Raw genomic sequence first — 115,343 nt, 5'->3', positions numbered from 1 at the left:
GGTACGTCGCCCTCCCAGATCAGCGTGTAGACGCGAATCTGATGACCGCGTTTCTGACACTCCAGGGCAATGCGCATGAAATCGCGCTGCAAGCCGCCAAACGGAAAATATTTGTACAGGACAAATGCCAATTGCATCAGCGCAGCTCCTCAGCCATTAACAACGTGCTCAGTCGGCTGGCGACACGCTCGGGGTTCAGACGCGTGAAGCACAGGGGCCACTCGCGTTTCAGGTCAAATTGACGGGCATCTTCGGCCGTCGGTTGATAGGTGCATTTCTTTTGCAGGCAAGGTGCACAAGGGAAGTCGCTGGCCAGGTGAATCTGCACTTTGCCGTAGGCGCCGGTCAGGCCCGGATTGGTCGGACCGAACAGCGACAGCGTCGGCACATCCAGCGCGGCGGCCAGGTGGCCCAAACCGGTATCCACCGCCACGCAGGCTTGCGCGCCGGCCAGTACCTTGCCGACACCGGCCAGGTTCAATTTGGGCAACACTTCGGCGTGTTTGAAACCGGCAGCGATGCGCTCAGCCCGGGCTTTCTCCTGCGCATTGCCCCAAGGCAGCTTGACCCCAACGCCAAGGTAGCCGACCCGTTCGGTCAGCTCGCGCCAGTAAGCTTCAGGCCAGTGCTTGGTGTCCCAGGTCGTGCCATGCAGAAACACCACGTACGGGTTCTTGCGCGGCAATTCCACCAGGCGCTCGACATTCAGACCGTAGTCGCCCATGCCTTTTGGCAAGTCATAGCCCAACGCGATGGCGAACAACTGACGCACTCGCTCCACCGCGTGCTGCCCGCGGGCAACGGCCAGACGCCGATTGTAAAAACGCGCAGCGATGGGCTCGCGCGCCGAGCTTTTATCGAGGCCGGCCACCGGTGCCTTGACGTAACGGGTCAGCCAGGCGCTTTTCAGCAAGCCCTGGGCGTCGATCACCAAGTCGTATTTCGTGGCGCGAACGCTTTGCTTGAAGCGCTTCCACTCACCGCTCTTGATGGTCTGCCAGATGTTTTTGCGCCAGCGACGGATCGCCACCGGAATCACCTTGCCCACCGCCGGATGCCAGGTCGGGATTTCGGCAAAGCCTTCTTCCACCACCCAGTCGAATTTGATGCCGGGAATCGCCCGCGCCGCGTCGGTCAACGCCGGCAACGCATGAATGACATCGCCCAGCGAAGAAGTCTTGATCAACAGAACCCGCAAGCTATTTGACCTCGACCACAGTGCCTTGCAACCGCTGCAAGGCTTCGTTCACCGCCTGCGGCATGAGCTGGCGCAGGCAGTTGTAATGGCCGAAACGGCAGGTGCGATCGAAGCACGGGCTGCACTCGATGCCCAGGCGTACGATTTCGACATGCTCGGCCAACGGTGGCGTGAAACCCGGCGACGTCGAGCCGTAGACCGCGACCAGCGGGCGGTTCAGCGCAGCGGCGACGTGCATCAGGCCGGAGTCGTTGGACACCACCGAGTCGGCACAGGACAGCAGGTCGATGGCTTCGGCCAGCGAGGTGCCGCCGCTGAGGTTGACCGATTCTTCGCGCAGGCCGGGAATCAGCCGCGCGCGGATCTCTTCGCCCACAGCGTGGTCGTTTTTCGAACCGAACAGCCAGACTTGCCAGCCTTCACGAATCTTCGTTTCGGCGACCTTGGCGTAATGCTCCGACGGCCAGCGCTTGGACTCGCCGAACTCGGCGCCGGGGCACAGGGCCAACACCGGACGGTCGAGGGTCAGGCCGAACCTGGCCAGCGCCGCCTCGCGGGTGACCGGGTCGATCTGCAACGTCGGACGCGGATAGGGTTTTGGCAACTCGACGCCCGGCTCGTAGGCCAGGGCCATGAAGCGCTCGATCATCAGCGGATAACGATCTTTGTCCAGCGTGCGCACGTCATTGAGCAGGCCGTAGCGAAATTCGCCACGCCAGCCGGTACGTTTCGGGATGCCGGCAAAGAACGGCACCAGCGCCGACTTCAGGGAATTGGGCAACAGGATCGCCTGGTCGTACTGGCCGGCCAGGGATTTGCCGATGCGCCGGCGCGTCGCCAACTCCAGCACGCCATGACCGAGCGGAAAGCTCAAGGCCTGGCGAACTTCGGGCATGCGTTCAAGAATCGGCCGGCTCCACTCGGGGGCCAGCACGTCGATTTCGCACTGCGGGTGGCGTTGCTTGAGACACTGGAAAAGTGTCTGCGCCATCACCATGTCACCGACCCAACTGGGCCCAACGATCAGAATTTTCATGTGGTTTCCATAAACGAACCGGGGAGGCCTACGCCTCCCCGCCTCGAGAATCTCTGCGGGAGCATGCTGGCTTGCGATGGGTCATCACCTTCAACATTGCTGTCGACTGTCACTCCGCTATCGCGAGCAGGCTCGCTCCCACATTGGGTATTGGTGTACTTCGATCGGCATGACACTGCAGATCTACTGTGGGAGCGGGCTTGCCCGCGATGAGGGCGTCACATCCGAACATCAATGGTGACTGTGCCTCCGCTATCGCGAGCAAGCTCGCTCCCACAGGGGTATCGGGCGTATCAAAAATCCCGTTTCAGTTTAACCCCAGCTCACGCCAGATCCGCATGACCTGCTGCCGTTCGTCCACGAACTGGTCGGCCGGTATCACCCCCGGGTTCTTCTGCAGAGCCTGCCGGTGGGCGGCGGAACGGTATGCTTTATACGCTTCACGCAACAGGCTGGCATCTTCGACGGGCATCAGCCCTTCGTGCTCCAGCTCTTCCAGAATGCGGATGTTATCGGTCCAGCGCAGCAATGGCGGGTGTGTTTCAGACCATGCCAGGGCCGCGTATTGCACCATAAATTCAATATCGACGATACCTCCGGCGTCCTGCTTGATATCGAACGGCGCCGTGGCTTCGAAGGCATTTGCCCCGGTACCGGCCGCCGTGCTCTTGCTGCCAAGATTATCGCGCATCTTGGCGCGCATCTCGCTGACCTCCTGGCGCAGGGTCGGCAAATCACGCGTCTTGCCCAATATCGCGGCACGGACTTTCTCGAAGGCCTGGCCGACATCCTGACTACCCACCAGCACCCGCGCCCGCACCAGCGCCTGATGCTCCCAGGTCCAGGCTTCGTTCTCCTGATAACGGGCAAACGCCCCCAAAGAACTCACCAGCAATCCCGACGCACCGGACGGCCGCAGGCGCATGTCCACTTCATACAACTGCCCGGAGTTGGTCTGCGCCGTCAGCAGGTGAATGATCCGCTGCCCCAGACGGGTGAAAAATTGCGCGCCGTCGATGGGTTTTGGCCCATCGGTTTCAGCTTGCGGATCACCGTCGTGGATGAACACCAGGTCCAGGTCCGAACCATGCCCGAGTTCCAGGCCGCCGACTTTCCCATAACCGACAATGATGAAGCCGGGATCGCACAAGGTCCCATCGGTGCGTAGCGGCGTGCCGTACTTGGCCACGGTCTGGCGCCAGGCCAGTGCGAGCACCTGTTCAAGAATCGCTTCGGCGAGCCAGGTCAGGTAGTCGCTGACTTTCATCAGCGGCAGGCTGCCGGCGATTTCCGATGCAGCCACCCGCAAGCGGTGCGCCAGCTTGAAGTGACGCAGCGCTTCCATTTGCTGTTCGAGGTCGTCCTCGGGAATCCGCGTCAGGCGCTCGCGCAACTCGGCTGCCAGTTCTGGTGCCAGTGGCGGCTTGAACAGTCGACCTTCGTTGAGCAATTCGTCGAGCAGCAGCGGGAAACGGGTGATTTGCTCGGCGATCCACGGGCTCGCGGCGCACAGCGTCAGCAAACGCCGCAAGGCGCCAGGGTTCTCGGTCAGCAGCACCAGGTACGCGGAGCGACGGGCCACGGCTTCAACCAGCGGCAACACGCGTTCCAGCACCAGATCCGGATTGGCATGTTCCACGGACTGCGCCAGCAAACGCGGAATAAACGCATCGAGACGCTCGCGCCCCAGACGCTGCATCGCCCGCAACTGCGGACTGCTGCGCAAGCCGGCCAAGGCTTTCAAGGCCTTGGGCGCATCCTTGAACCCACCCTCTTCCAGTTGGCGGCAAGCGGCCTCATCGTCCTGAGCCTCTTCCCACAGCGGCAACCACTCACCGCCGACCACCACTTCGCTTTCGGCACCCTGCTCTTCGTCGGGATCGGCGATCACCTGCCCGAAGTGCCAGGCTACGCGGCCACGCCAGTACATCAGTTGTTCGTGGAAAGCCGTCCAGTTGGCGAAACCCAGCATAAAGGCAATGCGCGCCTGATCCTGCTCGCCATCTGGCAACATTTGCGTCTGGCGGTCAGCGATCGCCTGAATCGCGTGTTCGGTGTAACGCAGGAATTCGTAACCTTCGCGCAGCTCGCTGATCACTGCCGGCGGCAGATAACCCTGACCTTCCAGCGTGCTCAGTACCTTTAATAGCGGGCGCTGCTGCAAGCTCAGATCGCGGCCGCCGTGGATCAGCTGGAACGCCTGGGCGATGAACTCGACTTCGCGAATACCGCCAGAGCCGAGTTTGATGTTGTCGGCCATGCCCTTGCGCCGCACTTCCTGCTGGATCAACTGCTTCATGGTGCGCAGCGCTTCGATGGCCGAGAAGTCCAGGTAACGTCGGTAAACGAACGGCCGCAGCATGTCTTGCAGTTGCGCGCCAGCCACCTGGTCACCGGCCACCACCCGCGACTTGATCATCGCGTAGCGTTCCCAGTCGCGACCCTGGTCCTGGTAATACTGCTCCAGCGCATTGAAGCTCAGCACCAGTGCGCCCGCCGAGCCGTAGGGGCGCAAGCGCATGTCGACGCGGAACACAAAGCCGTCGACGGTCATCGGGTCCAGGGCCTTGATCAGCCGCTGGCCCAGACGAATGAAGAACTCCTGGTTATCCAGCGCGCGCTTCACGCCGACGGTTTCGCCACCCTCGGGATAGGCGAAAATCAGGTCGATGTCCGATGACAGGTTCAACTCCACGGCACCGAGCTTGCCCATGCCGAGGATGACCATCTGCTGCGGCTCGCCGCTGCGCCGCCCGGTCGGCACGCCGAACTGCTGGCAATGCCGCACGTACAACCACTGATAGGCCTGATCGATGCTGGCATCGGCCATGTCCGAGAGGTCGCGGCAGGTCTGGATCAAATCGGCCTGGCGGGTCAGGTCGCGCCAGATGATCCGCACCTGGTGGCGCGCGCGCTGGCGGCGCAGGGCACGGCCAAGCAGATCGTCGGTCTCGGCCGTGCTCACGGCGGCCGCGATCTGCGCGCACAATTCACCGGGCCCGTAGCTGCGGTCCAGCTCACCGGACTGCACCAGCTGCAGCAACATCAAAGGGTCACGTACAGACTGTTCAATCACGAAATCGCTGACGGCAGTGACGCGGGCGAATTGCGCCCAGCGCTCTGGCGACCAGGCAGACAGCCCGTGGTCATCGTCCAAAGTGGCGACGGCAGCCCGGAACGACTGCTCGGCGCGGGTGACAAACGGCAGGAGAATGGCCGGCAGTTCGGCAAGCGAAGGGAGGCTCATGGTCTATCCTTGATCGGCGTACAACGGACTGCATGTAGTGGTTTGCGAAAACCCACTACCTGAAGGAGTGTCGAACAAAAGTTAGAAATAGCTGAAATTTCTTTTATTTTGGCAGCCAGCATCAAGCTTTTACCTTTTGTAGTTGGAAAAAGACCAACCTTAACGATTATTCTCACAACGCAGCCGGGGGCCACAAGCCGCTCATCTGTAGTTTTACTACTCGTATATACATTAGACGGGCTGAAATGCCGGATGATTTGTAGTAAAACTACACGCCGCCGGAACAACCTGTCGGCAATCCAAGAATTCATAACGTCTGCCCACAAGGCCAGTCGCTAACTCAGGCAACCGATTCTGGTAGCCTTTCCGCCCTGGAGCAAGCCATGCAAGACCTCGATCCCGTCGAAACCCAGGAATGGCTGGACGCCCTGGAATCGGTTCTCGACAAAGAAGGCGAAGACCGTGCTCACTATCTGATGACCCGTATGGGTGAACTGGCGACCCGCAGCGGTTCGCAGTTGCCTTACGCAATCACCACGCCTTACCGCAACACGATCCCCGTTACCCACGAAGCACGCATGCCTGGCGACCTGTTCATGGAACGCCGCATTCGCTCGCTGGTACGCTGGAACGCGATGGCCATGGTGATGCGTACGAACCTGAAAGATTCTGACCTCGGCGGTCACATCTCCAGCTTCGCTTCCAGTGCGACCCTTTATGACATCGGCTTCAACTACTTCTTCCAGGCCCCGACCGACGAACACGGCGGCGACCTGATCTACTTCCAGGGCCACACCTCGCCAGGCGTTTACGCCCGCGCATTCATGGAAGGCCGCATCACCGAAGACCAGATGAACAACTTCCGCCAGGAAGTCGACGGTCAGGGCCTGTCGTCCTACCCGCACCCTTGGCTGATGCCTGACTTCTGGCAGTTCCCGACCGTATCCATGGGTCTGGGCCCGATCCAGGCGATCTACCAGGCACGCTTCATGAAGTACCTGGAACACCGCGGCTTCATCCAGCCAGGCAAACAGAAGGTCTGGTGCTTCCTGGGCGACGGCGAGTGCGACGAGCCGGAATCCCTGGGCGCGATCTCCCTGGCCGGCCGCGAGAAGCTGGACAACCTGATCTTCGTCATCAACTGCAACCTGCAGCGCCTCGACGGCCCGGTTCGCGGCAACGGCAAGATCATCCAGGAACTCGAAGGCGTGTTCCGCGGTGCTCAGTGGAACGTGACCAAAGTCATCTGGGGCCGTTTCTGGGACCCACTGCTGGCCAAGGACGTCGACGGCATCCTGCAACGCCGCATGGACGAAGTCATCGACGGCGAGTACCAGAACTACAAAGCCAAAGACGGCGCGTTCGTGCGTGAACACTTCTTCAACACGCCGGAACTCAAGGCGATGGTTGAAGACCTGTCCGACGACGAGATCTGGAAACTCAACCGTGGCGGCCACGACCCGTACAAGGTCTACGCGGCGTACCACGAAGCGGTCAACCACAAGGAACAACCGACCGTCATCCTGGCCAAGACCATCAAGGGTTATGGCACCGGTGCCGGCGAAGCGAAGAACACCGCGCACAACACCAAGAAAGTCGATGTCGACAGCCTGAAGTTGTTCCGCGATCGTTTCGACATCCCGGTCAAGGACGACGAACTGGAAAACCTGCCGTTCTTCAAACCGGAAGAAGGCAGCGCCGAAGCCCGTTACCTGAGCGAGCGCCGTACCGCACTGGGCGGTTTCGTGCCTCAGCGTCGTGCCAAGAGCTTCAATATCCCGACTCCGCCACTGGACACCCTCAAGGCAATCCTGGACGGCTCGGGCGACCGTGAAATCTCCACCACCATGGCCTTCGTGCGGATCCTCGCGCAACTTGTCAAGGACAAGGAAATCGGCCCGCGCATCGTGCCGATCATCCCGGACGAAGCCCGTACCTTCGGTATGGAAGGCATGTTCCGTCAGTTGGGCATCTACTCCTCCGTCGGCCAGCTCTACGAGCCAGTCGATAAAGACCAGGTGATGTTCTACAAGGAAGACCAGAAGGGCCAGATCCTCGAAGAAGGCATCAACGAAGCGGGCGCCATGAGCTCCTTCATCGCTGCCGGTACTTCGTACTCCAGCCACAACCAGCCAATGCTGCCGTTCTACATTTTCTACTCGATGTTCGGCTTCCAGCGTATCGGCGACCTGGCCTGGGCCGCTGGCGACAGCCGCACCCGTGGCTTCCTGATCGGCGGCACCGCCGGCCGTACCACCCTGAACGGTGAAGGCCTGCAACACGAAGACGGTCACAGCCACCTGCTGGCTGCCACCATCCCGAACTGCCGCACCTACGATCCAACCTACGGCTACGAGCTGGCGGTGATCATTCAGGACGGCATGAAGAAGATGACCGAAGAGCAACAGGACGTCTTCTACTACATCACCGTGATGAACGAGTCGTACCAGCAGCCAGCCATGCCGGCCGGTGCCGAAGAAGGCATCAAGAAAGGCATGTACCTGCTCGAGGAAGACAACCGCGAAGCGGCGCACCACGTTCAGCTGATGGGCTCCGGCACCATCCTGCGTGAAGTCCGTGAAGCCGCGAAGATCCTGCGTGAAGAGTTCAACGTCGGCGCCGACGTGTGGAGCGTTACCAGCTTCAACGAACTGCGTCGCGACGGCCTGGCCGTAGAGCGCAGCAACCGTCTGCACCCTGGCCAGAAGCCTAAGCTGAGCTACGTCGAAGAGTGCCTGAACGGCCGCAAGGGTCCGGTCATCGCCTCTACCGACTACATGAAACTGTTCGCCGAGCAGATCCGTCAGTGGGTACCGTCCAAGGAATTCAAAGTCCTGGGCACCGACGGTTTCGGCCGCAGCGACAGCCGCAAGAAACTGCGTCATTTCTTCGAAGTCGACCGTCATTTCGTGGTGTTGGCAGCCCTGGAAGCACTGGCTGACCGTGGTGACATCGAACCTAAAGTGGTGGCCGAGGCCATCGCCAAGTTCGGTATCAACCCGGAAAAACGCAACCCACTGGACTGCTGAGGAGAGATTCTGTGAGCGAACTCATTCGCGTACCTGACATCGGCAGCGGTGAAGGTGAAGTAATTGAACTGTTTGTGAAGGTAGGCGACCGTATCGAAGCCGACCAGAGCATCCTGACGCTGGAATCGGACAAGGCGAGCATGGAAGTGCCTGCGCCGAAGGCCGGTATCATCAAGAGCCTGAAAGTGAAGCTGGGCGACCGCCTGAAAGAAGGCGACGAACTGCTGGAGCTGGAAGTCGAAGGTGCCGCTGCTGCAGCCCCTGCGGCTGCCGTTGCACCGGCTGCCAAGGCTGAAGCCAAGCCGGCTGCTGCTCCTGCAGCTGCCGCCCCTGCTGCTGCGCCGGCTGCCGCCAGCGTTCAGCAAGTGCACGTGCCGGACATCGGTTCGTCGGGCAAGGCCCAGATCATCGAGATCCAGGTCAAGGTCGGCGACACCGTTGCGGCTGATCAGTCGCTGATCACCCTGGAATCCGACAAGGCCAGCATGGAAATCCCGTCGCCTGCCGCTGGCGTGGTCAAGGCCATCAGCGTCAAGCTCAACGACGAAGTCGGCACCGGCGACCTGATCCTGGATCTGGAAGTGGCGGGTGCTGCGGCACCGGCTGCCGCCCCGGCCCAGGCTGCCGCTCCAGCTGCTGCAGCTGCACCGGCACCTGCAGCAGCTCCGGCTGCACCGGTTGCCGACAGCGTCCAGGACATCCACGTTCCGGACATCGGTTCGGCGGGCAAGGCCAAGATCATCGAAGTCCTGGTCAAGGCCGGCGACACCGTCGTGGCCGACCAGTCGCTGATCACCCTGGAATCCGACAAGGCCAGCATGGAAATTCCATCGCCAGCCGCTGGCGTGGTGGAAAGCGTTTCCATCAAGCTCGATGACGAAGTCGGTACCGGCGACCTGATCCTCAAACTGAAAGTCAAAGGCGCTGCCCCGGCTGCTGCACCGTCACCTGCCGCTGCTGCTCCGAGCGCTCCTGCTTCGGCTCCAGCCGCTGCTGCACCTGCCGCCGCACCTGCTGCCCCGGCTGCCGCTCCAGCCAAGCCGGGCGCGAAAGTTCACGCCGGCCCTGCCGTGCGTCAACTGGCCCGTGAGTTCGGCGTCGAGCTGAGCGCCGTGGGCGCCAGCGGTCCGCACGGTCGCATCCTGAAAGAAGACGTGCAGGTTTACGTCAAGGCCATGATGCAGAAGGCCAAGGAAGCACCGGCCGCTGCTGGCGGCGCAACCGGTGGCGCCGGCATCCCGCCGATTCCGGTCGTGGACTTCAGCCGCTTCGGTGAAATCGAAGAAGTGCCGATGACCCGCCTGATGCAGGTCGGTGCTGCCAACCTGCACCGCAGCTGGCTGAATGTGCCGCACGTGACACAATTCGATTCGGCGGATATCACCGAACTCGAAGCGTTCCGTGTTGCCCAGAAAGCCGTTGCAGAGAAGGCCGGCGTCAAGCTGACCGTCCTGCCGTTGCTGCTCAAGTCCTGCGCGCACCTGCTCAAGGAACTGCCGGACTTCAACAGCTCGCTGGCACCAAGCGGCAAAGCGATCATCCGCAAGAAGTACGTGAACATCGGCTTCGCCGTCGACACCCCGGATGGCCTGCTGGTACCGGTCATCAAGAACGTCGACCAGAAGAGCCTGCTGCAACTGGCTGCCGAAGCCGCTTCCCTGGCTGAAAAAGCCCGGACCAAGAAGCTTTCGTCGGACGAGATGCAAGGCGCCTGCTTCACCATTTCCAGCCTGGGCCACATTGGCGGCACCGGCTTCACGCCGATCGTCAACGCGCCGGAAGTGGCAATCCTCGGTGTTTCCAAGGCCACCATCCAGCCAGTCTGGGACGGCAAAGCCTTCCAGCCGAAACTGATGCTGCCACTGTCGCTGTCCTACGATCACCGTGTGATCAACGGCGCCGCTGCTGCACGCTTCACCAAGCGTCTGAGCGACCTGCTGGGCGACATCCGCACCATGCTCCTGTAATACCGACCGGCCCTCCTTCACCGGAGGGCCGATCGCGTTCCACGTTTCCGAGCGCCACGCTCGTACCTCAACCCCGCCAATTTGGCGGGGCTTTTTTTGCCTGAAGTTATTGTTTCAACACCTTCCTACATTTGTGGCTGATATCGCCCACAACTTGAATCCATTTCTGCCGAGTATTTATTCAGGCCAAATAATTAGTCTTGGCTGAACACCCAATTACATCCGAAACAACCAACTTCCTGATTAACTGGCAGCGAATGGACTCAAGCATGCTAAAACCAACTGTCGGCCCGATTATTGGCCACACAACAACTAATCACGCGCGTATTCTTGTACGCGGCCAAGCGCAAAACAGTGCACCCGTATTTGCCGGAATTCGTTACCGGCAGTCCGGGCATGAACAATGGCTTAATAGTGTCTTTGCAAGGCTGACATACCTGCAGGACATGTCCGATGTCATTGTTCTCAATAACCTGGCAGCCGATACCGAGTACGAATACCAGGCCGGCTGGTTCAGCACCCAGAGTACCGAACACACCGCGGATTCGCTGCAGGAACTGCCGCTGCAATGGCCACCAGAGCTCTATCGCTTGCGCACCCGGTCTGGCGCCGCCGGTACACCACAAGCCTATTTCGTCGGCTCATGTCGTTACCTGCGGATGACAGCTGGCATCCCTTCGGCACCACAACAGGGTGACCGGATATTTGCCTCGATGGCACAACTGGCAGAGCAAGCCGACCCACCGGTCAGCGCAGTACTGATGACTGGCGACCAGATCTATGCCGATGACTTGAATTTTTTTGCGCCTGACCGCGAATATCAGCAAATACTCGCAAAATACCATGCGGCTTTCTCCCAGCCGCATATTTCCAGGTTAATGGCCAACGTATCGACTTACATGATCCTCGACGATCATGAAATTAAAGACAACTGGCCGGACAAGAAAAGTTCGACCGACGAGGCCTTATACAAAAACGCCATCACTGCATATGAGTTATATCAAGCCAGCCACAGCCCGGCATTTGAATTACTTGACGATGGCCGGATCAGCCGGATCCCGAATCACTACTGGTATCAGTTCGCCGATGGCGATATCGAATGGTTCGTCACCGATAGTCGCACCCGGCGCAACTTGTCCGCCGATGATCGACGCATGCTTGATCTCGAACAGGAACATGCCTTGTGCCAATGGCTGATCAACAGCCCGGCCCGGGTCAAGCTGGTGATTACCAGTGTGATGTTCTTTCCCGACGCCAAACACGATGGGAATGACGCCTGGGCCGGTTTTCCCGGGCAACGATTGCGGTTGCTGGAGTTCATTCGTTCACACCGACTGAAGAATGTCATTTTCGTTTCCGGTGACATCCACGCCTCCTTGACCAGTCGACTGACCCACAGCGAAGACCCGGACTTCGAAATGCACACCATCGTGTCGTCGCCATTGTGCAACACCAAACTGCTGCCCTATGCCAGTCAATCCAGCTTTATCCTCGACCGGCCGCTGGCACGGAACACTGCAGGCGAATATCGGCAGGAATTGACCGGCATGGTCATCAGCCAGGATAACTTCGCGCACCTGATCATCGATGCAGAGCGCATTCAGGTGAATTACCACGATCGGGATGGCAAGTTGCTGCAATCGACAGACATCAATTTGCGCTGATGGCAAAAATTGCAGCCTTCGAGACGCCCCCTCAAGGCTGCGACCTGATCAAAAGCCGTACTTTTTTGGGAAACTGCAGAAATCTTCGAGCCTGCCGACATATTCTTATAGCACTTAGCCTTCATCTCTCTTGTCAGTCGGTGTCGCAATGATGCAACCTTGCCGCAGGCAACAGTAAAGAGGGCGTGAGCCCAGCGCGTTCAGCATATTCGAAGCGAGTTTCCCTCCATGAAAAGCCAACCCGATGCCGCCAGCCGTATGGTGGCCGAGGTAGTGACGCAGTTGCCTGTGCCCTCGCGGCTCGGCATGCTGCGTTTCGAACGGCTTAATGAACCCAGCTGGGCGCTCCTGTTTCTCGACCCCAATTGCGAGCGCCAGTTCGGCCTGCCGGCCGTGGAGCTGTGCGCACTGGTGGGTTCGCCCTACGCCAGCCTGATGGAGCCGGAAGCGCGCTATCAACTTCATGATGCGGTCCAGCACCAGCTGACTCAAAGCACGCATTACCTGATCCGCTACACCCTGCACACGGCCTCCGGTTCCCTGAATCTGCTGGAACTGGGCGAAGCCTACAAACAACACAATCGGCACCTGCTGCGCGGCTACTTGCTGGTCATTGACGGCCTGTACGAGGATGACCCGCTGCAACCGGCCCTGGATCTGGAAACCCGGAACTCGCGCCTGCAAATCGCCCTGGAGCTCAATCAGCGCGCCCAGCAGGAGCAGCTGCTGCATCTGGACCGGGTGCGTGCCCAGCAGGACCTGATCCTGCTGCTTACCCGTCAGCGCTACAGCAGCAACAACTCCTTGCGCGAAGCCGCCGAGCTGATCACCCGCAGTGCCTGCGACATTTACCAAATCGACTGCGCCAGCCTGTGGAGCCTCGAAGGTTCGATGCTGGTGCCGATCTCGGCCTATCACCGCACGAATCAGGAATACCTGCTGCCGCAGCCGATCGACGTCAGCGTGTTCCCCGATTACCTCGACGCCCTGCACACCGGTCGCGCCATCGACGCCCATAACGCCATGCGCGACCCGCGCACCCGGGAAATGGCCGAAAGCCTGCGCCCGCGCGACGTCAACGCGATGCTCGACGCCAGTATCCGTGTCGACGGCCAGGTGGTCGGCGTGCTGTGCCTTGAGCAAACCGGTGCCACCCGTGCCTGGCAGTCGGATGAAATCGCCTTCGCCGGCGAACTGGCCGACCAGTTCGCCCAGGTCATCAGCAACCACAACCGGCGAACCGCTACCAGCGCCCTGCACCTGTTCCAACGTGCGGTCGAGCAAAGTGCCAACGCCTTTCTGCTGGTCAACTGCGACGGCGTGGTGGAGTACGTCAATCCGAGCTTCACCGCAATCACCCAGTACTCCACCGAAGAAGTGCACGGTCAGCGCCTGTCGGAACTTCCAGCCCTGGAAAACCTCAGCGAACTGCTGTTCGACGCGCCTTCGGCACTGGCCAAGAGCAACAGCTGGCAGGGCGAATTCAAGAGCCGCCGGAAAAACCTCGAACCCTACTGGGGCCAGTTGTCGATCTCCAAGGTTTATGGTGACAACCGCGAGCTGACCCACTACATCGGCATCTACGAAGACATCACCCAGACCAAGCTCGCTCAGCAGCGTATCGAGCGCCTTGCCTACACCGACAACCTGACCAACCTCGGCAACCGCCCGGCGTTCATCCGCAACCTCGATGAACGCTTCGCCCGCGACAACGACGCGCCGATCAGCCTGTTGCTGGTGGACATCGACAACTTCAAGCGGATCAACGACAGCCTCGGCCACCAGACTGGCGACAAATTGCTGATCAGCCTGGCCCGACGCCTGCGCAACAGCTTGATCCCGAGCGGCAGCCTGGCGCGATTCGCCAGTAACGAATTCGCCGTGTTGCTGGACAACAGCGACCTCACGATGGGTCAGCAGGTGGCCAATCAGTTGCTGGCGACCCTCGACAAACCAATGTTCGTCGACAACCAGTTGATCAGCGTCACGGGCTCCGTGGGCCTGGCCTGCGCGCCGCTGCACGGGCGCGACCCGCAAACCCTGATGCGCAACGCCGGGCTGGCGCTGCACAAGGCCAAGGCCAACGGCAAACATCAGGTGCAAGTGTTCACCGAAGCGCTGAACGCCGAGGCCAGCTACAAGCTGTTCGTCGAAAACAACCTGCGCCGCGCCCTGACCCAGAACGAACTCGACGTGTTCTACCAGCCCAAGCTGTGCCTGCGCAGTGGTCGCTTGCTGGGCATGGAAGCATTGCTGCGCTGGGATCATCCGGAAAAGGGCATGATCCGCCCGGATCAGTTCATCAGCGTCGCCGAAGAAACCGGGCTGATCATTCCGATCGGCAAATGGATCGCCCGCCAGGCCTGCCGCATGAGCAAAGCGCTGACCGACGCCGGCCTGGGCAACCTGCAAGTGGCGATCAACCTGTCGCCCAAGCAATTCTCCGATCCGGACCTGGTGGCCTCCATCGCCTCCATCCTCAAGGAAGAAGCCCTGCCGGCTCATTTGCTGGAGCTGGAGCTGACCGAAGGCCTGCTGCTGGAGGCCACCGAAGACACCCACTTGCAGCTCGACCAGCTCAAGCGCCTGGGCCTGACCCTGGCCATGGACGACTTCGGCACCGGTTACTCGTCGCTCAGTTACTTGAAAAAATTCCCCATCGACATCATCAAGATCGATCGAAGCTTCATTCACGAAATCCCGGACAACCAGGACGACATGGAAATCACCTCCGCGGTGATCGCCATGGCCCACAACCTGAAAATCAAGGTCGTGGCTGAAGGCATCGAAACCGCCGAGCAGTTGTCGTTCCTGCGCCGTCACCGCTGCGACGTCGGCCAGGGCTACCTGTTCGACCGTCCGATCCCGGGCAATGAGCTGATCGAAAAGCTCAAACGCTACCCGCGTGGCCCAATCGCCTGACAGACACAGAACCTGTGGGAGCGAGCTTGCTCGCGATAGCGGTGGATCAGTCGACATTGATGCTGAAAGTTATGCCCTCATCGCGAGCAAGCTCGCTCCCACAAGAGTAGTGCGTATCTGGCCGGCATTGGGCACACTGGCAGTCTGTTTATTTACAACCCAACCTGACTGAGAGGACTGATCATGGTTCTGCGCTCGGAAATTCTGGTGAACAAAAACGTGCTCCCTACTAAAGAACAAGCTCTGCCCGGCCGCGAAACCGCGATGACCCTGCCTGAAAAGCACTTTGTGTTTAAAGACACCCCCTTGCTCGGCCCGTTCTTCGAAGATGTCGACTTCGCGATCTTTGGCCTGGGCTGTTTCTGGGGTGCGGAACGCCGCTTCTGGCAGCGTGAAGGCGTGGTCAGCACCGTGGTGGGTTACGCCGGCGGCTTCACGCCAAACCCGACCTACGAAGAAGTCTGCTCGGGCCTGACCGGCCACGCCGAAGTGGTGCTGGTGGTGTATGACAAAGCCAAGGTCAGCTACCAGGAGCTGCTGGCGATGTTCTGGGAACTGCACAACCCGACTCAGGGCATGCGTCAGGGCAACGACATCGGCACCCAGTACCGCTCGGTGATCTACGCCACCTCGCCGGAACAACTGGAAGCCGCGCTCAAGAGCAAAGAAGCGTACCAGGCTGAGCTGTCCAAGGCCGGCCTCGGTGAAATCAGCACCGAAATCGACCAGGCCCCGACCGTCTATTTTGCAGAGACGTATCACCAGCAGTACCTGGCCAAGAATCCGGAAGGCTATTGCGGGATCGGCGGTACGGGCGTGACCTGCCCGATCTGATTACTGTAGGAGCGAGCTCGCTCGCGAAAAACCAAACGGCGCCGCTGGGCACCTGGTTTTACGCGTTAACGTTCACGAACATCGTCGGAACGCCGCCCGGAGCTAGTTCGCTCCTACAGATCAACTCTCGGCAATCAACCAATCCATCCGCCACCCACCCTGGGTCTGTCCAAGCTTTTCGGACAACCACGGCAGCAGCTCACGCAACTCTTCCTCCAGCCCCCACGGCGGATTGGCAATCGCCAACCCGGAGCCATTCAGGCTGTTCGGCGTATCCAGCGGATGCACCAGCAACTCCACCCGCAACAACTTCGGCGCACCTGTACCGGCCAGGTCCTGGTAGAAACGACGCAGCGCACGCTGATCCTTCACCGGGTACCAGATCGCCGCCACGGTCTGGCGCATCCGGCCAATCGCTTCCTTGAGCGACGCGGCACAACGCTGCATCTCGTCGAGCTTCTCGAACGGCGGATCGATCAACATCACCGCACGCTTCTCCGGCACCGGCAGCAAGGCCCGCGACACATGCCAGCCTTCGCCCAGGTGCACCTTGACCCGACGATCGCCGGCCATGTTGTCCTTGAGCAGCACGCCGTCTTCCGGGTGCTTCTCGTTGAGCAACACACGGTCCTGCGGACGAGTCAAACGTCGCGCCAGCTCCGGCGACCCCGGGTAATAGCGCAACTGGCCATCCGGGTTCATTTCGTGCAGCACCTGCATGTAATCAGCGGTCAGGATCGGCAGATCCGGCTGATCCCACAAACGCGCAATGCCTTCCAGGTACTCACCGGTACGGCTGGCCTGGTCACCCTGAAGGTCATACAGACCGATGCCGGCATGGGTGTCGAGATAGGCAAACGGCTGCTCCTTGCGCGACATCAGGGCGATGAGGCGGGTCAAGGTCAGGTGTTTGAACACATCGGCGTGATTGCCGGCATGGAAGGCGTGACGATAATTCATGGTTGCTCCTGCGAAGGCCGGGAAGTTTACCTTTTACCGGCCGGCAAGTCAGGGGTTGGCGACTGAGCGGACACTTCAAGCATTCATAGCGGCAACAAGCACACACCATCACTCGACAAATTCAGAAGCGCCTCACAACAGGAAGACTCCCGAACCGGCAAACCGGTGTGATAGCGTTCTTTGTCGAAAAGAGCAAAGGACGCACAAATGACCATTCGCTACGCAAAGATTGCAATGACCCTGGCGCTCGCCGCATTCGCCTTCATGACCGTGTTCAACAACATCACCGACTACGCTTCCAACTTCAACTTCGTCCGGCATGTGCTGAGCATGGATACCACCTTCCCTGACAACGCCGCCCGGTATCGCGCAATTGATCTTCCTTGGGTGTGGCATGGGGCTTACTGGCTGATCATCCTTGGCGAAGCCATTACCTGCGGACTTCTTGGCTACGGCGCACTGCAACTCTGGCGCTCACGGTCAGCCGGTGGGCATGAGTTCAGACAGGCCAGGAAGTGGGCCGTAGCGGGTTTGACGACCGGGTTTTTCGTGTGGTTTTTCGGCTTCATGGTTGTTGGAGGTGAGTGGTTTCTGATGTGGCAATCCGATATTTGGAATGGTCAGGACGCAGCCTTCAGGTTCTACATGGCAATACTGGGCGTGCTGATCTTTCTGAATCAGCCCGATACCGATCTTGACTGATCCCCAATAAAAAACGGCCCGCACCATAAAGCTGCGAGCCGTTCTTTTATCAGGGACGGGAAGCGTTCCCCCCATCACTCATCACTTGTTCAGACGATAATCACGCTCTGCAGCCTCAAAACGCTGGAACATGCCGGCAGTCGGCGTGCCCATCTTGCTGACGAAGTAGATCGCCAGGCTGGCGAAGATGAAGCCCGGGATGATTTCGTACAGGCCCAGCAGTTCGAAGTGCTTCCAGACGATCACGGTGATCGCGCCGACCAGGATACCGGCCAGTGCGCCGTTGCGGGTCATGTCTTTCCAGATCACGGAAATCAGCACGACCGGACCGAATGCGGCACCGAAGCCGGCCCAGGCGTAGCTGACCAGACCCAGTACACGGTTTTCCGGGTTGGACGCCAGGGCGATCGCCACCAGGGCAACCAACAACACCATGGCACGGCCGACCCAGACCAGTTCCAGCTGCGAAGCGGATTTACGCAGGAAGGTCTTGTAGAAGTCTTCGGTCAGGGCGCTCGAGCACACCAGCAACTGGCAGCTCAGGGTGCTCATCACCGCAGCCAGAATGGCCGACAGCAGGATACCCGCGATCCATGGGTTGAACAGGATCTTGGCCAGCTCGATGAACACACGTTCGTGGTTCTCGGTGACTGCGCCAGCCACGTCCGGGTGCGCCGAGAAATAGGCGATACCGAAGAAGCCCACAGCCACGGTGCCGCCCAGGCACAGGATCATCCAGGTCATGGAGATGCGACGGGCGTTGGCAATCGATTTCACCGAATCAGCCGCCATGAAACGCGCGAGGATGTGCGGCTGACCGAAGTAGCCCAGACCCCAGCCCATCAGCGAGATGATGCCGATGAAAGTGGTGCCCTTGAGCATGTCGAAGTTGCTTGGATCTTGCGCTTCGATGGCCAGGAAGGTGGTGTCGACACCACCGGTTGCCAGCAGCACGATGATTGGCGTCAGGATCAACGCGAAGATCATCAGGGTGGCTTGTACGGTATCGGTCCAGCTTACGGCCAGGAATCCGCCGATAAAGGTGTAGGCAATCGTCGCCGCAGCACCGGCCCACAGCGCCGTCTCGTAGGACATGCCGAAGGTGCTTTCGAACAGACGGGCACCGGCCACGATGCCGGAAGCGCAGTAGATGGTGAAGAACACCAGGATCACGACCGCGGAGATGATCCGCAGCAGGCCGCTTTTGTCTTCGAAACGGCTGGCGAAGTAGTCCGGCAGGGTCAGCGCATCACCGTTGTGCTCGGTTTGCACGCGCAGACGGCCGGCGACGAACAGCCAGTTCAGGTAGGCGCCGACGATCAGGCCGATGGCGATCCAGCTTTCGGAAAGACCGGACATGTAGATCGCGCCGGGCAAGCCCATCAACAACCAGCCGCTCATGTCGGAGGCACCGGCGGACAGTGCAGTCACGACGCTGCCCAAGCTGCGACCGCCCAGAATGTAGTCGGAAAGGTTGTTGGTGGAGCGATAGGCCATCAAGCCGATCAGCACCATTGCTGCGATGTAGATCACGAACGTGATCAGGGTTGGATTGCTTACGCTCATTAAGTTACGCCCTGGCTTTGTTTTTATGTAGCGGCGGCTGGTGAACCGCTCGCAAACGCATACGTTTGACAGACGATCCGGATTCCCGCGCATTTATGACTGATGTTTCCCCAGGAAAGCCATCAGCCGGAGCACCCGGTTTCTGTCCGGGTTGCACCTTGGGCGCGAATGCTATTCAACAAAGTAAATATGGTGCAACCTGTTTCTTGAGATTAAGTTGCACCCTTTTCAATTTGCGACAAATCCTACGGTTTTTGCTCCCTTTTAGCGCAGTCCAGCCGCTTTGCTAGAAGAAAAAGCACCAAGCAAGCGCGGTACAGGCGTACCAGAATTTATTTCCTGACGAGCCGCGTAATATTCCGACAAAAAAAGGGTTGCACCCGGTTGCACCTCAACAATCGCACAGCTAATCTTGGCGCCAGCTGATGCCACGCAGTCGTGGCAAACATGAGGATAAAAACATGGCTACCACCACCCTTGGGGTCAAACTTGACGACCCGACCCGCGAACGCCTCAAGGCCGCCGCGACCTCGATTGATCGCACGCCGCACTGGTTGATCAAGCAGGCAATCTTCAATTACCTGGAAAAACTCGAGGGTGGTGCAACCCTGACCGAGCTGAGCGGTTTGACCAAGGATTCCGACGACAGCGTCGACGCGCCTCTGGATCATGCCCACCAGTGCTTCCTCGAATTCGCCGAAAGCATCCTGCCGCAGTCGGTTCTGCGCGCCTCGATCACCGCCGCCTATCGCCGCCCTGAGCCGGAAGTCGTGCCGATGCTGATCGAGCAGGCTCGCCTGCCGGCACCAATGGCCGAAGCCACCAACAAACTCGCCGCCTCGATTGCTGAAAAACTGCGCAATCAGAAGAGCGCTGGCGGCCGTGCCGGCATCGTTCAGGGCCTGCTGCAGGAATTCTCCCTGTCGTCCCAGGAAGGCGTGGCGCTGATGTGCCTGGCCGAGGCGCTGCTGCGCATCCCGGACAAAGGCACCCGTGACGCCCTGATCCGCGACAAGATCAGTACAGGAAACTGGCAGCCGCACCTGGGCAACAGCCCTTCGCTGTTCGTCAACGCCGCCACCTGGGGCCTGCTGCTGACCGGCAAGCTTGTATCCACTCACAACGAAGCCGGCCTGACTTCGTCCCTGAGCCGCATCATCGGCAAGAGCGGCGAGCCGATGATCCGCAAGGGCGTCGACATGGCCATGCGCCTGATGGGCGAGCAGTTCGTCACTGGCGAAACCATCGCCGAAGCCCTGGCCAACGCCAGCAAGTTCGAAGCCAAGGGCTTCCGTTATTCCTACGACATGCTGGGTGAAGCCGCACTCACCGAGCACGACGCCCAGAAGTACCTGGCCTCGTACGAACAAGCCATCCACTCGATCGGCAAAGCGTCCCACGGTCGCGGGATTTATGAAGGCCCGGGCATTTCCATCAAGCTGTCGGCCCTGCACCCTCGCTACAGCCGCGCCCAGTACGAGCGCGTGATGGATGAGCTGTACCCGCGCCTGCTGTCGCTGACCCTGCTGGCCAAGCAGTACGACATCGGCCTGAACATCGACGCCGAAGAAGCCGACCGCCTCGAGCTGTCGCTGGACCTGCTCGAGCGCCTGTGCTTCGAGCCGCAACTGACCGGCTGGAACGGCATCGGTTTCGTGATCCAGGCTTATCAGAAGCGTTGCCCGTACGTGATCGACTACGTGATCGACCTGGCTCGCCGCAGCCGTCATCGCCTGATGATTCGCCTGGTAAAAGGCGCGTACTGGGACAGCGAAATCAAGCGCGCCCAGGTCGAAGGCCTGGAAGGCTACCCGGTCTATACCCGCAAGGTGTACACCGACGTGTCCTACATCGCTTGCGCGCGCAAGCTGCTGTCGGTGCCGGAAGTCATCTACCCGCAGTTCGCCACGCACAACGCCCACACCCTGTCGGCCATTTATCACATCGCCGGTCAGAACTATTACCCGGGCCAGTACGAGTTCCAGTGCCTGCATGGCATGGGTGAACCGCTGTACGAACAGGTTGTAGGTAAAGTCTCCGAAGGCAAGCTGAACCGTCCGTGCCGCGTGTACGCACCGGTCGGCACCCACGAAACCCTGCTGGCCTACCTGGTGCGTCGCCTGCTGGAAAACGGCGCGAACACCTCGTTCGTCAACCGTATCGCCGACCAGTCGATTTCGATTCAGGAACTGGTGGCCGATCCGGTGGCGAGCATCGAGCAGATGGCGACCGTGGAAGGTGGTTTCGGCCTGCCGCACCCGCGCATTCCATTGCCGCGCGACCTGTATGGCTCCGAACGCGCCAACTCCAGCGGCATCGACATGGCCAACGAACATCGTTTGGCGTCGCTGTCCTGCGCACTTCTCGCTACCGCACACAACCACTGGAAAGCCGCACCGATACTCGGCTGCGCATCCAGCAACGAAGCCCCGGCTCCCGTGCTGAACCCGTCCGATCTGCGTGACGTGGTCGGTCATGTGCAGGAAGCCACCGTCGAAGACGTCGACAACGCGATCCAGTGCGCCCTCAACGCTGCACCGATCTGGCAGGCCACCCCGCCCGCCGAACGCGCCGCGATCCTGGAACGTGCCGCCGACCTGATGGAAGCCGAGATCCAGCCGCTGATGGGCCTGCTGGCTCGCGAAGCCGGCAAGACCTTCGCCAACGCCATCGCTGAGGTCCGCGAGGCCGTGGACTTCCTGCGTTATTACGCGGTGCAGGCACGCAACGATTTCACCAACGACGCTCACCGCCCGCTGGGTCCAGTGGTGTGCATCAGCCCGTGGAACTTCCCGCTGGCAATCTTCAGTGGTCAAGTGGCTGCTGCGCTGGCCGCCGGTAACCCGGTATTGGCCAAGCCTGCGGAACAGACTCCGCTGGTCGCCGCTCAAGCCGTGCGCCTGCTGCTCGAAGCCGGCATTCCCGAGGGCGTGCTGCAACTGCTGCCGGGTCGCGGTGAAACCGTGGGTGCCGGTCTGGTCGGCGACGATCGCGTCAAAGGCGTGATGTTCACCGGCTCCACCGAAGTCGCGCGCTTGCTGCAACGCAACATCGCCGGTCGTCTGGACAGCCAGGGTCGCCCGATCCCGCTGATCGCCGAAACCGGTGGCCAGAACGCAATGATCGTCGACTCTTCGGCACTGACCGAACAGGTGGTGATCGACGTGGTTTCGTCGGCCTTCGACAGCGCCGGCCAGCGTTGCTCGGCCCTGCGCGTCCTGTGCCTGCAGGAAGATTCCGCCGACCGCGTCATCGAAATGCTCAAGGGCGCGATGGCTGAAAGCCGTCTTGGCAACCCTGAGCGTCTGTCCGTGGACATCGGACCGGTCATCGACGCCGAAGCCAAGGCCGGCATCGAGAAGCACATCCAGGCCATGCGCGACAAAGGTCGCAGCGTGTACCAGGTGGCCATCGCCGATGCTGAAGAAGTCAAACGCGGCACCTTCGTGATGCCGACCCTGATCGAGCTGGAAAGCTTCGACGAGTTGCAGCGGGAGATCTTCGGCCCGGTGCTGCACGTGGTTCGCTACAAACGCAAGGACATCGATCAACTGATCGGTCAGATCAACGCTTCCGGTTACGGCCTGACCCTGGGTGTGCACACCCGCATCGACGAGACCATCGCCAAGGTGATCGACAACGTCAATGCCGGTAACGTCTACGTCAACCGCAACATCGTCGGTGCCGTGGTCGGCGTGCAGCCGTTCGGCGGCGAAGGCCTGTCGGGTACCGGCCCGAAAGCCGGTGGCCCGCTGTACCTGTACCGCCTGCTGTCGACCCGTCCTGCGGATGCGATCGAACAATCCTTCGCTCGTGGCGATGCCGCCGCAGCACCGGACGTTCGTCTGCGCGACGCCATGAGCAAGCCGCTGACCGCCCTGAAAGCCTGGGCCGACAGCCACAAATTTGCCGACCTGAGCACCCTGTGCGTGCAGTTCGCCGCACAATCGCAAAGCGGCATCACCCGCGTTCTGGCCGGCCCGACCGGCGAGCGCAACAGCTACGCGATCCTGCCACGGGAACACGTGCTGTGCCTGGCGGAAGTCGAAGGCGACCTGCTGACTCAACTGGCGGCGGTACTGGCTGTCGGCGGTTCGGCGGTGTGGCCGGAAGGTGAACTGAGCAAGGCACTGTTCGCACGTCTGCCGAAGGATATTCAGGCGCGCATCAAGCTGGTTTCCGACTGGAACAAGGACGAAGTGGTGTTTGACGCGGTTGTGCATCACGGCCATTCCGACCAGTTGCGTGCGGTTTGCCAGCAGGTTGCCAAGCGTGCTGGTGCGATTGTTGGGGTTCAGGGCCTGTCGCAGGGCGAGACCAACATTGCGCTGGAGCGCCTGGTGATTGAGCGTGCATTGAGCGTCAACACCGCTGCGGCGGGTGGTAATGCCAGTTTGATGACGATTGGCTAAACCCGACAATCCGGGCACCTGCAACAGGTGCCCGGTTCAGCAACAATCCCTGTGGGAGCGAGCTTGCTCGCGATAGCGGTCTGCCAGTCACCTTTAATATTGACTGATCTGCCGCCATCGCGAGCAAGCTCGATCCCACAGTGGTTTGTGGCGCTTGCTAAGTTTCTGCGCGGCTCCAACATCACCCTTATCAATCATCCTGTTCAGCCTCTATTCCCAGCCTTAGACTCGGCCCATCCCAACAATAGGTAGGCCGCCATGTCCGAGACGTTGCTCAGTTCCCGCAATCTGGCTTTCGAGCTGTATGAAGTCCTCGATGCCGAGGGCCTGACCCAGCGTGAACGTTTCGCCGAGCACAATCGAGAAACCTTCGATGCGGCCATTGGCACTGCCCGCAGCATCGCCGAGAGGTTCTTCGCCCCGCACAACCGCAAGGGCGACGAGAACGAGCCGCGCTACGAGAACGGTCAGGCGATTCTGATTCCGGAAGTGAAACCGGCGGTGGATGCTTTCCTCGAAGCCGGCTTCCTCAACGCCGCGCGCAGTTTTGACGCCGGCGGCATGCAACTTCCTACGCTACTGTCCCAAGCCTGCTTCGCACACTTCCAGTCGGCCAACGCCGCTTCGACCTCTTATCCGTTCCTGACCATGGGCGCGGCCAACCTGATCGAAAGCTTCGGCACCGATGAGCAGAAACGCCGCTTCCTGCAACCGATGATCGACGGGCGTTTCTTCGGCACCATGGCCCTGACCGAACCCCACGCGGGCTCATCGCTGTCGGATATTCGTACCCGCGCGGAGCCTGCGTCCGACGGCACTTATCGCCTCAAGGGCAACAAGATCTTCATTTCCGGTGGCGATCATCCGCTGTCGGAAAACATCGTGCACATGGTCCTGGCCAAGCTGCCGGACGCGCCGGCCGGGGTGAAGGGCATCTCGCTGTTCATCGTGCCCAAGTTCCTGGTCAACGACGACGGCAGCCTTGGCCAGCGCAACGACGTGCTGCTCGCGGGGCTGTTCCACAAGATGGGCTGGCGTGGCACCACCTCCACCGCGCTGAATTTCGGCGATAACGGCGAGTGTGTCGGCTATCTGGTGGGCAAGCCACACCAGGGCTTGAGCTACATGTTCCAGATGATGAACGAAGCGCGGATTGGCGTCGGCATGGGCGCGGTAATGCTCGGCTACGCCGGCTACCTGTACTCGCTGGAGTACGCCCGCGAGCGTCCGCAAGGCCGCGTGCCGGACAGCAAGGACCCGAACACCGCGCCGGTGGCAATCATCCAGCACGCTGATGTCAAACGCATGCTGCTGACACAAAAGGCCTACGTTGAAGGCTCGTTCGACCTCGGCCTGTACGCGGCGCGGCTGTTCGATGACACTACCACCCTTGAGACCGAAGCCGAACGCAAGCAGGCCCATGAACTGCTGGACCTGCTGACGCCGATCGTCAAATCCTGGCCGTCGGAGTTCTGCCTGAAGGCCAACGAACTGGCGATCCAGATCCTCGGCGGCCATGGCTACACCCGTGAATACCCGGTGGAGCAGTACTATCGCGACAATCGCCTGAACCCGATCCACGAAGGCACCCACGGCATTCAATCGCTGGACCTGCTGGGGCGCAAACTGGCGCAGAACGGTGGCGCGGGGCTCAAGCAACTGATCCGCCTGATCGCCGACACCGCCGAGCGTGCCCAGGCGTTCGAGTCGCTGACGCCACTACGCGAGCCGCTGGAGAAACTGGTGGCGCGCCTGCAAGCCGTGACCATCGGCCTGCTGACCGACCTGGCCCAGGGCAAGGTCAACAGCAGCCTGGCGAACTCGGCGCTGTACCTGAAGGTGTTCGGGCACACGGTGATCGGCTGGCGCTGGCTGGAACAGGCCATTCGTGCCGAGGAAGGGCTGGCAAAAGGCAATGCGGCGGATGTGGGCTTCTATAAAGGCAAGTTGCAGGCGGCGCGCTACTTCCTGACGTGGGAAGTACCGGGGTGCCACCATGAGCTGGCGATTCTTGAGGCGCGGGATGATGTTTGCCTGGGCATGCAGGATGAGTGGTTCTGATCCCGCATCTGGGGCGTAGCTGAAATTCGCGAGCAGGCTCGCTCCCACATTGGAATGCATTTCCCTGTGGGAGCGAGCCTGCTCGCGAAGAGGTCTGCACAAACGAAACATCAACTCAGCTTGAACCCACCCATCTGCCGCGCCAGATCATCCGCCAACCGCTGCAACGTCTGGCAATCCTCACGACAAGCCCTGACCTCCCCCGCCGTCGCCCGCGCCAGATCGGAAATGCCCTGCACGTTGCGATTGATTTCCTCGGTGACTGCCGATTGCTCTTCCGTCGCCGTCGCCACCTGATGGTTCATGTCGCTGATGCGCTCCACCTGCCCGGTAATCGCGGTCAACGAGGTGCCGGTACGCTGACTCGACTCGACACCCGTCCCGGTCGCAGCTTGCCCTGAGTGCATCGACGACACCGCGTTCTCCGCACCTTGCTTGAGGCTGCCGATCATCTGCTGGATTTCATCGGTGGACGATTGCGTACGCCGCGCCAGGGTACGCACTTCATCGGCCACCACGGCGAACCCACGCCCCATGTCACCCGCGCGCGCCGCTTCGATAGCGGCGTTGAGCGCCAGCAGGTTGGTCTGCTCGGAAATCCCGCGAATCACCGCCAGCACCTGATCGATGGATGCCACTTGATGAGCCAGCTCGGCCACCGCCGTGGCCGCTACACCGATTTCCCGGGACATGCTTTCAATGTGGCGGATAGAACCACCCACCACTTCCCGCGCCTGCAACGCTTCATCACGGGCGGTTTGTGACGCGAACGCCGCGTTGCCGGCATTCTGCGCAATGTCCTGCACGGTCAGGCCCATTTCGTGAACAGCGGTAGCGACCATGTCAGTCATTTCCTGCTGACGACCAGAGCGTTCAGCCGTGTTGTCCACCACCCGCGCCACCTGGCCGACAGCGGTGCGCAGGCGCTCGCTGGTTGTCAGCACTTCACCGATCATGTCGCGCTGGCTATCCAGGAACCGATTGAAACCGCGCGCCAGATCACCCAACTCATCGGCGCGACTGGAATCCAGCCGCTGGGTCAAATCTCCACCACCGCTACCGATGGCAACCAGCGCCGCTGTTACCTGACGAATCGGCCGCACCAGCCCACGAGCCAGCAACACCACCAGCAACAGGCACACCAGCGCCACCGCCAGGCCGATGCCGCTGCTCATCCACATGGCGCGGCGGGCTTCGGCGTAGATCTGCGATTGCGGCACTTCGGCCACCAGGGTCCAGCCGAGATCACGCAGCGGCAAGCTCAAGGCGAGGAAGTCTTCGCCGTCGCGCTGGAAGCCGCTGCTGGTGGCGGCTTTTTGACTCATCACCGCTTGCGCCGCCGTAGCACCAATCTGCTCAGCCAAGGTGCGTTTGCCGCTGAACTGCGCCTCGGGATGCACCTGGATCAAACCGTCGGAACGCACGAGATAGACCTTGCCGCGCTCACCGAAGCTGAAATTGTGAATCAGCTCCGACAGCTCTTTCATGCTCAGGCCAAGCCCGGCAACGCCCACGACTTTGCCGGCCTGCTCGACCTTGAGGTCGATGAACAGCGCCAATTCTCCGGTGGCCGTGTCGTTGTCGATATTGAGCGTGCGTGGCTGGTTGCTGTCGAGGAAGGAGTAGAACCAGGCGTCCTTGGGGTTGGATCGGCTGAGGGTTCGGTCCAGGCCTTTCTCGGTGAAATAGTGGTTGGAGGCGGTCCCGACAATCAGCGCAGTAAACGCCTTGTGCTCAGCGCGGATGCCTTCCAGATAGCTGACGAAAGTAGCGGTCTGGGCACCGTCTTCCCCTCTGGCCAACCAGTCGCGCACCATGCTGTTGCTGGCGATGTCCTTCGCGGCGGTGAGGGGCTGGACGAGGATGCGCTCGATGTCGTTGCGCATCGCTTCGATGCTCGACGGTAATGCCTGCTCGACCAGATAGCTCTGGGCGAGACGGTTGACCACGAGGGTATAAATGCCAACCACGATCAGGATACTGACCAGAAGGGCGGTGCCCATGCTCAGGATCAACTGCCATTGAATACTGCGTCGCCAGAACTGCATGGAGCACCCCCAAAGAATAAGAGGCTGAAACACTGCAACAGCCGTGCCGATTGTATACAAACCAATCGACAATCTATTCTTTGGTTGTGCGCAAAGGCGATCAGGCCTGATTGATCGTCTTGGAGATCACTTCAACCGTGGCGCTGACTTGCTCTTGGTAACGGTTGAGTTCGAGCTTGTGCTGTTTCTGCATTTCAATCTGCTGGGAGCACAGATTCATCGCCGCCAGCACCAGCAATCGGTCTCCGATCAGTGTCGGGTACTTCCTCTTGGTTTCGGCCAGGGCTGCCTTCAACATCATCGCGGCGTCCAGCAGGGTTTGTTCTTCCCCGGCCGGCGCCTTGATCGAATAGTCCTCCCCCAGGATCGAGACGACTTTTACCCCTGCGGCGTTGTAACTCATGCGCTGACAGGACCTGCGCTGACGCGCTCAACCAGGGCCTGGATGCGAGCCGCCGTGGCACCTTGTTTCTCTTCCTGCTCCATCAGGCTCAGTTGCAGGCTTTCGTTTTCATCCTTGGCCTGCGCCAGTTCTGCAGTCAGGGTCTGGTTGGTGCCGAGCAACGTCTGGTTCTGTTGCACCAGGTCGCTGACCAGTTGTTCCAATTGGCTTAGGGATGCTTCCAACATTTTGATATTCCGGGCTTTTTCAAAGGGCGCGTACGATAAAGAAAAGTCACCGTGGATGCCAGGGTTATACAGGCGCAAAGCCTTGATTTTGCTGACGGGCGACCTTCCTCGCGAGTTTTAAAGACTGCGGCAGGCCAATCTGGTTCCTGCACTTCGTCGCCCGCCCCCAACTTGTGTAGGAGCGAGCTCGCTCGCGATGATTTCAATGGCGACGCGTTGAGTCAGGCAGTACGCGTTATCGTTGACGCCCATCGCGAGCAAGCTCGCTCCTACAGGGTTCTGCGTTTCAAAAGCTTTTTGACAGCATCACATTTCAACAGGTTAGAATCACTGGCACGCAGACTGCATGGTCAGTTTGTGCCCGCCTTTCAGCTTTCTGGAGTACTGCCTTTGAATGCGACGACCATCAACAGCCTGTTCTTGATCGGCGCGTTGCTGGTAGGTGCGAGCATTCTGGTGAGCTCCCTTTCGTCGCGCCTCGGCATCCCGATTCTGGTGATCATCCTGGCTGTCGGCATGGCGGCCGGCGTCGATGGCGGCGGCATTATCTTCGACAACTACCCCACGGCTTATCTGGTCGGCAACCTCGCACTGGCGGTGATCCTGCTCGACGGCGGCTTGCGTACCCGGGTCTCGAGTTTCCGCGTAGCGTTATGGCCGGCGCTCTCATTGGCCACGGTCGGAGTGCTGATTACCACCGGGCTGACCGGCATGGCGGCCGCCTGGCTGTTCGACCTGAACCTGATCCAGGGCCTGCTGATCGGGGCCATTGTCGGCTCCACCGACGCCGCGGCGGTGTTCTCGCTGTTGGGTGGCAAAGGCCTGAACGAACGGGTAACCGCCAGCCTTGAAATCGAATCCGGCAGCAACGACCCGATGGCGGTGTTCCTCACCGTCACCCTGATCGACATGCTCGCCAGCGGCCAGACCGGCCTGCACTGGAGCCTGCTAACCCATCTGCTGCGCGAATTCGGCATCGGTGGCGTCATTGGCCTGGGCGGTGGCTGGCTCATGCTGCAACTGGTCAACCGTATCAACCTGGCCACCGGTCTTTATCCGATCCTGGTCATCGCCGGTGGCCTGCTGGTGTTTGCCCTGACCAACGCCCTGCACGGCAGCGGCTTCCTTGCCGTGTACCTGTGCGGTCTGGTGATCGGCAACCGTCCGGTGCGCAGCCGCCACGGCATTTTGCACATGCTCGACGGCATGGCCTGGCTGGCGCAGATCGGCATGTTCCTGGTGCTGGGGCTGTTGGTGACACCTCACGACCTGCTGCCAATCGCCTTGCCGGCACTGGCACTGGCGCTGTGGATGATTCTGTTTGCCCGACCACTGTCGGTGGTGGTCGGCCTGCTGCCGTTCAAGGCATTCCATGGTCGTGAGAAAGTGTTCATTTCCTGGGTCGGCCTGCGCGGCGCGGTCCCGATCATTCTGGCGGTGTTCCCGCTGATGGCCGGCCTGCCCAACGCCCAGCTGTACTTCAACCTCGCCTTCTTTATCGTGCTGGTGTCGCTGCTGGTTCAGGGCACGAGCCTTCCGTGGGTCGCCAAGCTGCTCAAGGTGACGGTGCCTCCGGATCCTGCCCCCATCTCGCGCTCGGCCCTGGAAGTGCACGTCACCAGCGAGTGGGAGCTGTTCGTTTATCGCCTCGGCGCGGAAAAATGGTGCATCGGTTCGCCCCTGCGTGAGCTGAAAATGCCCGAAGGCACCCGTATCGCAGCCCTGTTTCGTGGTCAACAATTGCTCCATCCGTCGGGTAGTACGGTGCTGGAAGTCGATGATTTGCTGTGTGTTATCGGCCATGAACACAACCTGCCGGCCCTCGGAAAACTCTTCAGCCAGGCACCCCAACGGGGCCTCGATCTGCGCTTCTTCGGCGACTTCGTACTCGAAGGAGACGCCCAGCTGGCCGCGGTTGCGGCCCTGTATGGGCTGAAGGTCGAAGGCATCGATCCGGACATGTCCCTGGGCCACTTCATAGCCCAGAAAGTCGGCGGCGCGCCGGTGGTGGGCGACCAGGTGGAATGGAACAACACCATCTGGACCGTGGCGGTCATGGACGGGAACAAGATCGGCAAAGTGGGCGTCAGATTCCCCGAAGGAAGTCGCCCGGGTCCCGGACTCTTCCTCTAAACTGCTTCCACTCTCACTTGCTTGACCGGTCTTTATGCCTAACCTGCGCTCCTTTTTCGCCATTGCCCTTCTGGGCTTGAGTCTCTCTGTCGGCCCCCTTGGTTTTTCACAAGCGGCACAAGCGGCCGAACCGCCCTCCAGCGAAGCCGTGCAAGCGAGCCTGGACAAGATTGCCGACCGCAAACTGCCGGAAGCCGATCAGAAGGCTTTGCAATCCGTCCTGCAAGGCACGCTGAACCAGCTCAACAACAAGCGTGACTACGAGCAGAAGCTGACCGATCTCAAGCAAACGTTGAGTTCTGCCCCCAAGCAGACGATCGAGAACCAGCGCGAACTGACCCGCCTCAAGGCCAGCACTGTGGTGCCGGTGGCGCAGCGCTTCGCCAAAGAGTCGATCCAGCAGCTGGAGCAAATGCTCACTGAGCGCTCCACCCAGCAAAGCGACCTGCAAAAAGCCCTGGGCGATGCCAACAGCCTGATCATCACTGCCCAGACCCGCCCCGAGCGCGCCCAGGCGGAGATATCCAGCAGTCAGACGCGCATTCAGCAGATCAACAATATCCTCAAGAACGGCAAGGACGCCGGCAAGACCCTGAGCGCCGAGCAGCGCGACCAGCTCAATGCCGAACTGGCGGCACTGAACGCCCTGATCCCGCTGCGCCGCCAGGAACTGGCCGGCAATACCCAATTGCAAGACCTCGGCAACAGCCAGCATGACCTGTTGTCGGAGCGATCCGACCGCCTGGACAAGGAAATCCAGGAACTGCAAACCCTGATCAACCAGAAGCGTCTGGCGTTGTCCCAGGAAACGGTCACCCAGCAATCCATCGAAGCGCAGAAAGCCGGCGGCAGCAGCCTGCTGGCCACCGAAAGCGCGGCCAACCTGAAGCTCTCGGACTATCTGCTCAAAAGCACCGACCGCCTCAACGAAGTCACCCAGCAGAACCTGCAGACCAAGCAACAACTGGACAGCCTGACCCAGAGCGATTCGGCGCTGGACGAGCAAATCAACGTGCTCAAAGGCAGCCTGCTGCTCTCGAAGATTCTCTACAAACAGAAACAGGCGTTGCCGCGCCTGCGGCTCGACCGCAACCTGGCTGACCAGATCGCTGATATTCGCCTGTATCAGTTCGAAGTCAGCCAGCAACGGGAACTGCTGAGCAATCCGACTACCTACGTTGAAAACCTGCTGTCGACCCAGCCTCCCGAGCAAGTCACGCCGCAGTTGCGCAAAAGCCTGATGGAACTGGCCACCACCCGCGCCGACCTGCTGGAGCGGCTCAATCGCGAACTGAGCGCAGTGCTCAATGAATCCATCACCCTGCAACTGAACCAGAAACAACTGCTCAGCACCGCGCAAAGCCTGCGGGCGACGCTCGATGAGCAGATGTTCTGGATTCCAAGCAACAAGCCGCTGGACCTGGAGTGGATTCACAGCGTACCGGATCGCCTCCAGCGTCAACTCGATTCACTCCCGGTCCTGTCAAGCCTGAGCGAACTGACCGACGGATTGACCCAACGCCCGCTGCTGTTCCTGCCATTGGCGCTACTGATCGGTGCGCTGCTGTGGCGGCGCAAGAGTCTGTACGCTCGACTGAACAAGGTTCACCAGGACATCGGTCACTTCAAACGCGATAGCCAATGGCACACCCCGCAGGCGATTCTGATCAACATCCTGCTGGCGATGCCGGTTTCCCTGGGCCTCGCCTTGTGCGGGCTGGCCCTGCAAATCGACGCCCGTGGGCAGAACGCCAATATGGGCGCGGCGCTGCTGCAAATGGCCGGGGCCTGGCTGGTGTTCTACACCGCCTACCGGATCCTCGCGCCGGGTGGCGTGGCAGAACTGCATTTCCGCTGGGAAAAGCCCCAGGTGGAATTCCTGCGCAGATGGATCCGCCGCCTCGGCATCGTGGTGATGGCGCTGGTGACCGTAGTGGCCGTTGCCGAACAGCAACCGGCGGCGCTGGCCGATGACGTGCTCGGCATGCCGGTGGTGCTCACCTGCTACGCCTTGATGACCTTGCTGCTCAGCCGCTTGCTCATCAGCAGCCCGACCCACGAGAACGCCTCGCTGTTCCGCAAACTGGTGGGGATCCTGTTCACCGCCCTGCCTGTCGCGCTGTTCGTGGCGGTGTGCTTCGGCTACTACTACACCGCGCTGAAGCTCAGCGACCGCTTGATCAATACCCTGTACCTGCTGATGTTCTGGCTAGTGATCGAAGCCACCTTCGTGCGCGGCCTCAGCGTGGCGGCCCGGCGGCTGGCCTACCAGCGCGCCCTGACCAAGCGCCTGGCCGCCAAAGAGGCCGGCGACGGCGAAACGGTGATCGAAGAGCCGACCATGGACATCGAGAAGGTCAACGAACAGTCCCTGCGCCTGATCCGCCTGGCACTGCTCGGCGGTTTCATGGCGGCGCTGTATTGGGTCTGGGCCGACCTGATCACCGTGTTCTCGTACCTGGACAACATCACCCTCTACGAATACACCAGCGGTACCGGCGCCAACATGAGCATGGTGCCGATCAGCATCGGCGACATGCTCGGTGCGCTGATCATCATCGGCATCACCTTCGCCCTGGCGCGCAACTTGCCCGGCCTGCTGGAAGTCTTCGTGCTGTCCAAGCTCAACCTGGCCCAGGGCAGCGCCTACGCGACCACCACGCTGCTCTCGTACGTGATCGCCGGCGTCGGTTTCGTCTCGACGCTGTCGACCCTGGGCGTGAGCTGGGACAAGTTGCAATGGCTGGTGGCGGCGCTGTCGGTCGGCCTCGGTTTCGGCATGCAGGAAATCTTCGCCAACTTCATTTCCGGCATCATGATCCTGTTCGAACGTCCGGTGCGGATCGGTGACACCATCACCATCGGCAACCTGTCGGGTACGGTGAGCAAGATCCGCATCCGTGCCACGACCATCACCGACTTCGACCGCAAGGACATCATCGTCCCGAACAAGACGTTCATCACCGGGCAACTGATCAACTGGTCGCTGACCGACACCATCACCCGGGTGACCCTCAAGCTCGGGGTCGACTACGGCTCGGACCTGGACCTGGTGAAAGAGTTGCTGCTCAAGGCTGCCCGGGAAAACCCGCGCGTCCTGAAAGATCCGGAGCCGCATGTGTACTTCCTGAATTTCGGCGAAAGCACCCTCGACCACGAGTTGCGCATGCACGTGCGCGACCTCGGCGACCGCAACCCGGTGCTCGACGAGGTCAACCGCTTCATCAACCGCGAGTTCAAGAAGCAACACATCAACATCTCGTTCCGGCAGATGGAGGTTTACCTCAAGAACCTGCACGGCCAGGAATACAAGATGGTGCCAATCGAGCCTGAAGCGAAAACCATCGTGCCGATCGTCGACGGCAGGCCGGCGCAAGAACCGCCCGCCGCCAAACTCGACTAACCGGTCTTTCCCCAGCAGAATGCTCGGACATTCTGCTGGAGCCGGTCCTTGAAAGCCCTCGACGAACTCACCTTCGATAATCGCTTCGACCGCCTGGGCGACGCGTTTTCCGCCCATGTGCTGCCAGAGCCCATCGACAATCCGCGCCTGGTCGTGGCCAGCCCCGCCGCCATGGCCCTGCTGGATCTCGACCCGGCCGAAGCCGAAACCCCGGAGTTCGCCGAACTGTTCAGCGGCCACAAGCTCTGGGCCGATGCGATTCCGAGGGCGATGGTCTATTCCGGGCATCAGTTCGGTTCCTACAACCCGCAACTGGGCGACGGTCGCGGCCTGTTGCTCGGCGAGGTGTACAACGAGGCCGGCGAACATTGGGACCTGCACCTCAAGGGCGCCGGCCAGACGCCGTTTTCACGCATGGGCGATGGCCGGGCGGTACTGCGTTCGTCGATCCGCGAGTTTCTCGCGTCCGAAGCCCTGAATGCCCTGAACATCCCGACCACCCGCGCCCTGTGCGTGATCGGCTCCGACACCCCGGTGTGGCGCGAAAAGCAGGAGCGCGCGGCCATGGTCCTGCGCCTGGCGCCAAGCCATGTGCGTTTCGGCCACTTCGAATACTTCTACTACACCAAACGCCCCGAGCAGCAGAAAGTGCTGGGTGATCACGTGCTGGCCATGCACTTCCCAGAGTGCCTGGAACAACCGGAACCGTACCTGGCGATGTTCCGCGAAGTGGTCGAGCGCAATGCCGAACTGATCGCCAAATGGCAGGCCTATGGTTTCTGCCACGGGGTGATGAACACCGACAACATGTCGATCCTGGGCATCACCTTTGATTTCGGCCCTTTCGCCTTCCTCGACGACTTCGACGCCAACTTCATCTGCAATCACTCCGACGACCAGGGCCGTTACTCCTTCAGCAACCAGGTGCCGATTGGCCAGTGGAACCTCAGCGCCTTGGCTCAGGCTCTTACGCCGTTCATCAGCGTCGAAGCCCTGCGCGAAACCCTGGGCCTCTACCTGCCGCTGTTCCAGGCCCATTACCTGGACCTGATGCGCCGCCGCCTCGGCCTGACCACGGCGGAGGATGACGACCAGAAACTGCTGGAGAACCTGCTGCAACTGATGCAAAACAGCGGCGTCGACTACAGCCTGTTTTTCCGCCGTTTGGGTGATGAAGCACCGGAACAGGCCATCACCCGCTTGCGCGATGACTTCGTCGACCTCAAGGGCTTTGATGCCTGGGGCGAACTCTATGTCGCCCGGGTCGCCCGTGAAGGCGCAGTTGATCAGGAGCAGCGCCGCCAGCGGATGCACGCGGTCAACCCCCTGTACATCCTGCGCAATTACCTGGCGCAAAAGGCCATCGATGCGGCAGAGAGCGGCGACTATTCAGAAGTTCGACGACTGCATGCGGTGCTGAGCAATCCGTTCGAGGAACAACCGGGGATGGAAAGCTACGCCGAGAGACCTCCGGAATGGGGCAAGCATCTGGAGATCAGTTGTTCGTCGTGAGGCGCACACAATTGAAAATCTGGAGACCTGTCTCCAGATAAGGATCATTCGCTTTCGACTGGACGACTTGTCATGACCGACCCACTCCTCATCCCCTGCCCCCACTGCAACGGCCTCAACCGCATCCCCGCCGAGCGTCTCAACGACCACCCGAAATGTGGACGCTGCAAGGCCGAAGTCCTGCTGAACAAGCCGTTTGAATTGAAACAAGGCGATTACGCCAGCCAGATCAAGGGCGATCTGCCGCTGCTGGTGGACGTGTGGGCGGACTGGTGCGGGCCGTGCAAGTCGTTTGCACCGGTGTTCGAGCAGGCGGCCGGGCAACTGGAGGGCAAGTGCCGATTGGCCAAGCTGGACAGCGAGGCGAACCAGCAGTTGTCGGCGCAGTTGGGGATTCGCTCGATCCCGAGCCTGATCCTGTTCAGGAACGGCCGGGAAGTCGCCCGGCAGAGCGGGGCTTTTCCGTTGCCGCAGTTGATGGCCTGGCTGCGTAGCCAGGGCATCTGAAACAATACAGATCCTGTGGGAGCGAGCTTGCTCGCGATGACGGTGTGTCAGTCAACAGAGATGTTGAATTTGACGTCCTCATCGCGAGCAAGCTCGCTCCCACAGTGTTTTGTTTCGCCTGGAAGATCAGGCGTTCTCCAGCAGGTTATGCAGCTCGACAAATTGCTGGGTCAGCTTGTGCCGCGGGTCGAGATGGATCAGCGGCGTGTTGGCCTGGTGGGATTCGCGCATGCGTACCGAGCTGGCCAGGTACACCGGCAGCACCGGCAGGCCTTCTGCGATCAGTTCGTCGAGGATTTGCTGGGGCAGGCTGGCGCGGGCCTGGAACTGGTTGACGACGATGCCTTCGACTTCCAGGCCTTCGTTATGGTCGTCCTTCAACTCTTCGATTTCCGCCATCAGGCCGTACAGTGCCTGACGTGAAAAACTGTCGCAATCGAAGGGAATCAACACACGATCAGCGGCAATCAATGCAGAAACCGCATAAAAATTCAGCGCTGGCGGAGTATCGAGGTAAATCCGGTCGTAGTCTTCGCTCAGCTCCTCAAGCAACTTACGCAGCTTGTTGATCTTGTGCTTGGCTTCAAGTTTTGGCTGCAAGTCCGCCAGTTCGGCGGTGGCGGTAATAACGTGGAGGTTATCGAAGGGGGTTTCGTAGATGTCGACCTGATTCTTTTTGGAGAACGGCCCGGAAGACAGCGTCTGCTTGAAGAAATCGGCGATGCCCATCGGGATGTCGCTACCAGTGAGCCCCGTCAGGTATTGAGTGGAGTTGGCCTGGGCATCGAGATCCACCAACAAGGTGCGAAAACCCTCGCTGGCACTGACCGCCGCCAGATTGCAGGCAATGCTGGATTTGCCAACGCCACCTTTCTGATTGAACACCACGCGCCGCATGTCAAAACCTCCGTGTATCAAAGAATGACCGAGTGTAGTGGTGCACGGCGTTGCTTCGCTACCTTGTCGGCACAGGGACTACACAGTCAGTTGCCTTCTCTTGCTTGAAAAGCCCTGAACGGCCCGATGGTTTGACGCAGGAACCGACAGACGGAGTAGTGATTGTGTGAATAATTACCAATCGCTCAGTTTTTGCGAGCCAGTCGCTGCATCTTGTTGAGCAAAATGTAACCAGCATTTGCTACACGTTCCCGGCACCGGGATAATGCGCGCCACTCGGCGGCAAACGCCGCGCAGGGTGAGTCTCGGCTCTCGGCCACTCCCCGCGTCAAGTAAGCCTGTGAGGGCGGGATGAATGTCTGTGATCAACTTCAACATCGCCCAATGGCGCGCATGGGCCTCGGGGCTTGAGAGCGTGAACGATTGGCAGGCCTGGAGCCGGCAACCCGTCGTGCTGCCGGACAGCGATGCCGCTCCCGACGTTTCCTTTCTGCCGGCCATGCAGCGCCGCAGGCTCAGCCGCCTGGCACGGATGGCATTCAGTGTCGGCTGGCCATTGGCCGAAGGCCGGCAGGATCTGCCATTGGTCTTTGTTTCCCGTCACGGCGAAACGCCGCGCACCGTCGATATTCTCAGTGATCTGGCCACCGACCAGCCGCTGTCACCGACCCGGTTCAGCTTGTCGGTGCATAACGCGATTATTGGTTTGTGGTCGATCATGCGCGGTGAAACCAGCGAAATGACGGCCCTGGCCGCCGCAGGCGATGGCCTGGAGCACGGCATGCTCGAAGCTGCCGCGCTGCTGGCCGAAGGCGCTGGCGCGGTACTGCTGGTGGTCACCGAAGAGCGGCCGCCGGAGGCTTACGCGACCTGGATCGACGACGTGCCGTTCCCTTATGCCGTCGGCCTGCTGATCACACCCGGTACCGACTGGCAGCTGTCCCTGAACAGCCCCTCGGATGCGTTGTCCAAATCCCGCTGGCCCCACGCGCTGAATCTGTTGCGTATGCTGCTCGGCCAGCAAACCACCTGCCAACATGCCTGGAAAAATCGTGTATGGACCTGGCAACGCAACCCGTGACCGAGAAAAACCGCGACGCCTATTACTGGCGCTTGCTGGCCACCGCCGCGAGCTTTGCCCTGTTCGGGTTGGGCGGCCTGTGCCTGCGCCTGGTGATTTTCCCTGTGCTGAACTGCCTGCCGGGCGACGCCCGGACCCATCGGCTGCGGGCCCGGCAAACGGTCAGCCGCTGTTTCTGGATTTTTGTGCGCTTCATGGCCCGTACCGGGGTGCTGACCTACGACATTGAAGGCGCGGAAAAACTCGGTCGCCCCGGGCAAATGATCCTTGCCAATCACCCCTCGCTGATCGACGTGGTGTTTCTGATCGGCCTGGTGCGTCACGCCAACTGCGTGGTCAAGCAAAGCCTGTGGGAAAACCCTTTTACCCGCGGACCGCTACGCTGCACCGAATACATCAGCAACGACGGCAGCATGGACATGCTCGACGCGGCGGCCGACGCGCTGAAAGACGGCCAGACCCTGATCATTTTCCCCGAAGGTACGCGCACCCGCCCCGACCAGGCACCGGCCTTTCATCGGGGCGGTGCGGCAATCGCCGTGCGGGGTGCGAAAATCCTCACCCCGGTCATTATCAAGGTCAACCCGACCACATTGACCAAGGCCGAGCCCTGGTACCGCATCCCCAAGCGCCGCGTGCACTTCAGTTTCCGGGTCGGGGCCGATATAGACCCACAGGCCTTCGCCGCGCTGGGGCCAGCTCCACAAGCCTCGCGCAAGCTCAACGATTATCTACATTCTTACTTCATCAAGGAGCTCGCCGAAGATGAGCGATCGGAACACCCATAGCCTGGTGCTGGAAATCAAAGAGCTGATCATCGAAGCCCTGGGCCTCGAGGACATCAGCGCCGAAGACATCGGCAACGAGCAGACACTGTTCGGCGAAGGCTTGGGCCTGGACTCGGTGGACGCCCTGGAACTGGGCCTGGCCATCCAGAAAAAGTACGGCATCAAAATCGATGCCGATGCCAAAGACACCCGTAACCACTTCAGTAACGTGGCGAGCCTTGCGGCGTTCGTCACTGCAAAACAGGCAGCTTGAGACCGGACCATGCAAACTCGTGACGACATCTTCAACACCCTGCGCGATGCCCTGGTCGAGCTATTCGAACTGGACCCCGAGCGTGTGAGCCTGGAATCCAACCTGTATCAGGACCTGGAAATCGACAGCATCGACGCGGTTGACCTGATCGATCACATCAAACGCCAGACGGGCAAGAAAATCGCCGCCGAAGAATTCAAATCGGTGCGTACCGTCAGTGACGTGGTCGAGGCGGTCTACCGTCTGGTTCAACCGGCCGCATGAGTCGACTGATCGGCCTCGGCCTGCTGCTGGCAGGCCTTTTGTATCCCTTTGCGGTGTATTTCGGCATGGAGCACTTCGCCCCCTGGCAGTTCGGCCTGCTGCTGGGCGGACTGTGGCTGGCCCGGGCGCTGACCGGCAAACGTCGGCCCGGCAGCCTGTGGATGGCGACGGTGGCCATTGTGTTCTGCCTGTTGCTGGCACTGTTCGACAGCCCGGCGCTGTTGCGCTGGTATCCGGTGTTGATCAGCGCCTTCATGTTGGTGCTGTTCGGCTCGAGCCTGACATTCGGCCCACCGATCGTCGAACGCCTGGCCCGGGTGCGCGAACCGCAATTGCCGGCCGAGGGCATTCGCTATACCCGTCAGGTGACCGTCGCCTGGAGTGTCTTTTTTCTATGCAACGGTTTGTGTGCCGCCGCCCTGACCCTTTGGGCGCCGCTGAGCTGGTGGACGCTGTACACCGGCCTGATCTCCTACGGATTGATAGGCCTGATGTTTGCCATTGAATGGCTGATACGACTTAGGGTACGAGGCCACCCATGAATTGGATAAAACTTGAGCACCTGCTGCTCAAGGCTCAGCCGGACCGCGCCATCACGACCGGTCCGGCACTGGATCACGCCCGACTCTGCGGACTGGCGCTGAGCCTGGCCGCCGGCCTGCAAGCCCGGGGTGTCCGGCAGATTGCCGTGCACCTTGAGGATGCCGCCGACCTGGCGATTGCCCTGCTCGGTGCCTGGCGTGCCGGGGTCAGCGTGCTGCTGCCGTCCGACCTGCAACCGCAGACCCGCCAACGCTGGTCAGCCGAAGTTGATCTGTGGCTGACCGATCAGCCCGACGACACGCACCTTGGCGATCTCCAACAGCCACCGCTCAGCGCCGCCGCGCTGGACCTGGGTAACTGTCGACTCAGCCTGTGCACATCAGGTTCCAGTGGCGAACCCAAGCGCATCGAAAAAAACCTGCGACAACTGGCCAATGAAGTCGAAGCCCTGGAACAGCTGTGGGGCTCTGGCCTGGGCCCGGCGTGCATCATTGGCAGCGTCGCCACCCAGCACATCTACGGTTTGTTGTTTCGGGTACTGTGGCCGTTGTGCGCCGGACGTGCGTTCGTACGCAAGCAACTGGCGTTCCCGGAAGACCTGCAACGTGCAAGCCGCGAGCACCCGGCCTTCGCCTGGGTGGCCAGCCCGGCGCTGCTCAAGCGCATGGGCGACAACCTCGACTGGCCGGCCTTGAGCTGCGTTCGCCAGGTGTTTTCCTCCGGCGGCGCATTGCCGGTCGAGGCCGCACAGAGCCTGCATGAACGTCTCGGGCAATGGCCAACGGAAATTTTCGGCAGCTCGGAAACCGGCGGCATCGCCTGGCGTCAGGGCGCTGAACTCTGGCAGCCCTTTGCCGATGTCACGCTGACTCAAGACAGTGAGGGCGCGCTGCTGATCGCTTCGCCTTACTTGCCTGACGGTCATGTCGAACAGACTGCCGATTCGGCACGCATCGCCGTCGATGGTCGCTTCGAATTGCTCGGGCGACTGGACCGGATCGTCAAACTGGAAGAAAAACGCATCTCGCTGCCGATGCTGGAACAGGCTCTCATGGCCCATGACTGGGTCAGCGAAGCGCGGCTCGGCGTGGTTCGGGAAAACCGCGCTTCCCTGGGGGCGTTGGTGGTCCCGAGCGAAGCCGGTTTGCATGCTCTGCGTAATCTGGGCCGACGCAGCCTCACCGAGCACTTGCGCCAACACCTGAGCCAACACTGCGAAACCCTGGCCCTGCCAAGGCGCTGGCGCCTGCTGCGACAACTGCCGCTGAACGCTCAGGGCAAACTGCCCCAGGCCGACGTCGACGCCCTGCTGTTGGCGCCGCGCCCCAAAGCCCCGCAGGTGCTGGAGCAAGTCGAAAGCGAGGGCGAGTGGAGCCTGCAACTGGCCGTACCTCCGGATCTGGCCTATTTCAGCGGTCATTTCCCCAAGGCGCCGGTATTGCCTGGCGTGGTGCAGGTGGACTGGGCGCTGAGCCTGGGCCGGCAACTGATGAACCTACCGGAAAAATTCGCCGGCATGGAAGTCTTGAAGTTCCAGCAACTGGTGCGCCCGGGCGATGAAATCCAGCTGCACCTGCGCTTCGACCCGGCGCGCGGCAAACTCTATTTCGCCTACCGCAACGAAACCGCCACCTGCTCCAGCGGGCGGATCTTGCTGGAGGTGGCGCATGTGTAAGTTTGGTGAGTGCTGCGCACTCAATCGCGAGCAAGCTCGCTCCCACACTGGATTTGTGAACGCCGTGGACCCCATGTGGGAGCGAGCCTGCTCGCGAAGCAGAAACCTCGATCTTTCAGGTGTACACCAACATGCATAGCCCCTGCGCCATTGTCCCGGTGTACAACCACGAAGGCGCCATCACCACAGTGGTCGATGCGCTGATCGCCAGCCATCTGCCGTGCATTCTGGTGGACGATGCCAGCAGCCCGCGCTGCGCCCGGGTACTGGACCGACTGGCCCAACGTGAAATGGTTTACCTGATCCGCCTCGCCGAAAACCAGGGCAAGGGCGGCGCGGTCATGACCGGCTTGCGCGAAGCTTCACGCCTGGGTTTCAGCCATGCCTTGCAGGTGGATGCCGATGGCCAGCACGACCTGCAGGACGTCAAACGCTTCATCGAACAATCACGCCGCCACCCACGGGCGGTGATCTGCGGTTATCCGCAATATGACGCCAGCGTGCCGAAAGGCCGTTTGTATGCGCGCTACCTCACCCACGTCATGGTCTGGATCAACACCCTGTCGTTGCAGATTCGCGACTCCATGTGCGGTTTCCGGGTCTACCCGTTGCCACCGGTCCTGGCGTTGATCGAGTCGGCGAAAATCGGCAAGCGCATGGACTTCGACTCCGACATCCTGGTGCGCCTGGCCTGGCGCAATCAGCCGATGTTATGGCTGCAAACCAAAGTCCGTTACCCGCTGGACGGCGTTTCGCATTTTCGGATGTTCCACGACAACGTGCTGATTTCCAGCATGCACACGCGGCTGTTCTTCGGCATGTTGCTGCGCTCACCCATGATCCTCTGGCGACGGTGGCGGGCATGAGTGCCGACAAACAACACTGGGCCGACCGCGAGGAGCGCGGCAGTTTCTGGCTGATGAAGCTCACCGCATTCGGCGCCAAAGTGCTGGGCCGTCGAGTACTGAGCCCGGTGTTGTACGGCATCGTCCTGTACTTCTTCCTGTTCGGTCGCGGTGCGCGACACAGTGCCTGGCAATACCAGCAACGCCTGGCCGACTGGAGCGGTCGCAACGAACTGCGCCCAAGCCATTGGCGGGTATTCGGCCAGTTCATGGCGTTCGCCGACTCCATGCTCGACAAACTCGACGTCTGGAACGGCAGGCTGAGCATCGAGCAAATCGAAATCATCGACCCGGCGCTGCTGCGCGACCAGTTGCGCGCTGCCCGCGGCCAGATGCTGGTGGGCGCACACCTGGGCAATCTGGAAGTCTGCCGCGCACTGGCGGAAATCGGCGAAAAGGTCACGATGAACGTGCTGGTGCACACCAAGCACGCCGAACAGTTCAACCGTTTGCTGGGCGAAGCCGGGGCGACCAACTTGCGCCTGATTCAGGTCAGCGAGCTCGACCCGGGGATCATGCTGCAATTGAGCGAGCGCCTGGAGCGTGGCGAGTGGCTGGCGATTGCCGGCGACCGCGTGCCGCTGCATGGCGGGCGCAGCGTGACCGTGGATTTTCTCGGCCATCCGGCCAGATTCCCTCAAGGCCCGTGGCTGTTGGCCGGCCTGCTGAAATGCCCGATCAATCTGCTGCTGTGCCTGAAAAAGCCCGACGGCGACTATCGACTGACCATAGAACCCTTCGCTGAGGCAATCACCTGGATACGCAGCGACCGCGAACAGGTCATTCATCAGTGGGCGTCCCGCTACGCCGAGCGCCTGAGTCACTATTGCCTCGAAGCGCCCCAACAATGGTTCAACTTTTACCCTTTCTGGAAGACCGATGACGACGCCAACGCTTGAGCCGGTAACCTTCGGCGAACGCCCTCTGCGCATTGAAGATGTGCTGGCACTGGCCAACCGCAAGGTGCCGACGCAGTTGCAAAGCGATCCCGCCTATCGCGAACGCATCGCCAAGGGCGCGCGTTTTCTGGACTCGCTGCTGGACAAGGAAGGCGTGATCTACGGCGTGACCACCGGTTATGGCGATTCCTGCGTGGTCGCGGTGCCGCTGCATCACGTCGAAGCACTGCCGCAGCATCTGTACACCTTCCACGGCTGCGGGCTGGGTAAACTGCTCGACGCCCAGGCCACCCGCGCGGTACTGGCGGCGCGGCTGCAGTCACTGTGCCACGGTGTTTCCGGGGTGCGCGTGGAGTTGCTGGAACGCCTGCAGGCGTTCCTTGAGCACGACATCCTGCCGCTGATTCCGGAGGAAGGTTCGGTGGGCGCCAGCGGTGACCTGACACCGCTTTCGTACGTTGCCGCCACGCTGTCCGGCGAACGCGAAGTGATGTTCCGTGGCGAACGCCGGCAAGCTGCCGATGTGCACCGCGAACTCGGCTGGCAGCCACTGGTGCTGCGGCCGAAAGAAGCCCTGGCACTGATGAACGGCACTGCCGTAATGACCGGCCTCGCCTGCCTGGCATTCGCCCGCGCCGATTACCTGCTGCAACTGGCCACGCGCATCACCGCGCTGAACGTGGTCGCCCTGCAGGGCAACCCGGAACACTTCGACGAGCGCCTGTTCGCCGCCAAGCCACATCCGGGGCAGATGCAGGTCGCCGCGTGGCTGCGCAAGGATCTGGCCATCGACGCACCGACCGCCCCCTTGCATCGCCTGCAAGACCGCTATTCCCTGCGCTGCGCGCCCCATGTGCTGGGCGTGCTGGCCGACAGCCTGAACTGGCTGCGTTCGTTCATCGAGGTTGAACTCAACAGTGCCAACGACAACCCGATCATCGACGCCGAAGCCGAGCGCGTGCTGCACGGCGGACACTTCTACGGCGGCCACATCGCATTCGCCATGGACAGTCTGAAAAACCTCGTGGCCAACGTCGCCGACCTGATGGACCGGCAACTCGCGCTGCTGGTGGACGAGCGCTACAACCATGGCTTGCCGAGCAACCTGTCCGGCGCCACGGCTGACCGCGCCATGCTCAACCACGGCTTCAAGGCCGTGCAGATCGGCACCAGCGCCTGGACTGCCGAAGCGCTGAAGAACACCATGCCGGCCAGCGTCTTCTCACGCTCCACCGAATGCCACAACCAGGACAAAGTGAGCATGGGCACCATCGCCGCCCGGGATGCGATCCGCGTATTGGAACTCACCGAACAAGTGGCAGCCGCCACGCTACTGGCGGCCAATCAGGGCGTCTGGCTGCGCGGCCAGGCCGAAGATGCGCGCCCACTGCCACCCGCACTGGCCGCCATGCACGAAGCCTTGGCCGGGGACTTCCCACCGGTCATCGAAGACCGCGCACTGGAAGGCGAGTTGCGCCTGTGCCTGCAGCGCATCGCCGAACAACACTGGAGGCTGCATGCGTAGCAAGGGACTTCTGCACACCGACACGGAAATCGTCGTGCCCTTCTTTGACGTCGACAGCATGCACGTGGTCTGGCACGGCCATTACGTCAAATACCTGGAAGTCGCCCGCTGCGCGCTGCTGGACCAGATCGGCCACAACTACACGGCGATGAACGAATCCGGCTACGCCTGGCCGGTGATCGACCTGCAATTGCGCTACGTGCGCGGCGCGGTGTTCGGCCAGAAACTCAACGTGCGCGCCAACCTGGTGGAGTGGGAGAACCGTTTGAAGATCAACTACCTGATCAGTGATCTGCAAACCGGTGAACGCCTGACCCGGGCCATGACGGTACAGGTCGCCGTCGACCTCGCCAGCCGCGAGATGCAACTGGCTTCGCCCAAGGTATTCACCGACGCCGTTGAAAGGGCCCTGCCATGATGCTCTGCCACCCCCGCCCCCCTGTAGGAGCGAGCCTGCTCGCGATGGTCGTTAACGATGACACCGGGCACCTGACAGTCCGCGGCGCCCTCAGGTTTTTCGCGAGCAAGCTCGCTCCTACAGTGCTCTGCGTGCTACTGGGTATTCCTGGACTGGCTCATGCCTTCGACCTGCAACAACTCAGCGAGCAACTGGCCAAACCCGAGGTGATCCACGGCAACTTCATCCAGGAGAAACACCTGCGCGCCCTGCCCCAACCGCTGACCAGCAAGGGCTCGTTCGTGCTGGCAAAAAACCACGGCTTGTTGTGGCTGCTGAAAACACCGTTGCAACAGGACTATCGCATCACCACCAAAGGCATTGCCCGGCGAGACGGCAGTGTCTGGCAAATGCTGCCGGGCAAAAGCGCGGGTGCCGAGCAGAACCGTTTGTTCCTCGCCGTGCTGCAAGGCGACAGCAGCGGACTGCAAAGGGATTTCGAATTGTCCCTGAGCGGCGACGCACAGAACTGGAAGCTCACGCTGGTGCCGCGCTCGATGCTGCTCAAGCAGGTGTTCAACCAGATCAACATTACCGGCGCCGCACTGGTGCAGAGCATCGAACTGCTCGAAACCCAGGGCGACAGTACGTTGTTGCGCATGCAGGACAGCACCAGCGCCCAACCGTTGAGCGACGCGGAGCAACATGACTTTGCCGAGTGAACGGTTACTGCCGCGGCTGTTTCTGATCCTGCTGCTGGCCGTACTGGCGCTCGCCGGTTGGCAATGGCGTGACGGCGCGCCACTGTCGGCGAACCTGATGGAACTGGTGCCCGGCACCGCGCCCGATGCCCTGGAGCTGCGCGCCGAACAACGCATGCAAGAACCGCTGAACCGCGAAATGCTGGTGCTGGTGGGCCACACCGATCGCCAGCAAGCCGTCGCCATGGCGCAAACCCTCGGCGAGCAATGGCAGGCCAGCGGACTGTTCGAAAAGGTCCAGTGGACCCTGCAAGCCGACTTGCCGGCGCTGCGCACGCAATTGCTGCAAGGTCGCCTGGCGATGCTCTCGGCGGTGGACCGACAACTGCTGATCGAACACCCCGACACCTTTATCCAGCAACGCGTGCAAGCCTTGTTCGACCCGTTCAACGGTTACAGCCTGGTGCCGAGCCAGGATGACTGGCTGGGCCTGACCGGGCGCATCCAGAACAGCCAGCCGCAACGCGGTTCGGTGCAACTGGACATCGGCAGCGGCACCCTGGTCGCCGATGCCGATGGCAAAAGCTGGGTGCTGCTGCGTGCGCGCACCACCGGCAACGCCTTCGACATGAACCTGCCGCTGCAAGTGGCCGACCTGCTCGAGCACAGCCGCGAACAAGCTGCGCAGCACGACGTGCAACTGCTCGCCGCCAGCGGTCTGTTGTACGCAGCCAGCGGGCAACAACAGGCCGCCCGGGAGATGACCTGGGTCGGCGGCGGTGCCACCGTCGGGATATTGTTGCTGCTGCTGTTGGCCTTCCGGCGCTGGCGCGTGTTGCTGGCGTTCGTGCCGGTGCTGGTGGGCATGCTCTTTGGTGCGGTGGCCTGCGTGGCGTTGTTCGGCCATATGCATGTGATGACGCTGGTACTGGGTTCGAGCCTGATCGGTGTGGCGGTCGACTACCCGCTGCACTACCTGTCCAAAAGCTGGAGCCTGAAACCCTGGCACAGCTGGCCTGCCCTGCGCCTGACCCTGCCAGGGTTGACCCTGAGCCTGATCACCAGCGGAATCGGCTACCTGGCCCTGGCCTGGACACCCTTCCCGGCGCTGACCCAGATTGCCGTGTTCTCTGCCGCCGGTTTGCTCGGCGCCTATTTGTCCGCCGTTTGCCTGCTACCGGCATTGCTCAAGGGCGTAGAGCTGCGTCCGGCGCAGTGGCCATTGCGTGTTTGCGAGTTTTTGCTGGACTGTCGAGAGGCACTGCTCAAACAGCTGAAAACGCCAGTCCTGCTGGCGCTGCTGATCGCCTTTTGCGTAGGCGGGCTGTTGCAGCTGAGCAGCAAAAACGACATCCGCCAGTGGATCAGCGCACCGCAACAATTGACCGACGAAGCCCGGACCATTGCACAGATCACCGGCTATCAACCCACCAGCCAGTTTTTCCTGATACGCGCCGCCAACCAGCAGCAACTGCTTGAACGCCAGACCGCCCTGAGCGAACGACTGGATCAATTGATTGGCCTGGAAAAACTCCAGGGTTATCTGTCGCTCAATCAACTGATCAGCCCGCCGAACGCACAGCAGCAGGTGCGCGAAGCGTTGAGCAAACTGCCGGCGTTCTGGCAACCGTTGCTCGACATCGGTGTACCGGCCGAGGCGTTGCAAGGCGAGCTGACGAAACTCCAGGCATTGCCGGCCGTGGACATCGACGCAGCGCTCAGCGGCCCGCTGGCAGAACCCTACCGGCCCCTGTGGCTGGGGCCTACCGAAGACGGCGTGGCGGCGATGGTCAGCCTGCAAGGCATCAACAACCCGGCCCTGCTACGGCTCCAGGGCGAGGACCTACCCGGCGTGACACTGGTGGATCGACTGGGTGAATTGAACACTGTCTTCGCCGCCACCCAAATCAGTGCCGCCGAACTGAAACTCGCCTCCTGCGTGCTGATCGTGCTGGTGCTGATCCTGCCGTTCGGCCTCGGCGGTGCGTTGCGCATCGTCTCCCTGCCGCTGCTGGCGGCGTTGTGCAGCCTGGCCAGCCTCGGCTGGCTGGGGCAGCCGCTGACCCTGTTCAGCCTGTTCGGCCTGCTGCTGGTGACGGCGATCAGCGTCGATTACGCGATCCTGATGCGCGAACAGGTCGGCGGCGCGGCCGTGAGCCTGTTGGGCACCCTGCTGGCGGCGTTGACCACCTGGTTGTCGTTCGGTCTGCTGGCGGTGTCGAGCACCCCGGCGGTGAGCAACTTCGGATTGTCGGTGAGCCTCGGCCTGGTCTTCAGCTTCCTGCTGGCACCCTGGGCCGGTCGACAGGTGCATGAGTCCACGGCCGCGGAGCGTGCAGCGTGATGATCGTTGTGTTTTGGGCGATGGCCCTCGCGTTGTTCGCACTGGCGACCCTTGTCGGCCGGAATTTTGGCCTGATTCCCATCGTCAGCCAGTTGTTGCTGGCAACCCTCGGTTTGCCGCTGCTGATGTATTTCTGGATCGAGCCGCAATGGCAATTGAGCGGTGCGCAGCTGGTGTCGCCGGGTTGGCTGAAGCACCTCTACAGCCTGAGCTTTGCCCTGTTGCTGGGCTACATCCTCAGCGATGTGATCGACCTGCAACTGGATCGCCAGAGCCTGAAAATCGCCCTGCCGAGCTTTTGCATTCCGTTTGCCTGTGGCCTGGCCACCGCGATCTGGCTGTTGCCAGCGCAACCCTGGATCAGCTCGCTGGCCGTCGGCCTCTTGTTCGCCATCACCGCGATTCCTGTGCTGTACCTGTACCTGCGGCACATCGATTACCCGCCCGCTGCCACCCGGCGTCTGGTGCAAACCGCGATCCTCATCGACCTCGCCTGCTGGACTTTGTTCGGCCTCGCCCAAGGCAGCCTGCACCTGAGCAGCCTGTTGCTGCCACTGGCCGGCGCCTGCCTGCCGGTGCTGCTGCGGCTGCTTGGTTTGCGCCAGACGTGGCTTTACAGCCTGGGTTTTTTCGCCCTGCTGGTCGTCGCCGAGCACTACAAGCTCAATGCGCTGATTTTCGGCATCGGCTATGTGTTGATCATGGCCGCGTTGAAAGCGCCGCTGGTGCTGCCGTTGCCGGCCATCTGGATGAGCCGTTTGCAGACGTACATCGCCATCCCGTTGATCCTCACGTTCGGCATCGTGCAGATCAACGTGCACAGCGCGATGGACAGCCTCGGCTGGGTGCAACTGGTCGCCCTGCTGCTGTTGCCGATGCTGAGCAAACTGCTAGGCAACTGGCTCGGCCTCGGCTGGGCCGGGGCGTCGTTCAAGGGCGCCAGCCGCTGGCGGGAAAGTGTGCTGCTGAACATCCGCGGCTTGAGCGAGATCGTCTTTCTCAACCTGTTGCTGCAACAGCAACTCATCAGCCCGCCGCTGTACTTTGCGCTGATGCTGATGGGCCTGATCGCTACACTGCTGCCAGCCCTGACCGGTATGCACCGAATCCCCCTGAAAGCCGCTGTCCCGGCAAGGAGCCCTCATGCCAACCGTTGAAATGGAATGCCGCCAGGTCGTGGTCATCGGTGCCGGTCCTTCGGGTGCCATCGCCGCCGCGTTGCTCAAGCGCAAGGGACACGATGTGCTGGTGATCGAGCGTCAGCATTTTCCACGTTTTTCCATCGGTGAAAGCCTGTTGGCCCATTGCCTGGATTTCGTCGAAGAAGCGGGCATGCTCGACGCCGTCAACGCGGCCGGCTTCCAGGTGAAAACCGGCGCCGCTTTTGCGTGGGGTGAGCGTTACAGCGCGTTCGATTTCGGCGAGACCTTCAGCCACGGCAAATCAACGACATTTCAGGTCCAGCGCGCCGATTTCGACAAGCTGCTGGCCGATCAGGCCGCGCTGCAAGGCGTGGAAATCCGCTATGGCGAAACCATCGTCAGCGTCGACATCGACCCGGAAAAACCGCAGCTCGGTGTGCGCCGCGAAGACGGCAGCGAGTACCGTATCGAGGCCGGCTTCCTGCTCGATGCCAGTGGCTACGGTCGCGTGCTGCCGCGCTTGCTCGACCTCGAGGCGCCGTCGAACTTCCCGGTGCGCCAGGCCGTGTTCACCCACGTCGAAGACCGTATCGACCACCCGGCCTTCGACCGCAGCAAGATCCTCGTGACCACTCATCCGACCCAACGCGACGTTTGGTTCTGGACCATCCCGTTCAGCAACGGGCGCTGCTCGGTCGGCGTGGTCGCCGCCGAGGAACGTTTCACCGGCCGCAGCGACAATCTGGACGAGTGCCTGCGCGGCTTTATCGGCGAGACGCCAAGCCTGGCCAGCGTGTTGACCAACGCGCGCTGGGATACCGCAGCCCGAACCATCGGCGGTTACTCGGCAAACGTCAAAACCCTGCACGGTCCGGGCTTCGCGCTGCTGGGCAATGCCGCGGAATTCCTCGACCCGGTGTTTTCCTCCGGCGTGACCATCGCCATGCGTTCGGCGAGCATGGCGGCCGGGGTGTTGCACCGCCAGTTGCAAGGCGAAGCCGTCGACTGGCAAACCGAGTTCGCCGAGCCGCTCAAGCGTGGCGTCGACACCTTCCGTTGCTACGTCGAAGGCTGGTACGCCGGGACCTTCCAGGATGTGATCTTCCATGAGAGCAGTTCGCCGGAAATTCGCGGAATGATCAGCTCCATACTTGCAGGCTATGCCTGGGACCCACTCAACCCGTTCGTCAGCGAAGCCCGGCGCCGGTTGAAGGTGATATCGGAGTTCTGTGCAAGGGATGCGTCATGAACTACTTGAGCGACCACTACGTCGAAGAAACCCGTTTCGGTTTGTGGTTCCTGCGCAGCCGGATCTGGCAGCACTATGTGCTGCGGCTGGCGATCAACGATTTGCGCGGCCTGTTCAGCGAAGCGCCGCCTGCCGACCCGGTCCTGCTGGATGCCGGCTGTGGTCAGGGCAAGTCATTCGCGCTGCTGCGCCAGGCCTTTGCGCCCGCTCGCCTGATCGGCATCGATGCCGACCCGCAGAGCCTCACCCAGAGCGCCGAGGAAGCGGCCCGCCAAGGCATTGACGTGGAGCTGATCGGCAGCGACTGCGCGAGCCTCAAGCTGGCGGACGCCAGTATCGACCTGCTGTTCTGTCACCAGACGTTCCATCACCTGGTGCACCAGGAACAGGCCCTGGCCGAGTTCTACCGCGTGCTCAAGCCGGGCGGTTATCTGCTGTTCGCCGAGTCCACCGAGGCCTACATTGATACTTGGGTGATCCGCTGGTTGTTCCGCCACCCCATGCACGTGCAGAAAAGCGCGGCGCAGTATCTGCAAATGATCCGACAACAGGGTTTCGAATTTACCGCGCAAAACGTGTCTTATCCGTACCTGTGGTGGAGTCGCGCCAAGGATTTCGGCCTGCTCGAATACTTGGGTGTGTGCAAGCCAAAACCCTTTGGCCAACGGGAAGAAACCCTGGTCAATGTGGTGGCGCGCAAACCTTTTGAAGGAACTGTGTGATGTCGATTACCCGTCGCCTGGAATACTCAACCTGTGGGAGCGAGCTTGCTCGCGATAGCGGTGGGTCAGCCTATATCAATGCTGAATGTATCGCCGCCATCGCGAGCAAGCTCGCTCCCACAGGGGTAGTCGGTGTGTTGCGATTTCTGCTACTTGCCGCGGCCCTGCTGCTAAGCGCCTGCACCAGCCGGGCGCCGCTGCCCGAGAAAAATCCGGATCTGCCGTTGCCGCTGCAATTGCATATCCAGCTATTGAAACCCGACGACCGCCTGGACTGGGTGCTGGTGATCCAGCGCGAAGAAGCGGGCATTCGCTGGTCAATGATGGACCTGCTGGGCATTCCCCAGGCCCGCCAGCTATTGAACGATAAAACCTGGCACGCCGACGGCCTGTTGCCACCCAACCCGCAAGCCCGGGAGCTGTTCGCGGCGCTGCTGTTTGCGCTGACGCCGAATGATGAACTGGCGGCCAATTATCCCGGCGCCTGGCAGCACGGCAGACAACGGTCCCTGCCCGAGCGCTGGGACGTCCGCTACGCACAACCGCAGAATTTTGAATTGATGATTACGAAAGGTGCGACCTATCAAGTCACGCCCCTGAGCGGTGAAACACCATGACGGCTTACCTCAATGCCCTCGGACTGGTCTGTTCGCTGGGCCGCGACAAGCAGGAGGTTGCCCGCCACCTGTTTGCCGGCGACTGCGGCGGCATGCGCGAACAAGCCGGGTGGGTACCGCAACGCGCGCTGCCGGTCGGCGCGGTCCAGGGCAACCTGGCAACCCTTCCAGCCGACATGTCGCGCCATCACAGCCGCAACAATCAGCTGTTGCTGGAAGCCACGCTGCAAATCCGCCCGGACATCGACAGCGCCATCCGGACTTACGGCCACGATCGCATCGGTGTCGTGCTAGGCACCAGTACTTCGGGCATCGACGAGGCCAGCCAGGGCCTGGCGCACTACCTGCGCGAAAAGCAGTTCCCGCCTGAATACGACTACCAGCAACAGGAACTGGGTGCGCCGGCAAACTTCCTCGCCGAATGGCTGCAATTGAGCGGGCCGGCTTATGTCATTTCCACGGCTTGCACCTCCAGTGCCCGAGCCCTGATGAGTGCCCAGCGTCTGTTGGACCTGGGCGTCTGCGACGCGGTGCTATGTGGCGGTGTCGATACCCTGTGCAAACTGACCCTCAACGGTTTCTCGGCGTTGGAAGCGGTCTCGGACCAGCGTTGCAATCCGTTCTCGCTGAACCGCAACGGCATCAATATTGGCGAAGCGGCGGTGCTGTTCCTGATGACCAGGCACGCAGGCGACAGCCCGCCGATTGCCTTGCTCGGCAGCGGCGCCAGCTCCGATGCACATCACATTTCCGCCCCCGAGCCGACGGGTCGAGGCGCCCTGCAAGCCATGCGCAAAGCCTTGAGCCGCGCCAACCTGCAACCGGAGCATATCGCTTATCTGAACCTGCACGGGACTGCCACCCAGCACAACGACGCCATGGAAAGCCTGGCCGTGGCAACGCTGTTCCCGGCCGGTGTGCCCTGTTCGTCGAGCAAACCCATGACCGGCCACACCCTCGGTGCAGCCGGGGCGCTGGAAGCGGCGTTCTGCTGGTTGAGCCTGAGCGCCGACAATCGCGAGCATGCCCTGCCGCCGCACGTCTGGGACGGCCAGCCCGATCCCGAATTGCCGCCGCTGCAATGGGTGACCCCGGCCACTCGCCTGACGTCCATTGCACCCCGTTACCTGATGAGCAATTCCTTTGCCTTCGGTGGCAATAACGTCAGCCTGATTATCGGAGACGCCCCATGATTGACTGGCCGCTCGCCGAACTGCTGCCCCACGCCGGCGACATGATCCTGATCGATCAGGTCCTGGCGTTCGATGAAGAGCAGATTCACACCCGCCTGACCGTCAAGCCCGATGGCCTGTTCAACCTCCCCGATGGCAGCCTGCCGGCCTGGGTCGGCATCGAACTGATGGCGCAAAGTGTTGCCGCCTTTGCCGGTTGCCATGCGCGTCAGCGCGGCGATGCGGTGGAGTTGGGCTTCCTGCTCGGCAGCCGCAAATTCGAATGCAACGTGGAAAGCTTCCCGGCGGGCACCGAGTTGACCCTCCACGGGATTCGCTCCCTGGAGGACGACAACGGCATGGGCGTGTTCGAGTGCCACATCAACGGCCACGGGATCCACGCCACTGCCCGTCTGAACGTGTTCCGCCCACCCCAGGCCGCTCAATATCTTCATGAACCCGAAGGAGTCCAGTCATGACTGAATCCGTACTGGTCACCGGTTCCAGCCGTGGCATCGGCCGCGCCATCGCCTTGCGCCTGGCCCGGGGCGGGCACGACATCGTGCTGCATTGCCGTAGTGGCCTGGCTGACGCCGAAGCCGTCAAGGCCGAAGTCGAGGCCTTGGGCCGCCGTGCGCGCATCCTGCAGTTCGACGTGGCCGACCGCGCCCGTTGCAAGGAGATTCTCGAAGCCGACGTGGAAACCCACGGCGCCTATTACGGCGTGGTGCTCAACGCCGGCCTGACCCGTGACGGTGCTTTTCCGGCCCTCAGCGAGGACGATTGGGATGTGGTGATGCGCACCAATCTCGATGGTTTCTACAACGTGCTGCACCCGGTCATGATGCCGATGATCCGGCGTCGCGCCGCCGGGCGGATTGTCTGCATCACCTCGGTGTCCGGGCTGATCGGCAACCGTGGCCAGGTCAACTACAGTGCTTCCAAGGCCGGGCTGATCGGTGCGGCCAAGGCATTGGCGATCGAGCTGGGCAAGCGCAAAATCACCGTTAACTGTGTTGCACCCGGCCTGATCGACACAGCCATGCTCGATGAAAACGTGCCGGTGGAAGAACTGATGAAAATGATCCCCGCACAACGCATGGGCACCCCTGAAGAGGTGGCCGGCGCGGTGAATTTCCTGATGTCGGCGGAAGCCTCGTACATCACCCGGCAGGTTCTGGCCGTCAACGGAGGCCTGTGCTGATGAAGCGCGTCGTCGTCACCGGCATGGCCGGCATCACCTCACTGGGCAGCGACTGGGACACCATCGCCGGCAACTTCGCGGCCAACCGCAGCGGCATCCGCCGGATGGACGAGTGGGATCGTTTTACCGAACTCAATACACGCCTGGCAGCCCCCATCGATGACTTCAAGGTGCCAAGCCACTGGACCCGCAAGCAACTGCGCAGCATGGGCCGGGTCTCACGGCTGGCTGTGGGCGCGGCGGAAATGGCGCTGGCCGATGCCGGCCTGTTGGGCGACGAATCGATCAAGGACGGGCGCATGGGCGTCGCCTGCGGTTCCTCGACCGGCAGCACCGACGAGATCAAGGCGTTCGGCAACATGCTGCTCAACTCGGTGGCCGAGGGCCTGAACGCCAACTCCTACGTGCGCATGATGCCGCACACCACCGCGGCGAACATCAGCATCTTCTTCGGCCTCACCGGCCGACTGATTCCCACCTCCAGCGCCTGCACCAGCGGCAGCCAGGGCATCGGCTATGCCTACGAGGCCATCAAGTTCGGGCGCCTGCCGCTGATGCTCGCCGGCGGTGCCGAGGAACTGTGCCCGACCGAAGCCATGGTCTTCGACGCGCTCTACGCCACCAGCCTGAAAAACGACACCCCACAACGCAGCCCGCGCCCTTACGACACCGCACGCGACGGCCTGGTGATCGGCGAAGGCGGCGGCATGCTGGTGCTCGAAGAACTGGAACACGCCCTGGCCCGTGGCGCCCGCATCCACGCCGAGATCGTCGGGTTCGGCAGTAATGCCGACGGCCAGCACACCACCCGTCCGGAGCAAGTCACCATGCGCAGGGCCATGGAACTGGCCCTGGAAGACGCCGGGCTGACACCTTCGGACATCGGCTACGTCAACGGCCACGGCACCGCCACCGAACAGGGCGACATCGCCGAAACCCTGGCCACCAGCAGCCTGTTCGGCGAGCACATGCCGATCAGCTCGCAGAAAAGCTTCCTCGGCCACACCCTCGGCGCCTGCGGTGCACTGGAATCCTGGTTCAGCATCGAAATGATGAACCGCGACCTCTACGCCCACACCTTCAACCTCGACGAAGTCGACCCGCATTGCGGCAAGCTCGACTACCTGCGCGGCGAGTTTCGGCAGATGAGCAATCGGTACGTGATGAACAACAACTTTGCGTTTGGCGGGGTGAATACTTCGCTGATATTCAAGCGCTGGTCGTGACCTAAAATATTTTCCCTGTGGGAGCGAGCTTGCTCGCGATGGACGTCAACGATAACGCGCGGTGCCTGAATGACCGCGTTGTCTGGACGTTTTTCGCGAGCAGGCTCGCTCCCACAAGGGTTCTCGCCTTCCCGGACGATCACGGTGGGTCGAGGTTATCCAATACCCGATTCACCGCCATTTCCCCCAGCATGATCGACTGCTGGATGCCCAGCAGGGTGTGGCCCTGCGATCCCTTCAGGTCTCTGGCGAAATCACTCGCCATGACGCTTGCCGAGGCCAGCGACACGCAGGCGTATTCCAGCAGGGTGCGGTTGTCGATGTCGGGGGCGATGAGGAAGATTGTACTGGTCATGATTCAGCGTCCTGAAAGTGGGCGGCCACGCCGAATCGTTGCTGATCATAAGGGTGGCAGCTGTACGCAGGTTAGCAGACCGGGCAAAGCGTAAACCGGCGCGCCCTAAGGCGCCCTGCGCACAGCTACCGTCAAGGGCAGGTATGGACATACCTGCCTATCAGGAGCGCAAATGCGCTACGGTTTGCTACGGGCTGCTAAACCCGATCACTGACCATCAGTGACCCGGATCAAGCTACCGATGGCCCGCAAAGCGCACAAGCCGGCGGATTCTGGAGTAGTTGTAGGCAGCGCCGCAAGGCGCTGTAGCCTGTCCGAGGGATTTCGGAAATGTCCCACGGCCGGTGGTGAAGCTTCCTGCTGGCTTGGGATACTGTTGGTGTTTTTGCGGACGCCTTCGCGGGCAAGCCCGCTCCCACAGGGTTTCCCGGCGCTACCAAGATTGTGTTCACAACGCTGCCCCCTGTGGGAGCGAGCTTGCTCGCGATTGACGGCGCAGCCGTCACGGCTTCAGTGGCTCAACCTTCCTCGTCAGCAGCTCAACAAACGCCTTGGCCATCGCCGACTTCTGATCCTTGCGCTGCACCAGCCAAACCGCCGAAACCGCCGCCGGATCCAGCAACGGGCGATAAACCACACCATCAATACGCATCCGCTGATAAGACGCCGGCAACACCGACACACCGAGCCCCGCCGCCACCAGCCCGATGATGGTCATCGCCTCCCCAGCCTCCTGGGCGAAGTGCGGGCTGAAACCGGAATCCCGGGCCAGGCTGAGCAGCTGCGCATACAGGCCACTGCCATAGCTGCGTGGAAAAAACACAAAGGGCTCAAGCGCCAGGGCTGACAGAAACAGCCCCTCTTCGCTGCCCTCTACCAACGGATGCTTGGAGCTGAGCACCGCGACCAGCGGCTCACGCATCAGCTCGACCACGCTGAGGCAGTCCGGCAGCCCGAGCGGGCGCATGATGCCGACCTCAATCGACTCGTCCACCAGCGCATCGGCCACCTGGGTGCTGCTCATTTCCCGCAGGTTCAGGTGCACCGCCGGGAAGCGCTGGCGAAAAGAGAAAATAGCCTGGGGAATGGTCGAGTTGAACGGGGCCGACGAGGTGAAGCCAATCTTCAATTCACCCAACTCACCCAGTTGCGCCCGTCGCGCGACATCCGCCGCTTTGTCGACCTGCGCCAGCACCAGCCGTGCCTCTTCCAGAAACAACCGACCGGCCTCGCTCAGCTCGACCCGACGATTGGTACGCTCGAACAGCCGCGCGCCGACTTCCTGTTCCAGTGCCTGGATCTGCTGGCTCAGCGGCGGTTGGGAGATGCCCAGCACCTGTGCGGCGCGGCCGAAGTGCAGTTCTTCGGCGACGGCGATGAAGTAGCGCAGATGACGCAATTCCATGAAAACCCCATTAGGTCGTAAAAGCTATCAAACAGGTCGAACAATATATTGGATTGAATCATTAGCCAGCTATATGCTTTTTTCATTGCCTGACCGGCTGCGTCCTCCGAGGTCCCCCGTGAAAACTGCTGTCGCCCCACTCGCCCATGAAGTTCCTCCCGCCGCAAAGGACGCTATCGCCGTTGAGCTGGCAGAGATCTACATCGAAAAAGGCACGCCAGCGTTCATGCGCACGGTGCTGGCACTGTTCTGCGGCGGCTTCGCGACCTTCGCCCTGCTGTATTGCGTGCAACCGATGATGCCGCTGCTGTCCGACGAATATTCCATCAACGCGGCGCAAAGCAGCCTGATCCTCTCTGTCGCCACCGGCATGCTCGCTTTCGGCTTGCTGATCACGGGGCCGATCTCCGACCGCGTCGGGCGCAAACCGGTGATGGTCGCCGCGCTGTTCGCCGCCGCCCTGTGCACCCTTGCCAGCGCCATGTTGCCGAGCTGGCACGCGGTGCTGGCGATGCGGGCGCTGGTGGGCCTGTCATTGAGCGGGCTGGCGGCGGTCGCCATGACCTACCTGAGCGAAGAGATCCATCCGCAGCACATCGGCCTGGCCATGGGGCTGTACATCGGCGGCAACGCGATTGGCGGGATGAGCGGGCGCTTGATCACCGGGGTACTGATCGACTTCGTCAGTTGGCACACGGCAATGCTGGTGATCGGCGGCCTGGCCCTGATTGCGGCGGCGGTGTTCTGGAAAATCCTCCCCGAATCGCGCAACTTCCGTTCCCGCTCGCTGCACCCGCGCAGCCTGCTCGACGGCTTCACCATGCACTTTCGCGATGCCGGCTTGCCGCTGCTGTTCCTCGAGGCCTTTGTGCTGATGGGGGCGTTCGTCACGCTGTTCAACTACATCGGCTATCGCCTGCTGGCCGAGCCGTATCACATGGAACAGGCGTTCGTCGGGATGCTCTCGGTGGTGTACCTGTCGGGTATCTACAGCTCGGCGAAAATCGGTGCCCTGGCCGACAAGCTCGGTCGACGCAAGATGCTCTGGAGCACCATTGCACTGATGATCGCCGGCCTGGCCCTGACGATGTTCACACCGCTGTCGCTGGTGATCATCGGCATGCTGGTGTTCACCTTCGGCTTCTTCGGTGCCCATTCGGTGGCCAGCAGCTGGATCGGCCGCCGCGCCACCAAGGCCAAGGGCCAGGCGTCGTCGCTCTACCTGTTCAGCTACTACGCCGGGTCGAGCATTGCCGGTACGGCGGGTGGCGTGTTCTGGCATCTGGGTGGCTGGAACGGGATCGGGCTGTTCATCGGCACGCTGCTGGTGATTGCGCTACTGATCGCGCTGAAGCTGGCGAAGCTGCCGCCATTAGGCGGTGTAAAAGCTTGAAGCCACTTTTTCCTGCTATCCACATGTAACTGTGGGAGCGAGCTTGCTCGCGATAAGGGCTTTACATTCAACATTTCTGTTGACTGATCGACCGCTATCGCGAGCAAGCTCGCTCCCACAGAAAAGCCGAGGGTTTTGTCAGATCACGATCACTCGTGATACTGCGCCGACAGCTCATGTACCGCACGCAGGAACGCACCGGCGTGTTCCGGATCGACTTCAGGCGTAATGCCATGACCGAGGTTGAACACGTGGCCGCTGCCCTTGCCGTAACTGGCGAGGATGCGCCCGACTTCAGCGCGAATGGCTTGCGGTTTGGCGTAGAGCACGGTCGGGTCCATGTTGCCTTGCAGCGCGACTTTGTCGCCAACACGGGCACGGGCGTTGCCGATGTCGCAGGTCCAGTCCAGGCCCAATGCATCAGCACCGGCATCGGCGATGCTTTCCAGCCACAGGCCGCCGTTTTTGGTGAACAGGATGACCGGCACCTTGCGGCCTTCATGCTCGCGGATCAGGCCGCTGACGATTTTGCGCATGTAGGCCAGGGAGAACTCCTGGTACGCCGCTGCCGACAGGTTGCCGCCCCAGGTATCGAAGATCTGCACCGCTTGCGCACCAGCCATGATCTGGCCGTTGAGGTAGCTGGTGACTGATTGCGCAAGCTTGTCCAGCAACAGGTGCATGGCTTGCGGGTTGTCGTACAGCATGGCCTTGGTCTTGCGGAAGTCTTTCGACGAGCCGCCTTCGACCATGTAGGTCGCCAGGGTCCATGGGCTGCCGGAGAAACCGATCAACGGTACACGACCGTTCAGTTCACGGCGGATGGTACTGACTGCGTCCATCACGTAGCCGAGGTCTTTCTGCGGATCGGGAATCGGCAGGGCTTCGATGTCGGCCAGGGTGCTGACGACTTTCTTGAAGCGCGGACCTTCGCCGGTTTCGAAGTACAGGCCCTGGCCCATGGCGTCGGGGATGGTCAGGATGTCGGAGAAGAGGATCGCCGCGTCCAGTTGTGGATAGCGGTCGAGCGGCTGCATCGTGACTTCGCAAGCGAACGCCGGGTTCATGCACAGGCTCATGAAGTCGCCGGCCTTGGCGCGGCTGGCGCGGTATTCAGGCAGGTAGCGACCGGCCTGACGCATCATCCACACGGGGGTGACGTCTACGGGTTGCTTGAGCAGGGCGCGCAGGAAACGGTCGTTCTTCAGGGCAGTCATGTCGGCATCCGGAAAAAAAGTGCGGGCATTTTCTCAGAGCCGGGCGCAAAAGGCACGGATGCAGGTCAGCCTTTTGTCTATCGGGTCAATTTGTCGCGGTGGAATGCAGCCTTCGCAACACCAAGAAACAACTGTGGGAGCGAGCTTGCTCGCGATGGCGGCATCACATTCAACATTTCTGTCGACTGATCCACCGCTATCGCGAGCAAGCTCGCTCCCACAGGGGGTATTGCATTTGGCTCTGGGTTGGGGGGGTTATACCCCCAGGTAATCCAGGATCCCTTCGGCGGCATTACGGCCTTCGAAGATCGCCGTCACCACCAGGTCCGAACCGCGCACCATGTCGCCACCGGCGAAGATTTTCGGGTTGCTGGTCTGGTGCTTGTACTGGCCTTGCTCCGGAGCCACAACGCGGCCCTGGCTGTCGGTCTGGATCTCGAACTGCTCGAACCACGGCGCCGGGCTAGGGCGGAAACCGAAGGCGATGACCACGGCGTCGGCCGGGATGATCTCCTCGGAACCCGGGATCGGCTCGGGGCTGCGACGGCCACGGGCGTCCGGCTCGCCGAGACGGGTCTCGACCACTTTCACGCCTTCGACCTTGTCTTCACCGACGATTGCAATCGGCTGGCGGTTGTAGAGGAACTTCACGCCTTCTTCCTTGGCGTTCTTCACCTCTTTGCGCGAGCCCGGCATGTTCGCTTCGTCACGACGATAAGCACAGGTCACCGACTTGGCGCCCTGGCGGATCGACGTACGGTTGCAGTCCATCGCCGTGTCGCCACCGCCCAGTACCACGACCTTCTTGCCTTTCATGTCGACGAAATCTTCCGGCGACTTTTCAAAGCCCAGGTTGCGGTTGACGTTGGCGATCAGGAAGTCCAGCGCGTCGTACACCCCCGGCAGGTCTTCACCGGCGAAACCGCCCTTCATGTAGGTGTAGGTGCCCATGCCCATGAATACCGCATCGTATTCTTCGAGCAGTTGCTCCATGGTCACGTCCTTGCCCACCTCGGTGTTGAGGCGGAACTCGATGCCCATGCCGGTGAAGACTTCGCGACGATTGCTCAACACGGTCTTTTCCAGCTTGAACTCGGGGATGCCGAAGGTCAGCAGGCCGCCGATTTCCGGGTTCTTGTCGAACACCACCGGGGTCACGCCGCCGCGCACCAGCACGTCGGCACAGCCCAGGCCCGCAGGCCCGGCACCGATGATCGCGACACGCTTGCCGGTCGGCTTGACCTTGGACATGTCCGGGCGCCAGCCCATGGCGAACGCGGTGTCGGTGATGTACTTCTCCACCGAACCGATGGTCACCGCGCCGAAGCCGTCGTTGAGGGTGCAGGCACCCTCGCACAGACGATCCTGCGGGCACACCCGGCCGCAGACTTCCGGCAAGGTGTTGGTCTGGTGCGACAACTCGGCGGCCTGGAGGATGTTGCCCTCGGCCACCAGTTTCAGCCAGTTGGGAATGAAGTTGTGCACCGGGCACTTCCATTCGCAATACGGGTTACCGCAACCCAGGCAGCGGTGGGCCTGGTCGGCCGACTGCTGGGGCTTGAAGGGTTCGTAGATTTCCACGAACTCTTTCTTGCGTTGACGCAACAGTTTCTTCTTCGGATCCTTGCGCCCGACCTCGATGAACTGGAAGTCATTATTCAGACGTTCAGCCATTTTAAAACCTCATCAAACTCTTCAGGCGCATATCACTGCGGGTTGGCACGGGTGCTGGAAAGCAACGATTTCAGGCTGGCAGCCTTGGGCTTGACCAGCCAGAAACGGCGCACGTAATCATCGAGGTTCTCGGCGAGTTCACGACCCCACTCGCTGTCGGTCTCCTCGACGTACTCGTTCAGCACGCGCTGCAGGTGGCTACGGTAGGCTTCCATCGCCTCGCCGCTGATCCGCTGGATTTCCACCAGTTCGTGGTTGACCCGGTCAACGAAACTGTTGTCCTGGTCGAGCACATAGGCGAAACCACCGGTCATGCCAGAGCCGAAGTTATAACCGGTCTTGCCCAACACGCAGACGAAACCACCGGTCATGTACTCGCAGCAGTGATCGCCAGTGCCTTCCACCACGGTGTGGGCACCGGAGTTACGCACGGCGAAGCGCTCGCCCGCGGTGCCAGCGGCGAACAGCTTGCCGCCGGTAGCGCCGTACAGGCAGGTGTTGCCGATGATGGCACTGTCCTGGGTGCGGTAGACGCTGCCCTTCGGCGGCACGATCACCAGCTTGCCGCCGGTCATGCCCTTGCCGACGTAGTCGTTGGCGTCGCCTTCCAGATACATGTTCAGGCCGCCGGCGTTCCACACACCGAAACTCTGGCCCGCGGTGCCCTTGAAGCGGAAGGTGATTGGCGCATTGGCCATGCCCTGGTTGCCGTGCTTGCGCGCGATTTCGCCGGAGATCCGTGCACCAATGGAACGGTCGCAGTTGCAGATATCCAGGGCGAATTCAGCGCCGCTCAGGTCGTTGATCGCCGAGGTAGCCATGTCGACCATTTTCTCGGCCAGCAGGCCTTTGTCGAACGGCGGGTTGCGGTCTACGCCACAGAACTGCGGTTTGTCCGCCGGCACGTGGTCGCTGCCCAGCAACGGAGTCAGGTCGAGGTGATGCTGCTTGGCGGTCTGGCCTTCGAGGACTTCCAGCAGATCGGTACGGCCGATCAGCTCCTCGAGGGAACGCACGCCCAGCTTGGCCAGCCACTCACGGGTTTCTTCGGCGACGTAGGTGAAGAAGTTCACCACCATGTCGACGGTACCGATGTAGTGATCCTTGCGCAGTTTTTCGTTCTGAGTCGCAACGCCGGTGGCGCAGTTGTTCAGGTGGCAGATGCGCAGGTATTTGCAGCCCAGGGCGATCATCGGCGCGGTGCCGAAGCCGAAGCTTTCAGCGCCGAGGATGGCCGCCTTGATCACGTCGAGGCCGGTTTTCAGGCCCCCGTCGGTCTGCACCCGGACTTTGCCGCGCAGGTCGTTGCCGCGCAGGGTCTGGTGGGTTTCGGCCAGGCCGAGCTCCCACGGAGCGCCCGCGTATTTGATCGAAGTCAGCGGCGATGCACCGGTACCACCGTCGTAGCCGGAGATGGTGATCAAGTCCGCGTAGGCCTTGGCCACACCGGCAGCGATGGTGCCGACGCCCGCTTCCGCTACCAGCTTCACCGAGACCAATGCCTTCGGGTTGACTTGTTTCAGGTCAAAAATCAGCTGCGACAAGTCTTCGATCGAGTAGATGTCGTGGTGCGGTGGAGGCGAGATCAGGGTCACGCCCGGCACTGCGTAACGCAGCTTGGCGATCAGACCGTTCACTTTACCGCCCGGCAGTTGACCGCCCTCGCCCGGCTTGGCGCCTTGGGCGACCTTGATCTGCAGCACTTCAGCGTTGACCAGGTATTCCGGAGTCACACCGAATCGGCCAGTGGCAACCTGCTTGATTTTCGAGCTCTTGATGGTGCCGTAGCGCGCCGGGTCTTCGCCGCCTTCGCCGGAGTTGGAACGCGCACCGAGGCGGTTCATGGCTTCGGCCAGGGCTTCGTGAGCTTCCGGCGACAGGGCGCCCAGGGAGATACCGGCGGAGTCGAAGCGTTTGAGCACCGATTCCAGCGGTTCGATCTCGCTCATATCCAACGGGGTGTCGAGGGTTTTGACTTTCAGCAGGTCGCGGATCATCGACACCGGGCGGTTGTCCACCAGCGAGGTGTATTCCTTGAACTTGCTGTAGTCGCCCTGCTGCACAGCGGCCTGCAGGGTGTTGACCACGTCCGGGTTGTACGCGTGATATTCGCCACCGTGGACGAACTTCAGCAGGCCGCCTTGCTGGATCGGCTTGCGCGGACTCCAGGCTTCGGTGGCCAGGGCCTTCTGCTCGGCTTCGATGTCGACGAAACGCGCACCCTTGATGCGACTCGGCACGCCACGGAAGCTCAGGTTGCAGACTTCCTCGGACAGGCCGATGGCCTCGAACAGCTGCGCACCGCGGTACGAAGTAATGGTCGAGATGCCCATCTTCGACAGGATCTTCAGCAGGCCCTTGGTGATGCCTTTACGGTAGTTCTTGAACACCTCATAGAGGTCGCCCAGTACTTCACCGGTACGGATCAGGTCACCCAGCACTTCATAAGCCAGGAACGGATAAACGGCAGAGGCACCGAAACCGATCAACACGGCGAAGTGATGCGGATCGCGAGCGGTCGCGGTTTCCACCAGGATGTTGGAGTCGCAGCGCAGGCCTTTTTCGGTCAGGCGGTGGTGCACCGCACCGGTGGCGAGCGAAGCGTGGATCGGCAACTTGCCCGGGGCGATGTGACGGTCACTCAGCACAACCTGGGTACGACCGGCGCGCACGGCTTCTTCGGCCTGATCGGCGACGTTGCGGATGGCCGCTTCGAGGCCGACGCTTTCGTCGTAGTTCAGATCGATGATCGCGCGCTCGAAGCCCGGACGATCGAGGTTCATCAGCGAGCGCCACTTGGCCGGGGAAATGACCGGCGAGCTGAGGATCACGCGCGAGGCGTGTTCCGGCGACTCCTGGAAAATGTTGCGCTCGGCACCGAGGCAGATCTCCAGCGACATGACGATGGCTTCGCGCAGCGGGTCGATCGGCGGGTTGGTGACCTGCGCGAACTGCTGGCGGAAATAGTCGTACGGCGTGCGCACGCGCTGGGACAGCACGGCCATCGGCGTATCGTCGCCCATCGAGCCCACGGCTTCGTAGCCTTGTTCGCCGAGCGGACGCAGCACCTGGTCGCGCTCTTCGAACGTGACCTGGTACATCTTCATGTATTGCTTGAGCTGATCGACGTCGTAGAACGCCGAACCGTGGTCGTTGTCTTCCATGGTCGCCTGGATGCGCAGGGCATTCTTGCGCAGCCATTGCTTGTACGGATGACGGGACTTCAGACGGTTGTCGATCGCATCGGTGTCGAGGATCTGGCCGGTTTCGGTGTCCACGGCAAAGATCTGGCCCGGGCCTACGCGGCCCTTGGCGATCACATCTTCAGGCTGGTAGTTCCAGACACCGATTTCCGAGGCCAGGGTGATGAAACCGTTCTTGGTGGTGACCCAACGTGCCGGACGCAGACCGTTACGGTCGAGCAGGCACACCGCGTAGCGGCCGTCGGTCATTACCACGCCGGCCGGGCCGTCCCACGGTTCCATGTGCATCGAGTTGTATTCGTAGAACGCACGCAGGTCCGGGTCCATGGTCTCGACGTTCTGCCACGCCGGCGGAATGATCATCCGCACGCCACGGAACAGGTCGATGCCGCCGGTGACCATCAGCTCCAGCATGTTGTCCATGCTCGAGGAGTCCGAACCCACGCGGTTGACCAGCGGGCCGAGCTCTTCCAGGTCCATCAGGTCGTTGGTGAACTTGGTGCGACGGGCCACGGCCCAGTTGCGGTTGCCGGTGATGGTGTTGATCTCGCCGTTGTGCGCCAGGAAGCGGAACGGTTGAGCCAGCGGCCATTTCGGCAGGGTGTTGGTGGAGAAGCGCTGGTGGAACACGCAAATCGAAGTTTGCAGGCGCTCATCGCTCAGGTCCGGATAGAAGGCGGTCAAGTCCGCCGGCATCATCAGGCCTTTGTAAATGATGGTCTTGTGCGAAAAGCTGCAGACGTAGTGGTCGGTGTCGGCGGCGTTGGCCACGGACGAGCGACGACGGGAGGTGAACAGCTTGACGGCCATGTCCTGGTCGCTCAGGCCTTCGCCGCCGATGAACACTTGCTCGATTTGCGGCAGGCGCTCAAGGGCCAGCCGGCCGAGGACGCTGGTGTCGATCGGCACTTTGCGCCAGCCGACCAGTTGCAGGCCGGCGGCCAGGATCTCGCGGTTCATGTTCTCGCGAGCGGCTTCGGCTTTGACCGGGTCCTGGTTGAAGAAGACCATGCCCACCGCATATTGCTTGGGCATTTCGACGCCGAAGGTTTCCTGGGCGATGGCTCGCAGGAACACGTCCGGCTTTTGAATCAGCAGACCGCAACCGTCACCGGTCTTGCCGTCGGCATTAATCCCACCGCGGTGGGTCATGCAGGTCAGGGCCTCGATGGCCGTTTGCAAAAGGGTATGACTGGGCTCGCCCTGCATATGGGCTATCAGGCCGAAACCGCAGTTATCCTTGAATTCATCTGGTTGGTACAGACCTGCTTTCATAGACACTTTCTCACCAGGCTGCCTCTGATCGAGGCAAATTTCTTTTCAATTCAACCACTTGCCATCCACGCCGAACGTACGCCAGCTTTGCGGGGACAAAAGGGAGGTCATTGTACACACCGACACTTGGCCTCACAAATTTGACGACGAAATGTCGCAAATCCATGTCGCATTTGTGAAAGGTTTAAAGCGATCTGCTGTGCTAGTCAAAACTTTTTTAATTTTGACCGCAACGACTCAAAGACTACTGTGACGCAGACACCACAAGGCACGCAGCCCGAAAGGTTGCGCGCACTTGTAGAAATTTGAGGTGCTTGGAGAGGCGGCCTGGGTAAGGCCGCCGAATCTTCAGCGAGTTGTTGCCAGTTCCTGTTGGACGCTGGCGACAGTGCGAGGCCAAGGTTTACCAGCCTGAACCTTCGCTGGCAAGGCCTTGATGGCGGAAACGGCTGCATCACGATTGGCGAAGTTGCCGTAGGTGATCACGTAAAGCGGCTTGCCATTGAGGACTTTCTTGAAATAGCGGTACTCGCCGCCCTGCTCCTTGACGAAGCTTTGTGCGGCCGTTTCGGAGCTGGTGCCGAGGATTTGCACCACGTAGTTGCCCGGTGCCTGACCGGCGTACCAGGTGCCACCAGCCGCTTTGGCCGCCGGAGCCGGTTTCTCGGCAGGCTTGGCCGGCGCAGCAACGGCTGGCTTGGCTGGCGCTGGAGCAGGCTTGGTCACTGGAGCAGGCGCTGGCTTGGCGGTGGCGACCTGAGTCGGCGCAGGTGCCGGCGCAGGTGTAGGCTTGGCCGCCGGTGTCGGCGCAGGGCCGGCAGGAACGCCAACAGGCGGCGCTGTGGTGGTCACCGTCGGCGGTGTGGCGCTGGAGCCTTCAACCGGAACGCCGTCGTCGCCTTCGGTGATGCCGCCTGCGGCTTCAGCCAGCGGGGCGCGCATGACCGGTTGCGAGTTGCCGACCAACGGCAACGGCATCGGCTGCGTGTTGCCGGCGAATTCGACGGCCGGAGCACCGCCATTCGCGGTTGGCTGGCCCTGGCCAAGCGGCAGTTGCGCCTGTTCATTGGCCGGCGCACCGGTGGTCGGTGCCTTGTTGCGACCCGGCATCATCCAGGCGGCAGCTACCGCAACCACGACAACGGCGGAAATCGCCAATACGTGTTTCTTCGGCATATTGAACCCCATTTTTGGACGCTTGACCGCAGAGCGGCTGGCGATCATGGCTTCGATCATTGCATCGCGGGCGACCTGATTGATGCTGCCAGGCCAACCTTCGGAGCTTTCGTGAATATCAGAGATCTGATTCGCGGTGAAAAGTTCGATGCCGCGGCCAGCGCCCTCGAGCCGCTGCTCCAGATACTCGCGGGTTTCGTCCTCGGTATAGGGCTGCAGTTCGATGACGTGGAATCGCTCTTCCTCGAGATGCAAAGCCTCAAGCTGAGCGATCAGCGAGGTCTCGCCGAACAGGAACACATGCGGGCGACCTTCAGGCGCGCCGGCCGCCAGGACCATCAGAACCTCAAGGGCGGACTCATCGAGCTGTTCGGCGTCATCGACCAGCAAATAGACTTCCTGCCCGGTGAGTGCAAGCTGCACCACCTGGGCCAGAATAGCGTCGGCATCCGCCTGGGCGACATTCAGCGCCTGGGCCACCTGACGCAGCACACCGGCCGCATCGCCAGCGCCACGGGCGGACACCACCACGCTTTGTACCGACTGCTTGTTGGTGCTGGCGACCAGGGCCTGACGCAGCAGGGTCTTGCCACTGCCCTCAGGACCGGTGACCACCAGCAGTAGCTGACTGTAACGGGCCAGGTGATGCAACTGCCCCAGCACGGGTTTGCGCTGGGCCGGGAAAAATTTGAAGCCAGGTACCCGTGGAGCAAAAGGGTCATGACTCAACTGGTAATGGCCGAGGAAAGCCTCGTCGGCATGCAAACTAGTCATCGTGTTCTTATTAACCTTTAAGCTGAGCCAGGGCGCGGTAGTCTGCCCCCAGCGTGGCCTGTAGAACCTCTTTCGGATAATCGTCGGTCACCACCGCTTCACCCATGTGGCGCAGCAGCACCAGGCGCAAACGACCGTCGATCACTTTTTTATCAATGGACATGTGTTCGAGGAAATCGGCTTCTGTCATCTCTTCTGGCGGGATGACAGGCAGCCCTGCACGCTGGAACAGACGAATGCCGCGATCGCGCTCCTGCTCGCTGATCCAGCCCAGTCGCGCGGACATTTCCAGCGCCATCACGGTACCGGCAGCCACCGCTTCTCCATGTAGCCAGACACCATAGCCCATGTGGGTTTCGATGGCGTGGCCAAAAGTGTGGCCCAGGTTCAACGTGGCACGAACGCCTGTCTCTTTCTCATCGGCACCGACCACCGCGGCCTTGGCCGCGCAGGAGCGCTCGATGGCATAGGTCAGGGCTTGCTGGTCCAGATTGCGCAGGCGGTCGACGTTGTCTTCGAGCCAGGTCAGGAACGGCTCATCACAGATCAGCCCGTACTTGATGACTTCGGCCAGACCGGCGGACAGTTCGCGCGCCGGCAGGGTATTGAGGCTGGCGGTATCGATCAGCACCACGTTCGGCTGATAGAAGGCGCCGACCATGTTCTTGCCCAGCGGATGGTTGATCCCGGTCTTGCCGCCCACCGAGGAGTCGACCTGCGACAGCAGCGTGGTCGGAACCTGGATGAAATCGACGCCGCGCTGGTAGCAGGCGGCGGCAAAGCCGGCCATGTCACCGATCACACCGCCACCGAGGGCGATCACCGTGGTGCGGCGGTCATGCCGCGCGGTCAGCAGACCGTCGAAAATCAGCTGCAGGGTTTCCCAGGTCTTGAAGGCTTCACCGTCGGGCAGCACCACGGAAATCACCGAGTACTGCGCCAGGCTGCGGGTCAGACGCTCAAGATAGAGCGGTGCAACAGTCTCGTTGGAGACGATCGCCACTTGCCGTCCGCGAATGTGCGGGGCCAGCAGCTCAGGCTGATCCAACAAACCTTCGCCAATATGAATCGGGTAGCTGCGCTCGCCTAGATCGACCTTGAGTGTCTGCATGTGTCCCCACAGTGAAGATGAATCAGGCGTCCTGCCTTGAGTTAACGAATATCCACGGCATCTGCTGGTATGACGCCGTTCGGTAGCCATCTGCCACAACCTTGAGCGGTCATGGCCAAACGCCGAGGATAGCGCATTTCGCGCGGCGCTTTAACGGGGTGGCAACTGCTGTAGGCGCTCTAGAATGTCGAGTACGACCATTCGCGGCGGTCGCTCATCGGTTTCGACCACCAGGTCGGCAATTTCCCGGTAAAGCGGATCGCGGATCGCCAACAGATCCCGAAGGGTCTTGGCCGGATCGGCAGTACGCAACAATGGCCGATTGCGGTCACGGGCCGTGCGGCCGACCTGCTGCTCGACCGACGCATGCAGATAAACCACCCGCCCACCGGCATGCAGTGCCCGACGATTGGCTTCGCGCATGACCGCGCCACCACCTGTCGCCAGCACCACTCCGTCGTAATCGCACAGCTCGGCAATCATTGCCTGCTCGCGATCACGAAAGCCCGGTTCGCCTTCTTTATCGAAGATCCAAGGGATATTGGCGCCCGTGCGCAATTCAATTTCCTTATCGGAATCTTTGAATGGCAGGCGCAGCTCTTTGGCCAGCAACCGGCCGATGGTGCTTTTTCCAGCACCCATCGGTCCTACAAGAATCAAATTTCGCACAGAATCAATGACTCACAGCAATCGCCTGATTATTCATGATACGCGGAGTGAGGAATACCAACAGCTCGGATTTTTTCTCCGAAACCACATCACGCCGGAAAAGGCGGCCAAGATACGGCACATCGCCAAGAAATGGCACCTTATCTACGACCTTGCTCTGAGTATTTGAGAAAACGCCGCCAATGACGATGGTCTCGCCATCGTTGACCAGGACCTTGGCGTTGACCTCGTTTTTCTTGATCGGCGGTACATCCTGGACCTTGTTCAGGTAGTCCGGCTCGTCCTTGGTCACCTTGACCTCCATGATGATCCGGTTGTCGGGCGTGATCTGCGGCGTCACCTCCAAGGACAGCGAGGCCTCCTTGAACGACACCGAAGTCGCGCCACTGGAACTGGCCTCCTGATAGGGAATCTCGGTGCCCTTGAGGATCTTGGCGGTTTCCTTGTCGGACGTGACCACCTTGGGTTGCGAGACGATTTCCCCGTTGCCGGTTTTCTCCATGGCCGTCAGTTCCAGGTCCAGCAAGACGTTATCGGTGATGAACGCAATGCCGATTCCCGAGGTGTTGTTGGCTACTCCCATGTCGACGAACGGCGAGTTGGTGCTGGTACTGCCGGGCGTGCCGATGGTCGACGACCCGTTGAGTCCATTGCTGACACCGGAGGTGTTCCAGTTGCCCCGGTTCTGTATCGATCCGCCCCAACGCACCCCGAGGCTTTTGTCATAGTCGACGTTGGCTTCGACAATGCGCGCCTCGATCATGACCTGACGCACAGGGATATCCAGCTGCGTGACGATCCTGCGCAGCTCATCAAGCCGGTCCTGGGTCTGGTAGGCAATGATGTTGTTGGTGCGCTCGTCGACAGTGATCGACCCCCGCTCATCGGGTTTCGCTTCGGCACTGGTCACCGACTGGAAGAGTTTGGCGATGTCCGCCGCCTTGGCGTAATTCACCTGCAACAGTTCACGGCGCAACGGCGCCAGATCGGCAATCTGCTTTTGTGATTCCAGTTCCTGACGCTCACGGGCAGCAATTTCATCGGCCGGCGCAACAAGCAGGACATTACCGACCTTGCGCTTGTCCAGCCCCTTGGTTTTCAGCACCAGATCCAGCGCCTGATCCCACGGCACGTTCTGCAGGCGCAACGTGATGCCCCCCTGCACCGTGTCGCTGGCCACCAGATTGAGGTTGGTGAAATCGGCGATCAATTGCAGCACCGACCGCACATCGATGTCCTGGAAGTTCAGCGAAAGCTTCTCGCCGCTGTAAGCCTGTGGCCCGGCATTGCGCTTTTGCAGGTCGTCGACCGTCGCCGGGCGAACGCTGACCGTGAGCTTGCTGTCTGTCTGATAGGTCGAGTAATCGAACGCACCACCGGGCTCGATGCTGATGATGGCTCGATCGCCGCTCGCGCTGGCCTTGACGTACTGCACGGGCGTGGCGAAATCCTTCACATCCAGACGCACGCGCAACGGCTCGGGCAATCGGGTTTTGGCGAACCCGACAATAATCTTGCCCTCGCGCTGCTGTATGTCGGGCGCAATCGACGGGTCCGACAAGTCGATCACCACGTTGCCCTCGCCCTGCGTCCCTCGCTGAAAATCCACACCCCGAATGGCCTTGCCTGGCGTCGCAGCGGCGCGTGCCGGCATTGCCGGGGCCGTCGGCCCGGGTGCAGACGGTTTGACACCCTGCCCGACAACCACCAGCAAATTGTTGCCTTCAATTCGCGAGTCGTACGGGGCCGACTGAGCCAGGTTGATGATCAATCGCGTACGTCCCCCGGCCTCCACCACCGTTGCACTACGGGCATTTCCACTACCGAGATCGCGAGTCTTGCTGGCCAACTGACTGACGACACCCGGCAAATCCAGCGCAATCCGGGCCGGCGACTCCGTCATGTAACCCTGAGGCAACGGGGGCGGTGCATCGAACGACAACTTCAACTCGACCCGGTCTCCCGGCAGTGCGGCGACATCCAGCGCCTTGAGATTGGCCGCTTGTACCATCGGCGACAACATCGCTATCCATAGCGAAAGGCCGAAGGTGGAGAAAATCCTGTTCATTATTCGGGTTCCACTATGAGTGCTCTTTCAAAGGGATGGTCCGGGGACGCTCCAGCCACGCACCCTGACCATCAGGGACAATTTCAACCACATCGACTTGCGAACCACTGATCGCAACGATTCGTCCGTCGTTACGCCCCAGGTAATCACCGACTTTCAGGCGGTGCACGCCACCCGCCCCGCGCAACAGGGCAAAGGAGCCCGTCGCATTGGAAAGGGTGCCGACCATTTCAAACTGCTCGATGTTGAAACCTTCGAGGTATTGCCTGACCCGGTCAGGGTCGGGTTTGACGTTGCGCGAACCCCGCCGATGGGCCGCCAGATCAGTACTGATCTGTGGTGAAAACGGACTGCGCAGGTTCGCTGCGTCATAAGTGAATGTCGGGTAAGACCGGAATACCGGCGTTGGTTCAATACTGCCCGGCCCGCGCAGGCGTATTTCGCTCAGATAGGCGTCCAGATCGCTGTAGTCATCGCCTGCGCCACAACCGGACAGAACAGACAGCAACAGCACCATCGGAAAACAACGCGCCGGATTCATTGATGCCGCCCCATTTCGTTGTAGCGGTAGGTCTTGGCGAGGATGCTCAAGCGCAGTTTCGGAGCACCCTGGGGACTGACGGGGACAAGGTCGAAATCGTGCAAGGTGACAATTCGCGGCAACCCGGCCACGCCACTGACGAAGGTGGCCAGGTCGTGGTACCCCCCGGTGACCGTGATCTGGATCGGCAACTCGATGTAGAACGGCTGGGCGACCTCGGGCAGCAGCTTGATCTCTTCGAACTCCAGGCCGCTGCCCAAACCTGTACGCGTGATGTCTTCCAGCAAGCCGGGCACTTCGGTGTCGCCGGGCAGTTGCCGCAACAGCACGCTGAAAGCGCTCTCCATCTCCTTCAACTGCCGGGTGTAGAGATCGAGATTCGCCGCCATGCGCGCTTTACCGGCGAACTGCTCCTTGAGCGTCGACTCTTCCTCGCGCTTCAGATCGAGCTGGCTCTCGAGGTCGCGAGTGGAAAAGTTGTAGCCCAAGGCCAGCACCACAAGCATGAGCAAACCGGCCACCAGACACTTGATCGCCGGCGGCCAGGCCCCCATGTTGCTGGTGTCCAGCTCATTGATGTCGATCTTGCGCAGCCCTTCGAACCATTCGGACAGGCTCATTTGCCTCCCTCCGGTGCTGCCGGTTGAGTCTGGCGAACGGTCAACTGGAAGACGTTGGCCTGCTCCACCTGACCGGCAGCTGCGACCTTGACTTCGGTCAGGCTCGGCGCATCGAACCAGTCTGATGCCTCGAGGTTGCGCATCAAGTCTGAAACACGGTTGTTGGATTGCGCGGCACCGGTGATGGACAAGGTCTTTCCGGTCATTCTCACTTCGGTGAAATACACGCCGTCAGGCAGTGCCCGCGCCAACTGGTCAAACATTCGCCCACTGGTTTGGCGATTGTCTTGCAGGTCCTGGATGATGTGCATGCGTTCGACCAGTTGCTGGCGGCGCTCCTTGAGATCATTGATCTGCGTGATCCGCTCATCGACCACGGCGATTTGCCTGCCGATGTAATCGTTACGGGCGATTTGCCGGTCGATGGCACGGCTGATGGCCTGGTTGGCAACCAGCACCGCACCCATCGTACCCGCCATAGCGGCCACCAGGACCAGCAGGAAGCGTTTGCGGCGAACTTCACGCCGCTCCTCGCGCCAGGGTAAAAGGTTGATCCGCGCCATCAGTCGAAGCTCCTGAGGGCAAGACCACAGGCGATCATCAACGCCGGGGCATCACTCGCCAGGGCGGCACCATTGACCTTGCTGCCCAGCATCATTTCGGAAAAAGGGTTCGCGATCAGGGTCGGCGTGCCCAATTGCTGCTCGATCAAAAGGGGCAGCCCCGGGACCGACGCGGTACCGCCGGCCAGCAGGATATGGTCGACGGCGCTGTATTGGCCTGCAGCAAAGAAGAACTGCAACGAGCGCGACACCTGTTGCACCAGCGCCTGTTGAAATGGCTGCAGGACCTCACCGGCATAGTCTTCCGGCAGGCCGCCCTTCCTTTGCGCCAGACTCGCCTGTTCCAGCGTCAGGCCATAGCGACGCTGGATTTCCCCGGTCAACTGCCGACCGCCGAACAGTTGCTCACGGGTGTAGATAATCCGCCCGTTGTGCAGCACGCTCAGGGTGGTCATGGTGGCGCCGATATCCACCACTGCGACCGTCAACGGTTCCTCGGAAACCGCAAGCCGACTGGCCAGCAACCCGAATGAACGCTCCAGTGCATAGGCCTCGACATCGACTACGCGAGCGGTCAGTCCGGCCAGAGCCAGGGCTGCCTCGCGGACCTCGACGTTTTCCTTGCGGCAAGCCGCGAGGAGCACGTTGACCCGCTCCGGGTTGCGCGCGCAGGTGCCCTGGACTTCAAAGTCGATCGCGACTTCATCCAGGGGATAGGGAATATATTGATCCGCCTCGATCTTCAGCTGGCTTTCCATTTCGTCTTCGGAAAGAGCGGCATCCATCTCGATGATCTTGGTGATCACCGCCGAGCCTGCCACAGCCACGGCCACACCCTTGAGGCCGGTTCTGGCCCTGGTCAGCGCGCGCGCGAGGGCCAGCCCCACGCCCTCGAGGTCAGCGATGTTCTTTTCGATCACCGCGCCGACGGGCAAAGGCTCGACCGCATAAGCCTCGACCCGGAAGCGTTCGCCCTGACGGCTCAATTCCAGAAGCTTTACCGAGGTAGAGCTGATATCGATTCCCAGGAGCGTACTGGATTTTTTGTTGAAGAGTCCTGGCACTACCAATTCCCTATGACTTTCCGTGAGTTACGGACTGTGCAATGTCCATTGCGTTCAATCCGCCCGTCTTGACAGCAGCGCCAACCGCGCTCCCGATCAGAAAAATGCTTATAATGCCCAGCGTTTTTTTCCGCATTTGCTCAAGCGCGGGTCGTTCTCATTTAGCCTGAACCCTGTTGCCCAATTCATTTTTGCCCTGGATATCCAAAAGCCTTGATTCGTCTGCTGAAGTTTTTCGGTTGGTCCATCGTCGCGGTTTTCTGCGGACTCCTTCTGGGTCTGAGCGGGGCGTACCTCTACCTTAGTCCCGGGCTGCCGTCCGTGGAGGCGCTGAGAAGCATCCAGTTGCAGATTCCTCTGCGGGTCTACAGCAGCGATAACAAGTTGATTGCAGAGTTCGGCGAAATGCGCCGCACACCGATCCGTTTCGCCGACATTCCCCCCAATTTCATTAATGCGTTACTAAGTGCTGAAGACGACAATTTCGCCAACCACTATGGCGTCGATCCCGGCAGCCTGATGCGTGCCGCGACCCAACTGATCAAAAGCGGACACATCCAGTCCGGTGGCAGCACGATCACCATGCAGGTGGCGAAGAACTTCTTCCTGACCAGCGAACGCAGCTTTTCGCGCAAGACCACCGAGATCCTGCTGGCCCTGCAGATCGAACGACAGCTGACCAAGGACGAAATCCTCGAGCTGTACGTCAACAAGATCTACCTGGGTAACCGTGCCTACGGCATCGAGGCGGCGGCGCAGGTCTATTACGGCAAATCGATCCGCGATGTCAGCCTGGCGCAGATGGCCATGATTGCCGGCCTGCCCAAGGCTCCATCGCGCTTCAACCCGCTGGCCAACCCGGCGCGCAGCAAGGAGCGTCGCGACTGGATCCTGGGGCGCATGTACAAACTCGGCAAAATCAGCGAGGCCGACTACACCGCCGCGATCAACGAGCCGCTGAACGCCAGCTATCACGTACCGACTCCGGAAGTGAACGCGCCGTACATCGCCGAAATGGCCCGTGCCGAAATGGTCGGGCGTTATGGCAGCGACGCGTATACCGAAGGCTTCCGCGTCACCACCACGGTGCCGAGCGACCTCCAGGAACTGGCCAACACCGCAGTCCACGAAGGCCTGATGACCTACGATCAGCGCCACGGCTATCGCGGCCCCGAGTCGCGGTTTCCAGGCAAGACTCGTGAAGCCTGGGTAACCGAGCTGACCAAGCAACGCACCATCAGCGGCCTGGAACCGGCCATCGTGACCCAGGTCGACAAAAGCGGCCTGCAGGTGCTGACCCGCACCGGCCAGGAACACGTCAGCTGGGACACCATGAAGTGGGCCCGTCCGTTCCTGAACACCAACAGCATGGGCGCCAACCCGAAGCAGCCTTCAGACGTGGCCCAGGTCGGCGACCTGATTCGCGTGCAGCGTCAGCCAGACAACTCGCTGAAGTTCAGCCAGATCCCGCAGGCCCAGGGCGCGCTGGTGTCCCTGGACCCACAGAACGGTGCCATTCGCGCCTTGGTCGGCGGTTTCGCCTTCGAGCAGAGCAACTACAACCGCGCATTGCAGGCCAAGCGCCAGCCGGGCTCGAGCTTCAAACCGTTCGTCTACGCCGCCGCACTGGATAACGGCTACACGGCCTCCAGCCTGGTGAACGATGCCCCGATCGTGTTCGTCGACGAGTATCTGGACAAGGTCTGGCGGCCGAAAAACGACACCAACACCTTCCTCGGCCCGATCCGCCTGCGTGAAGCGCTGTACAAGTCGCGCAACCTGGTGTCGATCCGCTTGCTGCAAGCGATGGGCGTTGGCAAGACCATCGACTACATTGCTCGCTTCGGCTTCAACAAACAGGACCTGCCACCCAACCTGTCCCTGGCGCTGGGCACCGCGACCCTGACGCCAATGGAGATCGCTACCGGCTGGAGCACCTTCGCCAACGGCGGCTACAAGATCACCCCGTACATCATCGACAGGATTGAAAGCCGCAACGGCGACACGCTGTTCGTCGCCAACCCGCCGAGCGTGCCTAAGGGCGGCGCCGCCAGCGACGGCATTGCCGCACCAGCGCCTCAAGCTTTCACGGTCAATGCTACGCCGGGCGAGACCCCTGGCGCTGCGCCGACGCCACAAGCACCCGCCGTGGCCGAACGCATCGTTGACGGGCGCACCACGTACATCCTCAACAGCATGCTTGAGGACGTGATCAAGCTCGGCACCGGTCGCCGCGCACTCGCCCTGGGCCGCCCGGACATCGCCGGCAAGACCGGTACGACCAACGAATCCAAGGACGCCTGGTTCTCCGGTTACAACGCCGATTACGTGACCACCGTATGGACCGGTTTCGACCAGCCGGAAAGCCTGGGCCGCAAGGAATTCGGCGGCACCGTCGCGCTGCCGATCTGGATGAACTACATGGGCGCTGCACTCAAAGACAAGCCGCCGCATACGCAAGCGGAGCCGGAAGGCCTTCTGAGCCTGCGGGTCGACCCGATCAGCGGCCGCGCGGCCAGCCCGGGCACGCCAGGCGCCTACTTCGAGCTGTTCAAGGCCGAAGATACGCCGCCGTCGGGCAACGAGCTCGGTAACGGCAATGCGCCGGGCAGTCCATTGCCAGCGGATGAGGCAGCGCCGATCGATTTGTTCTGATTGCAGCAATGATGAAAAGCCCCGCCTTCGAAAGAAGAGCGGGGCTTTTTTTGCCTGCAAGTTTTGCATTGATAGGTCCGGCCTCTTCGCGGGCAAGCCCGCTCCCACAGTGCTCGCGTCGAACAGAAAAACCATGTACGCCACCGACCCTGTGGGAGCGGGCTTGCCCGCGAAGAGGCCTGTACAGACAACACATAAGCAGCAGGCAATAAAAAGCCCCGACTCAAATGAGCCAGGGCTATCGGTTGAAGCGCTACAACGGCTTAGCCGTTGAACACATCATCCACGCTTTTCAGCGGGTAGTTCTTCGGATACGGCAGGGTCGCCACACCGGTCTCGATGGCGGCTTTAGCCACGGCATCGGAGATCAGGGTGATCAGACGGGCATCCATTGGCTTCGGAATGATGTACTCACGACCGAATTCCAGCTTGATGCCGCCATAGGCGTCGCACACTTCCTGAGGCACTGGCAGCTTGGCCAGTTCACGCAGGGCGTTGGCCGCAGCCACTTTCATTTCTTCGTTGATGCGCTTGGCGCGAACGTCCAGGGCACCACGGAAGATGAACGGGAAGCCCAGTACGTTGTTGACCTGGTTCGGGTAGTCGGAACGACCGGTCGCCATGATCACGTCGCTACGGGTGGCGTGCGCCAGCTCCGGGGAGATTTCCGGATCAGGGTTGGAGCACGCGAACACGATCGGGTTCGGCGCCATCGACAGCAGGCCTTCAGCACTCAGCAGGTTCGGGCCGGACAGACCAACGAACACGTCAGCGCCTTGCAGGGCGTCAGCCAGGGTGCGCTTGTCGGTCGCGTGAGCGAACACAGCCTTGTACTGGTTCAGGTCGTCACGGCCGGAGTGGATCACACCGGTACGGTCGACCATGTAGATGTTTTCGATGTTCGCGCCCATGCTCACCAGCAACTTCATGCAGGAGATGGCGGCGGCGCCGGCACCCAGGCAGACGATCTTGGCTTCCGGCAGGGTTTTGCCAGCGATTTCCAGGGCGTTGATCATGCCGGCCGCGGTCACGATAGCGGTGCCGTGCTGGTCATCGTGGAATACTGGAATATCGCACTGCTCGATCAGAGCGCGTTCGATTTCAAAGCACTCGGGTGCCTTGATGTCTTCCAGGTTGATGCCACCGAAGGTGATGGAGATGCGCTTGACGGTGTCGATGAAGGCCTGCGGGCTTTCGGAGTCGACTTCGATGTCGAAAACGTCGATGCCGGCGAAGCGCTTGAACAGTACGCCTTTACCTTCCATCACTGGCTTGGAAGCCAATGGGCCGAGGTTACCCAGGCCGAGAATCGCGGTGCCATCGGAAATGACTGCAACCAGGTTGCCTTTGCCGGTGTACTTGTAGGCCAGCTCGGGATCGCGGGCGATCTCGCGTACTGGCTCGGCTACGCCCGGGCTGTAGGCCAGCGACAGGTCGCGAGCGGTAGCAGTGGCCTTGGTGAGCTCGACACTCAGCTTCCCTGGACGAGGATTGGCGTGATATTCGAGAGCGGCAGTTTTCAGATCAGACATTTTGGCATTCCGCTTTTTACTGTTGGACAGACTGGTCAGCGAGGATACGCGCCTCGCAAAGTCCCCACAAGACTGACTGGTCACCCCTGTCAAGCGCCCGCCCTTACGACTTTGGGCCAAGAGCCACGGCACACAAGGCTTAGACTGTTCACAATTGACTGAAAAAATGTCTACAATTTTTTATCACTGTTCCGCTTGAAGCATCGCCGGGTCGGTCAAGGGCAACATCCAGCGCGCCTGCCCTTCTTTCAGTCCGCCACGTCGCGAACGATCCAGCACCCAGCCGCGCGCCTCGATCTGCTTGCCCTTGAGGCTTTCCAGCGAATTCACATCAAAACGCGCCAGCAGATTGGGTGCAACGCGCAATACAACCGAGTCCTGCAACTCGATCCAAACCCCACCTCGATTGCGCTGCACCTTGCTCACACGACCGCTGAGCACGGCAAAGCCAGAAGTGACGATCTGCTCTGCCTTCAGTACAGGCGACTGGCGCCACACACCAAGCCCGGCCTGTCGAGCGTTGCGCTCTGCAGCTTGCTGACAGGCGACCAGATCGACATTCGGCGCCACGGCCACCTGGAAACCCAAGCCTTCGGCGAGCATTTGCGCTTCCAGGTTGGCGCCATCCGCGCCATAGACATGGGCCAGCGTGCGGCCGTAATGATCCTTGCTTTCTTTGCCGGGCACCAACCCGACTCGCCCGTCACTCGCCGCCACCAATGCTTCAAGGCGTTTGCGCGCGGCCACGGCGAAGGGCTCGTCGGAACGGCCCTGCTTGCCCAGCTCCGGCGTGTTCAAGCCAATCATGCGCACATTGCGGCCATCGCTCAGGCGCAGGGTGTCGCCATCCACCACCCGCTGCACCGCGATGGGTGCCAGGCCGCCTGGCGTCGGACAAAAGGCCTGCGCGCCAGACAGCCAAATCGCGGACACAAAAAAGGCGCCCGCGAGGGACGCCTTTTTCATCAGCATGGAAAAACCGCAGCGGCTTCCCAAGTTGATCGGCCTTAGGCCTTTTTCGCGCCGAAAGCACCGAAACGGTCGGCGAACTTCTGTACGCGACCACCGGTGTCCAGAGTCTTCTGCTTACCGGTGTAGAACGGGTGGCATTCGTTGCAAACGTCGATCGCCAGGGCTTTGCCGAAGGTCGAACGGGTTTCGAACTTGTTGCCGCAGCTGCAGGTAACAGCAACTGCCGGGTATTCTGGATGGATATCAGCTTTCATGGTGTTTTCCTCAGGCTAGCGTGCCGCCACCCAACACTATTGTTGAATACCGCACGTAATTAGGCCGCGGATTCTACCAGACAATCCTGTTCACGCAAGCTGTCGCTTCTACCGACCGTCTGCTAGGCTCCCGGCCTTGAGCGCCCTCCCCTGTGGGAGCGAGCCTGCTCGCGAATGCGGTGTGTCAGGCGACTTAATTGCTGACTGATACTCCCTATTCGCGAGCAGGCTCGCTCCCACAAGTTATGTGCCAAACCCCATTATTGCCTGTTGATCGAGATCCCCCCGCGTGCCCGACGCCATTCTGCGCCTCGCCCTGCCTTCGCCGCTGCGCCGCCTGTTCGACTACCGCGCTCCGGCCGGCGTCCTGCGTGCCCAACTGCACCCCGGCATGCGCCTGCGGGTACCGTTCGGCCGGCGCGAGATGATCGGGATTCTGGTGGAAGTCACCGATACCAGCGAAGTACCGGCCGAGAAACTCAAGCCGGCCCTGGCCCTGCTCGACGCTACGCCACCGCTGCCGCCCGCGCTGTTCAAGCTGTGCCTGTGGACCTCTCAGTACTATCAGCACAGCCTCGGCGACACCTTGAGCTGGGCATTGCCGGTGCTGCTGCGCCAGGGTGAACTGGCGGAAGCGCGACAGGAACGCTTCTGGTCTGTCGCGCCAGGCGCCAGCCTCGATGATCCGCGCATCGCCCGCGCCCCGCGCCAGCGCGAAGCCCTGGCCACGCTGGCCCAGCATCCCCACGGCGTCGCCCATCAGTTGCTGAGCAAACTGATGCTGAGCAAGGACAGCCTGGACTTGCTGCTGGCCAAGGAGCTGGTGCAGGTCGAGATCCGTCGCCACGCCCCCGGTGCACGCCATGAACACTGGCTGGCGCAACCGGAACTGCCGCTGAACCCGGAGCAGCGCGCCGCCTATGAGGCCATTCGCGCCGGCTTCGACAGTTACCACGCGTTCCTGCTGGCCGGCGTCACCGGCAGCGGCAAGACCGAAGTCTATCTGCAGTTGATCCGCGAAACCCTCGAGGCCGGCAAGCAGGCACTGGTGCTGATCCCGGAAATCAACCTCGGCCCGCAGACCCTGGCGCGCTTCGAACAGCGCTTCAATGCCCGCATCGCGCTGATCCATTCGGCGGTCAATGACCGCGAACGCCTCGATGCCTGGCTGGCCGCCCGGGACGGTGAGGCCGACATCATTATCGGCACCCGTTCTGCCCTGTTCACGCCGATGAAGAACCCTGGCCTGATCATCATCGACGAAGAGCACGACGGTTCCTATAAACAGCAGGAAGGCTTGCGCTACCACGCCCGCGATCTGGCGCTGGTGCGGGCGCGACAGGAAAACATCCCGATCGTCCTCGGCTCCGCCACCCCCTCGCTGGAAAGCCTGCACAACGCCTACACCGGCCGGTACGGACTGCTGCGCCTGAATGAGCGCGCCGGCGGGGCCAAACAGCCGCGCTTCCTGCGCCTGGATGTCAAAAGCCGCCCGCTGGACAGCGGCATTTCCGGGCCGATGCAACAAGCCATCGGCCAGACCCTGGCCGCCGGGCAGCAGGTACTGGTATTCCTTAACCGCCGCGGCTTCGCCCCGACCCTGCTGTGTCACGATTGCGGCTGGATGTCCGAGTGCCAGCGCTGCGATGCGCGAATGACCGTGCATCAGCGTTACGGCGAGTTGCGCTGCCACCACTGCGGCTACGTCGAACGCGTGCCGCGCCAGTGCCCGAAGTGCAACAAGGTCGATCTGCGCCCCGTCGGCGCCGGCACCGAACGGGCCGAGGAGCGCCTGGCGATTCTGTTCCCGGACTATCCGGTGCTGCGGGTCGACCGCGACAGCACATCGCGCAAGGACGCGATGAACCAGCTGTTCGCGACCATTCAGAAAGGCCAGCCATGCATCCTGATCGGCACGCAAATGCTTGCCAAAGGCCACCACTTCCCACGGGTGACGCTGGTGTCGATCCTCGACGCCGACGGCGGTCTGTTCTCCGGCGACTTCCGCGCCAGCGAACGCATGGCGCAGTTGATCGTCCAGGTCGCCGGCCGCGCAGGCCGCGCCGAAGAGCCGGGCAAGGTGATTATCCAGACGCACCTGGCCGACCACCCGCTGCTGGTGCAACTGACCGAACAAGGCTATTTCGCCTTCGCCGAACAGGCCCTGAGCGAACGCCGTGCGGCTGGTTTGCCGCCGTTTGCCCATTTGGCGTTGTTGCGGGCCGAAGCGCATAAACCGGGCCAGGCCGAAGGTTTTCTCGATGAGGCGTGCAGCGAGGCCGAGCGCTTGCTGGCTGAACAGGGTTTGACCGGGATCGAACTGTTGGGGCCGGTACCGGCGCCGATGGAACGACGGGCCGGACGTTATCGTGCCCAACTGCTGTTGCAGGCTACGGCGCGGGCGCCGCTGCATCGGTTGCTGGCCAGTTGGTTGTTGGTGCTGGAGCAGATGCCGAGCGGGCGGGCGGTGCGCTGGTCGCTGGATGTTGATCCTGTGGATTTGTATTGATTTCAAACCCGTAATCGCGAGCAAGCTCGCTCCCACAATGGTATTTCAGTGGGCATACAATATGTGTCCACCACAAAACCTGTGGGAGCGAGCTTGCTCGCGATTGCGGTCGAATTGTCACCACACATCCACAACCTGCCTGCTAAGGTTGGCAAGCCCGTCTTCGCAACGGATAATGCCCAGTTTTTCCACCAGCGCATGATGCGCCGCCGCGCCTGCGGTCGAAAGAGAAGACCATGAAAGACACCATTCGCCAGCTGATCCAACAAGCCATCACCCAACTCGTCAACGAAGGTGTGTTGCCTGAAGGCCTGTCGCCGGCGATCCAGGTGGAAAACTCCCGCGACAAGAAGAACGGCGACTTCGCCAGCAACATCGCCATGATGCTGGCCAAACCGGCCGGCATGAAACCCCGCGATCTGGCGGAAAAAATCATCGCCGCCCTGCCGGCTGACGAAAACGTCAGCAAGGCCGAAATCGCCGGCCCTGGCTTCCTGAACTTCTTCCAGAACACCGACGCCCTGGCGACCCGCCTGGACGCCGCCCTGGCCGATGACCACATCGGCGTGCGCAAGGCTGGCCCGCTTCAGCGCACCGTGGTCGACCTGTCGGCGCCGAACCTGGCCAAGGAAATGCACGTCGGCCACCTGCGCTCGACCATCATCGGCGACGGTGTAGCCCGCGTTCTCGAATTCCTCGGCGACACCGTGATCCGTCAGAACCACGTCGGCGACTGGGGCACCCAGTTCGGCATGCTGATGGCTTACCTGCAGGAAAACCCGATCACCAGCGACGAGCTGTCGGACCTGGAGAACTTCTACCGCGCCGCCAAGCAGCGCTTCGACGAATCCGAAGAGTTTGCCGACCGCGCTCGTGGCCTGGTGGTCAAGCTGCAGGCCGGCGACGCCGACTGCCTGGCACTGTGGACCAAGTTCAAGGACATCTCGCTGTCGCACTGCCAGAAGATCTACGAACTGCTCAACGTCAAGCTGACCATGGCCGACGTGATGGGCGAAAGTGCCTACAACGACGACCTGATCAACGTGGTCAACGATTTGAAGGCCGCTGGCATGCTGGTCGAGAGCAACGGCGCCCAGTGCGTGTTCCTCGACGAGTTCAAGAACGCCGATGGCGACCCGCTGCCGGTGATCATCGTCAAGGCAGACGGCGGCTACCTCTACGCCACCACCGACCTGGCGGCCGTGCGCTATCGCAGTGGCAAGCTCAAGGCCGATCGCGCGCTGTACTTCGTCGACCAGCGTCAGGCCCTGCACTTCCAGCAAGTGTTCGCCGTGGCGCGCAAGGCCGGTTTCGTGACCCATCCGATGGAAATGGAACACATGGGCTTCGGCACCATGAACGGCGCTGACGGCCGTCCGTTCAAGACACGTGACGGCGGCACCGTGAAGCTGATCGACCTGCTGACCGAAGCCCAGGAGCGTGCCTACACCCTGGTCAAGGACAAGAACCCGGAACTGGCCGAGGCCGAGTTGCGCAACATCGCCAAGGTGGTGGGCATCGGCGCAGTGAAATATGCCGACCTGTCCAAGCACCGCACCAGCGACTACAGCTTCAACTTCGACCTGATGCTCAACTTCGAAGGCAACACCGCGCCCTACCTGCTGTACGCCTACACCCGCGTGGCCGGCGTGTTCCGCAAACTCGGCAAGGACTTCAGCGAAGTCGACGGCCAGATCGTGCTCGAAGCGACGCACGAACACGAACTGGCAGCGAAGCTCGCGCAGTTCGGTGAAATCCTGAACAACGTGTCCGAAAAAGGCACCCCGCACATCCTCTGCACTTACCTGTACGACGTCGCCGGCCTGTTCTCCAGTTTCTACGAGAACTGCCCGATCCTCGCCGCCGATACCCCGGCACAAATGCAGAGCCGCCTGCGCCTCGCTGCGCTGACCGGACGCACCCTCAAGCAAGGCCTGGAACTCTTGGGCCTGGAAACTCTGGAGCGTATGTAAGTTGGCTGCCAAGAAAAAACCTGCACCCAAGCGTGGCGCCAGCCGTTACCAAGCTCCTGCAAAGCAACCGATCCCGGGCTGGCTGTGGATGGCCATCGGCCTGACGGTCGGCGCGTTCATCGTGTTCCTGATGAAGCTGGAACCAGGCAAGGGCAGCGACACCGTCAAGCGTGAAAAGGTCGAGCAACAGCAGAAAGCCAGCAAGATCGCCGAGGCCAACAAGACCCCGCCGAGCCCGACGCAACCGGTGAAGCCGAAGTACGACTTCTACACCTTGCTGCCGGAATCGGAAGTCATCGTGCCGCCGGATGCCGTGCCGGAAAAAACCCTGCCAACGCCGCAAGTGCCGGCCATCCCGACAACGCCGGTCACCCCGGCCGAAGCGGCGAAGATCGACACGGCTCGCGCCCAGGCTGCATTGGCCGGGATCACGCCGCCACCAGCGCCACCGGTCAAGGCTGCGCCTGTGACGAAGTTTTTCCTGCAGGCTGGCTCCTTCCGCAAAGAGACCGATGCGGACAAGGTTCGGGCGCAGATCATCCTGCTGGGCCAGGCCGTTTCGGTTGAGTCCGGTACGGTGAAGGACGAAACCTGGTATCGGGTGCTGGTCGGACCGTTCAGCAACCGCGAACAACTGACGACCGCCCAGAAACAACTGGCCGGCGCCGGCTTCAGCAATCTATTGTTACAACAACGCCAGAGCCGCTGATCGACTGCCACAGGCACCGTGTCATCGTTCTTCGTCGGAACGCCGCCCGGAGCAAGCCCGCTCCCACATTCGACCGCGATCCAATGTGGGAGCGGGCTTGCTCGCGAAGGGGCCTTGGCAAACACCACCGCTCCCATCTGGCTCACACCACTCGTCCCCTCTCTCGCCTTACAGTTGAAAAACCCTCCACCACCCCCATATGAATGGGCATAAGGCATTTTCGCCCCGCTGCGTGGAGACTCTCCCCTTGACCACCATCGTTTCAGTTCGCCGCCACGGCAAAGTCGTCATGGGCGGCGACGGCCAGGTTTCCCTTGGTAATACCGTGATGAAAGGCAACGCGAAAAAAGTTCGCCGCCTGTACCACGGCCAGGTCATTGCCGGTTTTGCCGGTGCCACCGCCGACGCCTTTACCCTCTTCGAACGTTTCGAAGGCCAGCTTGAAAAACACCAGGGCCACCTGGTGCGCGCCGCCGTCGAACTCGCCAAAGAATGGCGCACCGACCGCTCCCTGAGCCGCCTTGAAGCCATGCTCGCGGTCGCCAACAAGGACGCCTCCCTGATCATTACCGGCAACGGTGACGTGGTCGAACCCGAAGACGGCCTGATCGCCATGGGTTCCGGTGGCGCCTACGCCCAGGCCGCGGCTAGCGCGCTGCTGAAAAAGACCGATCTGTCAGCCCGGGAAATCGTCGAAACTGCCCTCGGTATCGCCGGCGACATCTGTGTATTCACTAACCACACCCAGACCATTGAGGAGCAGGACTGCGCCGAGTAAGCCCGTGCAGCCACCGCACCACGGCTCATTCTTGCTTGAGGTCCACTGAATATTATGTCCATGACTCCCCGTGAAATCGTCCACGAACTCAACCGTCACATCATCGGCCAGGACGATGCCAAGCGCGCCGTCGCCATTGCCCTGCGCAACCGCTGGCGCCGCATGCAGCTGCCTGAAGAGCTGCGCGTTGAAGTCACGCCAAAGAACATCCTGATGATCGGCCCGACCGGCGTCGGTAAAACCGAGATCGCCCGTCGCCTGGCGAAACTGGCCAATGCGCCGTTCATCAAGGTCGAAGCGACCAAATTCACCGAAGTCGGCTATGTCGGCCGCGACGTCGAATCGATCATTCGTGACCTGGCCGATGCCGCGATCAAGCTGCTGCGCGAGCAGGAAATCGTCAAGGTTCGCCACCGCGCCGAAGATGCCGCCGAAGAGCGCATCCTCGATGCCCTGCTGCCACCGGCGCGCATGGGCTTCAGCAACGACGACGCCCCGACTGCCGATTCCAACACCCGCCAGCTGTTCCGCAAGCGCCTGCGCGAAGGTCAGCTGGACGACAAGGAGATCGAAATCGAAGTCGCCGAAATGGCCGGCGTCGACATCTCCGCGCCACCGGGCATGGAAGAAATGACCAACCAGCTGCAAAGCCTGTTTGCCAACATGGGCAAGGGCAAGAAAAAAGCCCGTAAGCTCAAGGTCAAAGAAGCGCTGAAGATGGTGCGCGACGAAGAAGCCAGCCGTCTGGTCAACGATGAAGAGTTGAAGGCCAAGGCCCTGGAAGCCGTCGAGCAGCACGGCATCGTGTTCATCGACGAAATCGACAAGGTCGCCAAGCGTGGTAATTCCGGCGGCGTCGATGTATCCCGCGAAGGCGTGCAGCGCGATTTGCTGCCGCTGATCGAAGGCTGCACCGTCAACACCAAGCTGGGCATGGTCAAGACCGACCACATCCTGTTCATTGCTTCCGGTGCGTTCCACCTGAGCAAGCCGAGCGATCTGGTGCCCGAGCTGCAAGGCCGTCTGCCGATCCGTGTCGAACTCAAGGCCCTGAGCCCGGAAGATTTCGAACGCATCCTCAGCGAGCCTCACGCCTCGCTCACCGAGCAATACTGCGCACTGCTGAAAACCGAAGGCCTGGGCATCGAGTTCCAGCCGAGCGGCATCAAGCGCATCGCGGAGATCGCCTGGCAGGTCAACGAGAAGACCGAAAACATCGGTGCCCGTCGCCTGCACACCCTGCTCGAGCGCCTGCTCGAAGAGGTGTCGTTCAGCGCCGGCGACCTGGCCAGCTCCCATGACGGCAAGGTGATCCAGATCGACGCCGACTACGTCAACAGCCACCTGGGCGAATTGGCGCAGAACGAAGACCTGTCCCGTTATATCCTGTAAGCCATACTTACAACGATGACGGACCCTGTGGGAGCGGGCTTGCTCGCGAAAGCGGTCTGACAATCAACATCACTGTTGAATGTTAAGGCCCCTTCGCGAGCAAGCCCGCTCCCACATTTGAATCGGGGGTCCCACACACAAACGGACATCCACTCATGACCCAACTTCCCACCGACATCAAGCTGCACAAAGCCTCGAAAACCCTGTCGCTGAAATACGCGTCCGGCGAGGAATACACCCTGCCCGCCGAGTTCCTGCGCGTGCACTCGCCTTCCGCCGAGGTCCAGGGCCACGGCAAACCCATCCTGCAATTTGGCAAGATCAACGTCGGCCTGACCAAGGTAGAACCGGCCGGTCAGTACGCACTGAAACTGACCTTCGATGACGGTCACGACAGCGGTCTGTTCACTTGGGAATACCTCTACGAACTGGCGCGACGTTATGACGCACTTTGGGAAGATTATCTGGCCGAACTCAAGGCCGCCGGAAAAACCCGCGACCCGAACGAATCCGTCGTCAAGCTGATGCTCTAATCCGAGCCTCTTGCTCTTTAGAGGGCATTTTCTAATTTCATCTGTTTGAATGCTCCGCTTCAGGGCCGTCGCTTGGCCTGCTTGCGAAAAAAATTAAACTCGGGTAACCAATGGAACTGGCAAGTTCCCTGCAGTGCTCACTGCGAACAAAAGCAGCGATGCAGTATTAACGGTCACCCGAGCAGCAGTACCTGGCATTGATTGTGTGACTGCACAGCAGGCCCCGGGTACTCGTCTCAGGACATTGGAGCGTCGTAGATGAGTAACAAGAATAACGATGACTTGAAGCAACAAGCCTCCGAAAACACCTTGGGGCTGAATCCTGTCGTTGGATTGCGTGGAAAGGATCTACTGGCTTCTGCTCGCATGGTGCTCAGGCAGGCCATCAAACAACCGATTCACAGCGCCAGGCATGTCGCCCATTTCGGTCTTGAACTCAAGAACGTACTGCTAGGCAAATCCGAGCTTCTTCCGAATAGCGACGACCGTCGCTTCGCCGATCCGGCCTGGAGCCAGAACCCGCTCTACAAACGTTATTTGCAAACCTACCTGGCGTGGCGCAAGGAACTCCACGACTGGATCGATGACAGCAACCTGCCGGCCAAGGACGTCAGTCGCGGGCACTTCGTGATCAACCTCATGACCGAGGCCTTCGCCCCGACCAACACGGCGGCCAACCCGGCGGCGGTCAAGCGTTTCTTCGAAACCGGCGGTAAAAGCCTGCTCGACGGCCTCTCGCATCTGGCCAAGGACCTGGTACACAACGGCGGCATGCCGAGCCAGGTCAACATGGGGGCATTCGAAGTCGGCAAGACCCTGGCCGTGACCGAAGGTGCAGTGGTGTTTCGCAACGACGTGCTGGAGCTGATCCAGTACAGGCCCACTACCGAGCAGGTGCACGAGCGCCCTTTGCTGGTGGTGCCACCGCAAATCAACAAGTTCTACGTTTTCGACCTCAGCCCGGAGAAAAGCCTGGCGCGGTTCTGCCTGCGCAGCAACGTGCAAACCTTCATCGTCAGCTGGCGCAATCCAACCAAGGAGCAGCGTGAGTGGGGCCTGTCGACTTACATCGAGGCGCTCAAGGAAGCGGTCGACGTGGTCACCGCGATCACCGGCAGCAAGGACGTGAACATGCTCGGCGCCTGCTCCGGCGGCATCACCTGCACCGCACTGCTGGGTCATTACGCAGCGATTGGCGAGAACAAGGTCAACGCCCTCACCCTCCTGGTCAGCGTGCTCGACACCACCCTGGACAGCGATGTGGCGCTGTTCGTCGATGAACAAACCCTCGAAAGCGCCAAGCGCCACTCCTATCAGGCCGGCGTGCTGGAAGGCCGCGACATGGCGAAAGTCTTTGCCTGGATGCGCCCCAACGACCTGATCTGGAACTACTGGGTCAACAACTACCTGCTGGGCAACGAGCCACCGGTATTCGACATCCTGTTCTGGAACAACGACACCACCCGCTTACCGGCCGCGTTCCACGGCGACCTGATCGAAATGTTCAAAAGCAATCCATTGATTCGTCCGAATGCACTGGAAGTGTGCGGCACACCGATCGACCTGAAGCAGGTCACCGCCGATATCTTTTCCCTGGCCGGGACCAGCGACCACATCACCCCGTGGCGCTCCTGCTACAAGTCGGCGCAACTGTTCGGCGGCAATGTTGAATTCGTGCTGTCCAGCAGCGGGCATATCCAGAGCATCCTGAACCCGCCGGGCAATCCGAAATCGCGCTACATGACCAGCACTGAAATGCCCGCCAATGCCGATGAATGGCAGGAAGAGTCGACCAAGCACGCCGATTCGTGGTGGCTGCACTGGCAGGCCTGGCAGGCACAGCGCTCGGGCAACCTGAAAAAAGCTCCGCTGAAACTGGGCAACAAGGCATACCCGGCGGGCGAAGCTGCACCGGGCACTTACGTGCATGAGCGGTAACTGACACACCTCGACTTCCCTGTGGGAGCGAGCTTGCTCGCGATGACGGTGGCAGGTTTGGCATATGCGCTGACTGACACTCCGCTATCGCGAGCAAGCTCGCTCCCACAGGGGGCGGGGATGAACTGGAAAAAGCGACCCACAGGGCCTGAAGCATGCCGCAACCCTTCATATTCCGTACCGTCGACCTGGATGGCCAGACGCTCCGCACGGCGGTACGCCCCGGCAAGCCTCACTTGACGCCCCTGCTGATTTTCAACGGTATCGGCGCCAACCTGGAGCTGGTATTCCCGTTCATTGCGGCGCTGGACCCGGACCTGGAAGTCATCGCCTTCGACGTACCCGGCGTCGGCGGTTCGTCGACGCCAAACCGGCCGTATCGTTTTCCGGGGCTGGCCAAGCTCACGGCGCGGATGCTCGACTATCTCGACTACGGGCAGGTCAACGTCATCGGCGTGTCCTGGGGTGGCGCCCTGGCCCAGCAGTTCGCTTATGACTATCCGGAGCGTTGCAAGAAACTCGTGCTGGCCGCCACGGCGGCGGGTGCAGTGATGGTGCCGGGCAAGCCGAAAGTGTTGTGGATGATGGCCAGCCCGCGACGCTACATCCAGCCGTCCCACGTGATCCGCATTGCGCCGATGATCTACGGTGGTGCGTTCCGTCGCGACCCGACGCTGGCCGCCAGCCATGCGGCCAAGGTGCGTTCGGCGGGCAAGCTCGGTTACTACTGGCAGCTGTTCGCCGGCCTCGGCTGGACCAGCATCCACTGGCTGCACAAGATCCGCCAGCCGACCCTGGTACTGGCCGGCGACGATGACCCGTTGATCCCGTTGGTCAACATGCGCTTGCTGGCCTGGCGGATTCCCAACGCCCAATTGCACATCATCGATGACGGTCATCTGTTCCTGATTACCCGGGCCGAAGCGGTGGCCCCGATCATCATGAAATTCCTGGAGGAGGAGCGCCAGCGCGCGGTGATGCATCCGCGTCCGGCGCCATTGGGCAGTTAAAGCGCTGCATCAGCGGTCGGCAGGACGCCACGCCGCGCAACAACCCGTTACAGCGTCTATGGTGTTCTGGTTCAGTGTGTTTGTTTTTGGCCTGAAGACGAAGGAGTGTTGAATCATGCGCGAGAAACCAGCGAGGGAATCCTTAGCGACTCCCGCCGCGTTCATCAATGCACAGAGTGCGATTACCGGCCTGCGCGGTCGGGATCTGCTGTCGACCCTGCGCAGTGTGGCCGCCCATGGCTTGCGCAACCCACTGCACAGCGCCCGGCATGCCCTCAAACTCGGCGGTCAGCTTGGCCGCGTGCTGCTGGGCGAAACCCTGCACCCGACCAACCCGCACGACGGTCGCTTCGCCGACCCGGCGTGGAGCCTCAACCCGTTTTATCGCCGTAGCCTGCAGGCCTATCTGAGCTGGCAGAAGCAGGTCAAAAGCTGGATCGACGAGAGCAACATGAGCCCGGACGACCGCGCCCGCGCCCACTTCGCCTTCACCTTGCTCAACGACGCCCTATCACCCTCCAACACCCTGCTCAACCCACTGGCGGTCAAGGAGCTGTTCAATTCCGGCGGTAACAGCCTGGTGCGGGGCATCGGCCACCTGGTGGACGATCTGCTGCATAACGACGGCCTGCCCCGGCAAGTCACCAAGCAAGCGTTCGAGGTCGGCAGGACGGTCGCCACTACCACCGGAGCCGTAGTGTTTCGCAACGAGCTGCTGGAGTTGATCCAGTACAAGCCGATGAGCGAAAAGCAGTATTCCAAGCCCCTGCTGGTGGTGCCGCCGCAAATCAACAAGTACTACATTTTCGACCTGAGCCCGCACAACAGTTTCGTCCAGTACGCCCTGAAAAACGGCCTGCAAACCTTCATGATCAGCTGGCGCAACCCGGATGTGCGTCACCGCGAATGGGGGCTCTCGACCTACGTCGAAGCCGTGGAAGAAGCGATGAATGTCTGCCGGGCGATCACCGGCGCACGGGAGGTCAACCTGATGGGCGCCTGCGCCGGCGGGCTGACCATTGCCGCGCTGCAAGGTCATTTGCAGGCCAAGCGGCAGCTGCGCAGGGTGTCCAGCGCGACATATCTGGTGAGCCTGCTCGACAGCCAGCTGGACAGCCCCGCTACGCTGTTCGCCGACGAGCAGACACTGGAGGCTGCCAAGCGCCGCTCCTATCAGAAAGGTGTGCTGGATGGCCGCGACATGGCCAAGGTCTTCGCCTGGATGCGCCCCAACGATTTGATCTGGAGCTACTTCGTCAACAACTACCTGTTGGGCAAGGAGCCACCGGCGTTCGACATCCTCTACTGGAACAACGACAACACGCGTCTGCCGGCCGCTCTGCACGGCGATCTGCTGGACTTCTTCAAGCACAACCCGCTGACCCACCCGGGCGGACTGGAAGTGTGTGGCACGCCGATCGACTTGCAGAAGGTCACCGTCGACAGCTTCAGCGTCGCCGGCATCAATGATCACATCACACCGTGGGACGCTGTGTACCGCTCGACGCTGTTGCTCGGCGGCGAGCGGCGCTTCGTGCTGTCCAACAGCGGTCATGTGCAGAGCATCCTCAACCCGCCGAGCAACCCGAAAGCCAACTACATCGAGAACGGCAAACTGAGCAGCGATCCCCGTGCCTGGTACTACGACGCCAAGCATGTCGACGGCAGTTGGTGGACCCAATGGCTGAGCTGGATTCAGGAACGCTCCGGCGCGCAGAAGGAAACCCACATGGCGCTCGGCAACCAGAACTACCCACCGATGGAGGCAGCACCCGGTACTTACGTGCGCGTGCGCTGACGTTCAACGAGCCACGGCCGCTGTCGGCCGTGGCAAGACCCGATCATTAAGAAGACTGGATGAAAACCCGCGACCGGATCCTCGAATGTGCCCTGCAGTTGTTCAATCAGAAGGGCGAACCGAATGTCTCCACCATGGAAGTTGCCAATGAAATGGGCATCAGCCCGGGCAACCTCTACTACCACTTCCACGGCAAGGAACCGCTGATACTCGGGCTGTTCGAGCGCTTTCAATGTGAACTGCAACCGCTGCTCGACCCACCGTCCGACGTCGAATTGGGCCCCGAAGATTACTGGCTGTTCCTGCATCTGATCGTTGAGCGCCTGTCCCACTACCGGTTTCTGTTCCAGGACCTGTCGAACCTCGCCGGACGCCTGCCGAAACTGGCCAAGGGCATTCGCAACCTGCTCAATGCACTCAAGCGCACACTGGCGTCGTTGCTCGCACGCTTGAAGGCTCAAGGGCAATTGGTCAGCGACACTCAGGCGTTAGGGCAACTGGTGGAACAGATCACCATGACCCTGCTGTTTTCACTGGATTACCAGCGGATTCTCGATCGCGAAGGCGAGGTGCGGCTGGTGGTCTACCAGATCATGATGCTGGTGGCGCCGCATCTGTTGCCACCTATCAAAGTGGCGACGGAGCAAATGGCGATGCAGTACCTGGAAGCACACGAGTAAGCCTGACACCCGCCAACCCTTGTGGGAGCGAGCTTGCTCGCGATGGCGTCTGTTCAGCCAACCTGGATGTCGACTGATACACCGCTATCGCGAGCAAGCTCGCTCCCACAGTGGGCTTGTGTCGCTCAGAAATTCGCGCACAAACAAAAACGCCCGACCTTGGCAGGCCGGGCGTTTTTTTGAGCCCTGAAAATCAGGACTGACTGGTTGGCGTCGATGGAGCTGGCGCGGCAGTCGGGGTGACAGCAGGGGTTGGCGCGGTCGCGGAGTTCGAGGCGCTGACCGGAGCTGCTGCCGGGGTTGCCGGGGTTGCCGGCTTGGCAGCTGCTACTGCTGGTTTTGGCGCGGCGGCTTTTGGAGCTGCCGGCTTCTTCACTGCAGGTTTTTTCGCAGCAGCAGGTTTGGCTGCCGGCTTGGCGGCGGCGGGTTTTGCTGCAGCTGTTTTAGCCGCAGGCTTGGCCGCTGCTGGCTTGGCAGCCGGTTTGGCGACAGCTTTCGCCGCAGCCGGTTTGGCCGCTGGCTTGGCGGCTGCAGTTTTAGCGGCAGGTTTGGCAGCAGGTTTAGCCGCTGCTTTTGCCAGTGGTTTGGCAGCCGTTTTCGCGGCTGGCTTGGCGGCGGCAGTCTTGGCAGCAGGCTTGGCTGCCGCGGTTTTCGCCGCAACAGGCGCGACCTTGGCACCGGTCAGTTTTTCGATTTGCTTGGTCAGGGTCTCGACCTTGCTGTGCAGTGCCTTGACTTCATTGCGGCTCGGTACGCCCAGACGCGAGATGGCACTGTTCAGACGCTTGTCGAAAGCACCTTCCAGCTCATCCCACTTGCCCAGTGCGCGATCTTTCACGCCGCTGATGCGCGATTTGGCCGAAGAAGCGGAGTCCTTGGCGGCGTCGACTGTCTTGCCAACAGCGCTCTTGGTGAGCTTCTCGGCTTTTTCGCCGTCCTTAACCAATGCATCGAAGAGTTTGCTGCCGTCAGTGTCGATCTTCGAGTACACGCCTAAACCAGCCAGCCAGATTTTTCGGGAGTAATCTTCAACCTTCCCGATCCACGAGCTGCCTTCTTTTTCGGTTTTCTTTTTAACAGCCATCCCGTTCTCCTTAAGATTTACGCGCGACACGTTCGAGCAATGCCGTCAGCTCATCGAGCTTAGCAGAGAGTGTCTCAACGTCATGTTTAGACGGAATGCCGATACGATTCAAGGCACTTGCGACACGCGTGTCGAACGCCTTCTCGACCTTGTCGAGTTGAACTTCGACACGGCCTTTGAAAGTGCTGACTTCACTCTTGACTTCATCGATCTCGGCATTGGCCGCTTCAAGTTTCTCAGCGACTACTTTTTTGCCTTTCTTTTCAACAACCTGACCAGCCTTGATCAGCTCTTGAAAGTATTCGCTGCCCTCATGGCCGACCTTGGCGTAGGCGCCCAGGCCTGCCAGCCAGATCTTGCGGGCATAGGATTTGACGTCGCCCAGCGTGCTGGTCGATGCGTCGATTTTTTTCTTCAAAATAACTTTGGCCATGGTGCACCTCACGCGCAGAAGGTTTGAGGAACTGCCCGGATAAGTGTCGGGCTCTGGCACAAAGTAGGGAGAAAAATTAGAAACGGCACCCTAACAAATGACATAAACCTTTGAGAGCACCGCAAACTAAATGTGGGAGCGGGCTTGCTCGCGAAGGCGTCGTGTCAGTCAACATCCTGGTCAACTGACAGACTGCCTTCGCGAGCAAGCCCGCTCCCACAGGGGGGTCTCATTTCAACCAGAAAATCAGACCAGGGCCTTATCCAGCGCCTTTTCGATTTCCGCTTTGATCATTCCGCTCATGGCCGACATCATCAGGCCCAACTCCACATCGACCTTGATCGAATCTTCACTGACATGCACCGCCCCCTTCACACCCGAGCGCTTGAGGTTCAGGGTGTCGCCGGACCACTGCGGCTCCAGGCCATACTGATCGGAAAGTTTCTGCGCCAGCTTGTCGGCCTTCTCGCGAGCCGCTTCCTTGCCCAGGCCATGGGCACGTTCAACACTAATACGGGCCATTGAATGACTCCTGCTTTATGGATGCTTTCCCGGGGCATCTTGACCTCTGCTGCGTCAAAACGTCCCGATGGTTGCCCATCTTACCTTCAGCCTTGCCAAGACAAAGCATGCCTTGGGGATTAGAATGTCGCGCATTCTCTTTTGGTGACAGCGATATGACTGATCAGCGCAAAGGCAGCGATGCCGAACCCACCACTCACTTCGGCTTCAAAAACGTTCCGGAAAGCCAGAAAGCGGAAAAAGTCGCTGAGGTTTTCCACTCGGTAGCCGCCAAGTACGACCTGATGAACGACCTTCTGTCGGGCGGCATGCACCGTCTGTGGAAGCGTTTCGCGATCGAACTGTCGGGCGTTCGCGCCGGCAATCGCGTGCTCGACATCGCCGGCGGCACCGGCGACCTGACCAGGAAGTTCTCGCACCTGGTAGGCCCGACCGGCCAGGTCGTACTGGCCGACATCAACGAGTCCATGCTCAAGGTTGGCCGTGACCGCCTGCTGGACCTGGGTGTGGCCGGCAACGTCGAATTCGTCCAGGCCGATGCGGAAAAACTGCCGTTCCCGGACAACCATTTCGACTGCGTGACCATCGCCTTCGGCCTGCGCAACGTGACCCACAAGGAAGATGCCCTGCGCTCGATGCTGCGCGTGCTCAAGCCGGGTGGCCGTTTGCTGGTGCTGGAATTCTCCAAGCCGACCAACGCGCTGATGTCCAAGGCCTACGACGCCTATTCGTTCGCCTTCATGCCGCTGATGGGCAAGCTGATCACCAACGACTCGGAAAGCTATCGCTACCTGGCCGAATCGATCCGCATGCACCCGAACCAGGAAACCCTGAAGTCGATGATGGTCGAGGCCGGTTTCGACCGCGTGACCTATCACAACATGACCGCAGGCATCGTTGCCCTGCACCGCGGCATCAAGCCCTGATGCTGCTCGCCGGCCTGCTCGCCAGCGTTGAACTCGGCCTGAACCGGGTGCTGCGCCTCGACAGCACAGCGCTGCCGCGGCTTGCGCATCTGACCGGCAAAGTGATTGCCGTCGATTGCCGCAGCCCGGCGCTGCACCTGTTCATCCTGCCCAGCGACGAAGGCCTGATGCTCGCCTCCCAGTGGGAAACCGGCGCCGATTGCACCTTGCGCGCACCGGCTTCGAGCCTGTTGAAACTGGCCATGAGCAAGGACAAGACTTCCGTCCTGCACGCCCCTGAAGTCGAACTCGACGGCGACAGCGGCGTGCTGCTGGAACTGGCGGCGATCCTCCAGGACCTGGAGCTGGACTGGGAGTACGAGCTCTCGCGCTGGCTCGGCCCGGTCGCCACACAACTGGTCGGCGGTCACCTGCGCAGTCGCGCCCGCTGGTACCAGCAAGGCTTTGCCAGCCTGGGCCAGAACCTGGGCGAATACCTGGCCGAAGAATCGCGTACCCTTGTCGGTCAGCGCGAAGCCGAAGCCCGATTCAGTGAACTGGACCAGATCAAGCTCGATCTGGAACGTCTCGAGGCGCGTTTCGAGCGCCTTTCCCGATCCCTCGACCCAAGCGATAACGCATGAAGCTGCTTGCCGTCCGCCGTTTGTTGCGCATCCAGCGCGTCGTGATCCGCTACCGCCTCGATGACCTGCTGTTCGCCCTGCCACTACCGTGGTTTCTGCGGGCGCTGCGTTACGCGTTGCCGTGGCGCTGGTTCCCGCGCAAGACCCTGGACCTGAGCCGTGGCGCGCGCCTGCGCCTGGCGTTGCTGGACCTGGGGCCGATCTTCATCAAGTTCGGGCAGATCCTGTCCACTCGCCGCGACCTGTTGCCCGAGGACATCGCCGATGAACTGATGAAGCTGCAGGACCGCGTACCGCCGTTCGACTCGCAAGTGTCGGTCAAGCTGATCGAAGAACAGCTGGGCAAGAAAATCAGCGACGTGTTCAGCCGTTTCGATGTCGAGCCGCTGGCCTCGGCTTCGGTGGCGCAGGTGCATGCCGCGCAACTGAAAACCGGCGAAGAAGTGGTGGTCAAGGTGATCCGCCCCGGTCTCAAACCGGTGATCGCCCAGGACCTGGCGTGGCTGTTCATCCTCGCCCGCGCCGCCGAAAAACTCTCCGCCGATGCGCGCCTGCTGCACCCGGTGGACGTGGTCAGCGACTACGAAAAAACCATCTACGACGAACTCGACCTGCTGCGCGAGGCGGCCAACGCCAGCCAGTTGAAACGCAACTTCGACGGCTCGCCGCTGCTGTACGTGCCGCAAGTCTATTGGGACTGGTGCCGGCCGAAAGTACTGGTGATGGAGCGCATCTACGGTATCCAGGTCACCGATCTGGCGACCCTGGCCGACCAGCGCACCGACATGAAAATGCTCGCCGAGCGTGGCGTGGAGATTTTCTTCACCCAGGTGTTCCGCGACAGCTTCTTCCACGCCGACATGCACCCCGGCAACATCTTCGTCAGCACCGTGAATCCGTGGAGTCCGCAGTACATTGCCATCGACTGCGGCATCGTCGGCAGCCTGACCCCGGAAGACCAGGATTACCTGGCACGCAACCTGTTCGCCTTCTTCAAGCGCGATTACCGTCGCGTGGCGCAGTTGCACATCGATTCGGGCTGGGTGCCGGCAGAAACCAAACTCAACGAATTCGAAGCGGCGATACGTACTGTGTGCGAGCCGATCTTCGAAAAACCGTTAAAAGATATTTCCTTCGGTCAGGTGCTGATGCGCCTGTTCCAGACCGCTCGGCGCTTCAACATGGAGGTTCAACCGCAGTTGGTTCTGCTGCAAAAAACCTTGTTGAACATCGAAGGCCTGGGGCGTCAGCTGTACCCGGACCTGGACCTGTGGAACACCGCGCAGCCGTTCCTCGAACGCTGGATGCGCGAGCGGGTCAGCCCCAAAGCCCTGCTCGGCAACGTGCACAGTCAGTTCGAGCAGATCCCGCACCTGGCCAACATGGCCCGCGACCTGCTCGAACGCATGTCCCAGCCCCACGCCTACGACCCGCCGCCAGCGTGGCACCGACGCCGGGACGACTGGTTCCTGCGCCTGCTCGGCACGGCGCACCTGGCCGGTGGAGCGATCCTCGCCGCGGGCGGACCGCTGAACCAGTTGGCCTATTGGCCGGCCGGCATCATGATGGCCGTCGGTTTGTATCTGGTCGTGCGCCGATAGCCAGTTGTGCTGCGCACTGGCACACTGTTTCAACGTTGAGCCTGACTAATGAAGTGTCGGGCTCGCTGTCGGAGTCGAAGATGAAAAACTGGCTGGACGAGATCAAATGGGATGCCAACGGCCTGGTGCCGGCGATTGCCCAGGACCACAAGACCGGGCGCGTCCTGATGATGGCCTGGATGAACCGCGAAGCACTGGAACTGACCGCTGCCGAGAACCGCGCCATTTACTGGTCGCGCTCGCGTGGCAAGCTGTGGCGCAAGGGCGAAGAGTCCGGCCATGTGCAGACCCTGCATGAGATGCGCCTGGACTGCGACGCCGACGTCATCATCCTGATGGTCGAGCAGATCGGCGACATCGCCTGTCATACCGGCCGCCAGAGCTGCTTCTACCGCGTCTACGAGAACGGCGACTGGACAACGGTCGACCCGGTCCTTAAAGATCCGCATGCCATCTATTGCGCAGGGCACAAACATGAGTGACACACTGACCCGTCTGGCCGAGGTGCTGGAAGAGCGCAAAGGCGCCGCTGCCGACAGCTCGTATGTCGCCAGCCTGTATCACAAGGGTTTGAACAAGATTCTGGAAAAAGTCGGCGAAGAGTCGGTCGAGACCATCATTGCTGCCAAGGACGCCGCCGTCAGCGGCGACTGCAGCGATGTGATCTACGAAACCGCTGATTTGTGGTTCCACAGCATGGTCATGCTCGCCCAATTGGGGCAGCATCCACAGGCTGTACTCGATGAACTGGACCGTCGTTTCGGTCTCTCCGGACACGCCGAGAAAGCCTCGCGCCCGTCCGCCTGAATAACTATTAGAGAGGAGCAGCAGCATGGGCATTTTTGACTGGAAACACTGGGTCGTCATCCTGGTTGTCGTGGTACTGGTATTCGGCACCAAGAAACTGAAAAACCTCGGCACCGACGTCGGCGAATCGATCAAGGGCTTCAAGAAAGCCATGAACGACGACGAAAAACCGGCCGACCCGAATGCGACCCCGGCCCAACCGGTTCCACCGGTCCAGCCACAGACCACTGTGAACCAGCCGCACACCATCGACGTGCAGGCACAGAAAGTCGAAGAGCCGATCCGCAAAGACGTGTGAGCACTGACTAATGTTTGGTATCAGCTTCTCTGAACTGCTGCTCGTCGGCCTCGTCGCCCTGCTGGTGCTGGGTCCCGAGCGCTTGCCGGGCGCTGCGCGCACCGCTGGCCTGTGGGTCGGACGTCTGAAGCGCAGCTTCAACGCAATCAAACAGGAAGTTGAGCGTGAAATCGGTGCCGACGAGATTCGTCGGCAACTGCACAACGAACACATCCTGTCGCTTGAGCAGGAGGCGCGGAAAATCTTCACGCCGACCCAGCAGGAGCCGACGCCGGTCGAGCATGTGGGTGCGCAGACGATTCAAGCAACTGCCCCCGCTGCCGCGACAACGTCTGCTGTTGCAGCTGTCGAGCCTGCGCCGATTGTTGCTGCAACCACTCCGGTTGAACCCGTTACACCTGCGGCTGCGCCCGTTGCGCCGGCCCCTCATGACCCAACATTGCCGCCGCGAGCCCCATGAGCGATCTTCCTGAAAACGACCAGCACATGCCGCTGGTTTCGCACCTCACCGAGTTGCGTACCCGACTGCTGCGCTGCGTAGCGGCGATTTTCATCATCTTCGCCGGCCTGTTCGCCTTTACCCAGCAGATCTACACCTTCGTCTCGACTCCGCTGCGTGCGTACCTGCCCGCCGGCGCGACGATGATTGCCACCGACGTGTCGTCGCCGTTCCTGACGCCGCTGAAGCTGACGATGATGGTCTCGCTGTTCCTGGCGATCCCGGTGATCCTGCACCAGATCTGGGGCTTCATCGCCCCGGGCCTGTACAAGCATGAAAAGCGCATTGCCGTGCCCTTGCTGGTCTCCAGCATCTTTCTGTTCTACGCCGGCATGGCCTTCGCCTATTTCCTGGTGTTCCCGCTGATCTTCAAATTCTTCGCCGCCGCCACCCCGGCCGGCGTGGAAATGATGACCGACATCACCAGCTACCTCGATTTCGTCATGACGCTGTTCTTCGCCTTCGGCGTGGCGTTCGAAATTCCGGTGGCCGTTGTGCTGCTGGTTTGGATCGGCGTGGTCGACGTCAAATACCTGAAGAAGATCCGCCCGTACGTGATCATCGGCTGCTTCGTGGTCGGCATGATCCTGACGCCACCGGACATCTTCTCGCAGACCCTGCTGGCCGTGCCGATGTGGCTGTTGTTTGAAATCGGCATTCTGTTCAGCAGCCTGATCAGCAAACGTGGCGAGCATCCGGACGACCAACCGGCTGACGACCACAACGACCAGCCGCCAGCGACCCAAGCGTGAACCTGCTGCTCCTTGAAGAGGCGGACTTCATTGCGGCCGACCGGGCGATCCTGCGTGATCGCCGGCTGACCCACATGCAGGAAGTCCACCGCTGCGAAGTGGGCGACAGCATGCGCGTCGGGCGGATCGGCGGGCTGATGGGCTCGGCCGAAGTGCTGCGCCTGGACGCCGACGAAGCGGAATTGCGCGTCACCCTCGACCAGCCGCCACCGGCCAAGCTGCCGCTGACCCTGGTATTGGCCCTGCCACGCCCCAAGATGCTGCGCAGGGTGTTCCAGACCGTGGCGGCCATGGGTGTGCCACGTATCGTGCTGGTCAACAGCTATCGCGTCGAGAAGAGCTTCTGGCAGACCCCCTTCCTGGAGCCTGAGGCCATTCGCGAGCAATTGATCCTCGGCCTCGAACAGGCCCGGGACAGCGTGCTGCCGGAAGTCGTCATCGAGAAGCGCTTCAAGCCGTTCGTCGAGGACCGTTTGCCGGCGATCACCGACGGCACCCTTGGCCTGGTGGGGCATCCCGGCAATTACCCGCCCTGCCCTCGCGCACTCAGCGAACCGGTGACCCTGGCCATCGGCCCCGAGGGCGGCTGGATTCCCTACGAGATCGACCTGCTGGGCAAATCCGGCCTGCAACCGGTACAACTGGGCGAGCGCATCCTGCGCGTCGAAACCGCCGTGACCGCGCTGCTGGCCCGCCTTTTCTAATCCCGGACACAATCCCTTGTGGGAGCGAGCTTGCTCGCGATAGCGGCGTGTCAGTCAACAATGAAGTGGCTGATACACCGTCATCGCGAGCAAGCTCGCTCCCACAGGTCCGACTTCTACCCGAGATAGCTATTCGCCCATACATCGGGCAGCGCCTACAGAACCTCGCGCCCCTGCCGATACACCCCCCATAAAACCAAATTGTGGTCCGGGGAGTTTCAGCATGTACCAATGGCTAGCCGAGAATCTGGGAAACGTCAGCGTCAAACGCAAGCTGGGGATCGGCTTCGGCCTGGTGCTGTTACTGACCCTGCTGATCACCTTCACCGGCTGGAGCGGCCTGAGCGGCGTCACCAGCCGTGGCGATAAACTGGGATTCATCGCCAGTCTCAACGACCTGACCAAGGACCTGCGCATTGCACGCCTGGATTACGAGATGCGTCGCGGGGAACAAGGCCCCGGCGCCGTCAACGATCTGCTGGGCAAACTCGAAAGCGGCCTGCAGACCGCCCGCGGCCTGATCGAACAACCGGCCGACACAGCCATGGTCGATCAACAACTGGCCGCTGTCGCCGAATACCGTCGTGCCTTCAACGACATGACCCAGGCCGGCGCCCAGCGTGAAGATGCCCGCAGCAAACTCGGCGCCACCGCCGACAACGCCGTGGCCCGTGTCGCCGAAGTGGAAAAATCCATGCTGCAAGGTGACAGCGTCGCAGCATTCAATAGCGTGATCGACCTGAGCAAACTGATCCAGCAGGCGCGCTTCCAGGTTCGCGGCTACACCTACAGCGGCAAGAGCGAAGCCGAACAGCCAGCCCTCGACGCGATCGATAACGCCCTGAAGAACCTCGAGAGCCTGCCGGCCAAACTGCCTGAAGAACACATCGCCAACCTGCAACAGGCGACTGATTCACTGAAGGCCTACCGCGCCGCCGTCAGCCAGTTCCGCGACTCCCAGGTGGCCAGCGCCAAGGCCCTGGTACGCATGTCCGCCCAAGGCGACATCCTGTTGGACATGAGCCAGAAACTCACCGTCTCGCAAACCGTCGTGCGTGACACCGACGCCGCCCACGCCAAGAACATGCTGACCCTTGCCACCGTTCTGGCCATCGCCTTCGGCCTGCTGGCCGCCTGGGCCATCACCCGGCAGATCATCATTCCGTTGAACCAGACCCTGGCTGTCGCTGAGCGCGTTGCCAGCGGCGACCTGACCCACAACCTGACGTCGCAGCGTCGCGACGAACTCGGCCAGTTGCAGCGCGCCATGCAGAGCATGACCCAAGGCTTGCGCGAACTGATCGGCGGCATCAGCGATGGCGTCACGCAGATTGCCAGCGCCGCTGAAGAGCTGTCCGCAGTCACCGAGCAGACCAGCGCCGGGGTCAACAGCCAGAAAGTCGAGACCGATCAGGTCGCCACCGCCATGAATGAAATGGCCGCCACCGTGCAGGAAGTGGCGCGCAACGCCGAAGAGGCCTCCGAAGCCGCCGTCGCCGCCGACCAGCAGGCCCGTGAGGGTGACAAAGTGGTGGGCGAAGCCATCGCCCAGATCGAGCGCCTGGCCGCGGAAGTCGGCCACTCCACCGAGGCCATGGGCGAACTCAAGCGCGAAAGCGACAAGATCGGCAGCGTGCTCGACGTGATCAAGTCCGTGGCCCAGCAAACCAACCTGCTGGCGCTCAACGCCGCGATTGAAGCAGCCCGTGCCGGTGAAGCCGGACGTGGGTTTGCCGTGGTCGCCGACGAAGTCCGCAGCCTGGCCCAGCGCACCCAGAAATCCACCGAAGAGATCGAAGAGCTGATCGTCGGCCTGCAAAGCGGCACGCAGCAAGTGGCGACCATCATGGACAACAGCCGCACCCTGACCGACAGCAGTGTCGAACTGACCCGCCGCGCCGGTGGCTCACTGGAAAGCATCACCCGCACCGTCTCGGCGATTCAGGCAATGAACCAGCAGATCGCCGCTGCCGCCGAACAGCAAAGCGCCGTGGCCGAAGAGATCAACCGCAGCGTGCTGAACGTGCGGGATGTGTCGGACCAGACCTCGGCAGCCAGTGAAGAGACGGCAGCGTCCAGCGTTGAGCTGGCACGACTGGGGACGCATTTGCAGATGCTAGTGGGCAAGTTCAGGGTTTGAGGTGATCTGCAGACCTCGGCTCACTCAGGACCGAGGTGATGCCTTCGCGGGCAAGCCCGCCCCCACACTGAAATGCGGTCCCCTCTGGGAGCGGGCTTGCCCGCGAAAGCGATCGACCAGACACCGCTGTTACAGAATCTGGTGCAGCTCAAAAACAAACTTCAAGCCATAAAAATGTATGGTCAGCCCATCTCCTGCAACCTCATGGGCTGTTTTCGGTAAAGCTGGCTTGCGCTAATGTATCCGGGCTCATTGTGAGCGTTGCTGCAACAACGCTCGACCCTCGATGAGTAGCCGCTCCCGACTGTCCTGAAAAAACCCTCAGCCTCTAAAGCTGATTTTTATGGCAGGTTCTCAGTCGGGCCGTTTGCCGTTTACTGTCATCAGTCAGTGACGTCGCAAAAGCCGGTGGTAAAGCTGTTCAAGCGTTCGGATGTGGGTCGTACTGGCCGCCTTTGGCCAGTACCGCCCACACGATGCGCGCCAGTTTGTTCGCCAGCGCGCACGCGACAACATTGGAGTGGCGACGCGTCAGCAGCTCTCGAACCCAGGGCCCCAAGGCGTCTTCCCGCTTATCGATATGCTGCATGATGGATCGCGCGCCCTGCACCAGCAGTTGGCGGATGTGCTTGTCGCCGCGCTTGCTGATCCCCAGTAGTACTGTTTTTCCGCCCGTCGAATACTGCCTCGGCACCAGCCCTAGCGAAGCGGCAAAATCGCGTCCACTTCGATAGTTCGACGCATCGCCCACATCCGCCAATACCGCGCTGGCGGTGATCGGGCCGATGCCAGGAATACTCTGCAAACGACTCCCGGCATCGTCTTCTTTCAGCTGCTGCTTCAGATCGGACTCGATGTCCTTGATTTCATCATTCAGCTGTTGAATTTGATGATGGAGACGCATCACTACGCCCTTTAGGCGCAACGGAACCGGGTGCTGCGGGTCGTCCAACAGCGCCGGCACGCGGTGCAACGCAGCGGCACCTATAGGCAGGCTGATCCCGAACTCCAGCAGAAAGCCATGAATCTGGTTGGTTGCGACGGTTCGCTGGCCAATCAAAGATTTACGGACACGATGCAGGGCTGAAAGCGTTTGTTGCTCTGCGGTTTTGATCGAGCAGAAGCGCATCGCGGGGCGGCTCGCCGCCTCGCAAATCGCTTCGGCATCAATGAAGTCGTTTTTGTTGCCTTTGACGAATGGTTTGACGTACTGCGGGGCGATCAGCTTCACCTCGTGGCCCAATGCACCAATCTGTCGAGCCAGCCAATGGGCGCCGCCGCAGGACTCCATTACCACCGTACAGGACGGTACCTGCGCCAATGTGCTGAGCAATTGGCCGCGGTTGGTTTTCTTGCGCAATACCTGATGACCTTTGGCATCCTGGCCATGCAGGTGGAAACTGTGTTTGCCAATGTCGATACCGAGAAGCGTCATCGTATTCATGAGAGATCCTCCGCCGAAAACGAGAAAAGCCCTGCAAGCGTAAACCTGCAGGGCTTCTCGGTCAGGCTGACCATCTCATTAAACCCGCTTTCGCGGGTTTTTTTATCATGCCAACTGAGGCTGTTCGCTCATTGGCTTGAGCGGCAGCAACGGTGCATGGGGATCTGCCTTCACCGACTTGCGCCAGGCGCCCAGCCAATCCGGGTGACCTTCGTTCCAGACCTGCTCGTGCAAGCGAGCCAATGCCACCGGGTCGCTCAACAGTTGCACACGCTCGTTGTTGGTCAAGCCTTCAGGTCCAACCTTCATCGCGTGCCGCACCCGCTCGATGCGCAACCACTCGATCGGCTCAGCCTGATTGTGCCGAGAGGTCGCCAGCGAGCACGCCAGGGCGTTCTGCTGCGGGTCGACCACCGAACGGACAAAGCCGTCGCTCAGCGCGTGCCAGCGGTTTTCGTGGGTGTACTGGTCGGTGGCCAGCAAGGCCTGCGGCGGATTGTACTCCTCGGGAATCAGGAACAGGCTCTCGTCACGGGACTTCAGGCCCAGGCCGACGCGGCTGGAAATCACCGACACCGGGATCGACAGCATCAACGAACCGACGATCGGCACCAGCCACCACAGGAAGCTCGGGTTCAGCCAGATCACCAGCAGGGCCCAGAAGAAGCCCAGCAGGGTTTGCGGACCGTGGCGCTTGATCGCTTCGCTCCACGGCGTGGAGTCGTCGTCACGCTGCGGCGAGTTCCAGGTCGCGGCCCAGCCGAGGAACGCGGCGAGGACGAAACGGGTGTGGAAGATCATCCGCACCGGCGCCAGCAGCATGGAGAACAGCATCTCCAGCAGCATCGACAGGGTCACCTTGAACTTGCCGCCGAACTCTTTTGCGCCCTTGGCCCAGATCAGGATGATGCTCAGCAGCTTCGGCAGGAACAGCAGCACGATGGTGGTCGAGAACAGCGCAATCGCCTTGTCCGGGTGCCATTGTGGCCACAGCGGATAGAGCTGGCGTGGTTCGAGGAAGTACTGCGGCTCCATCAGCGTGTTGACCGCCAGCAGCGCGGTCGACAGCACCAGGAAGAAGAACCACAGCGGCGCCGACAGGTAGGACATCACGCCGGTCAGGAACACCGCGCGATGCACCGGGTGCATGCCTTTTACCAGGAACAGGCGGAAGTTCATCAGGTTGCCGTGGCACCAGCGACGGTCACGCTTGAGTTCGTCCAGCAGGTTCGGCGGCAGTTCTTCATAGCTGCCCGGCAAATCGTAGGCAATCCACACGCCCCAACCGGCACGGCGCATCAGCGCGGCTTCAACGAAGTCGTGGGACAGGATCGAACCGGAGAACGCGCCTTTACCGGGCAACGGCGCCAGGGCGCAGTGATCGATAAACGGCTTCATGCGGATGATCGCGTTGTGGCCCCAGTAGTGCGACTCGCCCAGTTGCCAGAAGTGCAGGCCGGCGGTGAACAGCGGGCCATACACGCGAGTGGCGAACTGCTGCATGCGCGCATACAGTGTGTCCATGCCCGACGCCCGTGGCGCGGTCTGGATGATCCCGGCGTCCGGCGTCGCTTCCATCAGGCGCACCAGACTGGTCAGGCACTCGCCGCTCATCACGGAGTCGGCGTCGAGTACGACCATGTACTTGTAGTCACCGCCCCAACGACGGCAGAAGTCGTCGAGGTTGCCGCTCTTGCGTTTTACGCGACGACGACGGCGGCGATAGAAGATCTTGCCGAAGCCACCGGCTTCGCGGCAGACGTCCAGCCAGGCCTGTTGCTCGGCAACACAGATATCGGCGTCGTTACTGTCGCTGAGGACGAAGAAGTCGAAGCGGTCCAGGTCACCCGTAGCCGCGACCGACTCGAAGGTCGCCCGCAGGCCGGCGAACACCCGAGGCACGTCTTCGTTGCAGATCGGCATCACCAGTGCGGTGCGCGCATCCTTTGGAATCGGCTCGTTACCGGCACTTTTACCAGAGATACGGTATTTATCGTGACCGGTCAGCAATTCGAGGAAGCCCATCAGCGCGGTCCAGAAACCGGCCGATACCCAGCAGAACAGAATCCCGAACAGGATCAGGATGCTGGTCTGCAAGGCGTAAGGCAGCACTTGCGTGGCCGTTTGCAGCAGCGGTTGGTGCAGCACTTCGTTGAGGTCGACGAACGACCAGCCCTGGTACGGCATGATGCCTTTCATGTACCAGCCGGCGACGATGGTCTGGCCGAGCATCAGCAGCAACAGAATGTAGCGACGGATCGAACCGACGGTACGCCAGCGCGCAGCCGGCAGCACACGCTCGTCCTTCGGCGGCTTCGGCGGGTTGGTACGACCGGTCATCCGCCGCCAGCCACGCACCAGAATGTTGGTGCGCCACGGCTCCGGCACGACCTTGGTCCGCCGGATCGGCGGGGTCGCCTTGAGGCAGACCCGGCCGTTGGCGTCGAGCACCAGCATTTCCGCGTCCTGCAGCTCTTCGGCGGTGCTCAGGGTCAGGCGTTTGCCGACCGAAGCCTGGGCGGCTTCGGTCGGGGCGTCGAACGTCGAAGACGACAGGCGTTCGTGCAATTCGCTGAAAGACTGGCAGCCCGCGAGTTCCGCGCGCTGCTCGTCGGTCATCGGCAGATGCGCCAGATACTCGGAAAGAGTTTCTGGCCGTACTTGAGAGTTACTCATCGGCAGGCAACTGATAGCTCCAGGTCTCGGTCAGGACTTCTTCAGTCGGCGCCGATTCCGGTGTGGCTGGGGCCGCGTCGGCAGCGACAGGCTGCTTGGCGTCTTTATTGGCCTTGTCCTTGGCATCTGCAACAGGCTTGGCTTCAGCCTGCTTGGCCTCTGCTTGCCTGGCTTCCTTGTCCGCTTTCTCTTGTTGCTTGGCGGCAACCTTGTCGGCCTTGGCAACCGACGAGTTGGACGACGGAATCGACGTCTTGGCCAGGTCCGCCGGCACGATGTTCTGCACCAGCGCAGCACGCATCTCGGTGGACTTGCCCGGATCCTTGATCTTCATCCGCAGGGTCAGGCGCCAGCCCTTGGTTTCAGGGTTGTAGCGCACGCTGTTTTCCACCAGCTCGGCGTTGTCGCCGATGCTGACCTGGCTGCGAACCTCGGCATCGGCCGGCAATGCCGCCAGGGACGGGCCTTCGAAGTCCACCAGGTAGGCAACGCTGCCATCGGGCTGACGAATCAGGTTGGACTGCTTGACGTCACCGGTCGAACGCAGGGTCTGCTTGACCCAGGCACTGTCCGGCGCGTGAATCGCCGCTTCGTCCATGGTCCAGTGCATACGATAAGCGACATCGAGCGGCTGGCCAGGTTCCGGCAATTTTTCCGGGTTCCAGAAGGCCACGATGTTGTCGTTGGTTTCGTCGGCGGTCGGAATCTCGACCAGGTCGACAGTGCCCTTGCCCCAGTCACCCTTCGGCTCGATCCAGGCGCTTGGGCGCTTGTCGTAGCGGTCGTCGAGGTCTTCGTAGTGGCTGAAGTCGCGGCCACGTTGCAGCAGGCCGAAGCCGCGCGGGTTTTCCACGCTGAAGTTGCTCACCGCCAGGTGTTTCGGATTGTTCAGCGGACGCCAGATCCACTCGCCGTTGCCGGCATGGATCGCCAGGCCGCTGGAGTCGTGCAGTTCGCGGCGGTAGTTCAGTACTTTCGACGGCTGGTTGGCGCCGAACAGGAACATGCTGGTCAACGGGGCGATGCCCAGTTTGCCGACCTTGTCACGCAGGAACATCTGCGCCTTGACGTCGACGATGGTGTCGCTGCCCGGACGCAGGGTCAGGCGATAGGCACCGGTGGCACGCGGAGAGTCCAGCAGGGCGAAGATCACCAGGTGCTTGTCGCCCGGCTTGGGCTGTTGAATCCAGAATTCGCGAAAACGCGGGAATTCTTCGCCGGACGGCAAGGCGGTATCGATGGCCATGCCGCGAGCGGACAAGCCATAGACGTGACCCTTGCCGACGACGCGGAAGTAGCTCGCGCCGAGCATGGTCATGATTTCGTCTTGCTTGTCGGCCTTGTTGACCGGGTACAGCACACGGAAACCGGCGTAGCCCAGTTGCTCGGTGGCTTTCGGGTCGAACTTCACATCGCCGAAGTCGAAACGACTTGGATCGTATTTGATCTCTTCGACGGTGTTCGCCGTGATTTCGTTGATTTTAACCGGCGTATCGAAGTGCATGCCCTGGTGATAGAAGGACAGCTTGAACGGCGTCTTCTGATCAGCCCATTCGGCTTTTTCCGTCAGAAAACGAATTTTCTGGTAGTCCGCGAACTTCATTTCGCGGAACTCGTTCGGCAGGTTACTGCGCGGCGCTTCGTATTTCTGCGCGGCCAGCTCTTTTGCCTTGGCCGATACATCATCCAGACTGAATGCCCAAAGCTGGCCGGCGCTGAGCAGGCAGAGCAGTGCAGAGCCCGCTACCAGGGCGCTGCGTAACCGTTTGACAGACAATTTTGGTGCGTTACAGGGACTAACAATCACGAGCAACCCTCGCCGAAAACAGATCAAAAAACCAACGGCCAGTTAAAGGGTCTGCACGGTGTACGGTCTGAAAAAACCGCCCTTGCAAACCACTCTTGCCAAGTTGGCGAGCATTGTTCCGACTCCGCTGGGGCGAAATGATTCCCCAATCGGATCCAGACAAGTCTCTACCTAAGTCAAAATGGACCAACGAACGCTGATCCCCGTAGCGCGCGATTATCTAGTAGGCCGCGTTACAACGCATCAGGGGTAACAAAGTATTTATCGCGACAAAGCCCTGTTTTCAGTCGAAATGAGCGTAAAAACTTGTTTCAAGCGCTTTCAGGTCTGTAACAGGAAGGTGACCGGGCCATCATTGACCAGGTGCACCTGCATATCCGCGCCGAATCTACCTGATGCCACAGTGCCATGCACCTGTTTCGCTTTGCTTAATAGATAGTCGAACAATTCCTCACCCAAGGCCGGAGGGGCCGCAGTCGAGAAACCCGGACGCAGCCCGCTTCTGGTATCGGCAGCCAGGGTGAACTGAGAGACCAGCAGCAGTCCGCCGCCCACATCCGCCAGGGACAGATTCATCTTGCCCTCAGCGTCACTGAACACCCGATAGTTAAGCAGTTTATTAAGAAGTTTGTCGGCGCTGGCCCGCGTATCGTCTGGTTCAACGGCCACCAGAACCAGCAATCCCTGATCAACGGCACCCACGACTTCGCCGGCAACCTCGACTCGCGCGCCACGCACCCTTTGCAGCAGGCCCTTCATGCCTCGTCAGGCGCCAGGTCGAGCAGACGCCGGGCCATCTGATCGGCGGCGCGGACCAGCGCGTCGGTGATGCCCGGTTCGGAAGCGGCATGACCGGCATCGCGGATGACCTGCAGTTCGCTGTTCGGCCAGGCTTGATGCAATTCCCAGGCGTTATCCAGCGGGCAGATCACGTCATAGCGGCCATGGATGATCACGCCAGGCAAATGGGCGATCTTGCCCATGTCGCGGATTAACTGGTTCGGTTCCAGGAAGGCGTGGTTGCTGAAGTAGTGGCATTCGATGCGGGCAATCGACAAGGCACGCTGTGGCTCGGAGAAGCGATCGACCACCAGCGGGTTCGGACGCAGGGTCGCAGTACGGCCCTCCCAGGTGGACCAGGCCTTGGCCGCGTGCATCTGGGCAATCTGGTCGTTGCCGACCAGACGCTTGTGGAACGCGGTAAGCAAGTCTTCGCGCTCATCCAGCGGGATCGGCGCGATGTAGTCCTGCCAGTAATCGGGGAACAGACGGCTCGCGCCAGCCTGATAGAACCATTCGATTTCCTGCGGACGGCACAGAAAAATCCCGCGCAGGATCAGACCATGTACACGCTCAGGATGGGTTTGCGCATAGGCCAACGCCAGGGTCGAACCCCAGGAGCCGCCAAACAGCACCCATTTGTCGATGCCCAGGTGCTGGCGAATCCGCTCCAGGTCGGCGACCAGATCCCAGGTGGTGTTGTTTTCCAGGCTGGCGTGGGGGGTGGAGCGACCGCAACCGCGCTGATCGAAAGTGACAATGCGATAAAGGTTGGGATCGAAGAAGCAACGACTCTGGGCATCACATCCGGCACCGGGGCCGCCGTGGATGAACACCACCGGCAAACCTTCCGGTGAACCGCTTTCGTCGACATACAGCGTGTGGGTCTCGTCGACGGCCAGATCGTGCCGGGCGTAGGGTTTGATCTGCGGGTACAAAGTCTGCATTGCGCACTCCGTAAGGGGTCGAGGTCATCCCTGGGGGGACTTCTATTATTCTGCCGTCCGGCATCATAAACCCGAATTACGTCAATGAGCATGCCCCTGCGGAGTCAGAGTTTAGCCGCCAGGTATTCGAACAGGGTCTGGTACAGCTCATCGACCTCGGCCACCTGCCCGCGGGCCCGCAAACAGCCATGAACCAGGCCCTCGCCGATATACAGCGTGGCAGTCCCGCCCGCAGCGTTCAGTCGCTTGGCATACCGCACGCCGTCATCACGCAACGGGTCGAATTGCGCCACGGCGATCCATGCCGGTGGCAATCCCCTGAAATCCGTGGCGAGCAACGGCATGGCGTAGGCGCTCGGATGGCGGGTGCCCTGCAGGTAAAGGGCGTGATAGCAATCGACGTCACTGCTGCTGAGTAACGGCGCGTCGATGCACTCGCTGCGCGATGGCAGCCGGTGATCGCCGCCCAACCCCGGATAGATCAGAACCTGCGCGCACGGCAACGGCTCGCCGGCATCGCGCAGTGCCAGGCACAACGCTGCTGCGAGATTGCCGCCGGCACTGTCACCGGCCACCAGCATGCGCTCCGGATCGAGTTGAAACGGCCCGGTGCGTAGCGCTCGCCAGACCTTCAGGCAATCATCGAACGCAGCGGGAAACGGATGCTCCGGTGCCCGGCGATAATCGACGGCGATCACCAGCACACCGAGTGTCGATGCCAATTCGGCGCAGATGAAGTCGTGGGAGTCCAGGTCCCCCACCACCCAGCCGCCGCCATGCAGGTAAACGATGCACGACGCACCGCTGGCCGGTGGCTGATAGGAACGGACGGCAACGCCGGACAACACGAAGTCGACCACATACAACCCGGCGGGACGTGCCGGAGTAAACGCCCGGCACATCTCGCTGTAGGCCTGGCGCAATCCGGCGAGGCTGCTGTCGGTGCTGTTGAAACTGACGGTTTTCTCGACGAATGCCGTCATTTGCTCGGAAAGCGGGTAAGAAGCCATGAGCCTGGTGCCCGTTCAGGGAAATGTGTGGGGCCCACCCTGTGGGAGCGAGCCTGCTCGCGAAGAGGCCGGCACATCCAACATCAATGTTGACTGTCAGACCGCCTTCGCGAGCAGGCTCGCTCCCACAGGTCTTGCACAAATCAGACGGGGGTCAGTTCTTCAGGCTGCCCTGAACCGCCACCACGCCGTCCTTGCCATCGAAACTGCTGACACCCGCCAGCCAGCGCTGCAGGTCTTCGGGATGTTCGCGCAGCCATTTTCTGGCGACATCCTGAGCCGTTTGGCGCTCCATGATCGGTACCATCAGCTGACTTTCCTGGGCAGCGGTGAAGGTCAGGTTCTCCAGCAACCGATTGACGTTCGGGCAGCGCTCGGCGTAATCCGGGGCGGTGACGGTGGATACGGTCGCCGCACCTTCGTTCGGCCCGTACACGTCTTCGCTGCCGGTCAGGTAGTCGATCTTCATGTTGATGTTCATCGGGTGCGGGGTCCAGCCGACAAATACCACGAACTCCTTGCGATTCACCGCCCGCTGCACGGCCGCCAGCATCCCGGCCTCACCGGACTCGATCAGTTTGAAGTCCTTGAGGCCGAAGTGATTGGTCTCGATCATCGTCTTGATCGTGGTGTTGGCACCGCTGCCCGGCTCGATACCGTAGATCTTGCCGCCGAGCTGGTCTTTGAACCTGGCGATATCGGCGAAGGTTTTCAGGCCCGCAGCCGCGACGTAGTCAGGCACAGCGAGAGTTGCCTGGGCATCGGCCAGGCTCGGCTTGTCCATGACCTTGACCTGATTGGCAGCCACGAAGGGGGCGATGTTCTTGTCCATCGCCGGTTTCCAGTAACCGAGGAAGATGTCGAGGCGCTTGTCGCGGATGCCGGCGAAGATGATTTGCTGCACGGCGCTGGTTTGCCTGCTTTCGTAGCCCAGACCGTTGAGCAACACATCGGCCATGCCACTGGTGGCAATCACATCGGTCCAGTTGACCACGCCCATGCGCACGGTCTTGCAGGAGGGATCGTCAGCGGCCAGGACGCTGGTGCTCAGGAGAGCGGTGCCGCAGAAGATTGAGAGACAGCGGGCGAACAGTCTTTTCATCAGGATGATCTCGTGCGGCAGGATTATTGTCGGGCCGGTGTCTTTGTGCACCGTGGCCAGAACAATACGCAGCAGACGAGCGGTAAAAGCGACCTGTGGCGACCGTGTTTTGCACGGTGGCGACTGTTCCGACGCGCTTTCAAGATAAACACATACCTGTGGGAGCGAGCTTGCTCGCGATGGCGGTGGATCAGTCGACATAGATGTAACTGACAGACAGCTATCGCGAGCAAGCTCGCTCCCACAGGGTTATATACCAAGCATTAAGCGTTGTAGTGCTTCTCGCCCCAGGCCAGCAGCCCTTGCAGCAACTCCTTCAACACCACCCGCGTCGGCTCCGCCAGATCCGCCCGATAACGGAACGGCTCGAACTCTTCCATATATGTGCACTGCCCGAGTTCCAGTTGCACTGCGTGGATGTTCTCGCCCGGGTTGCCGTAATGGCGGGTGATGTGGCCGCCCTTGAAGCGTCCGTTCAGCACGTGGGTGTAATTGTCGTGACGTGCGCAGATGGCTTCCAGCTGACTGGCCAACTGTGGATCGCAACTGGCGCCATTGAAGGTGCCGAGGTTGAAGTCCGGCAGCTTGCCGTCGAACAGGTGCGGGATCAGCGAACGGATCGAGTGCGCATCGAACAGCAGCGCGTAGCCGAACTCGGCCTTCAGTCGCGCCAGTTCCTGCTGCAGGGTGCTGTGGTACGGCGTCCAGATCTTTTCCAGATAGGTCGCACGCTCTTCTTTCGAAGGCTCCAGCCCTTCACGGAACAACGGCACGCCGTCGAACAGCGTGGCCGGATACAGGCCGGTGGTCGCGCCCGCGTACAGCGGCTTGTCGTCAGACGGACGGTTCAGGTCGATGACGAACCGCGAGTATTCGGCTGCCAGGGTACTGGCGCCCAGTTCAGCGGCGAAGTCATACAACTGCGGAATGTGCCAGTCGGTGTCCGGCAGGCTTTTCGCCTGGGGGATCAGCCCGGCCTCGACTGCCGGGGTCAGACGCACACCGGCGTGGGGCATGCTGATCAGCAGCGGTACGCGGCCTTGTTTGAAGTTAAGTACCTTATCCACAACGGCTCTCCTACAGATTTGTCTCGACGCCGTGGCGCACGACGCGTTTTTCCAGGTCGCCGCCCAGCCAGTACGACAGGTCGGCCGGGCGATCGATTTGCCAGGCGACGAAATCCGCAACCTTGCCGACTTCCAGCGAACCGTGGGTATCGGCCATGCCCAGCGCGGTAGCGGCGTGAATCGTGGCACCCGCCAAAGCTTCTTCCGGGGTCATGCGGAAGCAGGTGCAGGCCATGTTCAGCATCAGGCGCAACGACAGTCCCGGTGAGGTGCCCGGGTTGAGGTCGCTGGCGATGGCGATTTTCACGCCGTGCTTGCGCAGGGCATCCATCGGCGGCAATTGGGTTTCGCGCAGGAAGTAAAAGGCCCCGGGCAACAACACCGCGACGGTACCGGACTCAGCCATGGCGACGGCGTCGTCTTCGGTCATGAATTCCAGGTGATCGGCGGACAACGCGTGGTAACGCGCCGCCAGGCTCGAGCCGTGCAGCGACGACAATTGCTCGGCGTGCAGCTTCACCGGCAAGCCCAGTTCCCGGGCGGTAATGAATACGCGCTCGACCTGCGCCGGCGAGAATGCCAGGTATTCACAGAATGCATCCACCGCGTCTACCAGCCCTTCGGCCGCCAGGGCCGGGAGCATGTCAGCGCAGATGTGATCGATGTAGTCGTCGGCGCGATCGGTGTATTCCGGCGGCAAGGCGTGAGCGGCCAGACAAGTGCTGCGCACGCTGACGGGCAATTCGGCACCGAGGCGACGGGCCACACGCAGCATCTTGCGCTCGTTGGCCAGGTCCAGGCCGTAGCCGGACTTGATTTCGATGCTGGTGACGCCATCGCGCATC

92 protein-coding genes (2 of these 92 running past the window's edge) are annotated in these 115,343 nt (G+C 61.2%); 54 read left to right on the top strand and 38 right to left on the bottom strand.

The genetic code is table 11. The features are described from left to right. The 4 genes from PPUTUW4_RS02030 to glnE form a co-directional block, all read right to left on the bottom strand. On the bottom strand, positions 1 to 137 hold the beginning of the coding sequence (locus tag PPUTUW4_RS02030; protein ID WP_015093186.1) for a glycosyltransferase family 4 protein. The gene continues 985 nt to the left of window position 1, outside the view; the window shows 137 of its 1,122 coding nt (coding positions 1-137); its start codon is at positions 135 to 137; its stop codon lies beyond the left edge, outside the window. After that, entirely contained in the window at positions 137 to 1,198 is a 1,062-nt protein-coding gene (gene waaC, locus PPUTUW4_RS02025) for a lipopolysaccharide heptosyltransferase I (RefSeq protein ID WP_007971808.1), read from the bottom strand. Before waaC ends, PPUTUW4_RS02030 begins: the two co-directional genes overlap by 1 nt. A gap of 1 nt (position 1,199) precedes the next feature. Continuing rightward, positions 1,200 to 2,234, bottom strand: coding sequence for a lipopolysaccharide heptosyltransferase II (waaF, locus tag PPUTUW4_RS02020; protein WP_015093185.1), 1,035 nt, complete (start codon positions 2,232 to 2,234; stop codon positions 1,200 to 1,202). 307 nt (positions 2,235 to 2,541) lie between these two features. After that, positions 2,542 to 5,481, bottom strand: coding sequence for a bifunctional [glutamate--ammonia ligase]-adenylyl-L-tyrosine phosphorylase/[glutamate--ammonia-ligase] adenylyltransferase (gene glnE / locus PPUTUW4_RS02015; RefSeq protein WP_015093184.1), 2,940 nt, complete (start codon positions 5,479 to 5,481; stop codon positions 2,542 to 2,544). 383 nt (positions 5,482 to 5,864) lie between these two features. Between glnE and aceE the strand changes: the two genes are divergently transcribed. The 5 genes from aceE to msrA all read left to right on the top strand — a co-directional run bounded on the left by aceE (position 5,865) and on the right by msrA (position 15,897). Continuing rightward, positions 5,865 to 8,510 carry a pyruvate dehydrogenase (acetyl-transferring), homodimeric type gene (gene aceE, locus PPUTUW4_RS02010; protein WP_015093183.1) on the top strand — a complete coding sequence of 882 codons (2,646 nt, stop codon included), beginning with the start codon at positions 5,865 to 5,867 and terminating at the stop codon, positions 8,508 to 8,510. Positions 8,511 to 8,521: 11 nt separating this feature from the next. After that, positions 8,522 to 10,477, top strand: coding sequence for a dihydrolipoyllysine-residue acetyltransferase (gene aceF / locus PPUTUW4_RS02005; RefSeq protein WP_015093182.1), 1,956 nt, complete (start codon positions 8,522 to 8,524; stop codon positions 10,475 to 10,477). A 269-nt stretch (positions 10,478 to 10,746) separates the two neighbouring features. Next, positions 10,747 to 12,141 carry an alkaline phosphatase D family protein gene (locus tag PPUTUW4_RS02000; protein ID WP_041474767.1) on the top strand — a complete coding sequence of 465 codons (1,395 nt, stop codon included), beginning with the start codon at positions 10,747 to 10,749 and terminating at the stop codon, positions 12,139 to 12,141. Positions 12,142 to 12,369: 228 nt separating this feature from the next. Then, complete coding sequence (locus tag PPUTUW4_RS01995) at positions 12,370 to 15,063, top strand: GGDEF and EAL domain-containing protein (protein WP_015093180.1); 2,694 nt, start codon at positions 12,370 to 12,372, stop codon at positions 15,061 to 15,063. A 183-nt stretch (positions 15,064 to 15,246) separates the two neighbouring features. Then, positions 15,247 to 15,897 carry a peptide-methionine (S)-S-oxide reductase MsrA gene (msrA, locus tag PPUTUW4_RS01990; protein ID WP_015093179.1) on the top strand — a complete coding sequence of 217 codons (651 nt, stop codon included), beginning with the start codon at positions 15,247 to 15,249 and terminating at the stop codon, positions 15,895 to 15,897. 120 nt (positions 15,898 to 16,017) lie between these two features. Here the strand turns inward: msrA and rlmJ are convergent, their stop codons facing one another. Next, positions 16,018 to 16,857 (bottom strand): 23S rRNA (adenine(2030)-N(6))-methyltransferase RlmJ, encoded by an 840-nt coding sequence (gene rlmJ, locus PPUTUW4_RS01985; protein ID WP_015093178.1) that lies wholly within the window; start codon positions 16,855 to 16,857, stop codon positions 16,018 to 16,020. A gap of 207 nt (positions 16,858 to 17,064) precedes the next feature. Between rlmJ and PPUTUW4_RS01980 the strand changes: the two genes are divergently transcribed. Continuing rightward, positions 17,065 to 17,559: a DUF2165 domain-containing protein gene (locus tag PPUTUW4_RS01980; RefSeq protein ID WP_015093177.1), complete on the top strand. Its 495-nt coding sequence runs from the start codon at positions 17,065 to 17,067 to the stop codon at positions 17,557 to 17,559. A gap of 81 nt (positions 17,560 to 17,640) precedes the next feature. Here PPUTUW4_RS01980 and putP read toward each other — a convergent pair whose 3' ends face one another. Beyond that, on the bottom strand, positions 17,641 to 19,125 hold the full coding sequence (putP, locus tag PPUTUW4_RS01975; protein WP_015093176.1) for a sodium/proline symporter PutP: 1,485 nt from the start codon (positions 19,123 to 19,125) through the stop codon (positions 17,641 to 17,643). 461 nt (positions 19,126 to 19,586) lie between these two features. On the opposite strand from putP, the gene putA reads away from it, so the two are divergent. Both putA and PPUTUW4_RS01965 read left to right on the top strand, forming a co-directional pair. Next, positions 19,587 to 23,537: a trifunctional transcriptional regulator/proline dehydrogenase/L-glutamate gamma-semialdehyde dehydrogenase gene (gene putA, locus PPUTUW4_RS01970; protein WP_015093175.1), complete on the top strand. Its 3,951-nt coding sequence runs from the start codon at positions 19,587 to 19,589 to the stop codon at positions 23,535 to 23,537. A gap of 258 nt (positions 23,538 to 23,795) precedes the next feature. Continuing rightward, on the top strand, positions 23,796 to 25,598 hold the full coding sequence (locus PPUTUW4_RS01965) for an acyl-CoA dehydrogenase (RefSeq protein WP_015093174.1): 1,803 nt from the start codon (positions 23,796 to 23,798) through the stop codon (positions 25,596 to 25,598). A gap of 110 nt (positions 25,599 to 25,708) precedes the next feature. Here the strand turns inward: PPUTUW4_RS01965 and PPUTUW4_RS01960 are convergent, their stop codons facing one another. From PPUTUW4_RS01960 to PPUTUW4_RS01950, 3 genes are all read right to left on the bottom strand, one after another. Then, the gene (locus PPUTUW4_RS01960) at positions 25,709 to 27,646 is read right to left on the bottom strand and encodes a methyl-accepting chemotaxis protein (RefSeq protein ID WP_015093173.1); all 1,938 of its coding nucleotides are present in this window, start codon (positions 27,644 to 27,646) and stop codon (positions 25,709 to 25,711) included. 100 nt (positions 27,647 to 27,746) lie between these two features. Beyond that, on the bottom strand, positions 27,747 to 28,049 hold the full coding sequence (locus PPUTUW4_RS01955; RefSeq protein WP_015093172.1) for a cell division protein ZapA: 303 nt from the start codon (positions 28,047 to 28,049) through the stop codon (positions 27,747 to 27,749). After that, the gene (locus PPUTUW4_RS01950; RefSeq protein WP_007971835.1) at positions 28,046 to 28,276 is read right to left on the bottom strand and encodes a hypothetical protein; all 231 of its coding nucleotides are present in this window, start codon (positions 28,274 to 28,276) and stop codon (positions 28,046 to 28,048) included. The genes PPUTUW4_RS01955 and PPUTUW4_RS01950 overlap by 4 nt, the downstream gene beginning before the upstream one ends. Before the next feature lie 390 nt (positions 28,277 to 28,666). Here PPUTUW4_RS01950 and PPUTUW4_RS01945 point away from each other — a divergent pair, with 390 nt between their 5' ends. The 4 genes from PPUTUW4_RS01945 to trxC all read left to right on the top strand — a co-directional run bounded on the left by PPUTUW4_RS01945 (position 28,667) and on the right by trxC (position 35,831). Beyond that, complete coding sequence (locus PPUTUW4_RS01945; RefSeq protein ID WP_015093171.1) at positions 28,667 to 30,409, top strand: potassium/proton antiporter; 1,743 nt, start codon at positions 28,667 to 28,669, stop codon at positions 30,407 to 30,409. 34 nt (positions 30,410 to 30,443) lie between these two features. Beyond that, on the top strand, positions 30,444 to 33,812 hold the full coding sequence (mscK, locus tag PPUTUW4_RS01940) for a mechanosensitive channel MscK (RefSeq protein WP_015093170.1): 3,369 nt from the start codon (positions 30,444 to 30,446) through the stop codon (positions 33,810 to 33,812). A 48-nt stretch (positions 33,813 to 33,860) separates the two neighbouring features. After that, positions 33,861 to 35,324, top strand: coding sequence for a YdiU family protein (locus PPUTUW4_RS01935; RefSeq protein WP_015093169.1), 1,464 nt, complete (start codon positions 33,861 to 33,863; stop codon positions 35,322 to 35,324). A gap of 72 nt (positions 35,325 to 35,396) precedes the next feature. Continuing rightward, complete coding sequence (gene trxC / locus PPUTUW4_RS01930; RefSeq protein ID WP_015093168.1) at positions 35,397 to 35,831, top strand: thioredoxin TrxC; 435 nt, start codon at positions 35,397 to 35,399, stop codon at positions 35,829 to 35,831. A gap of 126 nt (positions 35,832 to 35,957) precedes the next feature. On the opposite strand, the gene PPUTUW4_RS01925 is transcribed toward trxC, so the two are convergent. Next, positions 35,958 to 36,728 carry a ParA family protein gene (locus PPUTUW4_RS01925; RefSeq protein ID WP_015093167.1) on the bottom strand — a complete coding sequence of 257 codons (771 nt, stop codon included), beginning with the start codon at positions 36,726 to 36,728 and terminating at the stop codon, positions 35,958 to 35,960. A gap of 355 nt (positions 36,729 to 37,083) precedes the next feature. Here PPUTUW4_RS01925 and PPUTUW4_RS01920 point away from each other — a divergent pair, with 355 nt between their 5' ends. The 20 genes from PPUTUW4_RS01920 to PPUTUW4_RS01825 all read left to right on the top strand — a co-directional run bounded on the left by PPUTUW4_RS01920 (position 37,084) and on the right by PPUTUW4_RS01825 (position 55,435). Continuing rightward, the gene (locus tag PPUTUW4_RS01920; protein WP_015093166.1) at positions 37,084 to 37,809 is read left to right on the top strand and encodes a beta-ketoacyl synthase chain length factor; all 726 of its coding nucleotides are present in this window, start codon (positions 37,084 to 37,086) and stop codon (positions 37,807 to 37,809) included. After that, the gene (locus PPUTUW4_RS01915; protein ID WP_015093165.1) at positions 37,785 to 38,597 is read left to right on the top strand and encodes a lysophospholipid acyltransferase family protein; all 813 of its coding nucleotides are present in this window, start codon (positions 37,785 to 37,787) and stop codon (positions 38,595 to 38,597) included. Before PPUTUW4_RS01920 ends, PPUTUW4_RS01915 begins: the two co-directional genes overlap by 25 nt. Continuing rightward, positions 38,575 to 38,850 carry a phosphopantetheine-binding protein gene (locus PPUTUW4_RS01910; protein ID WP_007972202.1) on the top strand — a complete coding sequence of 92 codons (276 nt, stop codon included), beginning with the start codon at positions 38,575 to 38,577 and terminating at the stop codon, positions 38,848 to 38,850. The genes PPUTUW4_RS01915 and PPUTUW4_RS01910 overlap by 23 nt, the downstream gene beginning before the upstream one ends. Positions 38,851 to 38,859: 9 nt before the next feature. Continuing rightward, positions 38,860 to 39,114 carry an acyl carrier protein gene (locus PPUTUW4_RS01905; RefSeq protein WP_007992314.1) on the top strand — a complete coding sequence of 85 codons (255 nt, stop codon included), beginning with the start codon at positions 38,860 to 38,862 and terminating at the stop codon, positions 39,112 to 39,114. Beyond that, entirely contained in the window at positions 39,111 to 39,656 is a 546-nt protein-coding gene (locus PPUTUW4_RS01900; protein ID WP_015093164.1) for a hypothetical protein, read from the top strand. The genes PPUTUW4_RS01905 and PPUTUW4_RS01900 overlap by 4 nt, the downstream gene beginning before the upstream one ends. Then, positions 39,653 to 41,332: an acyl-CoA synthetase family protein gene (locus PPUTUW4_RS01895; RefSeq protein ID WP_015093163.1), complete on the top strand. Its 1,680-nt coding sequence runs from the start codon at positions 39,653 to 39,655 to the stop codon at positions 41,330 to 41,332. The genes PPUTUW4_RS01900 and PPUTUW4_RS01895 overlap by 4 nt, the downstream gene beginning before the upstream one ends. A gap of 131 nt (positions 41,333 to 41,463) precedes the next feature. Continuing rightward, positions 41,464 to 42,198 (top strand): glycosyltransferase family 2 protein, encoded by a 735-nt coding sequence (locus tag PPUTUW4_RS01890; protein WP_015093162.1) that lies wholly within the window; start codon positions 41,464 to 41,466, stop codon positions 42,196 to 42,198. Continuing rightward, on the top strand, positions 42,195 to 43,136 hold the full coding sequence (locus PPUTUW4_RS01885; RefSeq protein ID WP_015093161.1) for a hypothetical protein: 942 nt from the start codon (positions 42,195 to 42,197) through the stop codon (positions 43,134 to 43,136). The genes PPUTUW4_RS01890 and PPUTUW4_RS01885 overlap by 4 nt, the downstream gene beginning before the upstream one ends. Next, positions 43,117 to 44,661, top strand: a complete 1,545-nt coding sequence (locus PPUTUW4_RS01880; RefSeq protein ID WP_015093160.1) for an aromatic amino acid ammonia-lyase — start codon at positions 43,117 to 43,119, stop codon at positions 44,659 to 44,661. The genes PPUTUW4_RS01885 and PPUTUW4_RS01880 overlap by 20 nt, the downstream gene beginning before the upstream one ends. Continuing rightward, positions 44,654 to 45,079: an acyl-CoA thioesterase gene (locus PPUTUW4_RS01875; RefSeq protein ID WP_015093159.1), complete on the top strand. Its 426-nt coding sequence runs from the start codon at positions 44,654 to 44,656 to the stop codon at positions 45,077 to 45,079. Before PPUTUW4_RS01880 ends, PPUTUW4_RS01875 begins: the two co-directional genes overlap by 8 nt. Continuing rightward, on the top strand, positions 45,076 to 45,780 hold the full coding sequence (locus PPUTUW4_RS01870) for an outer membrane lipoprotein carrier protein LolA (RefSeq protein ID WP_015093158.1): 705 nt from the start codon (positions 45,076 to 45,078) through the stop codon (positions 45,778 to 45,780). The genes PPUTUW4_RS01875 and PPUTUW4_RS01870 overlap by 4 nt, the downstream gene beginning before the upstream one ends. Further along, positions 45,764 to 48,103: an MMPL family transporter gene (locus PPUTUW4_RS01865; protein WP_015093157.1), complete on the top strand. Its 2,340-nt coding sequence runs from the start codon at positions 45,764 to 45,766 to the stop codon at positions 48,101 to 48,103. Before PPUTUW4_RS01870 ends, PPUTUW4_RS01865 begins: the two co-directional genes overlap by 17 nt. After that, positions 48,103 to 49,260 carry a hypothetical protein gene (locus PPUTUW4_RS01860; RefSeq protein ID WP_015093156.1) on the top strand — a complete coding sequence of 386 codons (1,158 nt, stop codon included), beginning with the start codon at positions 48,103 to 48,105 and terminating at the stop codon, positions 49,258 to 49,260. Before PPUTUW4_RS01865 ends, PPUTUW4_RS01860 begins: the two co-directional genes overlap by 1 nt. Beyond that, positions 49,247 to 50,494, top strand: a complete 1,248-nt coding sequence (locus tag PPUTUW4_RS01855) for an NAD(P)/FAD-dependent oxidoreductase (protein WP_015093155.1) — start codon at positions 49,247 to 49,249, stop codon at positions 50,492 to 50,494. The genes PPUTUW4_RS01860 and PPUTUW4_RS01855 overlap by 14 nt, the downstream gene beginning before the upstream one ends. Further along, positions 50,491 to 51,216 carry a class I SAM-dependent methyltransferase gene (locus PPUTUW4_RS01850; RefSeq protein WP_015093154.1) on the top strand — a complete coding sequence of 242 codons (726 nt, stop codon included), beginning with the start codon at positions 50,491 to 50,493 and terminating at the stop codon, positions 51,214 to 51,216. The genes PPUTUW4_RS01855 and PPUTUW4_RS01850 overlap by 4 nt, the downstream gene beginning before the upstream one ends. After that, positions 51,216 to 51,833: a hypothetical protein gene (locus PPUTUW4_RS01845; protein WP_083884525.1), complete on the top strand. Its 618-nt coding sequence runs from the start codon at positions 51,216 to 51,218 to the stop codon at positions 51,831 to 51,833. The genes PPUTUW4_RS01850 and PPUTUW4_RS01845 overlap by 1 nt, the downstream gene beginning before the upstream one ends. Further along, complete coding sequence (locus PPUTUW4_RS01840) at positions 51,830 to 53,026, top strand: beta-ketoacyl-[acyl-carrier-protein] synthase family protein (RefSeq protein ID WP_015093152.1); 1,197 nt, start codon at positions 51,830 to 51,832, stop codon at positions 53,024 to 53,026. Before PPUTUW4_RS01845 ends, PPUTUW4_RS01840 begins: the two co-directional genes overlap by 4 nt. Continuing rightward, positions 53,023 to 53,484, top strand: coding sequence for a hotdog family protein (locus PPUTUW4_RS01835; RefSeq protein WP_015093151.1), 462 nt, complete (start codon positions 53,023 to 53,025; stop codon positions 53,482 to 53,484). The genes PPUTUW4_RS01840 and PPUTUW4_RS01835 overlap by 4 nt, the downstream gene beginning before the upstream one ends. After that, positions 53,481 to 54,209, top strand: coding sequence for a 3-oxoacyl-ACP reductase FabG (gene fabG / locus PPUTUW4_RS01830; RefSeq protein ID WP_015093150.1), 729 nt, complete (start codon positions 53,481 to 53,483; stop codon positions 54,207 to 54,209). Before PPUTUW4_RS01835 ends, fabG begins: the two co-directional genes overlap by 4 nt. Further along, positions 54,209 to 55,435 carry a beta-ketoacyl-ACP synthase gene (locus PPUTUW4_RS01825; protein ID WP_015093149.1) on the top strand — a complete coding sequence of 409 codons (1,227 nt, stop codon included), beginning with the start codon at positions 54,209 to 54,211 and terminating at the stop codon, positions 55,433 to 55,435. Before fabG ends, PPUTUW4_RS01825 begins: the two co-directional genes overlap by 1 nt. Before the next feature lie 139 nt (positions 55,436 to 55,574). Here PPUTUW4_RS01825 and PPUTUW4_RS01820 read toward each other — a convergent pair whose 3' ends face one another. Both PPUTUW4_RS01820 and PPUTUW4_RS01815 read right to left on the bottom strand, forming a co-directional pair. After that, positions 55,575 to 55,790 carry a DUF6124 family protein gene (locus tag PPUTUW4_RS01820; protein WP_015093148.1) on the bottom strand — a complete coding sequence of 72 codons (216 nt, stop codon included), beginning with the start codon at positions 55,788 to 55,790 and terminating at the stop codon, positions 55,575 to 55,577. Positions 55,791 to 56,292: 502 nt separating this feature from the next. Further along, on the bottom strand, positions 56,293 to 57,195 hold the full coding sequence (locus PPUTUW4_RS01815; protein ID WP_015093147.1) for a LysR family transcriptional regulator: 903 nt from the start codon (positions 57,193 to 57,195) through the stop codon (positions 56,293 to 56,295). A 118-nt stretch (positions 57,196 to 57,313) separates the two neighbouring features. Between PPUTUW4_RS01815 and PPUTUW4_RS01810 the strand changes: the two genes are divergently transcribed. Continuing rightward, entirely contained in the window at positions 57,314 to 58,588 is a 1,275-nt protein-coding gene (locus PPUTUW4_RS01810) for an MFS transporter (protein ID WP_015093146.1), read from the top strand. Between the two features lie 149 nt (positions 58,589 to 58,737). Here the strand turns inward: PPUTUW4_RS01810 and hemE are convergent, their stop codons facing one another. The 11 genes from hemE to PPUTUW4_RS01755 all read right to left on the bottom strand — a co-directional run bounded on the left by hemE (position 58,738) and on the right by PPUTUW4_RS01755 (position 74,543). Further along, positions 58,738 to 59,805, bottom strand: a complete 1,068-nt coding sequence (gene hemE, locus PPUTUW4_RS01805; RefSeq protein ID WP_015093145.1) for a uroporphyrinogen decarboxylase — start codon at positions 59,803 to 59,805, stop codon at positions 58,738 to 58,740. A gap of 255 nt (positions 59,806 to 60,060) precedes the next feature. Next, positions 60,061 to 61,479, bottom strand: coding sequence for an FAD-dependent oxidoreductase (locus PPUTUW4_RS01800; protein ID WP_007975602.1), 1,419 nt, complete (start codon positions 61,477 to 61,479; stop codon positions 60,061 to 60,063). A 32-nt stretch (positions 61,480 to 61,511) separates the two neighbouring features. Beyond that, positions 61,512 to 65,957, bottom strand: coding sequence for a glutamate synthase large subunit (gene gltB, locus PPUTUW4_RS01795; protein WP_015093144.1), 4,446 nt, complete (start codon positions 65,955 to 65,957; stop codon positions 61,512 to 61,514). 348 nt (positions 65,958 to 66,305) lie between these two features. Further along, positions 66,306 to 67,907 carry an AAA family ATPase gene (locus PPUTUW4_RS01790; protein ID WP_015093143.1) on the bottom strand — a complete coding sequence of 534 codons (1,602 nt, stop codon included), beginning with the start codon at positions 67,905 to 67,907 and terminating at the stop codon, positions 66,306 to 66,308. A 10-nt stretch (positions 67,908 to 67,917) separates the two neighbouring features. Continuing rightward, positions 67,918 to 69,018, bottom strand: coding sequence for a 3-dehydroquinate synthase (gene aroB / locus PPUTUW4_RS01785; protein ID WP_015093142.1), 1,101 nt, complete (start codon positions 69,016 to 69,018; stop codon positions 67,918 to 67,920). Between the two features lie 150 nt (positions 69,019 to 69,168). Further along, complete coding sequence (gene aroK, locus PPUTUW4_RS01780; protein WP_015093141.1) at positions 69,169 to 69,687, bottom strand: shikimate kinase AroK; 519 nt, start codon at positions 69,685 to 69,687, stop codon at positions 69,169 to 69,171. A gap of 4 nt (positions 69,688 to 69,691) precedes the next feature. Then, positions 69,692 to 71,755 carry a type IV pilus secretin PilQ gene (gene pilQ / locus PPUTUW4_RS01775; RefSeq protein ID WP_015093140.1) on the bottom strand — a complete coding sequence of 688 codons (2,064 nt, stop codon included), beginning with the start codon at positions 71,753 to 71,755 and terminating at the stop codon, positions 69,692 to 69,694. A 13-nt stretch (positions 71,756 to 71,768) separates the two neighbouring features. Continuing rightward, a complete protein-coding gene (locus tag PPUTUW4_RS01770; protein WP_015093139.1) occupies positions 71,769 to 72,296 on the bottom strand; it encodes a pilus assembly protein PilP in 528 nt (175 codons plus the stop codon). Further along, positions 72,293 to 72,916, bottom strand: coding sequence for a type 4a pilus biogenesis protein PilO (gene pilO, locus PPUTUW4_RS01765; protein WP_015093138.1), 624 nt, complete (start codon positions 72,914 to 72,916; stop codon positions 72,293 to 72,295). Before pilO ends, PPUTUW4_RS01770 begins: the two co-directional genes overlap by 4 nt. Then, positions 72,913 to 73,479 (bottom strand): PilN domain-containing protein, encoded by a 567-nt coding sequence (locus PPUTUW4_RS01760; protein ID WP_015093137.1) that lies wholly within the window; start codon positions 73,477 to 73,479, stop codon positions 72,913 to 72,915. The genes pilO and PPUTUW4_RS01760 overlap by 4 nt, the downstream gene beginning before the upstream one ends. Then, complete coding sequence (locus PPUTUW4_RS01755; protein WP_015093136.1) at positions 73,479 to 74,543, bottom strand: pilus assembly protein PilM; 1,065 nt, start codon at positions 74,541 to 74,543, stop codon at positions 73,479 to 73,481. The genes PPUTUW4_RS01760 and PPUTUW4_RS01755 overlap by 1 nt, the downstream gene beginning before the upstream one ends. A 213-nt stretch (positions 74,544 to 74,756) precedes the next feature. On the opposite strand from PPUTUW4_RS01755, the gene PPUTUW4_RS01750 reads away from it, so the two are divergent. Next, on the top strand, positions 74,757 to 77,198 hold the full coding sequence (locus PPUTUW4_RS01750) for a penicillin-binding protein 1A (RefSeq protein WP_015093135.1): 2,442 nt from the start codon (positions 74,757 to 74,759) through the stop codon (positions 77,196 to 77,198). A 263-nt stretch (positions 77,199 to 77,461) separates the two neighbouring features. Here the strand turns inward: PPUTUW4_RS01750 and PPUTUW4_RS01745 are convergent, their stop codons facing one another. The 3 genes from PPUTUW4_RS01745 to rpmE form a co-directional block, all read right to left on the bottom strand. Then, complete coding sequence (locus PPUTUW4_RS01745; RefSeq protein ID WP_008047852.1) at positions 77,462 to 78,730, bottom strand: malic enzyme-like NAD(P)-binding protein; 1,269 nt, start codon at positions 78,728 to 78,730, stop codon at positions 77,462 to 77,464. 183 nt (positions 78,731 to 78,913) lie between these two features. Then, positions 78,914 to 79,702: a thermonuclease family protein gene (locus PPUTUW4_RS01740; RefSeq protein WP_015093134.1), complete on the bottom strand. Its 789-nt coding sequence runs from the start codon at positions 79,700 to 79,702 to the stop codon at positions 78,914 to 78,916. A gap of 35 nt (positions 79,703 to 79,737) precedes the next feature. Then, a complete protein-coding gene (rpmE, locus tag PPUTUW4_RS01735; RefSeq protein WP_007975586.1) occupies positions 79,738 to 79,956 on the bottom strand; it encodes a 50S ribosomal protein L31 in 219 nt (72 codons plus the stop codon). 289 nt (positions 79,957 to 80,245) lie between these two features. On the opposite strand from rpmE, the gene PPUTUW4_RS01730 reads away from it, so the two are divergent. The 10 genes from PPUTUW4_RS01730 to PPUTUW4_RS01685 all read left to right on the top strand — a co-directional run bounded on the left by PPUTUW4_RS01730 (position 80,246) and on the right by PPUTUW4_RS01685 (position 93,276). Next, the gene (locus PPUTUW4_RS01730) at positions 80,246 to 82,465 is read left to right on the top strand and encodes a primosomal protein N' (RefSeq protein ID WP_015093133.1); all 2,220 of its coding nucleotides are present in this window, start codon (positions 80,246 to 80,248) and stop codon (positions 82,463 to 82,465) included. Positions 82,466 to 82,701: 236 nt separating this feature from the next. Further along, positions 82,702 to 84,438 carry an arginine--tRNA ligase gene (argS, locus tag PPUTUW4_RS01725; protein WP_015093132.1) on the top strand — a complete coding sequence of 579 codons (1,737 nt, stop codon included), beginning with the start codon at positions 82,702 to 82,704 and terminating at the stop codon, positions 84,436 to 84,438. A gap of 1 nt (position 84,439) precedes the next feature. Next, on the top strand, positions 84,440 to 85,147 hold the full coding sequence (locus tag PPUTUW4_RS01720) for an SPOR domain-containing protein (protein WP_015093131.1): 708 nt from the start codon (positions 84,440 to 84,442) through the stop codon (positions 85,145 to 85,147). Positions 85,148 to 85,394: 247 nt separating this feature from the next. Further along, a complete protein-coding gene (hslV, locus tag PPUTUW4_RS01715; RefSeq protein WP_007975582.1) occupies positions 85,395 to 85,925 on the top strand; it encodes an ATP-dependent protease subunit HslV in 531 nt (176 codons plus the stop codon). A 54-nt stretch (positions 85,926 to 85,979) separates the two neighbouring features. After that, positions 85,980 to 87,317, top strand: coding sequence for an HslU--HslV peptidase ATPase subunit (hslU, locus tag PPUTUW4_RS01710; protein ID WP_015093129.1), 1,338 nt, complete (start codon positions 85,980 to 85,982; stop codon positions 87,315 to 87,317). A 155-nt stretch (positions 87,318 to 87,472) separates the two neighbouring features. Then, positions 87,473 to 87,850 (top strand): DUF971 domain-containing protein, encoded by a 378-nt coding sequence (locus PPUTUW4_RS01705; protein WP_007999201.1) that lies wholly within the window; start codon positions 87,473 to 87,475, stop codon positions 87,848 to 87,850. A gap of 258 nt (positions 87,851 to 88,108) precedes the next feature. Further along, entirely contained in the window at positions 88,109 to 89,788 is a 1,680-nt protein-coding gene (gene phaC, locus PPUTUW4_RS01700) for a class II poly(R)-hydroxyalkanoic acid synthase (RefSeq protein WP_015093128.1), read from the top strand. Positions 89,789 to 89,943: 155 nt separating this feature from the next. Beyond that, positions 89,944 to 90,798 carry a poly(3-hydroxyalkanoate) depolymerase gene (gene phaZ, locus PPUTUW4_RS01695; protein WP_007975576.1) on the top strand — a complete coding sequence of 285 codons (855 nt, stop codon included), beginning with the start codon at positions 89,944 to 89,946 and terminating at the stop codon, positions 90,796 to 90,798. Positions 90,799 to 90,913: 115 nt separating this feature from the next. Then, positions 90,914 to 92,596: a class II poly(R)-hydroxyalkanoic acid synthase gene (phaC, locus tag PPUTUW4_RS01690; RefSeq protein ID WP_015093127.1), complete on the top strand. Its 1,683-nt coding sequence runs from the start codon at positions 90,914 to 90,916 to the stop codon at positions 92,594 to 92,596. 59 nt (positions 92,597 to 92,655) lie between these two features. Further along, positions 92,656 to 93,276: a TetR/AcrR family transcriptional regulator gene (locus PPUTUW4_RS01685; protein ID WP_007975574.1), complete on the top strand. Its 621-nt coding sequence runs from the start codon at positions 92,656 to 92,658 to the stop codon at positions 93,274 to 93,276. Between the two features lie 193 nt (positions 93,277 to 93,469). On the opposite strand, the gene PPUTUW4_RS01680 is transcribed toward PPUTUW4_RS01685, so the two are convergent. The 3 genes from PPUTUW4_RS01680 to PPUTUW4_RS01670 form a co-directional block, all read right to left on the bottom strand. Next, positions 93,470 to 94,360 (bottom strand): phasin family protein, encoded by an 891-nt coding sequence (locus PPUTUW4_RS01680; protein ID WP_015093126.1) that lies wholly within the window; start codon positions 94,358 to 94,360, stop codon positions 93,470 to 93,472. A 10-nt stretch (positions 94,361 to 94,370) separates the two neighbouring features. Beyond that, positions 94,371 to 94,793, bottom strand: a complete 423-nt coding sequence (locus PPUTUW4_RS01675) for a phasin family protein (RefSeq protein ID WP_015093125.1) — start codon at positions 94,791 to 94,793, stop codon at positions 94,371 to 94,373. Between the two features lie 246 nt (positions 94,794 to 95,039). Then, positions 95,040 to 95,315 carry a polyhydroxyalkanoic acid system family protein gene (locus PPUTUW4_RS01670; protein WP_015093124.1) on the bottom strand — a complete coding sequence of 92 codons (276 nt, stop codon included), beginning with the start codon at positions 95,313 to 95,315 and terminating at the stop codon, positions 95,040 to 95,042. 155 nt (positions 95,316 to 95,470) lie between these two features. Here PPUTUW4_RS01670 and ubiE point away from each other — a divergent pair, with 155 nt between their 5' ends. The 10 genes from ubiE to PPUTUW4_RS01615 all read left to right on the top strand — a co-directional run bounded on the left by ubiE (position 95,471) and on the right by PPUTUW4_RS01615 (position 103,665). Further along, entirely contained in the window at positions 95,471 to 96,241 is a 771-nt protein-coding gene (ubiE, locus tag PPUTUW4_RS01665; protein WP_007975568.1) for a bifunctional demethylmenaquinone methyltransferase/2-methoxy-6-polyprenyl-1,4-benzoquinol methylase UbiE, read from the top strand. Beyond that, positions 96,241 to 96,864, top strand: a complete 624-nt coding sequence (locus tag PPUTUW4_RS01660; RefSeq protein WP_015093123.1) for an SCP2 domain-containing protein — start codon at positions 96,241 to 96,243, stop codon at positions 96,862 to 96,864. Before ubiE ends, PPUTUW4_RS01660 begins: the two co-directional genes overlap by 1 nt. Then, positions 96,861 to 98,465 carry a ubiquinone biosynthesis regulatory protein kinase UbiB gene (gene ubiB / locus PPUTUW4_RS01655; protein ID WP_015093122.1) on the top strand — a complete coding sequence of 535 codons (1,605 nt, stop codon included), beginning with the start codon at positions 96,861 to 96,863 and terminating at the stop codon, positions 98,463 to 98,465. Before PPUTUW4_RS01660 ends, ubiB begins: the two co-directional genes overlap by 4 nt. Positions 98,466 to 98,545: 80 nt before the next feature. Further along, the gene (gene hisI / locus PPUTUW4_RS01650; protein ID WP_015093121.1) at positions 98,546 to 98,947 is read left to right on the top strand and encodes a phosphoribosyl-AMP cyclohydrolase; all 402 of its coding nucleotides are present in this window, start codon (positions 98,546 to 98,548) and stop codon (positions 98,945 to 98,947) included. Beyond that, positions 98,940 to 99,272, top strand: a complete 333-nt coding sequence (locus tag PPUTUW4_RS01645) for a phosphoribosyl-ATP diphosphatase (RefSeq protein ID WP_007975564.1) — start codon at positions 98,940 to 98,942, stop codon at positions 99,270 to 99,272. The genes hisI and PPUTUW4_RS01645 overlap by 8 nt, the downstream gene beginning before the upstream one ends. Before the next feature lie 25 nt (positions 99,273 to 99,297). Next, positions 99,298 to 99,570: a twin-arginine translocase TatA/TatE family subunit gene (locus tag PPUTUW4_RS01640; protein WP_015093120.1), complete on the top strand. Its 273-nt coding sequence runs from the start codon at positions 99,298 to 99,300 to the stop codon at positions 99,568 to 99,570. Positions 99,571 to 99,580: 10 nt separating this feature from the next. Beyond that, entirely contained in the window at positions 99,581 to 100,030 is a 450-nt protein-coding gene (gene tatB, locus PPUTUW4_RS27715; RefSeq protein WP_015093119.1) for a Sec-independent protein translocase protein TatB, read from the top strand. Beyond that, the gene (tatC, locus tag PPUTUW4_RS01625; protein WP_177325107.1) at positions 100,009 to 100,821 is read left to right on the top strand and encodes a twin-arginine translocase subunit TatC; all 813 of its coding nucleotides are present in this window, start codon (positions 100,009 to 100,011) and stop codon (positions 100,819 to 100,821) included. The genes tatB and tatC overlap by 22 nt, the downstream gene beginning before the upstream one ends. Further along, a complete protein-coding gene (locus PPUTUW4_RS01620) occupies positions 100,818 to 101,525 on the top strand; it encodes a 16S rRNA (uracil(1498)-N(3))-methyltransferase (protein WP_015093117.1) in 708 nt (235 codons plus the stop codon). The genes tatC and PPUTUW4_RS01620 overlap by 4 nt, the downstream gene beginning before the upstream one ends. A gap of 223 nt (positions 101,526 to 101,748) precedes the next feature. Beyond that, complete coding sequence (locus PPUTUW4_RS01615) at positions 101,749 to 103,665, top strand: methyl-accepting chemotaxis protein (protein WP_015093116.1); 1,917 nt, start codon at positions 101,749 to 101,751, stop codon at positions 103,663 to 103,665. Positions 103,666 to 104,086: 421 nt separating this feature from the next. Here PPUTUW4_RS01615 and PPUTUW4_RS01610 read toward each other — a convergent pair whose 3' ends face one another. From PPUTUW4_RS01610 to hutI, 9 genes are all read right to left on the bottom strand, one after another. Further along, positions 104,087 to 105,109 carry an IS110 family transposase gene (locus PPUTUW4_RS01610; protein WP_015093115.1) on the bottom strand — a complete coding sequence of 341 codons (1,023 nt, stop codon included), beginning with the start codon at positions 105,107 to 105,109 and terminating at the stop codon, positions 104,087 to 104,089. 105 nt (positions 105,110 to 105,214) lie between these two features. Continuing rightward, positions 105,215 to 107,785 carry a glucans biosynthesis glucosyltransferase MdoH gene (gene mdoH, locus PPUTUW4_RS01605; protein WP_015093114.1) on the bottom strand — a complete coding sequence of 857 codons (2,571 nt, stop codon included), beginning with the start codon at positions 107,783 to 107,785 and terminating at the stop codon, positions 105,215 to 105,217. Then, positions 107,778 to 109,592: a glucan biosynthesis protein G gene (locus PPUTUW4_RS01600; RefSeq protein ID WP_015093113.1), complete on the bottom strand. Its 1,815-nt coding sequence runs from the start codon at positions 109,590 to 109,592 to the stop codon at positions 107,778 to 107,780. Before PPUTUW4_RS01600 ends, mdoH begins: the two co-directional genes overlap by 8 nt. Positions 109,593 to 109,913: 321 nt before the next feature. Further along, positions 109,914 to 110,351 carry a D-aminoacyl-tRNA deacylase gene (gene dtd / locus PPUTUW4_RS01595; RefSeq protein ID WP_015093112.1) on the bottom strand — a complete coding sequence of 146 codons (438 nt, stop codon included), beginning with the start codon at positions 110,349 to 110,351 and terminating at the stop codon, positions 109,914 to 109,916. After that, the gene (gene pip / locus PPUTUW4_RS01590) at positions 110,348 to 111,319 is read right to left on the bottom strand and encodes a prolyl aminopeptidase (protein ID WP_015093111.1); all 972 of its coding nucleotides are present in this window, start codon (positions 111,317 to 111,319) and stop codon (positions 110,348 to 110,350) included. The genes dtd and pip overlap by 4 nt, the downstream gene beginning before the upstream one ends. 104 nt (positions 111,320 to 111,423) lie before the next feature. Beyond that, the gene (locus PPUTUW4_RS01585) at positions 111,424 to 112,329 is read right to left on the bottom strand and encodes an alpha/beta hydrolase (RefSeq protein WP_015093110.1); all 906 of its coding nucleotides are present in this window, start codon (positions 112,327 to 112,329) and stop codon (positions 111,424 to 111,426) included. Between the two features lie 154 nt (positions 112,330 to 112,483). Then, positions 112,484 to 113,431: a choline ABC transporter substrate-binding protein gene (locus PPUTUW4_RS01580; protein WP_015093109.1), complete on the bottom strand. Its 948-nt coding sequence runs from the start codon at positions 113,429 to 113,431 to the stop codon at positions 112,484 to 112,486. Positions 113,432 to 113,694: 263 nt separating this feature from the next. Next, positions 113,695 to 114,498 carry an N-formylglutamate deformylase gene (gene hutG, locus PPUTUW4_RS01575; protein ID WP_015093108.1) on the bottom strand — a complete coding sequence of 268 codons (804 nt, stop codon included), beginning with the start codon at positions 114,496 to 114,498 and terminating at the stop codon, positions 113,695 to 113,697. Positions 114,499 to 114,508: 10 nt separating this feature from the next. Beyond that, positions 114,509 to 115,343 carry the 3' portion of an imidazolonepropionase gene (hutI, locus tag PPUTUW4_RS01570; protein WP_015093107.1) on the bottom strand. It continues 371 nt past the right edge of the window, so the window shows 835 of its 1,206 coding nt (coding positions 372-1,206); its start codon lies off the right edge, out of view; the stop codon is at positions 114,509 to 114,511.

This window comes from Pseudomonas sp. UW4 (assembly GCF_000316175.1).
Lineage (GTDB): Bacteria > Pseudomonadota > Gammaproteobacteria > Pseudomonadales > Pseudomonadaceae > Aquipseudomonas > Aquipseudomonas laurylsulfatiphila.
This window is presented reverse-complemented; position numbering and strand designations above follow the sequence as displayed.

Bases quoted from the DNA above. Each gene is read 5' to 3' on its own strand.
- mdoH (WP_015093114.1), bottom strand. From the start codon at position 107,785: ATGAGTAACTCTCAAGTACGGCCAGAAACTCTTTCCGAGTATCTGGCG.
- PPUTUW4_RS01790 (WP_015093143.1), bottom strand. From the start codon at position 67,907: ATGACTAGTTTGCATGCCGACGAGGCTTTCCTCGGCCATTACCAGTTG.
- phaC (WP_015093127.1), top strand. From the start codon at position 90,914: ATGCGCGAGAAACCAGCGAGGGAATCCTTAGCGACTCCCGCCGCGTTC.
- pilO (WP_015093138.1), bottom strand. From the start codon at position 72,916: ATGAGCCTGTCCGAATGGTTCGAAGGGCTGCGCAAGATCGACATCAAT.
- PPUTUW4_RS01885 (WP_015093161.1), top strand. From the start codon at position 42,195: ATGAGTGCCGACAAACAACACTGGGCCGACCGCGAGGAGCGCGGCAGT.
- PPUTUW4_RS01645 (WP_007975564.1), top strand. From the start codon at position 98,940: ATGAGTGACACACTGACCCGTCTGGCCGAGGTGCTGGAAGAGCGCAAA.
- PPUTUW4_RS01815 (WP_015093147.1), bottom strand. From the start codon at position 57,195: ATGGAATTGCGTCATCTGCGCTACTTCATCGCCGTCGCCGAAGAACTG.
- PPUTUW4_RS01580 (WP_015093109.1), bottom strand. From the start codon at position 113,431: ATGAAAAGACTGTTCGCCCGCTGTCTCTCAATCTTCTGCGGCACCGCT.
- PPUTUW4_RS01915 (WP_015093165.1), top strand. From the start codon at position 37,785: ATGGACCTGGCAACGCAACCCGTGACCGAGAAAAACCGCGACGCCTAT.
- PPUTUW4_RS01875 (WP_015093159.1), top strand. From the start codon at position 44,654: ATGCGTAGCAAGGGACTTCTGCACACCGACACGGAAATCGTCGTGCCC.
- gltB (WP_015093144.1), bottom strand. From the start codon at position 65,957: ATGAAAGCAGGTCTGTACCAACCAGATGAATTCAAGGATAACTGCGGT.
- PPUTUW4_RS01895 (WP_015093163.1), top strand. From the start codon at position 39,653: ATGAATTGGATAAAACTTGAGCACCTGCTGCTCAAGGCTCAGCCGGAC.
- msrA (WP_015093179.1), top strand. From the start codon at position 15,247: ATGGTTCTGCGCTCGGAAATTCTGGTGAACAAAAACGTGCTCCCTACT.
- putA (WP_015093175.1), top strand. From the start codon at position 19,587: ATGGCTACCACCACCCTTGGGGTCAAACTTGACGACCCGACCCGCGAA.
- PPUTUW4_RS01685 (WP_007975574.1), top strand. From the start codon at position 92,656: ATGAAAACCCGCGACCGGATCCTCGAATGTGCCCTGCAGTTGTTCAAT.
- pilQ (WP_015093140.1), bottom strand. From the start codon at position 71,755: ATGAACAGGATTTTCTCCACCTTCGGCCTTTCGCTATGGATAGCGATG.
- PPUTUW4_RS01880 (WP_015093160.1), top strand. From the start codon at position 43,117: ATGACGACGCCAACGCTTGAGCCGGTAACCTTCGGCGAACGCCCTCTG.
- rlmJ (WP_015093178.1), bottom strand. From the start codon at position 16,857: ATGAATTATCGTCACGCCTTCCATGCCGGCAATCACGCCGATGTGTTC.
- phaZ (WP_007975576.1), top strand. From the start codon at position 89,944: ATGCCGCAACCCTTCATATTCCGTACCGTCGACCTGGATGGCCAGACG.
- PPUTUW4_RS01980 (WP_015093177.1), top strand. From the start codon at position 17,065: ATGACCATTCGCTACGCAAAGATTGCAATGACCCTGGCGCTCGCCGCA.
- PPUTUW4_RS01825 (WP_015093149.1), top strand. From the start codon at position 54,209: ATGAAGCGCGTCGTCGTCACCGGCATGGCCGGCATCACCTCACTGGGC.
- mscK (WP_015093170.1), top strand. From the start codon at position 30,444: ATGCCTAACCTGCGCTCCTTTTTCGCCATTGCCCTTCTGGGCTTGAGT.
- PPUTUW4_RS01680 (WP_015093126.1), bottom strand. From the start codon at position 94,360: ATGGCTGTTAAAAAGAAAACCGAAAAAGAAGGCAGCTCGTGGATCGGG.
- PPUTUW4_RS02000 (WP_041474767.1), top strand. From the start codon at position 10,747: ATGCTAAAACCAACTGTCGGCCCGATTATTGGCCACACAACAACTAAT.
- phaC (WP_015093128.1), top strand. From the start codon at position 88,109: ATGAGTAACAAGAATAACGATGACTTGAAGCAACAAGCCTCCGAAAAC.
- PPUTUW4_RS01865 (WP_015093157.1), top strand. From the start codon at position 45,764: ATGACTTTGCCGAGTGAACGGTTACTGCCGCGGCTGTTTCTGATCCTG.
- PPUTUW4_RS01820 (WP_015093148.1), bottom strand. From the start codon at position 55,790: ATGACCAGTACAATCTTCCTCATCGCCCCCGACATCGACAACCGCACC.
- hemE (WP_015093145.1), bottom strand. From the start codon at position 59,805: ATGACTGCCCTGAAGAACGACCGTTTCCTGCGCGCCCTGCTCAAGCAA.
- PPUTUW4_RS01705 (WP_007999201.1), top strand. From the start codon at position 87,473: ATGACCCAACTTCCCACCGACATCAAGCTGCACAAAGCCTCGAAAACC.
- aroB (WP_015093142.1), bottom strand. From the start codon at position 69,018: ATGCAGACACTCAAGGTCGATCTAGGCGAGCGCAGCTACCCGATTCAT.
- PPUTUW4_RS01610 (WP_015093115.1), bottom strand. From the start codon at position 105,109: ATGAATACGATGACGCTTCTCGGTATCGACATTGGCAAACACAGTTTC.
- PPUTUW4_RS01925 (WP_015093167.1), bottom strand. From the start codon at position 36,728: ATGCGGCGCGTGGTGTTCAATCAGAAAGGTGGCGTTGGCAAATCCAGC.
- rpmE (WP_007975586.1), bottom strand. From the start codon at position 79,956: ATGAAAGCTGATATCCATCCAGAATACCCGGCAGTTGCTGTTACCTGC.
- PPUTUW4_RS01585 (WP_015093110.1), bottom strand. From the start codon at position 112,329: ATGGCTTCTTACCCGCTTTCCGAGCAAATGACGGCATTCGTCGAGAAA.
- PPUTUW4_RS01860 (WP_015093156.1), top strand. From the start codon at position 48,103: ATGATCGTTGTGTTTTGGGCGATGGCCCTCGCGTTGTTCGCACTGGCG.
- PPUTUW4_RS01920 (WP_015093166.1), top strand. From the start codon at position 37,084: ATGTCTGTGATCAACTTCAACATCGCCCAATGGCGCGCATGGGCCTCG.
- tatB (WP_015093119.1), top strand. From the start codon at position 99,581: ATGTTTGGTATCAGCTTCTCTGAACTGCTGCTCGTCGGCCTCGTCGCC.
- PPUTUW4_RS01770 (WP_015093139.1), bottom strand. From the start codon at position 72,296: ATGAATCCGGCGCGTTGTTTTCCGATGGTGCTGTTGCTGTCTGTTCTG.
- glnE (WP_015093184.1), bottom strand. From the start codon at position 5,481: ATGAGCCTCCCTTCGCTTGCCGAACTGCCGGCCATTCTCCTGCCGTTT.
- PPUTUW4_RS01890 (WP_015093162.1), top strand. From the start codon at position 41,464: ATGCATAGCCCCTGCGCCATTGTCCCGGTGTACAACCACGAAGGCGCC.
- PPUTUW4_RS01640 (WP_015093120.1), top strand. From the start codon at position 99,298: ATGGGCATTTTTGACTGGAAACACTGGGTCGTCATCCTGGTTGTCGTG.
- fabG (WP_015093150.1), top strand. From the start codon at position 53,481: ATGACTGAATCCGTACTGGTCACCGGTTCCAGCCGTGGCATCGGCCGC.
- PPUTUW4_RS01845 (WP_083884525.1), top strand. From the start codon at position 51,216: ATGTCGATTACCCGTCGCCTGGAATACTCAACCTGTGGGAGCGAGCTT.
- PPUTUW4_RS01835 (WP_015093151.1), top strand. From the start codon at position 53,023: ATGATTGACTGGCCGCTCGCCGAACTGCTGCCCCACGCCGGCGACATG.
- PPUTUW4_RS01670 (WP_015093124.1), bottom strand. From the start codon at position 95,315: ATGGCCCGTATTAGTGTTGAACGTGCCCATGGCCTGGGCAAGGAAGCG.
- ubiE (WP_007975568.1), top strand. From the start codon at position 95,471: ATGACTGATCAGCGCAAAGGCAGCGATGCCGAACCCACCACTCACTTC.
- PPUTUW4_RS01855 (WP_015093155.1), top strand. From the start codon at position 49,247: ATGCCAACCGTTGAAATGGAATGCCGCCAGGTCGTGGTCATCGGTGCC.
- aceE (WP_015093183.1), top strand. From the start codon at position 5,865: ATGCAAGACCTCGATCCCGTCGAAACCCAGGAATGGCTGGACGCCCTG.
- PPUTUW4_RS01900 (WP_015093164.1), top strand. From the start codon at position 39,111: ATGAGTCGACTGATCGGCCTCGGCCTGCTGCTGGCAGGCCTTTTGTAT.
- waaF (WP_015093185.1), bottom strand. From the start codon at position 2,234: ATGAAAATTCTGATCGTTGGGCCCAGTTGGGTCGGTGACATGGTGATG.
- PPUTUW4_RS01910 (WP_007972202.1), top strand. From the start codon at position 38,575: ATGAGCGATCGGAACACCCATAGCCTGGTGCTGGAAATCAAAGAGCTG.
- dtd (WP_015093112.1), bottom strand. From the start codon at position 110,351: ATGAAGGGCCTGCTGCAAAGGGTGCGTGGCGCGCGAGTCGAGGTTGCC.
- putP (WP_015093176.1), bottom strand. From the start codon at position 19,125: ATGAGCGTAAGCAATCCAACCCTGATCACGTTCGTGATCTACATCGCA.
- argS (WP_015093132.1), top strand. From the start codon at position 82,702: ATGAAAGACACCATTCGCCAGCTGATCCAACAAGCCATCACCCAACTC.
- hisI (WP_015093121.1), top strand. From the start codon at position 98,546: ATGAAAAACTGGCTGGACGAGATCAAATGGGATGCCAACGGCCTGGTG.
- trxC (WP_015093168.1), top strand. From the start codon at position 35,397: ATGACCGACCCACTCCTCATCCCCTGCCCCCACTGCAACGGCCTCAAC.
- PPUTUW4_RS01675 (WP_015093125.1), bottom strand. From the start codon at position 94,793: ATGGCCAAAGTTATTTTGAAGAAAAAAATCGACGCATCGACCAGCACG.
- PPUTUW4_RS01960 (WP_015093173.1), bottom strand. From the start codon at position 27,646: ATGCAGTTCTGGCGACGCAGTATTCAATGGCAGTTGATCCTGAGCATG.
- PPUTUW4_RS01995 (WP_015093180.1), top strand. From the start codon at position 12,370: ATGAAAAGCCAACCCGATGCCGCCAGCCGTATGGTGGCCGAGGTAGTG.
- PPUTUW4_RS01840 (WP_015093152.1), top strand. From the start codon at position 51,830: ATGACGGCTTACCTCAATGCCCTCGGACTGGTCTGTTCGCTGGGCCGC.
- PPUTUW4_RS01950 (WP_007971835.1), bottom strand. From the start codon at position 28,276: ATGTTGGAAGCATCCCTAAGCCAATTGGAACAACTGGTCAGCGACCTG.
- hslU (WP_015093129.1), top strand. From the start codon at position 85,980: ATGTCCATGACTCCCCGTGAAATCGTCCACGAACTCAACCGTCACATC.
- ubiB (WP_015093122.1), top strand. From the start codon at position 96,861: ATGAAGCTGCTTGCCGTCCGCCGTTTGTTGCGCATCCAGCGCGTCGTG.
- PPUTUW4_RS01850 (WP_015093154.1), top strand. From the start codon at position 50,491: ATGAACTACTTGAGCGACCACTACGTCGAAGAAACCCGTTTCGGTTTG.
- PPUTUW4_RS01905 (WP_007992314.1), top strand. From the start codon at position 38,860: ATGCAAACTCGTGACGACATCTTCAACACCCTGCGCGATGCCCTGGTC.
- pip (WP_015093111.1), bottom strand. From the start codon at position 111,319: ATGCAGACTTTGTACCCGCAGATCAAACCCTACGCCCGGCACGATCTG.
- PPUTUW4_RS01965 (WP_015093174.1), top strand. From the start codon at position 23,796: ATGTCCGAGACGTTGCTCAGTTCCCGCAATCTGGCTTTCGAGCTGTAT.
- PPUTUW4_RS01615 (WP_015093116.1), top strand. From the start codon at position 101,749: ATGTACCAATGGCTAGCCGAGAATCTGGGAAACGTCAGCGTCAAACGC.
- PPUTUW4_RS01760 (WP_015093137.1), bottom strand. From the start codon at position 73,479: ATGGCGCGGATCAACCTTTTACCCTGGCGCGAGGAGCGGCGTGAAGTT.
- PPUTUW4_RS01745 (WP_008047852.1), bottom strand. From the start codon at position 78,730: ATGTCTGATCTGAAAACTGCCGCTCTCGAATATCACGCCAATCCTCGT.
- PPUTUW4_RS01870 (WP_015093158.1), top strand. From the start codon at position 45,076: ATGATGCTCTGCCACCCCCGCCCCCCTGTAGGAGCGAGCCTGCTCGCG.
- PPUTUW4_RS01740 (WP_015093134.1), bottom strand. From the start codon at position 79,702: ATGCTGATGAAAAAGGCGTCCCTCGCGGGCGCCTTTTTTGTGTCCGCG.
- PPUTUW4_RS01800 (WP_007975602.1), bottom strand. From the start codon at position 61,479: ATGGCTGAACGTCTGAATAATGACTTCCAGTTCATCGAGGTCGGGCGC.
- PPUTUW4_RS01660 (WP_015093123.1), top strand. From the start codon at position 96,241: ATGCTGCTCGCCGGCCTGCTCGCCAGCGTTGAACTCGGCCTGAACCGG.
- PPUTUW4_RS01955 (WP_015093172.1), bottom strand. From the start codon at position 28,049: ATGAGTTACAACGCCGCAGGGGTAAAAGTCGTCTCGATCCTGGGGGAG.